106 protein-coding genes (2 of these 106 running past the window's edge) are annotated in these 113991 nt (G+C 62.5%); 60 read left to right on the plus strand and 46 right to left on the minus strand.

The genetic code is table 11. The annotated features are described in order from the left end of the window. Both RGQ15_RS15005 and RGQ15_RS15010 read left to right on the plus strand, forming a co-directional pair. A protein-coding gene (locus RGQ15_RS15005) for an FAD binding domain-containing protein (RefSeq protein ID WP_311161315.1) crosses the window boundary here: on the plus strand, positions 1-167 show its 3' end. 820 nt of this gene lie to the left of the window's left edge; 167 of the gene's 987 nt are visible here — the last part of the coding sequence; the start codon falls outside the window, past its left edge; its stop codon occupies positions 165-167. Then, on the plus strand, positions 151-2346 hold the full coding sequence (locus RGQ15_RS15010; protein ID WP_311161316.1) for a xanthine dehydrogenase family protein molybdopterin-binding subunit: 2196 nt from the start codon (positions 151-153) through the stop codon (positions 2344-2346). Before RGQ15_RS15005 ends, RGQ15_RS15010 begins: the two co-directional genes overlap by 17 nt. Positions 2347-2688: 342 nt before the next feature. Here the strand turns inward: RGQ15_RS15010 and RGQ15_RS15015 are convergent, their stop codons facing one another. From RGQ15_RS15015 to RGQ15_RS15105, 19 genes are all read right to left on the minus strand, one after another. After that, complete coding sequence (locus RGQ15_RS15015; protein ID WP_311161318.1) at positions 2689-4284, minus strand: MFS transporter; 1596 nt, start codon at positions 4282-4284, stop codon at positions 2689-2691. Next, positions 4268-4582 (minus strand): GNAT family N-acetyltransferase, encoded by a 315-nt coding sequence (locus tag RGQ15_RS15020; protein ID WP_311161319.1) that lies wholly within the window; start codon positions 4580-4582, stop codon positions 4268-4270. The genes RGQ15_RS15015 and RGQ15_RS15020 overlap by 17 nt, the downstream gene beginning before the upstream one ends. Further along, positions 4579-4860, minus strand: coding sequence for a hypothetical protein (locus tag RGQ15_RS15025; protein WP_311161320.1), 282 nt, complete (start codon positions 4858-4860; stop codon positions 4579-4581). Before RGQ15_RS15025 ends, RGQ15_RS15020 begins: the two co-directional genes overlap by 4 nt. A gap of 382 nt (positions 4861-5242) precedes the next feature. After that, the gene (locus RGQ15_RS15030) at positions 5243-7132 is read right to left on the minus strand and encodes an amidohydrolase (RefSeq protein ID WP_311161321.1); all 1890 of its coding nucleotides are present in this window, start codon (positions 7130-7132) and stop codon (positions 5243-5245) included. 204 nt (positions 7133-7336) lie between these two features. After that, positions 7337-8023, minus strand: coding sequence for a hydrolase (locus RGQ15_RS15035; RefSeq protein ID WP_311161322.1), 687 nt, complete (start codon positions 8021-8023; stop codon positions 7337-7339). A gap of 87 nt (positions 8024-8110) precedes the next feature. Beyond that, a complete protein-coding gene (locus tag RGQ15_RS15040; RefSeq protein ID WP_311161323.1) occupies positions 8111-8947 on the minus strand; it encodes an alpha/beta fold hydrolase in 837 nt (278 codons plus the stop codon). A gap of 176 nt (positions 8948-9123) precedes the next feature. Next, the gene (locus RGQ15_RS15045; protein ID WP_311161324.1) at positions 9124-9408 is read right to left on the minus strand and encodes a XapX domain-containing protein; all 285 of its coding nucleotides are present in this window, start codon (positions 9406-9408) and stop codon (positions 9124-9126) included. Between the two features lie 53 nt (positions 9409-9461). After that, positions 9462-10292, minus strand: a complete 831-nt coding sequence (locus RGQ15_RS15050; protein WP_311161325.1) for an alpha/beta fold hydrolase — start codon at positions 10290-10292, stop codon at positions 9462-9464. Between the two features lie 202 nt (positions 10293-10494). Next, positions 10495-11409, minus strand: a complete 915-nt coding sequence (locus tag RGQ15_RS15055) for a helix-turn-helix domain-containing protein (protein ID WP_311161326.1) — start codon at positions 11407-11409, stop codon at positions 10495-10497. Between the two features lie 444 nt (positions 11410-11853). Beyond that, entirely contained in the window at positions 11854-12324 is a 471-nt protein-coding gene (locus tag RGQ15_RS15060; protein WP_311161327.1) for a sigma-70 family RNA polymerase sigma factor, read from the minus strand. Between the two features lie 102 nt (positions 12325-12426). After that, a complete protein-coding gene (locus RGQ15_RS15065; RefSeq protein ID WP_311161329.1) occupies positions 12427-12573 on the minus strand; it encodes a hypothetical protein in 147 nt (48 codons plus the stop codon). Between the two features lie 455 nt (positions 12574-13028). Continuing rightward, complete coding sequence (locus RGQ15_RS15070; RefSeq protein ID WP_311161331.1) at positions 13029-13283, minus strand: hypothetical protein; 255 nt, start codon at positions 13281-13283, stop codon at positions 13029-13031. Beyond that, entirely contained in the window at positions 13280-14365 is a 1086-nt protein-coding gene (locus tag RGQ15_RS15075) for a c-type cytochrome (RefSeq protein WP_311161333.1), read from the minus strand. The genes RGQ15_RS15070 and RGQ15_RS15075 overlap by 4 nt, the downstream gene beginning before the upstream one ends. Next, positions 14362-14922, minus strand: a complete 561-nt coding sequence (locus RGQ15_RS15080; protein ID WP_311161334.1) for a cytochrome c oxidase assembly protein — start codon at positions 14920-14922, stop codon at positions 14362-14364. Before RGQ15_RS15080 ends, RGQ15_RS15075 begins: the two co-directional genes overlap by 4 nt. Further along, on the minus strand, positions 14919-15278 hold the full coding sequence (locus tag RGQ15_RS15085) for a hypothetical protein (RefSeq protein WP_311161335.1): 360 nt from the start codon (positions 15276-15278) through the stop codon (positions 14919-14921). The genes RGQ15_RS15080 and RGQ15_RS15085 overlap by 4 nt, the downstream gene beginning before the upstream one ends. Then, entirely contained in the window at positions 15278-17869 is a 2592-nt protein-coding gene (ctaD, locus tag RGQ15_RS15090) for a cytochrome c oxidase subunit I (protein ID WP_311161337.1), read from the minus strand. Before ctaD ends, RGQ15_RS15085 begins: the two co-directional genes overlap by 1 nt. After that, positions 17866-18864 carry a cytochrome c oxidase subunit II gene (locus tag RGQ15_RS15095; RefSeq protein WP_311161339.1) on the minus strand — a complete coding sequence of 333 codons (999 nt, stop codon included), beginning with the start codon at positions 18862-18864 and terminating at the stop codon, positions 17866-17868. The genes ctaD and RGQ15_RS15095 overlap by 4 nt, the downstream gene beginning before the upstream one ends. Positions 18865-18930: 66 nt before the next feature. Then, positions 18931-20328: a PQQ-dependent sugar dehydrogenase gene (locus tag RGQ15_RS15100; protein ID WP_311161341.1), complete on the minus strand. Its 1398-nt coding sequence runs from the start codon at positions 20326-20328 to the stop codon at positions 18931-18933. Then, on the minus strand, positions 20325-20756 hold the full coding sequence (locus tag RGQ15_RS15105) for a DUF2231 domain-containing protein (protein WP_311161343.1): 432 nt from the start codon (positions 20754-20756) through the stop codon (positions 20325-20327). Before RGQ15_RS15105 ends, RGQ15_RS15100 begins: the two co-directional genes overlap by 4 nt. Here RGQ15_RS15105 and RGQ15_RS15110 point away from each other — a divergent pair. The 4 genes from RGQ15_RS15110 (at position 20755) to RGQ15_RS15125 (ending at position 23487) form a co-directional block, all read left to right on the plus strand. After that, a complete protein-coding gene (locus RGQ15_RS15110) occupies positions 20755-21066 on the plus strand; it encodes a hypothetical protein (protein ID WP_311161344.1) in 312 nt (103 codons plus the stop codon). The two genes, RGQ15_RS15105 and RGQ15_RS15110, sit on opposite strands and share 2 nt — an antisense overlap. Positions 21067-21213: 147 nt before the next feature. Next, entirely contained in the window at positions 21214-21672 is a 459-nt protein-coding gene (locus RGQ15_RS15115; RefSeq protein ID WP_311161346.1) for a host attachment family protein, read from the plus strand. A 4-nt stretch (positions 21673-21676) separates the two neighbouring features. Beyond that, entirely contained in the window at positions 21677-21949 is a 273-nt protein-coding gene (locus RGQ15_RS15120) for a hypothetical protein (protein ID WP_311161347.1), read from the plus strand. 146 nt (positions 21950-22095) lie between these two features. Continuing rightward, positions 22096-23487, plus strand: a complete 1392-nt coding sequence (locus tag RGQ15_RS15125; RefSeq protein WP_311161349.1) for an alpha,alpha-trehalose-phosphate synthase (UDP-forming) — start codon at positions 22096-22098, stop codon at positions 23485-23487. Positions 23488-24087: 600 nt separating this feature from the next. Here RGQ15_RS15125 and RGQ15_RS15130 read toward each other — a convergent pair. From RGQ15_RS15130 to RGQ15_RS15155, 6 genes are all read right to left on the minus strand, one after another. Beyond that, positions 24088-24324, minus strand: a complete 237-nt coding sequence (locus tag RGQ15_RS15130) for a hypothetical protein (protein ID WP_311161351.1) — start codon at positions 24322-24324, stop codon at positions 24088-24090. 216 nt (positions 24325-24540) lie between these two features. Beyond that, a complete protein-coding gene (locus RGQ15_RS15135; protein WP_311161352.1) occupies positions 24541-25596 on the minus strand; it encodes a 4-oxalomesaconate tautomerase in 1056 nt (351 codons plus the stop codon). Next, the gene (locus tag RGQ15_RS15140; RefSeq protein ID WP_311161353.1) at positions 25589-26260 is read right to left on the minus strand and encodes a 4-carboxy-4-hydroxy-2-oxoadipate aldolase/oxaloacetate decarboxylase; all 672 of its coding nucleotides are present in this window, start codon (positions 26258-26260) and stop codon (positions 25589-25591) included. Before RGQ15_RS15140 ends, RGQ15_RS15135 begins: the two co-directional genes overlap by 8 nt. A gap of 2 nt (positions 26261-26262) precedes the next feature. After that, positions 26263-27216, minus strand: coding sequence for a VOC family protein (locus RGQ15_RS15145; protein WP_311161355.1), 954 nt, complete (start codon positions 27214-27216; stop codon positions 26263-26265). Positions 27217-27270: 54 nt separating this feature from the next. Beyond that, positions 27271-28176 (minus strand): MBL fold metallo-hydrolase, encoded by a 906-nt coding sequence (locus RGQ15_RS15150; RefSeq protein ID WP_311161357.1) that lies wholly within the window; start codon positions 28174-28176, stop codon positions 27271-27273. A 76-nt stretch (positions 28177-28252) separates the two neighbouring features. Next, positions 28253-28984: a PIG-L deacetylase family protein gene (locus RGQ15_RS15155; protein WP_311161358.1), complete on the minus strand. Its 732-nt coding sequence runs from the start codon at positions 28982-28984 to the stop codon at positions 28253-28255. Between the two features lie 253 nt (positions 28985-29237). Between RGQ15_RS15155 and RGQ15_RS15160 the strand changes: the two genes are divergently transcribed. From RGQ15_RS15160 to RGQ15_RS15170, 3 genes are read left to right on the plus strand one after another with little or no spacing between them, the layout of a single operon-like run. Further along, positions 29238-30209 (plus strand): TRAP transporter substrate-binding protein, encoded by a 972-nt coding sequence (locus RGQ15_RS15160; RefSeq protein ID WP_311161360.1) that lies wholly within the window; start codon positions 29238-29240, stop codon positions 30207-30209. Positions 30210-30213: 4 nt separating this feature from the next. After that, positions 30214-30714 carry a TRAP transporter small permease gene (locus RGQ15_RS15165; RefSeq protein WP_311161362.1) on the plus strand — a complete coding sequence of 167 codons (501 nt, stop codon included), beginning with the start codon at positions 30214-30216 and terminating at the stop codon, positions 30712-30714. Further along, a complete protein-coding gene (locus RGQ15_RS15170) occupies positions 30714-32018 on the plus strand; it encodes a TRAP transporter large permease (RefSeq protein ID WP_311161364.1) in 1305 nt (434 codons plus the stop codon). Before RGQ15_RS15165 ends, RGQ15_RS15170 begins: the two co-directional genes overlap by 1 nt. A gap of 6 nt (positions 32019-32024) precedes the next feature. Here RGQ15_RS15170 and RGQ15_RS15175 read toward each other — a convergent pair whose 3' ends face one another. After that, complete coding sequence (locus tag RGQ15_RS15175; protein WP_311161365.1) at positions 32025-33191, minus strand: LysR family transcriptional regulator; 1167 nt, start codon at positions 33189-33191, stop codon at positions 32025-32027. Between the two features lie 460 nt (positions 33192-33651). Beyond that, positions 33652-36009: a DUF3141 domain-containing protein gene (locus RGQ15_RS15180; RefSeq protein ID WP_311161366.1), complete on the minus strand. Its 2358-nt coding sequence runs from the start codon at positions 36007-36009 to the stop codon at positions 33652-33654. An 835-nt stretch (positions 36010-36844) separates the two neighbouring features. On the opposite strand from RGQ15_RS15180, the gene ssuD reads away from it, so the two are divergent. The 7 genes from ssuD to RGQ15_RS15215 are packed head-to-tail and all read left to right on the plus strand — an operon-like array spanning position 36845 to position 43894. Beyond that, positions 36845-38032: an FMNH2-dependent alkanesulfonate monooxygenase gene (gene ssuD, locus RGQ15_RS15185; protein WP_311161368.1), complete on the plus strand. Its 1188-nt coding sequence runs from the start codon at positions 36845-36847 to the stop codon at positions 38030-38032. A gap of 3 nt (positions 38033-38035) precedes the next feature. After that, the gene (locus RGQ15_RS15190) at positions 38036-39499 is read left to right on the plus strand and encodes an FAD/NAD(P)-binding protein (protein ID WP_311161369.1); all 1464 of its coding nucleotides are present in this window, start codon (positions 38036-38038) and stop codon (positions 39497-39499) included. A 24-nt stretch (positions 39500-39523) separates the two neighbouring features. Beyond that, complete coding sequence (locus tag RGQ15_RS15195; protein ID WP_311161371.1) at positions 39524-40105, plus strand: NAD(P)H-dependent oxidoreductase; 582 nt, start codon at positions 39524-39526, stop codon at positions 40103-40105. 14 nt (positions 40106-40119) lie between these two features. After that, positions 40120-41097: an aliphatic sulfonate ABC transporter substrate-binding protein gene (locus RGQ15_RS15200; protein ID WP_311161373.1), complete on the plus strand. Its 978-nt coding sequence runs from the start codon at positions 40120-40122 to the stop codon at positions 41095-41097. Positions 41098-41108: 11 nt separating this feature from the next. After that, the gene (locus RGQ15_RS15205; protein WP_311161374.1) at positions 41109-41933 is read left to right on the plus strand and encodes an ABC transporter permease subunit; all 825 of its coding nucleotides are present in this window, start codon (positions 41109-41111) and stop codon (positions 41931-41933) included. After that, entirely contained in the window at positions 41920-42744 is an 825-nt protein-coding gene (locus RGQ15_RS15210; protein WP_311161375.1) for an ABC transporter ATP-binding protein, read from the plus strand. Before RGQ15_RS15205 ends, RGQ15_RS15210 begins: the two co-directional genes overlap by 14 nt. A 34-nt stretch (positions 42745-42778) precedes the next feature. Beyond that, positions 42779-43894, plus strand: coding sequence for an NAD(P)/FAD-dependent oxidoreductase (locus tag RGQ15_RS15215; RefSeq protein WP_311161376.1), 1116 nt, complete (start codon positions 42779-42781; stop codon positions 43892-43894). Between the two features lie 58 nt (positions 43895-43952). Here RGQ15_RS15215 and RGQ15_RS15220 read toward each other — a convergent pair whose 3' ends face one another. Continuing rightward, complete coding sequence (locus RGQ15_RS15220) at positions 43953-44726, minus strand: ion transporter (protein ID WP_311161377.1); 774 nt, start codon at positions 44724-44726, stop codon at positions 43953-43955. A gap of 313 nt (positions 44727-45039) precedes the next feature. Here RGQ15_RS15220 and RGQ15_RS15225 point away from each other — a divergent pair, with 313 nt between their 5' ends. Then, positions 45040-45483 carry a hypothetical protein gene (locus RGQ15_RS15225; protein ID WP_311161378.1) on the plus strand — a complete coding sequence of 148 codons (444 nt, stop codon included), beginning with the start codon at positions 45040-45042 and terminating at the stop codon, positions 45481-45483. Positions 45484-45633: 150 nt separating this feature from the next. On the opposite strand, the gene RGQ15_RS15230 is transcribed toward RGQ15_RS15225, so the two are convergent. Then, positions 45634-46491: a DUF2189 domain-containing protein gene (locus RGQ15_RS15230; protein ID WP_311161379.1), complete on the minus strand. Its 858-nt coding sequence runs from the start codon at positions 46489-46491 to the stop codon at positions 45634-45636. Positions 46492-47345: 854 nt separating this feature from the next. Between RGQ15_RS15230 and RGQ15_RS15235 the strand changes: the two genes are divergently transcribed. Beyond that, positions 47346-48074: a sugar transferase gene (locus RGQ15_RS15235; RefSeq protein ID WP_311161382.1), complete on the plus strand. Its 729-nt coding sequence runs from the start codon at positions 47346-47348 to the stop codon at positions 48072-48074. A gap of 1154 nt (positions 48075-49228) precedes the next feature. Here RGQ15_RS15235 and RGQ15_RS15240 read toward each other — a convergent pair. Next, positions 49229-50785 (minus strand): hypothetical protein, encoded by a 1557-nt coding sequence (locus RGQ15_RS15240; protein ID WP_311161383.1) that lies wholly within the window; start codon positions 50783-50785, stop codon positions 49229-49231. Between RGQ15_RS15240 and RGQ15_RS15245 the strand changes: the two genes are divergently transcribed. After that, complete coding sequence (locus RGQ15_RS15245; protein WP_311161384.1) at positions 50772-51224, plus strand: hypothetical protein; 453 nt, start codon at positions 50772-50774, stop codon at positions 51222-51224. The two genes, RGQ15_RS15240 and RGQ15_RS15245, sit on opposite strands and share 14 nt — an antisense overlap. On the opposite strand, the gene RGQ15_RS15250 is transcribed toward RGQ15_RS15245, so the two are convergent. The 7 genes from RGQ15_RS15250 to RGQ15_RS15280 form a co-directional block, all read right to left on the minus strand. Continuing rightward, positions 51221-52141, minus strand: a complete 921-nt coding sequence (locus RGQ15_RS15250; protein WP_311161385.1) for a sulfotransferase family 2 domain-containing protein — start codon at positions 52139-52141, stop codon at positions 51221-51223. The genes RGQ15_RS15245 and RGQ15_RS15250 overlap by 4 nt on opposite strands. After that, on the minus strand, positions 52125-53087 hold the full coding sequence (locus RGQ15_RS15255; RefSeq protein WP_311161387.1) for a sulfotransferase family protein: 963 nt from the start codon (positions 53085-53087) through the stop codon (positions 52125-52127). Before RGQ15_RS15255 ends, RGQ15_RS15250 begins: the two co-directional genes overlap by 17 nt. Then, on the minus strand, positions 53084-54604 hold the full coding sequence (locus RGQ15_RS15260) for an oligosaccharide flippase family protein (protein ID WP_311161388.1): 1521 nt from the start codon (positions 54602-54604) through the stop codon (positions 53084-53086). The genes RGQ15_RS15255 and RGQ15_RS15260 overlap by 4 nt, the downstream gene beginning before the upstream one ends. Beyond that, complete coding sequence (locus tag RGQ15_RS15265) at positions 54601-55518, minus strand: hypothetical protein (RefSeq protein ID WP_311161390.1); 918 nt, start codon at positions 55516-55518, stop codon at positions 54601-54603. Before RGQ15_RS15265 ends, RGQ15_RS15260 begins: the two co-directional genes overlap by 4 nt. Further along, positions 55505-56938: a hypothetical protein gene (locus RGQ15_RS15270; protein ID WP_311161392.1), complete on the minus strand. Its 1434-nt coding sequence runs from the start codon at positions 56936-56938 to the stop codon at positions 55505-55507. The genes RGQ15_RS15265 and RGQ15_RS15270 overlap by 14 nt, the downstream gene beginning before the upstream one ends. A 171-nt stretch (positions 56939-57109) precedes the next feature. Continuing rightward, positions 57110-58012: a hypothetical protein gene (locus RGQ15_RS15275; protein WP_311161393.1), complete on the minus strand. Its 903-nt coding sequence runs from the start codon at positions 58010-58012 to the stop codon at positions 57110-57112. Between the two features lie 205 nt (positions 58013-58217). Further along, the gene (locus tag RGQ15_RS15280) at positions 58218-62348 is read right to left on the minus strand and encodes an Ig-like domain-containing protein (RefSeq protein WP_311161394.1); all 4131 of its coding nucleotides are present in this window, start codon (positions 62346-62348) and stop codon (positions 58218-58220) included. 650 nt (positions 62349-62998) lie between these two features. Between RGQ15_RS15280 and RGQ15_RS15285 the strand changes: the two genes are divergently transcribed. From RGQ15_RS15285 to RGQ15_RS15325, 9 genes are all read left to right on the plus strand, one after another. Continuing rightward, positions 62999-63649 (plus strand): glycosyltransferase family 2 protein, encoded by a 651-nt coding sequence (locus RGQ15_RS15285; protein ID WP_311161395.1) that lies wholly within the window; start codon positions 62999-63001, stop codon positions 63647-63649. Between the two features lie 171 nt (positions 63650-63820). Further along, positions 63821-64894, plus strand: coding sequence for a glycosyltransferase family 4 protein (locus tag RGQ15_RS15290; RefSeq protein WP_311161396.1), 1074 nt, complete (start codon positions 63821-63823; stop codon positions 64892-64894). A 314-nt stretch (positions 64895-65208) separates the two neighbouring features. Further along, positions 65209-66552 carry an FAD-dependent oxidoreductase gene (locus RGQ15_RS15295; protein ID WP_311161397.1) on the plus strand — a complete coding sequence of 448 codons (1344 nt, stop codon included), beginning with the start codon at positions 65209-65211 and terminating at the stop codon, positions 66550-66552. 245 nt (positions 66553-66797) lie between these two features. Next, the gene (locus RGQ15_RS15300) at positions 66798-67871 is read left to right on the plus strand and encodes a glycosyltransferase (protein WP_311161735.1); all 1074 of its coding nucleotides are present in this window, start codon (positions 66798-66800) and stop codon (positions 67869-67871) included. Positions 67872-68233: 362 nt separating this feature from the next. Beyond that, positions 68234-70516 carry a GumC family protein gene (locus RGQ15_RS15305; protein WP_311161398.1) on the plus strand — a complete coding sequence of 761 codons (2283 nt, stop codon included), beginning with the start codon at positions 68234-68236 and terminating at the stop codon, positions 70514-70516. Next, on the plus strand, positions 70513-71790 hold the full coding sequence (locus tag RGQ15_RS15310; protein ID WP_311161399.1) for a polysaccharide biosynthesis/export family protein: 1278 nt from the start codon (positions 70513-70515) through the stop codon (positions 71788-71790). Before RGQ15_RS15305 ends, RGQ15_RS15310 begins: the two co-directional genes overlap by 4 nt. An 86-nt stretch (positions 71791-71876) precedes the next feature. Beyond that, positions 71877-73166 carry a glycosyltransferase gene (locus RGQ15_RS15315; protein ID WP_311161400.1) on the plus strand — a complete coding sequence of 430 codons (1290 nt, stop codon included), beginning with the start codon at positions 71877-71879 and terminating at the stop codon, positions 73164-73166. A 74-nt stretch (positions 73167-73240) separates the two neighbouring features. After that, positions 73241-74209, plus strand: a complete 969-nt coding sequence (locus RGQ15_RS15320) for a DUF6473 family protein (protein WP_311161401.1) — start codon at positions 73241-73243, stop codon at positions 74207-74209. Between the two features lie 11 nt (positions 74210-74220). Beyond that, the gene (locus RGQ15_RS15325) at positions 74221-75165 is read left to right on the plus strand and encodes a sulfotransferase (RefSeq protein ID WP_311161402.1); all 945 of its coding nucleotides are present in this window, start codon (positions 74221-74223) and stop codon (positions 75163-75165) included. Here RGQ15_RS15325 and RGQ15_RS15330 read toward each other — a convergent pair. Continuing rightward, a complete protein-coding gene (locus tag RGQ15_RS15330; RefSeq protein ID WP_311161404.1) occupies positions 75113-76321 on the minus strand; it encodes an acyltransferase family protein in 1209 nt (402 codons plus the stop codon). The two genes, RGQ15_RS15325 and RGQ15_RS15330, sit on opposite strands and share 53 nt — an antisense overlap. A gap of 601 nt (positions 76322-76922) precedes the next feature. Here RGQ15_RS15330 and phnC point away from each other — a divergent pair. The 5 genes from phnC (at position 76923) to RGQ15_RS15355 (ending at position 81551) form a co-directional block, all read left to right on the plus strand. Continuing rightward, positions 76923-77747 carry a phosphonate ABC transporter ATP-binding protein gene (gene phnC / locus RGQ15_RS15335; protein WP_311161405.1) on the plus strand — a complete coding sequence of 275 codons (825 nt, stop codon included), beginning with the start codon at positions 76923-76925 and terminating at the stop codon, positions 77745-77747. A 22-nt stretch (positions 77748-77769) separates the two neighbouring features. Beyond that, positions 77770-78684 carry a phosphonate ABC transporter substrate-binding protein gene (gene phnD, locus RGQ15_RS15340; protein ID WP_311161407.1) on the plus strand — a complete coding sequence of 305 codons (915 nt, stop codon included), beginning with the start codon at positions 77770-77772 and terminating at the stop codon, positions 78682-78684. A gap of 64 nt (positions 78685-78748) precedes the next feature. Beyond that, positions 78749-79618, plus strand: a complete 870-nt coding sequence (phnE, locus tag RGQ15_RS15345) for a phosphonate ABC transporter, permease protein PhnE (RefSeq protein ID WP_311161408.1) — start codon at positions 78749-78751, stop codon at positions 79616-79618. Then, entirely contained in the window at positions 79618-80931 is a 1314-nt protein-coding gene (phnE, locus tag RGQ15_RS15350) for a phosphonate ABC transporter, permease protein PhnE (protein WP_311161409.1), read from the plus strand. The genes phnE (RGQ15_RS15345) and phnE (RGQ15_RS15350) overlap by 1 nt, the downstream gene beginning before the upstream one ends. A 2-nt stretch (positions 80932-80933) precedes the next feature. Next, positions 80934-81551, plus strand: coding sequence for an LbetaH domain-containing protein (locus RGQ15_RS15355; RefSeq protein ID WP_311161410.1), 618 nt, complete (start codon positions 80934-80936; stop codon positions 81549-81551). Here the strand turns inward: RGQ15_RS15355 and phnF are convergent. Next, the gene (gene phnF / locus RGQ15_RS15360; RefSeq protein WP_311161411.1) at positions 81539-82240 is read right to left on the minus strand and encodes a phosphonate metabolism transcriptional regulator PhnF; all 702 of its coding nucleotides are present in this window, start codon (positions 82238-82240) and stop codon (positions 81539-81541) included. The two genes, RGQ15_RS15355 and phnF, sit on opposite strands and share 13 nt — an antisense overlap. 88 nt (positions 82241-82328) lie before the next feature. On the opposite strand from phnF, the gene phnG reads away from it, so the two are divergent. The 8 genes from phnG to RGQ15_RS15400 are packed head-to-tail and all read left to right on the plus strand — an operon-like array spanning position 82329 to position 88459. After that, positions 82329-82781: a phosphonate C-P lyase system protein PhnG gene (phnG, locus tag RGQ15_RS15365; protein WP_311161412.1), complete on the plus strand. Its 453-nt coding sequence runs from the start codon at positions 82329-82331 to the stop codon at positions 82779-82781. Next, on the plus strand, positions 82778-83341 hold the full coding sequence (gene phnH, locus RGQ15_RS15370; protein ID WP_311161414.1) for a phosphonate C-P lyase system protein PhnH: 564 nt from the start codon (positions 82778-82780) through the stop codon (positions 83339-83341). Before phnG ends, phnH begins: the two co-directional genes overlap by 4 nt. After that, complete coding sequence (locus tag RGQ15_RS15375; protein WP_311161416.1) at positions 83341-84426, plus strand: carbon-phosphorus lyase complex subunit PhnI; 1086 nt, start codon at positions 83341-83343, stop codon at positions 84424-84426. The genes phnH and RGQ15_RS15375 overlap by 1 nt, the downstream gene beginning before the upstream one ends. After that, positions 84423-85262 carry an alpha-D-ribose 1-methylphosphonate 5-phosphate C-P-lyase PhnJ gene (locus RGQ15_RS15380; RefSeq protein ID WP_311161418.1) on the plus strand — a complete coding sequence of 280 codons (840 nt, stop codon included), beginning with the start codon at positions 84423-84425 and terminating at the stop codon, positions 85260-85262. Before RGQ15_RS15375 ends, RGQ15_RS15380 begins: the two co-directional genes overlap by 4 nt. Further along, a complete protein-coding gene (phnK, locus tag RGQ15_RS15385; protein ID WP_311161420.1) occupies positions 85262-86101 on the plus strand; it encodes a phosphonate C-P lyase system protein PhnK in 840 nt (279 codons plus the stop codon). Before RGQ15_RS15380 ends, phnK begins: the two co-directional genes overlap by 1 nt. 2 nt (positions 86102-86103) lie before the next feature. Then, positions 86104-86787, plus strand: a complete 684-nt coding sequence (gene phnL / locus RGQ15_RS15390; protein ID WP_311161421.1) for a phosphonate C-P lyase system protein PhnL — start codon at positions 86104-86106, stop codon at positions 86785-86787. After that, a complete protein-coding gene (gene phnN / locus RGQ15_RS15395; RefSeq protein ID WP_311161423.1) occupies positions 86784-87317 on the plus strand; it encodes a phosphonate metabolism protein/1,5-bisphosphokinase (PRPP-forming) PhnN in 534 nt (177 codons plus the stop codon). Before phnL ends, phnN begins: the two co-directional genes overlap by 4 nt. Further along, entirely contained in the window at positions 87314-88459 is a 1146-nt protein-coding gene (locus RGQ15_RS15400; protein WP_311161425.1) for an alpha-D-ribose 1-methylphosphonate 5-triphosphate diphosphatase, read from the plus strand. The genes phnN and RGQ15_RS15400 overlap by 4 nt, the downstream gene beginning before the upstream one ends. Before the next feature lie 13 nt (positions 88460-88472). Here the strand turns inward: RGQ15_RS15400 and RGQ15_RS15405 are convergent, their stop codons facing one another. Then, entirely contained in the window at positions 88473-88907 is a 435-nt protein-coding gene (locus RGQ15_RS15405; protein ID WP_311161426.1) for a PPC domain-containing DNA-binding protein, read from the minus strand. A gap of 84 nt (positions 88908-88991) precedes the next feature. Then, positions 88992-89438 (minus strand): MerR family transcriptional regulator, encoded by a 447-nt coding sequence (locus RGQ15_RS15410; RefSeq protein ID WP_311161427.1) that lies wholly within the window; start codon positions 89436-89438, stop codon positions 88992-88994. 91 nt (positions 89439-89529) lie between these two features. Here RGQ15_RS15410 and RGQ15_RS15415 point away from each other — a divergent pair, with 91 nt between their 5' ends. Further along, positions 89530-91755 (plus strand): heavy metal translocating P-type ATPase, encoded by a 2226-nt coding sequence (locus tag RGQ15_RS15415; protein ID WP_311161428.1) that lies wholly within the window; start codon positions 89530-89532, stop codon positions 91753-91755. An 11-nt stretch (positions 91756-91766) separates the two neighbouring features. Here the strand turns inward: RGQ15_RS15415 and RGQ15_RS15420 are convergent, their stop codons facing one another. Continuing rightward, complete coding sequence (locus RGQ15_RS15420) at positions 91767-92039, minus strand: hypothetical protein (RefSeq protein ID WP_311161429.1); 273 nt, start codon at positions 92037-92039, stop codon at positions 91767-91769. A 212-nt stretch (positions 92040-92251) separates the two neighbouring features. Here RGQ15_RS15420 and RGQ15_RS15425 point away from each other — a divergent pair, with 212 nt between their 5' ends. From RGQ15_RS15425 to ggt, 7 genes are all read left to right on the plus strand, one after another. Next, a complete protein-coding gene (locus RGQ15_RS15425) occupies positions 92252-93736 on the plus strand; it encodes an ABC transporter substrate-binding protein (protein WP_311161430.1) in 1485 nt (494 codons plus the stop codon). A gap of 3 nt (positions 93737-93739) precedes the next feature. Next, the gene (locus tag RGQ15_RS15430) at positions 93740-94699 is read left to right on the plus strand and encodes an ABC transporter permease (RefSeq protein ID WP_311161431.1); all 960 of its coding nucleotides are present in this window, start codon (positions 93740-93742) and stop codon (positions 94697-94699) included. Then, a complete protein-coding gene (locus RGQ15_RS15435; protein ID WP_311161432.1) occupies positions 94696-95505 on the plus strand; it encodes an ABC transporter permease in 810 nt (269 codons plus the stop codon). Before RGQ15_RS15430 ends, RGQ15_RS15435 begins: the two co-directional genes overlap by 4 nt. Next, a complete protein-coding gene (locus tag RGQ15_RS15440) occupies positions 95502-96308 on the plus strand; it encodes an ABC transporter ATP-binding protein (RefSeq protein ID WP_311161434.1) in 807 nt (268 codons plus the stop codon). The genes RGQ15_RS15435 and RGQ15_RS15440 overlap by 4 nt, the downstream gene beginning before the upstream one ends. Further along, entirely contained in the window at positions 96305-97057 is a 753-nt protein-coding gene (locus RGQ15_RS15445) for an ABC transporter ATP-binding protein (protein ID WP_311161436.1), read from the plus strand. The genes RGQ15_RS15440 and RGQ15_RS15445 overlap by 4 nt, the downstream gene beginning before the upstream one ends. Beyond that, positions 97054-97830 carry a DUF1684 domain-containing protein gene (locus RGQ15_RS15450; RefSeq protein WP_311161438.1) on the plus strand — a complete coding sequence of 259 codons (777 nt, stop codon included), beginning with the start codon at positions 97054-97056 and terminating at the stop codon, positions 97828-97830. The genes RGQ15_RS15445 and RGQ15_RS15450 overlap by 4 nt, the downstream gene beginning before the upstream one ends. A gap of 155 nt (positions 97831-97985) precedes the next feature. Further along, on the plus strand, positions 97986-99797 hold the full coding sequence (ggt, locus tag RGQ15_RS15455; RefSeq protein ID WP_311161440.1) for a gamma-glutamyltransferase: 1812 nt from the start codon (positions 97986-97988) through the stop codon (positions 99795-99797). Positions 99798-99950: 153 nt separating this feature from the next. Here ggt and RGQ15_RS15460 read toward each other — a convergent pair whose 3' ends face one another. Both RGQ15_RS15460 and RGQ15_RS15465 read right to left on the minus strand, forming a co-directional pair. Next, on the minus strand, positions 99951-100583 hold the full coding sequence (locus RGQ15_RS15460; protein ID WP_311161441.1) for a DUF1109 domain-containing protein: 633 nt from the start codon (positions 100581-100583) through the stop codon (positions 99951-99953). Then, the gene (locus RGQ15_RS15465) at positions 100580-101128 is read right to left on the minus strand and encodes a sigma-70 family RNA polymerase sigma factor (protein ID WP_311161442.1); all 549 of its coding nucleotides are present in this window, start codon (positions 101126-101128) and stop codon (positions 100580-100582) included. The genes RGQ15_RS15460 and RGQ15_RS15465 overlap by 4 nt, the downstream gene beginning before the upstream one ends. A 182-nt stretch (positions 101129-101310) precedes the next feature. On the opposite strand from RGQ15_RS15465, the gene RGQ15_RS15470 reads away from it, so the two are divergent. The 5 genes from RGQ15_RS15470 (at position 101311) to RGQ15_RS15490 (ending at position 104738) form a co-directional block, all read left to right on the plus strand. Next, a complete protein-coding gene (locus RGQ15_RS15470; RefSeq protein ID WP_311161443.1) occupies positions 101311-101589 on the plus strand; it encodes a BufA1 family periplasmic bufferin-type metallophore in 279 nt (92 codons plus the stop codon). A gap of 53 nt (positions 101590-101642) precedes the next feature. After that, complete coding sequence (bufB, locus tag RGQ15_RS15475) at positions 101643-102494, plus strand: MNIO family bufferin maturase (RefSeq protein ID WP_311161445.1); 852 nt, start codon at positions 101643-101645, stop codon at positions 102492-102494. Continuing rightward, positions 102478-103251, plus strand: a complete 774-nt coding sequence (locus tag RGQ15_RS15480) for an HvfC/BufC N-terminal domain-containing protein (protein ID WP_311161447.1) — start codon at positions 102478-102480, stop codon at positions 103249-103251. The genes bufB and RGQ15_RS15480 overlap by 17 nt, the downstream gene beginning before the upstream one ends. Then, positions 103248-103727 (plus strand): DoxX family protein, encoded by a 480-nt coding sequence (locus RGQ15_RS15485; protein ID WP_311161448.1) that lies wholly within the window; start codon positions 103248-103250, stop codon positions 103725-103727. Before RGQ15_RS15480 ends, RGQ15_RS15485 begins: the two co-directional genes overlap by 4 nt. Before the next feature lie 192 nt (positions 103728-103919). Next, positions 103920-104738 (plus strand): GNAT family N-acetyltransferase, encoded by an 819-nt coding sequence (locus RGQ15_RS15490; RefSeq protein WP_311161450.1) that lies wholly within the window; start codon positions 103920-103922, stop codon positions 104736-104738. A gap of 52 nt (positions 104739-104790) precedes the next feature. On the opposite strand, the gene rhaI is transcribed toward RGQ15_RS15490, so the two are convergent. Next, on the minus strand, positions 104791-106065 hold the full coding sequence (rhaI, locus tag RGQ15_RS15495) for an L-rhamnose catabolism isomerase (RefSeq protein ID WP_311161451.1): 1275 nt from the start codon (positions 106063-106065) through the stop codon (positions 104791-104793). Between the two features lie 3 nt (positions 106066-106068). Continuing rightward, positions 106069-108171 (minus strand): bifunctional rhamnulose-1-phosphate aldolase/short-chain dehydrogenase, encoded by a 2103-nt coding sequence (locus RGQ15_RS15500; protein WP_311161452.1) that lies wholly within the window; start codon positions 108169-108171, stop codon positions 106069-106071. A 185-nt stretch (positions 108172-108356) separates the two neighbouring features. On the opposite strand from RGQ15_RS15500, the gene RGQ15_RS15505 reads away from it, so the two are divergent. From RGQ15_RS15505 to rhaM, 6 genes are all read left to right on the plus strand, one after another. Beyond that, the gene (locus RGQ15_RS15505; RefSeq protein WP_311161453.1) at positions 108357-109166 is read left to right on the plus strand and encodes a DeoR/GlpR family DNA-binding transcription regulator; all 810 of its coding nucleotides are present in this window, start codon (positions 108357-108359) and stop codon (positions 109164-109166) included. Positions 109167-109196: 30 nt separating this feature from the next. Further along, positions 109197-110189: a rhamnose ABC transporter substrate-binding protein gene (gene rhaS, locus RGQ15_RS15510; RefSeq protein WP_311161454.1), complete on the plus strand. Its 993-nt coding sequence runs from the start codon at positions 109197-109199 to the stop codon at positions 110187-110189. Positions 110190-110252: 63 nt separating this feature from the next. Beyond that, positions 110253-111794, plus strand: coding sequence for a sugar ABC transporter ATP-binding protein (locus tag RGQ15_RS15515; protein ID WP_311161455.1), 1542 nt, complete (start codon positions 110253-110255; stop codon positions 111792-111794). Beyond that, positions 111791-112762: an ABC transporter permease gene (locus tag RGQ15_RS15520; RefSeq protein ID WP_311161456.1), complete on the plus strand. Its 972-nt coding sequence runs from the start codon at positions 111791-111793 to the stop codon at positions 112760-112762. Before RGQ15_RS15515 ends, RGQ15_RS15520 begins: the two co-directional genes overlap by 4 nt. Further along, positions 112759-113748: an ABC transporter permease gene (locus RGQ15_RS15525; RefSeq protein ID WP_311161458.1), complete on the plus strand. Its 990-nt coding sequence runs from the start codon at positions 112759-112761 to the stop codon at positions 113746-113748. Before RGQ15_RS15520 ends, RGQ15_RS15525 begins: the two co-directional genes overlap by 4 nt. After that, positions 113748-113991, plus strand: the 5' portion of a protein-coding gene (rhaM, locus tag RGQ15_RS15530; RefSeq protein ID WP_311161460.1) for an L-rhamnose mutarotase. Its footprint extends 71 nt past the window's final position; 244 of the gene's 315 nt are visible here — the first part of the coding sequence; the start codon lies at positions 113748-113750; the stop codon falls past the right edge of the window. The genes RGQ15_RS15525 and rhaM overlap by 1 nt, the downstream gene beginning before the upstream one ends.

The raw sequence follows: 113991 nt of genomic DNA on the forward strand, positions 1-113991 counted from the left end.
GACAGAGGCCCTCTGACCGGGTCTTTGCCGAGGCGGCGGAGGTGCTGACCCGCCACGCCCGGGGGCAGGGCCAAAACGATTTCAAGATCCCGCTGCTGCGTCGCAGCCTGATCGCCGTGCTGCGCGAAGCGACCGGAACCGGAGGCCATAATGTTCAGAACCTATGACGTTCCAGATCAGCGCAACCTGCTGGACCAGACTCGGCAAGGTCTGATCGGCGAACCGCTGGACCGCCCGGAAGGCGCGCTGAAGGTCTGCGGCGTAGCGCCCTATGCCGCCGAGCGCCGACCCGATGACTGCGCAGAGGGGGTCCTTGTCACTGCGACGATTGCGCAAGGCAAGGTCGCCGTGCTGCACCGGGACGAGGTTCTGGCCATGCCGGGAGTTCTGGGCGTCTTCGCCGACAAGCGCATGCTGCGCCGCCCGGCCCAGGGCACTGCGGGGCAAGCCCCCGTGCAGGATATCCGCGAAGTCGACTATTATGGCCAGCCGATCGCCCTTGTCGTGGCCGAAACGTTCGAACAGGCCACCCATGCCGCCAAGGCACTGCGGGTCGAATACCAACCGGCTGGCGAAGTGCCCTTCGATCCCGAGGCCGCCGAGGCCACACCCGCCAAAAAGCCCGTCGTTCTGGGTGATCTGGACGAGGCGATGGCCGCAGCGGCGCATAGCGTCGACCTGACCTACACGACAGAGGGTCATGCCAGCGCCGCGATGGAGCCCCATGCCTCTGTCGCGGAATGGCAGGATGACCGGCTGACGCTGTGGGGCAGCTTCCAGATGATTTCCCATAACGTCAAGGAACTGGCGGATTCGCTGCGGATAGCGCCAGGGCATGTGCGCATCCGATCGGATTATGTAGGCGGCGGCTTTGGCTCGAAATTGGGGATTTCGCATGATGCGGTGGCGGCAGCCATCGCGGCCCGCGAGCTGGGGCGGCCCGTGCGCGTCGTCCTGAGCCGCCAGCAGGTCTTTGATACGATCATGCGCCGCTCGGAAACCCGCCAGCGGCTGCGACTGGCCGCCGATGCTCGGGGCAATCTGACCGGAATCGGGCATGAGGCCTGGGTATCAAATCTTCCGGGTGAACAGTTCGCCGAGCCGGTGACGCAGGCGACCGAGTTCCTTTATCGCGGCGAGAGCCGCAAGCTGGCGGTGAATATCTCCCGGATCAGCCGCCTGACCGCCGGTTCGGTCCGCGCGCCGGGCGAGGCGGTCGGAATGCAGGTGCTCGAGGCCGCGATGGACGAGCTGGCCGAAAAGGCCGGGCTTGACCCTGTCGAGCTGCGCAAGCGCAACCTGCCCGAAGCGCTGCCGGGCAAGGACCGGCCCTATTCCTCTCGCCTGCTGGCCGAGGCGCTGGATCAGGGCGCGCGCGCGTTTGGCTGGCAAGAACGCGCGCCACGTCCCCGCATGAGGCGCGAGGGAGAATGGTGGCTGGGTATGGGTGTTGCGTCGGCGGCACGGGTGAACATGCTGATGCCCGCCGCGGCGCGGGTGCGGCTGGAAGCCGACGGCAGCCTGCGTGTGCAGTCCGACCAGACCGATATCGGAACGGGCAGCTATGCCATCCTTGGGCAGATCGCCGGCGAGATGCTGGGCGTTCCGATCGAACGCGTCACGGTCGAACTTGGCGACAGCAGCCTGCCTTCGGGTGCGGGTTCCGGCGGCAGCTTCGGCGCCAGTTCGACCGGCTCGGCAGTGTTCCGCGCCTGCGAGGCAATCCGCGACAAGTTGGCGCACCGGCTGCGCGTTGCGACCGAGTCGCTGGATCTGCGCGATGGCATCGCATCGGGCAGTGGCCGCGAGGTCCCGGTTACCGAATTGCTGGCGGGAGAGCCACTGGACGAGATTGGCCGGATCAAGCCGGGCAAGAGCCAGAGGGATTATGCGCAGGCCAGCTATGGCGCGTTTTTCTGCGAGGTCGCCGTCAACGCCTACACCGCCGAGACGCGGCTACGGCGCATGCTGGGGGCCTTTGGCTTTGGCCGCGTGCTGAACGCCAAGACGGCGCGTTCGCAATGTCTGGGCGGGATGGTCTGGGGCATCGGTTCGGCCCTGACCGAAGAACTGGCCTTTGATCCGCGCGACGGGCAACTGACCGGGCACGATCTGGCCCGCTACCATGTGCCCTGCCATGCCGATATCCCCGCGCTCGAGGTTATCTTGCTTGAGGAACGCGACGCCGCAGCCAGTCCCATCCAGGCCAAGGGCGTGGGCGAACTTGCGATCTGCGGCGCTGCGGGCGCGATCGCGAATGCGATCTATAATGCCTGCGGGGTGCGGATGCGGGAATTCCCGATGACTCCCGACCGGCTGCTGCGGCACCTGCCCGATCCCGACTGAGGTCCAGGCAGTAACCTGAGGGGGTCGCAGGAACGTCCTGTTGCCGATCCCATGTCCGGAACGCGCAGGCTCGACCGCTATCGCTACTGCGACCACGTCCGCCGCTATGGTGTCGACGGGGCCGGCGCCGCTTTTCGCGACAGATCGAGACGCTGGGCCGTCCGGGCGGGGTAGGGTTCCTTATGATCGTGGCGGCAACGACTGGCGCGGGCAGGACCCATGTGAAAGCAGGATGGCGAAAGCGCCCGAAGCATCCGTAGAAGATTTGGATCGATGGTCGTGTTGGCCGCGCGACTCGCATGTCCGTTGTCTGCAAGATGTGGAACGACCGTACGTCCGGGTTCAGTCCTTCAGGAAATGGCGGACCTGCGGGCCTTCGGGGCTGCGGTCAAAGGCGCGGAGCTCGGCCTGCAGATCGGCATCGCTGCGTGAAAGCCGCTCGTGCTGGGCGAGATGTTCGGCCCAGCTGGGAAGCATGAAGGTCTCGACCCAGATGCCCGGCTCCTCGACGCTTTCGTGCAGGTGCCACTGGCTCGCGCCATCGCGCAGGCGCTGGGGCGCGAACGCATGCAGGGTGGAGAGAAAGGCCTCACGGTCTTCGGGGGCGACCCGATAGGTGACGGTGACCATGGCGGCGCGGTCGGCCCGGGCGGGATCGGCAAGGGCGGGTGCCTCGGGCCAAGCGCTGGCGGGCGTGTGATCCAGTCTTTCGCCGGTGCCGATGCGAACGCGGCGGGTGAGCCAGAGGCCGACGAGCAGGCCCCCAGCCGCCATGAGAAGGGCGGCGTCGATCCCCAGGCGTGCCGCCAGTTGGCCCCAAAGCACCGCACCCAGCGCCATCGAACCGAAGAAGACCATCAGGAAGACCGCCAGCCCTCGCGCGCGCACCCAATCGGGCAAGGCCGTCTGGGCGGAAAGGTTGAAGGCGGTCAGCACCGCGATCCAGGCGAGCCCGCCAAGAAAGGCGGCAGGCAGCAGGGCCAGCGGACTGTCCGAGGCGGCCAAGACCAGAAGCGCCAATACGGTGCCAAGGGCGCCGGTTCGGGCGGTGCGGTCAGTGCCGAGACGGCGCTGCAAACGCGGCAGGGCAAGCGCGCCGCAGACAGCGCCGGTACCGATCAGCGCCATCAGCCCGCCATAAAGGGTAGAGCCGCCGCCTTCCTCTCGGGCAATCAGCGGCAAGAGCGACCAATAGGCAGAGGCGCAAAGAAAGAAGCTGGCCGCGCGCAGCAGCACCGCCCGCATGGCGTCATTGTGGCGCACATGGCGCAGGCCGGTGCGCATGTCGGCAAGAAGTGATCCGGTAATCCGGGGTCGCGCGGTCTCGGGCGGGGTCCAGGCAAGCAGCGCGGCGATAATCACGAGATGGCTGATGGCGTTGAGCGCAAAGGGCGCGGCGAGGCCGACACCGGCGATCAGCACCCCGGCCAGCGCCGGGCCGATGGCACGGCTGATATTGATGCCCATGGAATTGAGCGCGATAGCCGGCTTCAGATCCGCGCGCGGGACCAGCATCGGCACGATGGCCTGCCAGGCCGGGGCCATGAAGGCGGCCCCGGTGCCCAGAATGAGGGTGATCCCGAGCAGCAGCTGCGGGGTCATCTGTCCGGCCCAGACCAGGGTGGCCAGCAGGGTGACCACCAGGGCCAGCGCGCAGTTGATGCCAACGAGCAGCCTGCGCTTGTCGAGCCGGTCCGCAAGCGCCCCCGCAAGCAGCGCGAAAAGGAACACTGGCAAGGTGGTCGCGGCCTGAACCAGGCTGACGATCCCGGGGCTCGGATCGAGGGTGGTCATCAACCAGCCAGCGCCGACGTCATGCATCCAGGTCCCGATATTGGAGATCAGCGTGGCAGTCCACAGAAGGGCGAAGGCACGGTGGCCGAAAGGGGTGAAAGCGCCGGGGCTTGCGGAAGCTGCGGGATTACCACTGGATGACATCGGCAAGCGCCTCCCGTTGCTTCATCGCAAAGGCGCGCACGAACGGACAGAGCGGCACGATGCGCTGCCCCTTGGCGCGGGCATCGGCAATCAGCCGTTCTGCAAGTGCGCTCCCCATCCCAGTGCCGCGCATGCTGTCCGGCACGGCGGTGTGGTCGGCGATGATCAAGCTCTCCGAAACCTTGGAGAAGGTGAGATCGGCCTCGCCAGCGACGCCGAGGAGTCGGGCGACGTATCGACCTTTGGTCTCGCTGTCCTGATAGGTGATCTCTGGGGGCGTCGGTGCAATCTTGGTCATGGTCTCGATCTTTCATGCGTGCTGGGCAGCAGGCGGGCGAGGATCGGCCCGCGCATGAGCCCGATATCGGCGGCGAAGATATGCGGCGTGTCGCTGGCGATCGCGCGTCGGGGAAGAAGGCCGGGGATCAGGCAGAGGGAACCGTAACCCTGGATCAGGGTGACGACAAAGGCGGTGAGCCTGGGCAATGTCAGGCCGAGATAGGCAACTGGGCTGGCCCGGAAGGGGCAGGTCATCGCTACCAGGGCACCGGGGCTCGGCAGAGGCGGGGCAGTCATGTTCCGGTCTCCGATCGCAGGGGTGGCTCGGTGTTCGAGTGAGCTAATTCGACGGGGCAAATGCAGGCTCAGAACGCGGCCCACAGGATTGCCGTGCTAGGCAGAGGCAGCGGACCCTGTGGGGCCGTCTTCTGGGCCCGCCCGCCAGCGCCTTGGCGACCTGCCAGCGCGCGGGGGGCGGAAGGGTTGGCCCGATGGTCGGGGCTCTCCGGCTGGCCGTCCCGCGCCAGGTCATTGGCGCAGACGACCTCTTCGGGCCGGAGGGCGAGCTGCCCCGCCGGAAAGATGAAGGTCGCGTGGGCGAGGACAGCGGTTCCGGCGAACGCAAGGCATGCAGGTCTCCGTGGTGGAAGACGGGGCGAAAGGCCCTACCGAGAGCGGCTCACGGCGCAAAGCAGGAACAGCCAAGCGCCCCCCAGAAGGCGCCTTTGTCGCGCACCGGGATCGGGTTCGTCCAGGCGATGCCATGACTGTGACCGTGAAGGCCGCAGCCCGAGGTGCAGCCATCATGGCAGGCGCGCATCTCGGTGGTCGCTGGCGTCAGAGGCGCCGCCCGCTCGCCGGGGCTGGCGAATTGGGCATTCGCGGCCCAGTCAGGGCTTGCCGGCGGCAGTGGCGGGTTCAGATCGGCGAAATCGCCCGCGGCAAAGACGATCCTGCCGCCCACCACGGTCATCACCGACGTCGTGGATCTGATCGCCGCGTCCGGCACGCTCATCACGTCATGGTTCAGCACCGCAAGGTCGCCATACATGCCTACCGAAAGCCGGCCCTTCACCTCCTGCTCGCCCGAGAACCAGGCCGAGCCGGTGGTCCAGAGCGCCAGCGCCTCTTCGCGGGTCAGGAGCTGATCTTCGCCGTAAAGCCTGAGCCCGCCCACCGTCTTTCCGGTGGTGAGCCAATGCATGGAGACCCAGGGATCGTAACTTGCCACCCGGGTCGCATCGGTGCCGGCCCCCACCGGCAGGCCGCTGCGCAGCATGTCGCGGATCGGCGGTGTCGCCTCTGCCGACTTTGCGCCATAGCGATCGACAAAGTATTCGCCCTGAAAGGCCATCCGGTGCTGGGTTGCGATACCGCCGCCAAGCGCCTTGATGCGCTCGATATTGCGCTGGCTGATCGTCTCGGCGTGGTCGATGATGAAACGGGTCTTGAAAGGGGTCTTGCCATTCACCCGCTCGAAGACCGAGAGAAACCGGTCGATCGTCTCATCATAGGTGGCATGGATGCGGAAGGGCCAGTCGTTGGTGGCCAGTAGCTCGACGATGCGTTCGAGTTCCGCCTCCATCACCGGGGCGGGATCTGGTCGCGGTTCGAGGAAATTCTCGAAATCCGCCGCCGACCAGGCAAGGTTTTCGCCGGCGCCGTTCATCCGCAGCCAGTCGTCGCCCGCGCCCGGCTCGGTGAGCCCTACCCAGCGTTCATAGTCGGAAAGCTCTGCGCCGGCCTTCTGGGCAAAGAGGTTATAGGCCACGCGAAGGGTCATCTGGCCTTCTTCATGCAGCGACTGGGTGACATTGTAATCCTGCGGATAGTTCTGGCCACCGCCGCCCGCATCGATCACCGAGGTGACGCCAAGACGGTTCAACTCGCGCATGAAATGCCGGGTGGAGTTCTTCTGGTCCTCCTCGGCGAGCTTCGGTCCCTGAGCCAGGGTCGAATAGAGAATGAGCGCGGAGGGGCGCGCGATCAGCATCCCTGTGGGGTTGCCGCGGGCGTCGCGCTCGATCTCGCCGCCGGGCGGGTCTGGGGTGTCGCCGGTGATGCCAAGCGCCTTCAGCGCGGCGCGGTTGAGCAGCGCTGAAGCATAGAGATGCAGGATGAAGACCGGCGTATCCGGGGCAGCTGCATTGATCTCGTCGAGTGTCGGCATCCGGCGTTCGGCGAACTGGAACTCGGACCAGCCGCCGACCACCCGCACCCATTGCGGGCTGGGTGTCACCGCTGCCTGGCGCTTGAGCATCGCCAGCGCATCCGCGAGCGAAGGCACATTTTCCCAACGTAGCTCCATATTGTAGTTGAGCCCGCCGCGAATGAGATGGGTATGGCTGTCATTGAGGCCGGGAATGACGCGACGCCCACCAAGGTCGACCACCTGCGTCGCGTCATCGGCCAGGCCCATCACCTCGGCATCGGAGCCGATCGCGGCGACCTTGCCCTCTTTCAGCAGGATGGCGCTTACCTCGGCGCGGTCGGCATCCAGCGTGGTGATCCGACCATTGCGCAGGATGAGAGAGCTGTCGGGCATGTCGGAGGTCCTGTCCTGGGGCATTGGTCGCGTCTCCTGTTGGGCGCGGGCGAGAGAAGGGCGCAGCAGGGCGAGAGCACTGGTCGCCCCCAGAGCGGCAAGAGCGTTTCGGCGACTGGCCGGTGGGCCCCTGTTCAAGTCTTTGGTCATGGCGAATCCCTCTGATCTTGAGGAACAGACGTGCCGGGCCGGTTGGCCGGACCGTTCGTTGAAGCCTCGTCCGTTGATCTAGATGGCGGGCACGGGGTCAAGCGACGGACCATGCGTGACCCGCTCGGGGGCGCCATGGACCATGGTATAGGCGTAATCGACCCCCATGCCGTAAGCACCGGAGTGTTCCTTCACCAGTGCCATAACGGCATCGTAGCTGTCGCGATGGGCCCAGTCACGCTGCCATTCCAGAAGCACCTGCTGCCAGGTCACCGGCACCACGCCGGCCTGCACCATCCTGTCCATGGAATACTTGTGCGCATCCATCGATGTCCCACCCGAGGCATCGGCGACCATGTAGATTTCATAATCCGTATCATTCAGGCAGCTGAGCGCGAAGGTGGTGTTGCAGACCTCGGTCCAAAGGCCCGACACCACCACTTTCTTGCGCCCTTCACGAGCGTTCTTCCCCAAAGCGTCCCGCACCTTCTGGTCATCCCAGGAGTTCATCGAGCTGCGCTCCAAGATCGGTGCCTCGGGGAAGACGGCCAGCAGTTCCGGGTAGGTATGGCCCGAGAAGCTTTTGGTCTCGACGGTCGTGATGGTGGTCGGCACGTTGAAGATCCGGGCCGCCTTGGCAAGACCCACGGTATTGTTCTTCAGGACCTGGCGGTCGATCGACTGCACGCCAAAGGCCATCTGCGGCTGATGGTCGATGAAGATCAGCTGGCTGTTCGATGGCGTCAGGACATCGGTATAGGACATGGCCTTTCCTTTCATACAGCAGGAAACAGTGGAGGCGCGTGAGCCGGATCGAACCCGACGTCATGCGTGGGAGGGTCGGAAAGCGGATCAGGCCTCGATAAAGGCGAGAAGATCCGCGTTCAGAATGTCGGCGTTGACGGTCAGCATGCCGTGGGAGAGGCCGGGATAGGTCTTGAGGCTGCCGTTAGGCAGCAGATGGACAGACTTGTGAGCAGAGGCGCCGATGGGGACGATCTGGTCATCCTCGCCATGCAGCACCATCACCGGCAGGCTGATGGATTTCAGATCCTCGGTCTGATCGGTCTCGGAGAAGGCCTTGATGCCATCATAATGGGCCTTGGCACCGCCCATCATGCCCTGGCGCCACCAGTTCTGGATCACCCCTTCCTTGACCTCGGCACCATCACGGTTGAAACCGTAAAAGGGACCGGCGGGCACGTCGCGGAAGAATTGCGCGCGATTGGCGGCAAGCGCGGCGCGAAATCCGTCGAACACCGCTCGCGGCAAGCCTGCCGGATTGCTCTCGGTCTGCACCATCAGGGGCGGCACGGCGGCCACGAGCACCGCCTTGGCCACCCTGCCTGCCGGCTCGCCATGGCGGGCGACATAGCGGGCCACCTCGCCGCCGCCGGTGGAATGGCCGATATGGACGACCCCGCGGAGATCCAGCGCCTCGACCACAGAGAAGGCGTCCGCTGCGTAATGGTCCATGTCATGACCGTGATCCACCTGCGCAGAGCGCCCGTGGCCGCGCCGGTCATGCGCCACCACACGGTATCCCCGCGCGAGGAAGAACAGAAGCTGCGCGTCCCAATCGTCCGAGCTCAGCGGCCAGCCGTGGTGGAACATGATCGGGCGGGCGTCCTTGGGGCCCCAGTCCTTGTAGAAAATCTGGGTGCCGTCAGGCGTGGTCACATAATCCATCATGAGGTCTCCTTCAGGGGAAGCGAAGAGGTCGGAGGCGCCAAGGGGCGCGATCCAGGGGGGCAGACCCGCCAGGGCGGCAAGGCGGAACCGTCGGCCAGAACGCCGGCGCCGGAACGGTAAATCAGCAACACATGCAACCTCGTTCAAAGGTGATGGTGGGGAACAGGTATCGATCAACCCTCGTGCTGGCTTGCAGGATCGGGTGGCGCGGCCGGACTGGCGCAGCCTTCGGGCAGCCGGCCGAAGAGATGCGGGCGGCACTGGCTTTCGAACCAGGAAACCCCCACCCGCCCCTCGGCCATAAGATGGCGCAGAAGCGGCACGGTCTGCTCTCCGATGAGAATCCCCAACAGCCCCACCAGCGCGATCACCGGTGGCGCCGGAGAGCGCACATTGAGCAGACTGTAGATCGCGCCCACCAGAACCCCGGCGCAAAGGGAGGCCAGATAGGGTTTCATGCTCAATCTCCTTTTCGATCGGGCCGCGCCTTGTGGCGGGCGATGTTGCGGGATCAGGGCGCCAGTCCGTGGATGAAGGACAGAAGGTCGCGACCGAACTGCTCGGGGTGGGTTTCCGCCAATCCGTGTGGGCCGCCGGGATAGATCTTGAGCGTTGCCTGCGGGATAAGCCGTACTGCCCTGAGGGCCGAAGCCTTGATCGGTACGATCTGGTCGTCGTCTCCGTGCAGGATCAGGACCGGCACGGTTATCGCCTTGAGGTCGTCGGTAAAGTCGACCTCGCCGAAGGCGCCGACGCCGTCGTAGATCCCCTTCAGCCCGCCGGACATGGCCTGCAGCCAGAGCGCGTCCTCCAGTCCCGGCATGACCGTGACGCCCGGGCGGTTGTGGCCATAGAATGGCACCGCGAAATCGCGGAAGAACTGCGACCGGTTTGCGGCGATTCCGGCCCGGATACTGTCGAAGATCTCTTGCGGCAGACCTTCGGGATTGTCTGCGGACCGCAGCATCATCGGCGGCACCGCAGCCACCAGAACGACCGCTGCCAGCCGGCCGCAGCCGTGGCGACGGATGTAGCGTGCCGCTTCGCCTCCGCCCGCGGCATGCCCTACCAGCACAACATTTCGCAGGTCGAGGTGGTCCATCAACTCGGCCAGATCCTTGGCCGTGCGCTCGATCTCATTGCCTTCCCAGACCTGCTGCGACCGACCATGGCTGCGCCGGTCATAGGCGATGGCGCGAAAGCCTCGAATGCCGAAGAACAGCATTTGCGTTTCCCACGCATCCCCCGAAAGCGGCCAGCCATGGCTAAACAGGATCGCTCGCCCATTGCCCTGGCTCTTGTAATGGATATCGACCCCATCGGAGGTGGTGAAGACACTCATCGCCTCACCTCCGTGGGGCTGTTCGGAAACCGGCCCGGATGAAAGGTCGACAGACGGGGGGCCTGCGGGCTCGGCATTGCGGAGGGCGTGCGCGACATTCGAGACGGCTCCTTGCATGAAGCCATTCCAGATTATCGCGACAGTCAGGTGCGATCTTGCACGTTTGCCCGCGACTTTGAACAATCGTACCGCAGCGGCCGTGTCAGCGGACGCGTTGACGCCATCTGCCCGGTGGCATGCCCTCGGCCCGGCGGAAGATGCGGGTGAAATGGCTCTGGTCCGAGAAACCGCAGCTCAGCGCGATATCGGCCAGCGACAGGTCGCTTCGAAGCAGCAGGCGCCGGGCGTTTTCCAGCCGCTGGTTCAGCAGCCATTGATAGGGGGTCACCCCGGTGGCGTTGCGAAAGGCGGAAAAGAAATGGTTGCGCGGCAGATTGAGTTCGCGGGCGATCCCGGACATCGAGGCCTGTCCCTCGCTTCGATCGGCGAGCATTTCCAACGCCCTGAGGATCGCCGGCGGCGTCAGTGGCCGGACCGGGGACGCGTCCGAGCGCTCATGGGCGTGACGGCGCAGCAGATGGCTTGCGATCACCGTTTCCATCTGCTCGAGGTAAAGCGCATCGGTGCCGTCGGGGCAGGCGAGCGCTGGCAGCAGCGCGCGGGCGAGGTTTTCCAGCACGTCGTCGCGCGCGCCCAGCAGGCGGTCCAGATCCTGCCGCGCCACCTGGCCGGTATAGGTTTCCGCGTGGTCGAGAAAACCCTTGTCCAGTTCGATCAGGAAAAAGTCGAAGGAGCCGTTGAACTCGGCCTCGTAGCTGGAAGAGAAATCGCGGATATAGATGTCACCGCGGTCGAAGGTCTGGTTGCGGGGCCTGTTAGCTTCGCGCACGCGCCGGTGGTGGCCGTTTGTGAGAGAGACGCCAATCAGCAACCCGCGGTCGGAGGCTGGTGTTTGAACATGATTGCGGAAATTCCCACTCGCTGTCTTGCGGCGAAAGACCATGTCACGGGAAAAGGCGGCCTGATCGACCAACAGTTCAGCGGTCGAACAGCCGAGAGAATCCTTGCCCCTGGAACCGGGGCGGTCCTCAGCTGCGGTATCCTTCAGCAACGACATTTTGCCATCCTTTCGGTCAACCGGTCAGGCCGTCACATCTCAGCGATTATGCACCATCAACCTGTGTCTGTCGCAGGAAAGGGCTACGACCATGCTTCGAACTTACGTCGTGCCGTGCGTTCAGGCTTTCGCATAGCACCAATACCTCCGGATGTATCGATCTCCGTGAGGCCCTGGAATTCTGACCGGCCGACACGTCCCTGTTCGGATACCAACGGGAACCTTACAGAGGCGGAGCTTGCAGGTCCGGCTGTGCCGAACTTCTGCCGGCGCTTCTACCAACTCGTCGAATGGCGAGTAGGCGGTTCTTGTCGGCCAGGCTCACGGCGGTCTTGTTCTGGATGTGTCGCGGGATCGTGCGACAGCCGCCGCGATCCTTTCTCACTTGTCGTCATGATCCGTTGGATATGCGAGATCGCGAAACTGCGCGCGCATGTGAAGCAGCTAGACCGGCTCAAGCACCTTGTGCAGCATTTGGCGCGCGCGGCTGACGCGGCTTTTGACCGTGCCGATATCGCAATTCATCACGCGTGCCGCCTCGCGGTAGCTTTCGCCCAGGGCACCGACAAGAACGATTGCTTCACGATAATGCGCCGGCAGATCGCTCAGGGCGGATTTCATTTCAAGAACCTGCATATGCCAATCCTGGTCCGCCTCTATTCTAAGTTGTTGCGCCACGCAATCCACCTCTCCGGTCCGTTCGCGGGCGGATTTGCGGCAACTGGTATAGAAGCGATTGCGCATGATCGTGAAAAGCCAGGCGCGCAAGTTGGTTCCGGGCCGAAAGCTGTCGGAATAGTCAATGGCGCGCAACAGGGTTTCCTGAACGAGATCCTCGGCATCAGGAACCGAGCGGCAAAGAACGCGAGAATAGGCCCGCAGGGCGGGGATCTGTTCAACGACTTCATCCTTCATGGGAGACCTCCTCGGTATCCACCAAGGAAAAAGCTGCGGTGGTCGTTCCCGGTTCCGCCTCTCTGCCAAGTCGGCCAAATCCTGCGCAAGGCGTCGCTGGGATCAGTCGCGCGGCTTCTCCAGTGCCTTTGCCAGTCGCTCGGCCAATTCGCGCAATCCCGACGAGACCGGCTCATTGCGGGTTTGCTCAAGAAGTGAAGCGAGCGCCTTGTCCAGTTCGGGCCCGAGCCCATCATCCTTTTCATGCATTGGACAGCCCATTTCCTCCCTTTCGAACCAGTGAACCATAATGCCGATCGAATGTGCCAGGATATGGGCGGAAACACTGTCACGAACACGAGAAGGTTACAGCAGAAACGCAGCTGACAAAACTGTTGCATGGCTGGGCGGGAACCCAAGCTTCCACAACATACCCAATGCGGGATCATCCTGTGCCCGAGCGGGTCTTTCGGGTTCCTGAAGCGGCAATTCTGGCGGCAAGGCTGGGGCTTCCAATCCATCGCCCCACTCAGGCATATCTGTCTGAAGTGGAAATGGCCCAGATGATCCGCAAGGGACGGCTTGCCCTGGGCGGCAGCTTGGCCCTTCCATTTCACGGCTTCTGTGGGATCAGTCCAGACAGACCCTTGTCACGGGGCGCCGTTGGCGCTGACCGGATTCGGCGTGGAGGGCCTTGCCTGAGCGGTGTTCACGTTGGCCGAAGGTCACATCCCTGTCTGCATTTCCCTTCGCAACGCCTCGGCCATCCGCCGGAATGCATTTGCCACAGCCAGTTCCAGCGCCAGCCCGTCGGTTTCCACCGCGCCGGGATCTTCCTGGCCATCTTGCAAGATTTGTCGCGCTTCCAGCCAATCCAGAATTTGCTGCAAAGCGTCGCGGTCCACAATCGCAGGCAATGCAGCGATCAGTTTGTCGCAGGCCATCCGCTCTGCATCTGTCCTGATCTGCAGGTCCGTCATGGGGTGGTTCCTTTCGGGTGGGTGTTTCGGTCGAGCCGGGCCGGGGGCAACGCTGAATAATAGGCCGCAAGGTTCTCGATTTCCGCATTGGTCAGATCGCGTGCGGCCAGATGCATCAGTTGCTCAAGTTCACCGCCGCCGCGCGGACCGTCGCGCCAAAGCAGCAATTGGCGCCGAAGATAAGGCCCATGCTGGCCAGCAAGCGCCGGAAATGCCGTGTTCAAGGGTGCGGGCCATGGCCCGTGGCATGCGCGGCATGACGGCACGGAACCGCGCCCCCGCGCGGCAAGTTCCGCCCCCGGTCCGGTCATCGTCATCTTTTCGGCCGTTTCCTCTGGCTCATCGAAGCTCGACGACAGTTGTGCGATGGTCGCGTCGTCCAGACGGGATGCCGCCTGCGCCATGATGCCACTGTCACGCCTGCCATCGCGATAGGCGTGCAGGCTTGACGCGATATATTCGGGCGACAGGATATCCAGCCGCGGGATAAGCGTGTTTCGCGATGCTCCCCCGGCGCCATGACACATGCTGCATGCGCCCTGCGCCGGGCGACCGGTCAGAAGATCGTAGCTTGCGCTGTCCATCTGTGCGGCTGCGCGCAGGAAGGCCACGACAGGCCAGACATCGTCCTTGCGCACGGCAGGCCATGCCGGCATCCCGGTCATCTTGGCCCCCTGATGGATGATCCAGTGCAACTCGCTGGGGTTCCAGGCGCCGGCGAGGGATTGCAAATGCGGTGGGGCGGGCTCCATCGCGCGGATCGTGGCGGATTGCGGCGCCCCAGGGCGACCGTGGCAGATACGGCAGGCCTGCTCGTAATGGCCAGCCCCCAGCGCGATCATTTCAGGCGTGTCGAGCCTTTCCGGCGCGTGATCTGCGGCCCGCATCGCCACCGAATTGCGAAAGATCGTGTGAAATACCCATTCAACTGGCGCGAAATGTCCCTTGCGGGCCGAGACGTTGTAAAGTCCAAAGCCGATGACCAGCGCCAACGCGAGCAACCCTGCCACAGCAAGCACGCCAAGCGTGAGGGTGACGCTGAAGCCGTCGATCCGGGCCAGCAGGCGGCGCAAGCGGGTCATGCGGATCGCTCATTGAGCGCCGAGGCGGTCAGGCTCAGCCCGGCAAGAAGATAGATCGGCGTGCCGATCCCCAGCATGATGATCCCGCCCAGTTGCTGCCCGCGAAGGTCGGGCGCGGTTCCGCAAAGGGCTGCGTAAAGATCGCGCGGCGCAAGGATCAGGATCGTGCCCAGCAGCGTCATGTGCATCGACGTCAGCAGCAATCCGACGGCGCCCGCCAGCGCTCCACCACGCTGCCACGCGCCCGCCCAGACGGCGATTCCGGCCACCAGGAACGAAGCCTGTTCGACGATCAGCGCGATGCCTTGCTGACGGCTGGCAGCGTGGAGAAGCGGCATATGGGCAGCCCACACGATGACGGCCTCGAAAGCCGCGGCGGCCAGAACCGGAGGGGCGATGCGTGAGAAGAAGGGCCAGCCCAGCACGACAAGTGGTGCGGCGATTGCGACGAGGCCCATATGACGGATCATATGGCCCGGAAACGGTCCAAGAACGCCTGGCCAATCTGGCAGCCACAGGATCGCTAGGACAAGGGCAGCGGCGATCCGGAAGGTCATCGGCAGTCACCCACGAACAGAACGGGCAATGTGACGAAAGCGACCGCTATGAACGAGACAATTGCCAAGAGCAGCCCCGCGTGGCCCAGAAACTCGCGTCGCGCGGTGGCCGTCGGATGCTCATGGACATGGTCCCCGTCGTCGAGGAAATCCCATTGCCGCCATGCAAGCACAGCTTGCCAAAGGATCAACACCAACGCGACGGCGGTCATCGCAACGATCCCCCCACGTGCCCAGACATAGGGCGCGGCCTTGGCGCAAACGATCGCGCCCCAGCCATAGACGCCCACGAAATGCAGCGCCCAGATCACCGGCGGGATGATCATGTGCCACAGGCTGCGATGACGGTGCGCCATCACATCGCCCTCGGGGCCAAGGCAATCATCGCACAGGCGGTGAGGCAGGTCGCGATCAGGAAATGCCAGTAGAGCGTGGTGTTCCACAGATCCGCGTCGTAACGCGGGGTCATGCGTCCGGCCAGGCTGCGCGCCAGGCAATAGCCCTGCATCAACGCGCCGCAAAGTACATGAGCCACAGTCCAGACCACCAGCGCGCAGACCATCGCGGGATAGACATGAGTTTGCGGGGCCAGATGCAGGATGGCGGCGATCATCGCGCCACAACCACCAAGCGCCAGGACCGGCCCTGCCAGCAGCAATCTGCGCGCGGCTACGACGCGGCTCGCCGCGTTCAGCCCCCGCGCCAGCCGCGTCGCGCCCCATGCGGCCGACAGCAGAAGCGCCGCGATCAGGATCGCCCCCGCATCGGCATGGGAACTGCCCGGCGGCGGGAAATCGGGCCGCGCCGTCCAGTAGAAGAAGACGCCGAAGACCAGGCTGGCGAAGCCCGTCGCATCGCCCAGCATGGTGATGAACACAGCCCACCAGCCTGGCGCCTTGCGCCCAGAAACGTAGGTCGGCAGCCGCAAGCCCAACCCGGCGGCCTTCATCGGGCGCTCGGGGATGCGCGCGGTCGCGGTCCACAGCCACCACATGATCGCCGCGATGGCAAAAAGCCCGCAGATGAAGGCGGCCGCATAGATCTTGAATGTCGGCAGGATAAAGGCCCCGCCGGTGAAGATCGCGGCGATCAGGGGCGCCCATCCCGGTCCGCTGAGCCGTGCGATATGCTGTGGTTCGGCATCCACCGCCGAGGTGATCATCGTCTCGCGCAGGCCCTCGGCTGCGTCGGGCAGGTAGAAACGCCCCGCATCCATCCGCGTCACCAATTCGGGCTGGTCCCATAAAGGATAGCGTGAGGTCACAAAGGGCAGGGAACGTACGCCCCATGGCTCGTCCGGGACGTCATGTGTCCATTCAAGTGTTCCGGCGGCCCAGGGGTTGCGGGGGGCATGCGGCTGGTGGCCCTTGGGCCGGACCAGATCCCAGACAAAGACCAGAATGCCCAGGGCGAGAACAAAGGCCCCGAGCGTCGAAATCAGGTTCAGCGCATTCCAGCCCAGGTCGCCCTGATAGGTATAGACCCGGCGCGGCATCCCCAGCAGGCCAGTCAGGTGCATGGGCAGGAAGCAGATGTTGAAACCCGAGAAGCACAGCCAGAAGGACCAGTGGCCCAACCGGTCGGACAGATTTTTCTTCATGATCACGGGGAAGAAGTAATAGACTCCGCCGATCACCGGAAAGACCATGCCTCCGAACAGCGTGTAATGCAGATGGGCCACGACGAAATAGGTGTCATGCACCTGCCAGTCGAAGGGGGCCAGAGCCACCATCACGCCGGTCAGCCCCCCGGCGGTGAATATCGCGACGGCCCCCGCGATCCAGAGCATCGGCAGGATCATCCGCACCCGCCCGACCATCAGCGTCGCGAGAAAGGCGAATATCTGAACTCCGGTCGGAATGACCACGGCTTCGGAGGCGGCTGAAAAGAAGCCCAGGGACAAGGCCGGAAGGCCCGTGGTGAACATGTGATGCACCCAGAGCCCGAAGCTGAGGAAACCCGTCCCCACGGCCGATAGCACGATCCAGCTATAGCCCGTGATAGGGACACGCGCCGCCGTCGGCACGATCATCGCGGCAATCGCGATCGAGGGCAGGAAGACGATATAGACCTCGGGGTGGCCGAAGATCCAGAACAGGTGCTGCCACAGCAGCGGATCGCCGCCACGCTCGGGGTCGAAGAAGGGCCAGTCGAGTGAGCGCTGCAACTCGAAAAGGAAATCCCCGGCGATCAGCGGCGGAAATGCGAAAAGGATCATCCCGCCTACGACCAGCACATACCAGGCATAAAGCGGCATCAGATTGACGCGCATCCCGGGCGGGCGGCATTTGATGACGCCGACGATCAGTTCGACCGCCGCCGCAATCGAGGCGACCTCGATGAAGGACAGACCCAGTAGCCAGATATCGGCGCCGATCCCTTCGCTTTCCGTTGCGAGCGGCGGATACATGAACCAGCCGGAATTGGGCGCGGTGTCGAACAGGACCGAACCCATGACGAACGCGCCGCCGATCAGGAAACACCAATATCCATAGGCCGAAAGCCGCGGAAAGGGCAGGTCGCGCGCGCCAAGCATTGCTGGCAAAAGCAGGATCGAGATGGCTTCGAACATGGGAACGGCGAAGAGGAACATCATCGCCGAGCCATGCATCGTGAAGAACTGGTTGAACCGGTCGGAATCGAGAAATCCGTTTTCCGGCACGGCAAGCTGGACGCGCATCAACAGTGCCAGCATTCCCGCCCCCAGCATGAAGGCCAAGGCCGTCATCGCGTACCATTTGCCGATATGGGTATTGTTCACGGCAGTGAGGTGCCGCCAGCCGCGCGGAGTTGCCCATGCCTTGCGCAATCGCTCGGCCTGAGCGCGCGACAGGTCGGGATCGACGGGCGCGGCCAGCATCTCGGGGGTGGGGGGCCAAACGCCCTGCGTCGGGCCGTCGAGAATGCCCGAGCTTGCGCGGGCTTGGGGAAAATCGCTCGCGCTCATTCCAGACCCTCCAGATAGGTTGCAAGATCGGCAAGATCGGCTTCCGGCAGGTGGCTATAGGCGGGCATGCGCGCACCCGGTTTGATCTTGGCAGGATCGCGAAGCCAGTCGATCAGCGCGGACCTTTCCATCGGCAGGCTTGCAGCCGCCAGCGAGCGCCGCCCGCCCAGATGGGTCAGGTCCGGCCCGGCCTGCCCCTGCGCCGGAGTGCCCCGTATGGTGTGGCAACCGCCGCAGCCCTCGCGCAAGAAGATGTCGTGCCCGCGCCCCGCCTCGGGGCTTGAGGGCTCGGCTGCAGGGTCTGCCTGCGCTTCCAGCCAAGCCGCGAAATCCTGTGGTTCCATCGCGACGCCGATCAGCGCCATGCGGGCATGGCTTTCGCCGCAGAATTCGGCGCATTGGCCGCGATATTCACCGGTCGCGATGGGTTCAAGCGACATCCGCGTCGTCCGGCCCGGGATCATGTCGGTCTTGCCGCCGAAGGCGGGTATCCAGAAGGAATGGATATATTCGCTGGCTTCAAGCACAAGTTCGCTTCGGCTGCCTGTGGGCAGGCGCAGTTCGTTCGCACTCGCGACGGGCGCGCCGTCACGCAGATATTCGACCCGCCACCACCAGCTTTCCCCCGTCACGCGCACGGTAAGGCCGCTGCCCGCTTCGCGCTGGCGGGGCATCTCGCGCAGGGCAAAGATCAGCAGCCCGCTCAGCAACAAGGTGGGCATGACGATGCCGCCGCCAATGATCAGCGCTTCGGCCAGACGCCGGGAATGTGGGCGCGGGTTCAGTCGGGCGATGTACAGCATGAGACCGTTCACCGCGAGCCACAGCACCACCGCGCCCGAAAGAAGAACCCAGAACAGTCCGGCCAGCACCTCGGCATCCCGCCCAGCCGGATCCAGAACCGATTGCGGACCCTTGCAACCGGCGACGAGCAGCGCGCAAAGCCACGCTGCCAGGCGGATGCTATCGAGGCGATACGGCACTGGGTTGACCATGATATCCCTGTCGGCAATCAAGGTCACAACGATCCGGACGCGAAAAAGTGCCCCGTGTTGCTCCGCTTATTGCATCGGGGGCGCGCTTGCTCGCATGTCGGTGCCGACGGGCGCGTCAATGACCGCGCCGTCCGCAGGAGCCACGCGCCAGACCGTGTTGCCGGCATCATCCGCGATCAGCAGCGCGCCGGTGCCGTCGATGCCCAGCCCGACGGGGCGCCCGCGCGCGACGTCACCATCCAGAAACCCCGTTACCACATCCTGCGGCTTGCCGGCGGGGCTGCCGTTCTCGAACGGTACATAGACGACCTTGTAGCCGTTGAAATGATTTCGGTTCCAGCTGCCATGCTCGCCCACGAAAGCGCCATTGTCATAAGGCGCGGGCATGGCCGAGCCCTCGGTAAAAGCTAGCCCCAGCGCCGCGACATGGCTCGACAGCGCGTAATCCGGGGCGATGGCCTTTTCGACCATGTCAGGTCGTTTCGGCCTGACCCGGCGGTCGACATGCTCGCCATAATAGCTATAGGGCCAGCCATAGAACGCCCCTTCCTGAACACTGGTCATGTAATCCGGCACCAGATTGGGGCCCAGCTCATCGCGTTCGTTCACCACGGTCCAAAGCACGCCTGTCTCGGGGTGAAAGGTCAGCCCGTTCGGATTGCGCAGACCCGAGGCATAGACCCGGCTTGCCCCCGTCGCGCGATCGATCTCGAGGATGGCGGCGCGGCGTTTTTCGGCCTCCATGCCGTTCTCGGCAATGTTGGAATTGGACCCGACCGAGGCGTAAAGCAGCCGTCCGTCCGGGCTCAGCGCCAGATCCTTTGTCCAGTGGTGGTTGATCGGCCCGCCCGGCAGCGGGGTGAGGACGCGCGGGGCCTCGGTGATCTCGGTTTGCCCCAACACATAGGGATAGGCCAGAACGGCGCCGCTTTCGGCGACATAGAGCGTGTCATCGATCCAGGCGACGCCAAAGGGTGAATCCAGCCCGGTCAGCAGGTCGCTGCGTTCATCGACCGTGCCGTCGCGGTCGGTGTCGCGCAACAGGGTGATCAGGTTGCTTTCCTTCTGCGCGCCTCCACCGCCGCCATGAGCCATCGCCATGATCCAGCCCCGGACAAAGTCCTTGGGTCGCGATTTGGGCTTGCCCTCTGGTGCACGGGACTGCACCGCCAACACATCCCCATTGGGCAGTGTGTGGACCGTGCGCGGATTGACCAGATCCCTGGCATAGGCGGTGATCGTCAGCCCGTCCGGGACGTTGGGGGTCTGTCCTTCGGACCAGCCGACGACTTCGGCCACCTTCAACTGCGGCCACAGGCTGATGTAATCCGGCTCTGGCAGAACGGGATCGGGGCCGGTCTGGCTGAGCGTGTCGAAATCATCCTGCGCTTCCCCGGCGGTTGCCAGGACCAGCGTGCAGCTAACGGCAAGGACGAGGCGGGCGGAATTTGCGGTAAAGGTCATGGTTGCCTCCGGCCTCGGCGGGCGTTGCGGCCCGAGAGAAACCCCGAGGCCAACATCAGAAACACGGTCACAATGGAAAGCGCGATGCCCCACGGCACCACCGCCGTCCAACCGTCCCCGGCATGGATGACGCTGTTCACGAATGCCGCGATCAGGATGGCAACCGCAAGCGCCATCCCCCGCCAGTGCGCGCCCCACCAGCCCATCATGAGGCCGAGCAGCCACCACAGAACGGCCATCGAACCGCACAGCAGACCAGCAGCCAACAGCCATGACGAGAAGTTTTGCCATAACAGGTTTTCGCTTCGCCAATAGGCGACATCGCACAGGAGTGTCAGGCTGAAGCAGGCGATGGGAAACGCCCACAGGACCGCGATCAGCCGTGAGCGGATCGGCGGCACGGGCAGGTCAGCTTGCCAGGACGACATGGCAGAACTCCTCTATCGTGATGGTGGTTATGGCTACCCAAGCGCACCCCTGCTTGTTCCCCCATTCACCAAAATTTCATTGGAGATAGGCGCGGGAACAGATCGCATCGCCGAAGGTTTTGTCGCAAACGGAGTGTTCTGCATGGCGAGCGACCAACCCAGTCCACGCCGACTGTCGCGCGCGTCGATCGTCATCGTCGCGATCTTGTTTGTCACCGTCATCGTGTTCTTCGGGGGCCGATTGCTCTGGCATGCCGATGAGCTGACCGAGGATCCGCAGAGCCTGCAAGCACCAGACCAGCAACAATAGTGACAACGCGGGCAGCCCGCCACGGGCCTCGAACGATGTTCGGGCGAGCGGTTGAACAAACCACCACGGAACAATCCGACGCGGCGGATTGTTGACCCGTTGATCGTCAGGGCTCGCGCACTGACCCGGCAAAACGGGAGAGATTATATGACCCAGCCCCTTGGCAACGGCACCTGGATTCTTCTGGCGGACGGGGAAAAGGCCATTTTCCTGGTCAATGAGGGGGATGCGCAGAATCTCTCTCTGACCGTTCAGCGCGAGATGTCTCAGGACAATCCTCCGGACCGCGACCAATCCGCCAACCGCCCAGGCCGGCAGCACCAGAGCGTGGGTCCGGGTCGCTCTGCCTATGAGGATACCGACTGGCACGAGCTTGCCAAAGAGCGTTTCGCAGGGCACCTCGCTGAAATCCTATACGAAAAAGCGCATAAATCTGCCTTCCAGCGCATCGTGCTCATCGCAGCACCGCAGGTTCTTGCCGAACTGCGCGTCAAGATGCACAAGGAGGTGGCCGACCGCGTCGTCGCCGAAATCCCGAAGGTGCTGACCAACCATCCGCTTCCCGAGATCGAGAGCCTGCTCATGGCCCAGTTTTCGCAAGAATAGGCGCATGATGAAGGCCACCCTGATCCTGAGCGGAATCCAGCCGGTCGCCGGTTCGGTCACGCTCACGCCGACCGGTTTTGTCTTTGCTGTTGAACGCATGATCCTGCCCCGGGGCGAGATGCCACGCGACCTCGTCGCGACCTTGCATCTGGCGCAGGGCGAGGCCCATCAGGTGCATATCGAGAACGTCAATGTCTCGCGCATCGAGAATGAGCTCGATGAATGGTGCTATCGCGGCCGCATCATGCTTCGCGCCGAAAACGCGCCGGAGCCCTAGTCACTGCGGCTCAGGGACGATTTGCCCGCCAGCAAGGCAAACCGTTCCACAATATGCTCACCCAGACGATCAGGCAGGAACAACCAGCCACCCGAGCAGGTTGAACAGTGCATCGATGATTGATGTGGTTTCAATTCGAGGTAGCAATGGCCGGGCGATTGATCGTCATTTCAAACCGCATTCCCATGGGTGAGACGGTGTCCGGCGGGCTTGTCGTAGCGCTGCATGATGCCCTGGGCTGCGCCGGAGGGATCTGGATCGGCGCGCATCCCGAAACGGGTGCGGGCGACGACGCGGTCGAAGAACTGGGCACCGCACCTTATCGCCGCCTGGCCTTTCGCCTGACCGAGGAAGAGCAGGCAAATTATTATCTCGGCTATGCCAATTCGGTGCTATGGCCGCTATGCCATCGACGCGGCGATCTGGTCGAGATGCGCTCGGAATATCAGGCCGCCTATCAGGCAGTGAATGCCCGCGTCGCGCGCATCGTCGCGCGCATTGCCCGCCCTGATGATCTGATCTGGGTACATGATTATCATTTCCTGCCTCTGGCCACGGAAATGCGCGCGCTTGGCTTGCCCAACCGGATCGGCTTTTTCCTGCATATCCCCTTTCCCGCTCTTGGGGATCTGTCTGTCCTGTCTCAGCCCGAGCGCTTCGCCGATGATCTGGCGCATTACAACCTGATCGGGCTGCAAACCCGCGGCGATGTGGCGCGCTGTCTGGAAATGTTCCGCGCCGATCCACGAGCCGAGTTCATGCCCGACGGCAGCATCAAGTTCCGCGACCGCATCACCTCAGTGCGCTCTTTCCCGATCGGCATTGACACTGCAGGTTTCGCCGCCGATGCCGCGCAAGAGGCCGTTAATCCCTTTGGGCGCGAGAGCCCCGGCCGATTCATCATCGGGGTTGACCGGCTCGACTATTCCAAGGGCCTGCCCAACCGGTTTCGCGGCTTTGCCCGATATCTGGAAAACCGGCCCGAGGGCGTGCGCCCCTGTCTTGTCCAGATTGCGCCGCCGACCCGCCAGCAGGTGCGGGCCTATCAGGACATCACCCGCGAGTTGGAAGAGATCGCGGGCCATGTAAATGGCGCCTTTGCCGAATTGGACTGGACCCCGTTGCGTTATATCCACCGCGCGGTGCCTCGGGTCGAGCTGGCCCGGCTTTACCGCAAGGCCAGCGCCTGCCTGGTGACATCCTACGCTGACGGAATGAACCTTGTCGCGAAAGAGTTCGTGGCCGCGCAGGATCCGGAAAATCCCGGCGTGCTGCTGCTCTCGCGCTTTGCCGGGGCGGCCGAGGACATGACCGATGCCCTGCAGATCAACCCCTATGATGTTGAGGACGTGGCGGCGGCAATCGGTGCGGCGCTGGAGATGCCACTGGAAGAACGCCGGAAAAGGCACGAAGCCTGTCTTGAGGTGGTCCGGAAAACCGATGTCACGAACTGGTCGACAGATTTCCTGCGCGTTCTGATGACTTGCACGCCGTCCTTTGATTTTCCGGATTTTCATGCCTATCGCGCGGCCTTCTGATCAGGTCCTGCGGCCAACCGGGGTCATGCGCCGTGCGGCCCGAGCTCGCCACTGACGCGGCGGTGCGGGGCGATCCTGACCCAGGCCCGACCCAGATTGTGCGATGTGCTCGGGAAGGGATCGGCAAACCCTCGTCGCGTCTGCTAAGGCCAAGCGCCCCCGTCTTTCATCCGGTTCGAGGCATCAAGTATTGCTGATCCATGCATCGGGGGATTGCCCTTCCCCGCGCCGTGGGTCACTACGCGGTCCCCGGCGGATCGGACGAATCCGCAAGGCCCAGGAAAGGACCAGCATTCGATGCCCAAACTCCCCATCAGATCCATCTGTGCCCTGGTGCTCACGCTTGGTGCTTGCGGGCCCGACACGGCGACACGCGCCACCACTGGCGCCGCAGCGGGGGCAATCGTCGCAGGTCCGGTCGGTGCGGTCGCCGGGGCGGCGATTGGCGGTAGCGGCGCGGTCAGGATCAGATAGGATGCCGCGTCGGGCGCAGCGCTTCCGGTCATCAGCCATTGGCCCATCTGCCCAAAACCCTACGCTACTGGCTTCGGATTTGATTCGGCCTCGATCTTTGACCAGCAGGGCGGCCAATGCGCCTGATCAGGAAGGCAGCCGCTGTTTGTCCCGGTTATCGGGCCGCTTCTCGAGCGAGCCGATAAACATGCGCACGCCCTCTTCGGTGACCGCCCAGATCCCGAAATCCCGCAACTCAAGTGTGACCGGCTGATCGCGGTCGTCCACCATCATCGATAGCATCTGCACCATCCCGGCATCCAGCCTCGCAGAGGCTCGAAGCGGGTTCTCGCGCAAAGCGGCAGTGGGGCTGCAGATTATCATGGATTCTCCTGCTCCGATTCGTCGTTCGCCAGAAGCTGGCCGATCCTTCGCAAGGAAACATATACCTGTCTTTTTGGACAGGTTCATTAAGAATCTCGTCTCGGGGCCCAGATCGATGATTTTAGGGCTGGTTCATGCCTCGTGAACCCGCCTGGTCTGCGATCCCAGCCCTTTCTGGCGCCTCTCGGGCGCGATCAAACCGTGCGGATCGCGGTTTTATCCGATCGGATAGACGTCCCCCTCCATCAGCTTGCGTGCGGTCCGCAGAGTGCCAGCACCTGTCACCAGCCCCTGCTGATCACGTTCGATCAGGACTTCTGCCGCGCCTGTCGGGTGCTCGATCACGAAGCGGCCGTCAGCCGGCGGCCGGGCCAGTTCGGCGGCCGGGGTGCCGGGCAGGGTGCAAGCCGTCGCCACGCTGACGGCGGCAAATACCCCGATCGAGGCATGGCAACGATGCGGAATGAAACTGCGCGTGCTGATCGTGCCGCCCTGCAGGGCGGGCGAAACAAGGGTCATCTTTGGCACGGATTTCTCGGTCACGTCGCCAAGGTTCATCAACGGGCCGGCTTGCAACCGAATGGCTTCGATCCGCGCCTTCAGGGCCGCGTCGGCATCCAGTGCCTCACGGGGCTCCTGCCCAGTCAGGCCGAAATCGCGCGCGGCCATGATGACGCAGGGCATGCCGTTGTCGATGAGCGTGCAGGCAACATGGTCGATCTGATCGACCGGGTTTCCGCTTGGCAGCAAGGCGCCGCACATCGATCCGGCAATGTTCTGGAACATCAGCGGCACCGGAGCGGCCGTGCCGGGCACGCCATCGATCGAGGCCGGTCCAGCATAGGTGACACGCCCGCCGGGCGTCTGGATCTGTGCCAGCGCAACCTCGCCCGTGTTCAGCATGTGGATGCGGACCGGGGTGACCTCGCCATGAACTGCGACCAGCCCACGTTCTATCGCGGCAGGACCAACCCCGGCCAGGATATTGCCACAGCCCTGCGCATCCGAAACCAGCGCCTGATCGACGAAGACCTGCAGGAAAAGATAGTCGACATCGGCATCGGGCCGCGAGGATGGCGAAAGGATCGCGACCTTCGAGGTCAGCGGATCCGCACCTCCGATCCCGTCGATCTGGCGCGGATCTGGACTGCCCATGATCCGCAACAGCAGCGCGTCACGCGCCGCGGGATCGGCCGGCAGGTCAGAGGCCAGGAAATAGGCCCCCTTGGACGTGCCGCCACGCATCCAGAGGCAGGGAATGCCATCAGACATATTTCAGTCCCTTGTCGGCAAGGCGCGGGCGCATGTCATAGATGTCCAGGCCCAGTTCGCCCGCTGCAAGGCGCTGCCGCTTGGCCTCTTCGGCATCCATGCGCTTGCGGGCGGCAGCCAGCACGGCCTCGGAATCGGCGCGGCGCACGACGCAGACCCCGTCATCATCCGCGACGATGACATCCCCCGCCTCGATCGCCTGGCCGGCGCAAACAACGGGCACGTTGACCGAGCCCAGCGTTTCCTTGACCGTACCTTGTGCACTGATCGCCTTGGACCAGACCGGAAAACCCATCCCGGTTAGGTCTCGAATGTCGCGCACTCCCGCATCGATCACCAGTCCCTGGCAGCCACGCGCCATTGCGCTGGTCGCCAGCAGGTCGCCGAAATAGCCGTTGTCGCAGGGCGAGGTCGGGGCGAGGACGAGGATGTCGCCCTCGCGCAGCTGCTCGATCGCGACATGCAGCATCCAGTTGTCGCCGGGGGGCGCCGAGATCGTCACCGCCGATCCGGCGATGCGCGCACCCGGATAGATCGGGCGCATGTAGCTGGCAAGGCAGCCGATCCGGCCCTGAGCCTCGTGGACGGTGGCCACGCCTGCCTCGGCGAGGCCCGCGATGACCGCATCATCTGCACGGGTGATGTTCTGAACAACCTTGGCCATGATCAGCCTTTCTTGACCGGCGGTGTGCCGTGGGTATGGAATGTCTCGATGGTCTTCAGGCCCCAGGCCTGGCCCTTCTTGCGATCGGTCTCGGTCCAGACGATCGGCTTCCAGTCGGGCGCAAGGATCAGGCGCGCGCCGGAATTGGCAAGCTCGACCCGGTTCCCGGCGGGCTCCCAGACATACAGGAAGAAGGTGCCCTGGATCGCGTGCTTGTGCGGCCCGGTCTCGATATGGATGCCGTTCTGCAGGAAGATGTCGGCGGCGCGCAGGATGTCCTCGCGCTGGTCGGTGGCATAGGTCACGTGATGCAGCCGCCCCTGACCGCCGCCATGTTCCTCGGTGCAGGCAAGGTCATAGGTCTTGTTGTTGACGGTGAACCAGCAGCCGCCGATGCGCCCGTTATCGAGCTGGATCATCTCGGTCACGCGAGAGCCCAGACAGGTTTCCATGAAGCGGCGGAACTCGGTCACGTCCGAGGCCAGCAGGTTCAGGTGGTCGATCCGGCGCGGCGCGGCCCCGGTGAATGCGCTCGCGGTATTCTTCAGCGCAGCCTGATCCTCGGCCGGGGCCTCGAACCAGACCGTGTCGTAATAGATCTCGAAGACATGGCCGAACGGGTCCTCGAAGCGGAAGGCACGGCCATGGCTCTGATCGCCTTCGACCCAGCCATGGGTCTTGTAGCCCGAGGCCTCGATGGCCGCGACGCGACGCTCAAGAGCCTCGGGCGAGGCGGCGCGATAGGCGACATGGCCGATGCCGGTGGTCTCGGCGCGGGTCAGTTTCAGCGAGGCATGTTCGTAATCGTCCCAGGCGCGCAGATAGGCGCTGGTTTCGTCCTGTCCCGAAAGCTTCAGCCCATAGACGCGGGTGAAGAAGTCGAGGCTTTCCTCGAAGCGGTCGGTCAGCATCTCGACATGGGCGAGATGCGCCAGGTCTTGGCAAGTTTCAGGCACTCGTGCCTCCTTTGGGTAGGAATGCGGCGCGGGCCAGCGGGCCCGCTGCCGCGATCAGAATTCGTCCAGGTCGTTGGCCAGAATTACCGGGCCGTCATAAAGGGCCTCAATCTCGGTCCGGGCGGTCTCGATCGGGGCGCCGTAATGCAGGATATGGGTCAGGACCAGCGTCCCGGGCCGCGCCTCGTTGGCGATCCTTGCCAGTTCGCTGGTCAGCGTATGCGAGCTGTGGTGATATTCCTGCCAGTTCGGCTCCAGCGCCTTCCAGCCCTCTTCGCTGATGACCTCGTGGACGAGGACATCGACACCCTTGGCCTTCTCGGCAAGCGTCTCGCTATAGGTCGTGTCGCCTGAGAAAACGATGGTCTTGTCCGGCGTGGTGATCTTGTAGCCATAGGCAGGGTGGATGTCTCCGTGATCCACGGAGAAGGCTTCGACGGTGACGCCGTTCTCGTCGAGGATGATCCCGTCCTGTGAAATCTCATGGACCCCGACCTGATACATTGTCGGGTCCTGGACAGGCTGGTTGCCGCTGGTGCGCAGATGGATATCAACCGCCTGCATGTCGTAATAACCGTCGGTCATGGCTTGAAGCCCGACCGGCCCATAGGCCTCGATACGCGCATCCCGGCGCCACCAATAGGTCGCCGCCAGTTCGGGAAAGTCGATCGTGTGGTCGCTGTGCAGATGGCTGATGAACAGGTGCTTGACGTTCATCGGCATCAGTTCCTTGATACCCTTGTCCTGGGCTGCTTCGATCATGCGGCGAACGACGCCGGCGCCGATGTCGAAAACATATGCCTCACCGTCATGGATTACCGCCATGCCCGGGCCTGCGCGCTGGAAGTCGGGAACGGGGGTTCCGGTGCCCAGGATGACCACGCGGGTCTCGGCAAGGGCAGGGCCGGCCAAACAGAGCCCTGCGGAGAACGCCATCGTCAGGATTGTGCAGGTTTTCACGACTTTCCTCCCCTGGTCGTGTCGATGAATTAGGGAACGGCAGTGCGGAAATCGCCCTGCCGCCCGATTCATCTTGTCACAGTTCGTCCACCGTGCGCGGGAAGATCGACTGGAATCCTTCCGCGTATCTGCAGTCGCGCCCACCGGACTGGCCGCCGGAATTGCGCTTGAAGTGGTTCGCGCGCTGCTGGGCGACGCGGGTGTAATAATCCCACAGATGGACCTGGCCGTTCATGTGCTCCATCGCGGCGCGCTTCTTTTCCCAGACCGGAGTGATGTCGAGGAAGGTGTCGGGCTTCCAGCCCATCTGCTCGGTCTGGTGCGGCTCGAACAGGTAAAGCTGCGGCGCGCCCAACACCTTCTCGCCCGGGTTATGGCCCCAGGCCTGCGCGACCATGCGGCATTCCAGCGCCACCTGGGTCATGTACATGTGGTCGGTGTTATAGGGGTCGTATTGGCTATGGCTCATCATGAAGCTCGGCTGGACCTTGCGGATCAGGTCGACCAGCTTGAACTTGTCTTCGCGCTCGAGATGCAGCGGATAGTCGCCCAGGTCGAAGCATTCGAGGTGATGGACCCCCAGAACATCTGCCGCCGCCTCGGCCTCGGCCCGGCGGATCGCCTTGACTTCGTCGAGCGACTTGCCCTCTTTCCACAACTTCGCGCTTTCGCCGCGCTCGCCGAAGGACAGGCAGGCGACGGTGACGTCGTAGCCCATCTCGGCATGGAGCGCGATCGCACCGCCGCAGCGCCAGACGAAATCGGCGGCATGGGCGGAAATGACCAATGCGGTCTTCTTGGCGGACATCTTCTCTCCTCCGGATCAATTGCCCGAAATCTGGCGCGAGAAGGTCGTCAGGACAAATTGGAAGCGCGGCAAGCGCAATAAGTTTCTGCTATATTGACGTTTGGAAACCGTGATCTTGGTGAGCCGACCACGGAAGTCTATAGCGCAAAATTATGATCTGAGGGCGGCTTTGAATTGGCGCTTCCCCGTCCCGGGCGCGTAGTTCCGTCTTATTCGCGGGCCCAGGAAGACGGCCCGCCAAGGGGAGGAAGTCATGAGATCCAAGTTCACACTTGCCGCGCTCGCTCTGACGCTGAGCAGTAGCGCCCTGTTCGCTGAAGAATTGAAATTCGCCAATTTCATGCCGCCGACGCATCCCTATGTCGCCGGCGCCTTCGAGCCCTTTGCCAAGGCCGTTTCCGAGGGCACCAAAGGCGAAGTCACCGTCAAGCTTTATAACGGCGGCGAATTGGGCGCAGGCCCGGTCGAGCAATATTCCCGCGTCGTCGATGGCGTGGCTGAACTGGCCGTTTCGCTGCCCGGCTACACCGCCTCGCAATTCCCGCTCACGCTGACGGCTGAACTGCCTGGCGTTCTGGACGAGGCGACCGGAACCGAGACATTGTGGAACAACCTGGGTGCGTTCGATCACGATTACCGTCGTGTCCAGCTTGTCGCACTGTGGTCCAGCGCCGAGAACCTGCTGTTCACGCGCGACAAGCCGGTCCGTAGCCTGTCCGATGTGAAGGGCATGAAGATCCGTGTGCCGTCGCGCAATACAGGCCTGCTGGTCGAGGCCTGGGGCGGCACGCCGGTTTCGATGCCCGTCTCGGAAATCTACAACGCCATGCAGACCGGCGTGATCGATGCGGCGATGATCGACGGCACCGGGATCAATGCCTTCAAGCTGGCCGAGGTGGCGAATTACATCACGAAGGGGATGAAGACCACAAACTCGCCCTTTTTCATCATCATGAACCGGGATGCCTTCGGCGATCTGAGCGCGGAACAGCAAGCGGCGGTCAAGGCTGCCGGTCAGCAGGCCTCGCTGGACGGGCAGAACGTGCAGCTGACAGTCGCTGAAAAGGGGCTCGAAGCCTTTGCCGGAACGGCCGGGAAAGAGGTCATCACGCTTGACGAGGCCGCTGCGGCCGAATTCGACGCCGCTGCCGCCAAGGTCACTGAAAGCGTCCTGGCGGGAACCGATGGCGCTCAGGCCGTCGCAGATGCGCTGAAGGTCCAGTAAGCCGATGCGCCGGTTTCTGAACATTGCCCGGTCGGATTGTCTTGACCGGGCGACCCTGTGGCTGGCCGTGCTGGCCGCAGGGGCACTGATCTTCATGGTGGTGACGATTTCGGCGGGGGTGATCCTGCGCTATGCCTTCGGCAGCCCCGTCCTGGGCTTGAACGAGATAAACCAGATGACCGCCGTGGTCCTGGTGATGGCCGCTCTGCCCTATTGCACGGCGCGCGCGGGTCATGTCGGTGTCGATGTCTTCGACCAAAGGATCGGGCGCTGGGGGCGCTTCATTGGAGATATAGGCTCGCGGATGCTGTCGGGGATCGTGCTTTCGGTCCTGGTCTGGCGCGCGGTGCTCAAGGCGCTGGATGCGCGCGAATTCGAGGATACGACGAATATGCTGGGCCTGCCGATCTGGCCGTTCTACGGGGTTCTGGCGCTTGGCATGGCCTTGTGCGTGCTGGTCTTTGCGGTCCAGATCATCGGCCTTCTTCGCGAGGGGGCACGGTAATGGAACCGACCACGATTGGCCTTCTGGGCATTGCCTTCCTCTTCCTACTGATGATCTTCCGCACGCCGGTGGCCTTTGCCATGCTGCTGTCGGGATTCTTCGGCATGTGGGCGCTGGAAGGGTTCCGCACCGCCGGCGCCCTGATCCTGACGGAGAGCTACGCTTCGGTCGCGAGCGAAACGCTGATCGTCGTGCCGATGTTCGTTCTGCTGGGTAATATCGCCTCGGCCGCGGGTTTTTCGCGCGGGCTTTATGACGCTGCATTCGCCTGGGTCGGGCATTTCCGGGGCGGGCTCGCCTCGGCCTCGGTGCTGGGCTGCGCGGCGTTCTCGGCTGTTTCGGGGTCTTCTGTCGCGACGGCCGTCACCATCGGCAAGGTGGCGCTGCCCGAAATGCGGCGGTTGGGTTATGGCGATGCGCTCGCGACCGGATCGGTTGCGGCGGGCGGCACGCTTGGCTTTCTCATCCCACCCTCGACCGGCTTCGTGCTTTACGCGATCCTGACCGAGCAGTCGATCGGCCGGCTGTTCATGGCGGGCATCCTTCCCGGCATCCTGCTGATGGCCCTGTTCATGGCGACGGTCTGGCTGGTTGCGCTGCGTGATCCCGCAAGTGCCCCTGCCGGTCCGAATGTCCCGATGGCGCAGCGGTTCCGTATCCTGGGTCGCGCGGCACCGCTGCTCGTGGTGATGGTGCTGACGATCGGCGGGATCTATGTCGGGGCCTTTACCCCGGTCGAGGCATCCGGGATCGGCGCGGCGCTGGTCATCATTCTGGCGCTGCTCGGCCGGCGGCTGGCCTGGGCGGGGTTCTGCGACGCCATGCTGGACACGCTGAAGACGACGGCGATGCTTTACATGATCGTCATCGGTGCCAATGTGCTGAACCCGTTCTTCGCGGTGACCCAGATCCCAGCGACTCTGGGCGAGGGGCTGCAATCCCTGGGGCTCGGGCCTTATGGCACGCTGATCGTCATCATCTTGGCCTATGTCGTGATGGGGATGTTCATGGACGGGCTGTCGATGCTCGTGATTTCCATCCCGATCGTCTATCCGGTGATCCTCGCGCTTGGCTTCGATCCGATCTGGTTCGGCGTTGTCGCGGTGATCGTGATCGAGATGGGCATGATCACCCCGCCCGTGGGGCTGAATGTCTTCGTGGTGCGGGGCGTGGCGGTCGATGTTCCGCTGGCCACGGTGTTCCGGGGCGTGGCGCCGTTCCTTGCCGCGATGATCCTGGGCCTGATCCTGATCATCCTGGTGCCGCAGATCGCCCTTCTCATCCCGAACTCGATGTTCGGATAGGGCTCGTCAGCCCGCGCCGAGTCGCAGTGCGGTCTGACGCAGGATATCCAGAAACTCGCTTTGCGCCCGCGTCGGTTCCCAACCGGCGCGGGTCGTCAATCCGATGGGGCGCATCGCACCGGGCAGGGTCAGCGGCAGGATGGAAAGCGATCCGCCTTCGACCTCGGCCTGCATGCGCGACACGCCGCCGAGGTGGTCGCTGCCCCGCAAAAGTTCGCGCATCATGATCACCGACGAGGTTTCGATGACATTGCTGGGCCGATGTTCGGCCAGCAGGCTGTCGAGAATTCCACGAATGGGGGTCGAGACGCGCGGCATCACCCAGGGATAGTCCGCCAGATCTTCGGTCCTTATTCGTGTCTGAGCCACCAGAGGATGGTGCTTGCGGGCGACGACGACAACCTCATCGTCGAACAAACGTTCCTGAGAAATGTCGGCGATCGGGCTTGGCAGGCGAAGCGCGCCCAGCATCATGTCGATTTCGCCCCGCCGAAGCCCGGTCAGCAGTTCGTCGTAACGTCCGTCGATCACCTCGAAGGGAAAGCTGGGCCGCCTTTCGCGAAAGGCGAGAATCGCCGAAGGCAGCCAGCCGGAACGCGAAAGGGGCAGCGCCCCGATCACGATCGAGCCAACCTCACGTCCGGCAAGCGCGGCAAGGTCCGATGCCGCCTGGTCGATCTCGGCCATCGCAAGCCGTGCGGCCTGCGCCAGGTTCTGTCCCAAACGGGTTGTGATGAGTCCATGCGCGGTGCGCTGAAACAGGGTGACGCCGGCTGCGTGTTCCAGGGTCGTGGTCGAACGATGCACGGTCGGCTGCGCCAAGCCCAGCTTGCGCGCGGCCAAGGTGAAGTTCTCCATCTCGGTCACCGCAATCAGCGCCGAAAGCTGCGCCCAAGTCGCCTGTACGCGCACCGGCCGGGCCATTTCGGCCATGGCAATGTCCAGCAGGCGCAGCGCCCGACCCGCCCGATGAGCAAGTATCTCGCCCGCATCGGTCAGAAACAGGCCTTGCGGGCTGCGGTGAAACAGGACATGGCCGGTTTCCTGCGCGATCTTGTTCATTGCCTGCGTCACGGCGGGCTGCGAGACGTGGCAGAGTTCGGCGGCGCGCGTGACCGAATTGCTGCGCCCCAGCGCGAGAAACATCCTCAGATGACGAAGACTGGGCAGCATGGTGGTGTCCTTGGCAATGCACCTTGCGTATAGGGATTGGCCGGTCAGTGCAAATCCGCCGTATGTTTATGAAAAGGGACATCGTGACGGCATGTCGCCCCGGTGGAGCGTGCCGGTCTGCAGGCCGAGCCTGCACCAGACTGGGATGTCGGAGCGCCTGCATCGACAGATCTTTGGGTGACATGGATCGTCCTGCCCAACACGATCAAGGCAATCCCGGCAAACGGGTTCCTGAGTGCCCCCAAGCGCGCGGTCCATCCCAATATCCGTGACTTGTTTGCTGGCGTCACGTTTCGCGGTCTTGCTCCATCTCTCGACGCGGGGACTTACTGCCTTCCGCACAGGATCGGGCAGGCAGGGCGACTGTCCGATCCAATCCGTTCGACCGAAGAATTGGTGCATAGGGCGCCTTGCCCGATTTGCACCCGTTCACATCACGGGCAGGCAGGGTCCATGGCGGTCAGGTTGACTTGGCGGCGCGGGGCTTGCGAGGTCCAGGTCGCGGGTTGCGTCTGGCTGTCGGCTTGGGCGCTGCCGGCTTGGGTGTTTCCGGATCACGGGCTTTTGGCTCGGGCGCCTCGGTCGTGGCGGCGCTGACCTTTGGTTCGGAACCCTTGGCCAGAGGCAACGGGGAATCGCCTACACCGAACAGCTCGGCCAGATGTCGCAGCCGCACGGCCACCTCTCCATCCGGCTCGAATGCGGCCGACAGGACATTCTTCAGCATCTCGAACCCGGCTCGCCGCTCGGTCTCGTCTGCCGGCAAGAGCTTGGGCAGGGCGGCCATGGCTGCATCCTCATCGATCAGCAGCATGAAGAACTGCTCGCGCAGCATCTTGCGGAAATATTCGAACGAGCGTTTGCTCAGATCAGGGTCCGCCTCGCAGAAGCGGCGCACGGCCTCGAAACTGCGCTCATCGACCCCTCCGCGTGGCGCACCGGCATAGAAGAGCGAACGCGCGAGGGCCTCGTTCATCCCGCCTCGCCCCATCGCGGCCCGCAACTCGGCGATGCGCAGGCTGACGGCATGGGCATGCATCGGGCTGATCGCGGCCTTGCGCTTGGGCCGGTCGCTTTGATCCACGCCAAGCGCCGATTGCAGCAGGTCACGGCCATAGAAGCTCAGGAAGGCTTCTTCGGCCCAGCGTTCGCTGATCTGGCGCATCGTCTCGAATCCAGCGACGATTTGCTCGGAGACGCGTTCCTGCATCGCGAGGAAGGGGTTCGCTGGCGATACGGGACGGCGTTCGGCGCGAACATGTTCGGCCGTCGCCCCGATCCAGCCGGCAAGCGCGCTGCCGGGCCCCAGGAATTCATACTGAAGCCGCAGGGGATGCATGCGCTGAAGAACGCTCGGCAGGCCCGGGGGGATCATCGCGCGGACGACGGGCTGGGCAAATGTGCGGTAAATCGCGAGGTTCATCTCGGACAGGCGCGCAGCCGCGTCGAAGCGGCGTTCATCTTCGGGATCGTTGCTGCCAATCGCGCGGATATCGTCAAGGGTGCGTTCCTCGCAGCGCATTACCCATTCGCCGGTGACAAGTTCGGGATTGCGCACCGCTTCGCCCTTGGGCGTCAGCTTGGCCTCGTAGAGTCCGGGCGGCAGCAAGTCGAGCATATCGATGTTCGAGGCAAATTTCTGATGCTCCTTCCGGGCAACGCCAGCCGAGACGAAAATTCCCAGATGGCCGATGCGTTCATGCACCGTATAGACGATTGTCTGGCCGCAGGCGCGGATATCGTCGACGCTGTCATAGAGTTCGAGAATCCAGTCCAGCGCCTGCTGTGGCGGGGTGATGTTGTCGCCCTTGGAGCAGAAGACGACGATCGGCGCGCGGATGTTTCGAAGATCGATCGCCTTGCCTTCGTTGGTTCGGATCTCGCCCGCCGCAAGGTGGTTTCCGACGAAAAGCTCATCGACGATGAACTGCATTTCTTCGGCGTTCAGAAGGACATGCCCGCCCCACCATTTCTCGAAGCCCAGATAGCGCTCGGCCTCGCTGTCGATCTTGGACCACAGGTTGTATTGCTTGGTCCAATAGGTGTTGGCCGGGTTCTGGTTTTCGAAGTTCTGGACCAGCCACGCCCCGTCGAAGACGCCGCCGCCAAGGTCGCCGGTCAGCGCGGTCAGCCAGCTTCCGCCCAGCAAGCCGCCGGAATAGCGCATCGGGTTCTGTCCCCTTACCCCCGCCCAATAGGATAGCGGTGAGCCGGCAAGGATGATGGGTCCGAAGAGTTCGGGATAAAGCGCCGCGACCATCGTGACGGACCAGCCCGCCTGGCAATTGCCGATGACGCAGGGTTTGCCCTCGGCCTCGGGGTGGCGGGCAATGACGACACGCAGGAATTCCGCCTTGGCATGGACGACGTCCTCGATCGTCTGTCCGGGCATCGGTTCGGGCAGGAAGCCGATGAAATAGCAAGGATGCCCGGCCCGCAATGCCACGCCGATCTCGCTATCGGCCTTGAAGCCACCGATGCCGGGCCCATGACCCGCGCGGGGGTCGATCACGACGAAGGGGCGCTTGCGCGGATCGGGCGCGTTGCCAGGTTCGGGCAAGATCCGGCCCATCAGGTAATTCACGGGGCGATCGAGCTCTCTCCCGTCGCAGATCAGCTCTGCCTTGTAGTCCAAGACATGCGGCAGCTCTTGCGCCGCATGTTCGCGATACTGTTCGGCGCGCTGGCGCATCACGTCAAGGTAAAGCACCGAACGCTGCCAGGAATCCAGCAGATAGGCATGCGCGGCAAAGGGCAGGGCCCATGGTGGTTCGGTGGCCGATGTCGGCTTGCTGGTTGGACGGGGTCGATTCGGCATGGCACGCTCCTTAACCGGGTCGGTTCGCGGCCGGACGCAACTGGCAGACCGGCGCCGGGTTGACGGGGACGTTGTGGGGCCAGACTAGATCGCGCAGTCCGCATCTATCCAGCCCCGGTACGCAAATTTGGGTGAAATGCCTTCACGAAGGCGTGGTTCTGTCGACTATTGCGGCAGGGCGTCCGCGCCTGCATGGCGTGAAGGCCGCAAACCGGTGATCCGGGCGGTTTCGAATTATCCCCCGGTGGCGAATCTCGCCGACCCGCACCGCCTGTGCGACCGCGACGGATATCGTTGCCTTATGGACATCCAGCCCGATGAAGATGCCGATCTGCATCTCGTCTCTGCCCCATTCCTGAGGCTCGGCACCAGCCATTCTGGTGTAACCCCCGAACGGAGATTGCCGCGGGAGAGGCACCGACCCAGTCGGCTCACTTCCTGACCATGGGATCTAATCGTTTGCAGCTGCTCATAACTTTCCGATTCTTTCAAATGCCAAGATTGGAGCGCGGCGAGCATGTCCATGCCAAAGCCCGACTTCGCGGCGCCGCATAATCGTGCATCTTCAGACTGACCGCTGCTGGATGCTGACCATTTCCCCTGATCGGTCAATCGGTTGCCCAACCTTCTTCGTGACGTTTGGAACGCTGGTTCGCGACGCGCGTCTGCCGCAAAAAGATGCTCTGGAGAACGGAACTGAAACGGGATTTCCTCCCTGATTACCTAAACGACGTAAATATCTATCGACTCACTCGTTATTTAGGCTACGCTCGCGATCACAGTCCCTCAAATGTCCCGGCTGATCCTATCGCCGGGCGCAGCAAAGGATCGAGACATGACCATTTCCGCGCCGGAAAAGATCAAGGTGCTGTGGTTCCTACCGACCCATGGCGACAGCAGATATCTTGGAACGTCAGAAGGCGGGCGGGCAGTGACGCTGCCCTATCTTCGCCAGATCGCGCAGGCAACCGAGGCGCTCGGCTATTACGGCGTCCTCTTGCCGACGGGGCGCAGCTGCGACGACAGCTGGGTCGTGGCGGCGGCCCTGGCCTCGCAAACCGAACGGCTGCGTTTCCTTGTCGCGGTCAGGCCCGGTCTGCAATCGCCTGCATTGGCGGCGCGCATGACGGCGACGCTGGACCGGATGTCGAACGGAAGGCTGCTGATCAATGTCGTGACCGGAGGCGACCCGGTGGAGAATGCCGGTGACGGCATCCATCTGAGCCATGCCGAGCGTTACGAGGTGACGCAGCAATTCCTTGATATCTACAAGGCGCTGCTGGACGGGCAGACGGTGAATTACGAAAGCACGCATTTCCGCATCATTGACGGCAAGCTGCTTTTCGCGCCGCTGCAGCCCGGAGGGCCGCAGCTGTTCTTCGGCGGCTCGTCCGAGGCGGCAAATGCCGTGGCGGCAAAACAGGTCGACAAGTACCTGACCTGGGGCGAGCCGCCCGAGCAGGTGCGCGCCAAGATCGACACCGTGCGCCGTCTGGCCGCGGCAGAGGGACGCGAGGTCAGCTTTGGAATTCGCCTGCATGTCATCGTGCGCGAAACCCAGTCCGAAGCCTGGGAGGCAGCCGAGCAACTGATCAGCAAGCTGGACGATGCGACCATTGCCAAGGCGCAAGAAACGTTGGCAAGAATGGATTCGGTCGGCCAGCGGCGCATGGCCGAATTGCATGGGGGCCGCCGCGACAGGCTCGAGATCAGCCCGAACCTTTGGGCGGGTGTGGGCCTGGTGCGGGGCGGCGCGGGCACGGCACTGGTGGGTGACGCCGAAACGGTTGCCGAGCGGATCGACGAATACCGCCGCATCGGCATCGACAGCTTCATCCTGTCGGGCTATCCGCATCTCGAAGAGGCCTACAGCTTTGGCGAACGCGTCCTGCCCCTGCTGCCGCTGGACCATCCGCTGCCCCTGACTGGGCTTTCGGCCAATATGGGGCCTTTTGGCGAGACGGTCGGCAATGATTTCCGCCCTGTCACGCCGCCTCGCCCCCAGCTTGTGACCGGGGGTTGAGCCATGAGCCTCAATTATCCCTTTCGCCTGAGAGTGGTGATCATCGGGGGCGGATTCTCGGGCGCGACGCTGGCCTGGCAACTGGCTGAAGAGCAGGTGCCGGTCCGGATCTCGGTGGTCGAGCCGCGCCCCGAATTGGGGCGGGGGCTTGCCTATTCCTCCGGCGAACCCTGTCATAGGATCAACGTCCCGGCCCATCGCATGACGATGCAGCCCGAACGGCCCGAGGATTTCATGCACTGGCTGGTCCGGGGCAGGGCCTCGGGCCGGCTGGAAACTGACCCCGAAGAGATCACATTGCAGGGCGAGCATTTTCCCCGTCGCGAGATTTTCGGGCGCTATGTCGCCGAGCGCCTGGCCCCGCATCTGCAAAGCGGCCGCATCCGCCATCACCGCGCGCGCGTCGCCGACCTGGCCAAGGCGATCGACGGGTCCTTCGAACTGATGCTTTCGGATGACAGTCGCATCCGCGGCGATATCCTGGTGCTGGCGACGGGCCACCCGCCCACGGCCCTGCCGCGTCCGCTTGCCGAATTGCGCGACCGCCCGCAACTGATAGGCGAGGCCGATGACCCGGCCCGGATTGCGAGCCTTGGCAAGGATGCGCGCGTTCTCATCTTGGGTGCCGGGCTGGGGTCTGCAGATGTCGTGGCGCGGCTTGACCGGCAGGGACATGAAGGCCCGATCACCTGCCTGTCGCGCCACGGCCTGCGCTCGCGCGGTCATGTACCGGCCGGCGGGGAGTCGCGGGCGGACTTCACCGATCCACCCATCCGGCGCGCTTCGAAGTTGCTGCGTCGGGTCCGCGACGCAGTGGTGGATGACGAGGCGCAAGGCCAGGATTGGCACGCGACCTTCCATCGCCTGCGCGCCCAGGGTGCCCAGATCTGGGCCGGGCTCGACCAATGCAACCGTGCGCGCCTGCTGCGTCACCTGCGCACGCTTTGGGACGTGCATCGCTACCGGCTGGCGCCACAGGTCGAAGCGGTGCTGGAACGGCGGATTGTCGAAGGCAAGCTCAGCTATGTCGCGGGGCGCCTTGTAGAGGTCGAAGGGCAGGGCGCAACGGTCCGGGTCAGCTGGCGACCGCGCGGCGGAAACGCCGCAGAACAGGCCGATTTCGATGCGGTGATCAACACGACCGGCCCGGCTCAGGGCCGAACTATCGAAAGCAATCCCGCGCTCTGGGCGCTGGCCCGGCTGGGGCTGATTGCGCCCGATCCGTTGGGGCTTGGGCTGGCGACCTCGCAGACCTGTCAGGCGGTCGATGCGGCCGGCATGGCCAATCCCCGGATCCTGATCGCCGGCCCGCTGGCCCGCGGCCATCTGGGCGAACTGGTCGGCGCGCCCGAATGCGCGGCACAAGTCGGCGCCATCGCGCGCGAGATTGCCCGGCAGGCCCTGCTTGTCCCGATCCTTCGCCCCGTCATCGTCTCAACTGGCGGTGCGACCGCCAATCCCACCTGACACCATAACCGCAGGAGATCGCAGATGACGATCAAGACCATCACCGGTTTTGCCGGCAGCCTTTCCATGCCCTCACGCAGCCGCGCCCTTGTCCAGACCGCAGTCGATCTTGCCGCCGCGCGCTTCGGCGCCCTGGGTCATGTCTTTGACCTATCCGAGATTGGGCCCTCGCTGGGGACGGCCCGGCATCTGGCGGATCTCGAACCCGAGGCGCTGGAACTGGTCGGCTCTCTCATCCATTCAGACGCGCTGGTGATCGCGACGCCTGTTCACAAAGGCAGCTATTCCGGGCTTTTCAAGCATGTCTTCGACCTGCTCGATCCGGGCATGCTGGCGGGCAAGCCTGTCCTGCTGGCGGCCTCGGGTGGGGGTGAACGCCATGCCCTTGTCATCGAACACCATCTGCGCCCGCTGATGGGATTTTTCGAGGCCCAGACCCTGCCGACCGGTGTCTATGTGTCCGATCGCGACTTCATCGGCGGCAAGCTGGTGGACGAGGCCGCACGGTTGCGCCTTGGCCGCGCCGTCGGCCAATTCGCCCCCTTCCTTTCCCATCCGTCCGGCTCGACCGAGGCGCAGGCCGCCCCATTCGTCAACGCCCGCTGAAAAGGAGCATTGCCATGACCATCAACCTGACCCGCCGCGCCACATTCGGCCTTGGCCTCGGATCAGCCCTTGCCTCACTCGCCGCGCCCGGGTTGCTGCGCGCGGCTCCGGCGCGTGAATTGCGGGTCGGCTGGCAGAAGGGCGGCCTGCTGGGACTCGTGAAGGGTTCTCGCGCCTTCGATCGAGTACTTGCAGATCAGGGGATCAAGGTCAGTTGGGCCGAATTCACCTCGGGGCCGCCGCTGCTTGAGGCGCTGTCTGCCGACGCGCTCGATTTCGGCTATACGGGGAACGTGCCGCCGATCTTTGCCCATGCGGCGCGGGGCAATCTGGTATTCGTGGGGGCCGGGCAGGGATCTCGCGAAGGGCATGCGATCCTTGTTCCTGAAAGTTCGCCCATCGGCTCGATCGCCGATCTGAAAGGGCAGAAGATCGCCTTCAAGCGGGGCAGTTCGGCCCATTACGCGACGATCAAGCTGCTGGCCACGGCCGGGCTGACGCTTGACGATATCACGGCGCAGGACCTGTCTCCCCCCGATGCGATCGCGGCCTTTGACGCCGGGGCGATCGGCGCCTGGGCGATTTGGGACCCCTATTTCGCGATGGCGCAGGATCGCCCGAACACCCGCGTCCTTGCCACGACCGAGATCGTCGAGCCGGACTACAATTTCTATTCGGCCAATCGCGATTTCGCGAAGGCGAACCCGGCGCTGATCCGAGGGCTGATAGAGACCATTCAGGCCGTCGGCCGGCAAGGCCAGGCCGATCTGGAGGTCACGATCAAGACCTTCGCGCAGGAAACCGGGCTGAGTGAGGGGGTGATGCGTCGCGCACTGACCCGCAAGGGTGCGGATCTGGGGCTGCAGGGATTCATCGAGCCAAGGCATGTCGCCTATGAACAGGGCATCGCGGACGAATTTTTCAGGCTCGGGATCATTCCTCGTCAGCTCGATATCGCCTCGGTGGTCTGGACCCCTCAAACGGCAAGCTGAAGGAGGATGCCATGAACCTGACCCAACCCCTTGCCGCGGCCAGCGACCCCGCCCCCGGCTGGCGACCTTGCTGGCCCGCGCGCGCCACACTGCTGCCTTATGCCGTGCCTGCGGCAATCATGATCCTGTGGGAAATCGCCGGGGCAGCCGGGCTGATCGCGGAAACACTCATGCCGCGCCCTTCGGTCATCCTGGCGACGGCCCTGCGAATGACGCTTTCGGGAGAGCTTCCGGCCCATCTCGGCATCTCGGCCCTGCGCGCGCTAGCGGGGCTTGCGGTCGGGGGCGGCATAGGCTTCGCCCTTGGCATCGCAAACGGCGTCTCGCGTCTTTCCGAGACGCTGACGGATGCCACGCTGCAGATGGTGCGCAATATCCCGCATCTGGCGCTGATCCCGCTGGTGATCCTGTGGTTCGGGATCGGCGAAGGGGCCAAGCTGTTCCTTGTCGCGCTTGGGGTGTTCTTCCCGATCTACCTCAACACGCTGCACGGCATCCGCAACATCGACCCACAGCTTATCGAGATGGGGCGGGCCTATGGGATGAGCAGGCGCGAGATGTTTCGCCGGATCGTTCTGCCCGGCGCACTTCCCTCGATCTTCACGGGCCTGCGCTACGGGCTTGGCATCATGTGGCTCACGCTGATCGTGGCGGAAACGCTTTCGGCCTCGTCAGGCCTTGGCTACATGGCGATGAAGGCGCGCGAGTTCATGGTTCTCGACGTCATCGTGCTGTCCATCCTGCTTTATGCGGCATTCGGCAAGATCGCCGATGGCCTGACCCGCGCGCTGGAACGCCGCGCCCTGAAATGGAACCCAGCCTATGCCAAGCCCTGATCTCTTGCCCCGTGATATCGCACCACCGCCGCAGCCTCGCGGCAAGTCCGCCGCAACGGTTGCCATCCGGAATGTTTCGCGGGTCTTTGACGGCCACCGGGTGCTGTCGAACCTGGACCTGGATGTCCGACCGGGCGAATTTCTCTCGATCGTCGGGAAAAGCGGCTGCGGCAAGTCCACACTTCTGCGGCTGGTTGCCGGGCTCGACCGACCGGATGCAGGGACGGTCAGCATCGACGGCCAGCCTGCGCATCGTTCATCGGACCGGCTGCGGATCATGTTCCAGGAACCCCGACTGCTGCCCTGGGCCAGCATCGCCGAGAATGTCGCGGTCGGGCTGCGGCAGGGCGCGGATCCGGGCACGCTGGCCGGGGCTCTGACCGGGGCGCTGGCCTCGGTTCAGCTTTCGGACAAGGCGGGCATGTGGCCGGCGGCGCTTTCGGGCGGACAGCGCCAACGCGTGGCGCTCGCACGCGCATTGATCAGCCGCCCCGGGCTTCTGGTGCTTGACGAACCTTTGGGGGCTCTTGACGCCTTGACGCGGCTGACGATGCAGAACCTCATCCGCGAGATACATGCACAGGCGGGCTTCACCGCGATCCTCGTGACGCATGACGTGGCCGAGGCGGTGGCGCTGTCCGATCGGGTGATCGTTCTCGGGCAGGGGGGCATCCAGCACCGCGTCGCCATTCCGCGCGACGACCGGATGTTGCGCGGCAGCGTTGAGCTGGCCCCGATCGAGGAAGAGATCCTTGACGCCATCTTCCAGTCGCGCGCCCCTCGCGCTGGATCTCGCGCGCCGAGCCCGTAAGCTTGCGGGCGGGACAGCATCTTGGGGGGACGTGATGGAAGATGTCGATTGCGTGGTGATCGGGGCTGGCGTGGTGGGGCTGGCCGCCGCGCGCGCGCTGGCCCTTTCCGGCCGCGAGGTGCTGGTGCTTGAGGCCACCGAGGCGATCGGTACCGGCACCTCCTCGCGCAACAGCGAAGTGATCCATGCAGGCATCTACTATCCACCCGAGAGCCTGATGGCGCGGGCCTGCGTCGAGGGGCGGCGCATGCTTTACGACTATTGCGCCGACCATCAGGTCGAAACGCGGCGCTGCGGCAAGATCATCGTTGCCACCGACGCGGCCGAGGCCAACCGCCTGGATGCGATCCGCGCCCGCGCCGAGGCGAATGGCGTCGAGAATATTCGCGCTCTGGGGCCGGGCGACCTGCGGGAAATGGAGCCCGCACTTGATTGCGTAGCGGGGCTTCTTTCGCCGGAGACGGGAATTGTCGACAGCCACGGGCTCATGCTGGCGCTGCGGGGCGATGCCGAGACACATGGTGCGGACATCGCCTTTCATAGCCCGGCCCTGTCGGGGCGAGCGACCGATGCCGGGATCGAGCTTGACGTGGGGGGCTCCGAGCCGATCGCCCTGCGGGCGCGATCCGTCGTCAATGCGGCGGGGCTTTCCGCGCCGGATCTGGCGGGCCGAGTAGCGGGGCTCGATCCCGCCCATGTGCCACGGGCCTATTTCGCAAAGGGGCATTACTTCCTGCTTCGGGGCAAAGCGCCATTCTTCCGGCTGATCTATCCGGTCCCGGTTCCCGGCGGGCTTGGCGTGCACCTGACGCTTGATCTGGGTGGTCAAGCCAAGTTCGGTCCCGACGTGAGCTGGATCGAGAAACCGGATTACGGTTTCGAGCCGGCACGGGCCGAAAGCTTCTACCATGCGATCCGCCGCTATTGGCCGGATCTGGAAGACGGAGCGCTGATGCCGGGCTATACCGGCATCCGCCCCAAGATTGTCCCGCAGGGCGCGGCGGCACAGGATTTTGTCGTCCAGGGGCCCGAGGCGCATGGCATCCCCGGGCTCGTCAATCTTTTCGGGATCGAAAGTCCGGGGCTGACGGCCTCGCTTTATTTGGGACGGCTCGTCGCTGAAAGGCTCGGGTCGAAAGCAAAGGGGTAATCCGTCTTTCACGTCGAATATTCGCGGGAAAGACACATCCGCCCGGCAGGGTCCGGGTTCAGTCCCGGTCAGACAGGCGCCTTTCGATATTCTCCAGCCGTTTCAGCACCTCGTCGCGGTAATCTGCTGTGGCGGCGTCCGATTCCTGGGAATGCGCTTCCTGCATCGAATTCACGATCAGGCCGACGATCAGGTTGACCACTGCAAATGTGGTCACAAGGATGAACGGCACGAAAAACGCCCATGCATAGGGGTATACCTCCATCACCGGTCGCACGATGCCCATGGACCAGCTTTCAAGCGTCATGACCTGGAAAAGCGTATAGGCGGAATCGAAGATCGTGCCGAACCAGTCAGGAAAGCGGTCGCCGAAAAGCTGCGTCGCCATCACCGCGGCGATGTAGAAGATCAGCGCCATCAGCAGAAAGACCGAGGCCATGCCCGGCAAGGCGCTGACAAATCCTTCGACGACCCGCCGCAGTGTGGGGGCAACCGACACGATGCGGAACAATCGCAGGATACGCATGGCCCGAAGGACCGAAAGGACCTGCGCCGACGGCAAAAGCGCCACGCCGACGATGACGAAATCGAAGACGTTCCAGCCCGAACGAAAGAAGGCGGGACCGCGCGCAAAGATCTTTCCGGCCAGCTCGACCACAAAGATCGCAAGGCAGATCGCGTCCAGCGTGATGATCAGCCCGCCTGCGGCGGCCATCGCCCTGTCCGAGGTCTCGAACCCAAGCATCAAGGCATTGAACAGGATCACGGCGGTGATGAAGTTGCGGGTGGCAGGCCGGTCAAAGAACGAGCCAAGTCGCTGGCGGGCGGTCATGTCTTCTCCTGAGGGTATAACGCCCCTGCTTGGGGGAACCTCGGATCGCCATAAAGGCCCGGATGCGTTTGCACAACTGACGGGGCAATGTGCCGCTTCTCAGTGTGCCGCAAACGCGGCGGTCAGGTCGGGCGCCAGTGGCTTTGCGGCTCCGGTTGCCCAGGAACGCCGTCTATTTCACCTCCACCACAACGTTTCGGATGGCGCCCGTGACCCTCGTCGCATCGCGCCCGATATCGGCCGCGACCGGGAGGCTGGTTGTCCAGCCCCATATCCGCGCGAAGCCCTCGGCCTGTCGGGCAAAGAGGCGCCGATGATCTTCTGGCAGGCTGTCCCATGCCGCGAGATCGGCCGGACGCTCGGTGGGCCTCGTTCCCTTTGGCACGATGCAGAGTCGCAACTGGTGCGCGAGCCAATCTTCTCTGATCTGGTCCCATCCCTTGTCGAACTGGCCCTTGTAATGATCGGCCCAGTCCTTCGGCGCATGAACGTCGAGGGTGATCGACTACTGTGCCTTCATCCATTCGATTACCTGCCACTTGCCGAAGCCGCCGTTGCTTTAGCTATTCAGGCGCAGCATCTCGGGCAGGGGCAGGATGCTCCGATCGGGTGTTTTGGCGGTCGTCAGACTGGGCGCAATCGACAAGAATGCGACGGCGCAGGCTTTCTGAAGCAGGGCGTCCTGCATAGGGGTTTCCTCCCCCAAAGCTTTGATGTCCCGATGAGAAAATGGATTTCGCAAGAACAGCCTGAATGAGCGGCCAGATTCGGTCGAGAGTTGATCACCAGAAGCATGGCGGACATGGGGCCACGAAGGACCGACACGCGGCAAGGACAGCACCCCGCGCAATCTGCCTCGCCGCGACCTCATTCGCGGCCCCGCGACGACGGCCCCGCAACCGAACGGCTAGGCCACGGCGCGCCGGTAAAGATGCCATGTCGCGTGGCCCAGAACGGGCAGCACAACGATCAGCCCCACGAAAAGCGGAATCATGCCCAGAACCAGCGATACGGCGACGATCAGCCCCCAAAGCGCCGTCGCGCCGGGATTGCGGCGCGCAACGGCAAGGGAGGTCGCCAGTGCCACGGGCACGCCCACATGGCGGTCAATCAGCATGGGAAAAGACACCAGGCTCAGGCAGAGCACGATTGCGGCGAACAGAAAGCCCACTCCGCAACCGATGCCGATCATCATCCAACCGGCGCTGGTGGTGAATGTCGCGCGCAGAAAACCCGAAAGGCTGTCATAGGGCTCGGGTCCGAGGGTGACGGCCCATATCCCATGGGCAGCGAAAAGCCAAAGAGCGAAGATAGCCGCAAGAAGGCAACCTAGCGACAGCACTGGCCCAAGCACCCGGCCCGTGATCGTGGCCAGCGCGGCGGTCCAACTGGCGTCTTCGCCCTGCTCGCGCCGCCGGCTCATTTCATAAAGGCCGATCGCCGCGACCGGCCCCACCAGCGGAAAGCCCGCCGCCAGCGGAAAGAGCAGATGGAGCTGCCCCGCATTCAGCGCCCAGGCAGCAATGACGAAGCCGATCAGCGGATAAAGCGCCACAGCGATGACGACATCGGTGCGCAATGCCGCGAAATCATCTATGCCCCTTCTAAGCGCCGCCCCGATATCGCGCGGGCCGATGTCGTTGATGCCGGGCAGGGTCGTGTCGTGGCTGCCAATTCCGTCCATCGCCTCCCCGGCGCTGCGACCAAGCTTTGCCAGCCTTTGCGCACTCCAACTCAGCGGATTTCCAATTGTCTCTCGGTGCATGGCTGCATCCTCCCTTCCTGGAGGGCCCGGTACCGGGCAAGGCGTCAGCCGGAGATCCCGGCGCCGCCCGAAGCTGCCGGGCCGAACCGTCCTCTTCCCATATCTTAGCAGACCCAACACCAAGATGCACTCTCGCAAAGGGTCGGCGGCGAGGGCCGAAATGTCGTCGGCCGGAGACCGGTTCCTGCACGCGGCTGGTCCGCGGCGCCGCCGTGACTGGGAGTTCGCTGCGCTACGGCCCACGGACCATTATGGCGCCGGGCCACGGGCGGATGACCACCTGCACCTCTCCTGTTAAGCAACAGGTCGGTCACGACCTTCTTCCGCCGCCTGGTCTCGACGTCGAATTGCTTCAGTGGCCGCATCGCGACGTCCGGCAGATCTTCGCGACCCGTGTGCCTTACTCACCCTGCTCAAGGACGAACGCCATCTGCGGGTCTGAAAAATCGCTCGTCTTCCTACGATCGCGCACTTCTCACAGGCAGAAAATCTTGGCGGAAAACTCATGCTTCGGTTGGTGATGTTTTTTGGAGGAAGCGCACATCCGACAAATCCGAGGGCCGAAATCCATTTCTCAATGAAGGCTTCTTTCTTAGCCCCCGACCAATTCGAGCGAAGGGAATCATCTGGATCGTGGCGAGAGTGACAATACCATCCGCGACCACCTGACATTTGCCCGGAACGGATGAAGATGATCTGAACCGATAGAAATATTCGCAACAGAACAGAGTTTCTGCCTGAGCTCGTCCAAGCTTTGCGCAGGCTTGCACGGATCCGTGAAGAAAGGTTGACATGACGGTCACGCCTTCTGGTAGAGTTAAGGCTGTTCCGAGTACTTTGTTCTGGTGGGTGTTATGACCAACGGGATTAAAGAGATCGACGGCCGGATTGAGGTAGGCAAACTGGTCGAATTCGCGGAAGGTGCGGACTGCCTAATCTCTCACCCTGATGTTTCCGGTGTCCGAAGCTTGACAGTCAAACGGTTGCTCGATTTGTCGGGTGCCTGTTTCATTCTGATGCTTTTCGGGCCGCTCATGCTATTGATTGCCGGATTGATCTGGGCGCGTGATGGCGGGCCGGTGCTGTTTGGGCATGAACGGATCGGCTATAACGGCAGGCGCTTCAGATGCTTGAAATACCGTACCATGGTGCGAAATTCGGAGGAGGTGCTGCAGTCCCTTCTGAGAAGGGACCCAGTCACCCGAGAGCATTGGTACACGCATTTCAAGCTTCAGGATGATCCTCGCATCATTCCGGGGATCGGCAAGCTCTTGCGTCTAAGTAGCCTTGATGAGTTGCCACAACTCTTCAACGTCCTTCGCGGCGAAATGAGCCTGGTCGGGCCTCGCCCTGTCACCGGTGAGGAGTTGGTGAAATACGGGGTGCACAGGAACCACTATCTTTCTGTCAAGCCGGGCTTGACCGGGCCTTGGCAGATTGGAGGACGATCGACCACGACCTACGAAGGCAGGGTTGCCCTTGACGTCTGGTATGTGGAAAATGCCGGAAACTGGACGGATATCGTCATTCTGTTGCGCACCGCTCGCTATTTCTTGACTGGCGCTCTGAGCGGAGCGCGATAGGCCGTGCTTGTCGTCTTTTTCTAAGCTGAGCGCTTGGCGCTCTGCTTCTCCGACGCTCGGCGGCGTCCGCGGACCCGCACCCAGATTGCTGCCCAGATCAGGGTGAGCGGGGCCGCGAACAACCAGGTCGTCAACAACCATATCCAGAAACCGACACCGGTGGCGAAGGCAAAAGCTGCTGTCAGCAAGGCCGAGATGATGAAGGGAGGGACGAAGAGCCACAGCGACATAGAGGTCGTTATTCCTATTTCTCTGAGTCGGCGAGCGATGTTTCAAGAAATGCCTGAAGCAAAGCGGTCTTAACCTGCGATGCAGCCAGCTGCCTGAAATTGGTTCCCAAACTCGACAAGATGAACATTCGGCAGATATTGCCGAAAGCGTAGAACAGTTCAACAAAAGAGATTGCGTCGGTTTGGATCAGATTCTTCCCATCTTTACAACGCTTGCTCAAAATTCCGGACGGACAGCCCATCCGTTACCTTTTCCAAGGCGCGACTATAGTCGGCCTGGGGTCTCATCCGTGATGGCCGTCCTGTGCCCGGTTCGTCCTGACGGACATCCCGACACGCGCATTTGCCCCGAGAACTGGTGACGGGGACGTCCTGCGCAGAGATATGATGGGAATGCGGGGACGGACTTTGCCCTGCGCCGGAAGCTTGATCTTTCGAACCGTCCTCATCGGATTTCCCGGTCCGCAGGTTCAGAATGCCTGCACAGATTTTGGCGAAACAATCTGTCGGCCGTTTGTCGAGGGGCTATGCGGCGTCGTTCATCCGGCCGGACTGATGCTGACCGCCGTGCAAGTCACTGATCAAAGACACCCTGACATCCGCGGCGCCGTCCAGTCGGGAATGACAAGGCAGGCCGGCGGGGTGGCGAAGGACAGGTTGCGACTTTCGGCGCACTTCGCCGTTGCACATGATACCCGCAGCCGAAAAGAAGTAATGCCAGCGTATAGAGCGACCCGTTCATCGTCTGACTGCGAGATTCCCTCTCAGAACGACGCTTTCCTCCCCCGCATACGCGCGTGGCCCTGAGACATACCAACGGTTCGGATCGCTCCTTGATCACAGAATAACCTTCGCGTCGGCGTCGTGTGGGAACGGGGCGCTCGTCTGACCGTCTAAAACATTAGAATTGAACTGGATTGCTGCTTACCTCGCTTCCCGCAGGACAATGCGATATTCAGTGACATCGCCACTCGAATTGCCTCCTGGTCCCACGACGATGTCAAGCCGCGCGCCGCGCCACATCGGAATCTCGGGCAGGGCGACGCTATAGCGATCCCGCACAGATGATTTGTGTTCAAGTACCTTGCCGTTCAGCAGAACCGTTATCTCGACACCGTCCTGGCTCCGTTCGGAAGGATTCCAGCTTGCCTCGAGGGCCACGACACGCTTGGTGTCGGCGACGTAACGATGGACAATTTCGACCGGATTCGTGTCAGACCCACCCGGAACCAGGGAATCCGCCAGCAACCGTGCCGGTCGATAGTGGCGGTTGCCCAGATAAGGCGTCCACGGAGTACCCTGCGCTTCCTGGCCTGGCATGGTCCGAAGCGGGACGCGGCGATCTTTATGCCGCGCGAACCTCTGGAAAGGATCGGCAGATGCGAACGTTTCGTCTTCCGTCGGGTAGGAAAACTGATGATAGCTATCAGCCAGGATGCCGGTTGGCTCGAGCTTGACATCTTCCCCCAAAACGATGCGCTCGTCCGCGGTGAGTATGATCGGATCGGATTCCGAGAGTTCCAGCAGGACCTTGTCGAGCGTCACACCCAGCGCATTCGTCGCCTCGATTCCATCGGCAATCCAGACGGCCCGTCGCGCGCCCCAGATCACGAGGGTGTCTTCGCCAAACAGGCACGCGATGGTGAACGGATCCGGACTGACATCCCGGACGGGGCGACCGGCCATCATCTTCTGCACACGCGCAAAGACGCGGCCCGTGTCGGTCGGGCGGCCGGAGTGGGTGTCTATAAGTGGCTCAAGACCGTCGCCACGGTCATGCAGCGGATACCAGGCGGCGCGCTCGACCCCGGAAAGGGCCATGGCGCAATACATGCGCATGAGGAAACTAGGTGCCTCGGCACGGCCCTTTTCGCCGAATTCCGTCACCTGGAGCGGGAGATCACTTGCCTGAGGATGACGGCGCAGCACGGCAATCTGGCGGGCAAGCTGCTCGGGCGGTGTGGTATAGGGGTGCAGAACAAGTGCATCCATGTAATCGGCCCCGCCCAGATCCAGCAATGGCCATATATATCCGCCAGGGATCGAATGCGCTGCGCCGCCCAAAACAGCCACTTTCGGATGGCTGGCCTTCACCCGCAGATAGACCGCCTTTAGCAGCTCGAAATGCTGGGACGCACGCTCTTCGCGTGAGACGTCTTTGACGGGCCCTGTCACGAAATTCTGGCCATTGAACTCGTTGCCGACTTCCACAGCACTTATTGCGGGATGAGCGTCAAGCGCGGCCTCGGCAAACCTTGCGAAGGCAGCTCGTCCCTCAGGCGTGAAGGGGGTTTCACCTGCGTCGTGCAGTTCATTGCCCCAGTTGAGCGTCAGGCTCATCCGTCCGCCGGAAGCCGCAATCTCTTCGGGATAGATGGTCGTGAGCTTGTCAAAGCTATAGCTTTCACTTTCCGACTCCACCTTGCTCCAATAGATGATGTCGCGGAAATCGGTCACTCCAAGATCGATGGCACGACGCAAGAGATCGGGCTCCCAGCCATGTCCAAAATTCGACGCGGCCGCCAAGCTGGGGCCAGCACCCATTCCAGACGCCATTGGCAAGGGCGACTTCGTATCGGTCGTGTTCGCGATTGCCGCTGAGGCACTGGCGGCCAGAATGAATGACCCGACAAATATCGCTGAAATTCTTTTGTCCACGACTTCGCACCCCACCGCTGCCGTGCCGAAGAGATTCGCAAGCATGATCCTGGCGGTGCTGGTCAGTCAGCGTGGCGGGGACCAAACAAGCACAGAAAAAAGTTGCCGTGGGCAGGGCTCGTCTGTCAAGGGGCGCGGCGCCGCCATGAACCTTGTCGAGATCTTGATTGCCCAGATGATCCGCAAACACCATCGGTCCGCCGACAGCCTAGGCGCAATCTTGACGATCGCCCCACAGATTGGACCCAATCCCAGATCCTAGCGTTCTGGCCGAAGTCGGTTTCGAAACTTCGGCGTGCGAAGGACCTGGATCGGGCTTGATGACAACCGCTCGTAAAGCCTCATATCCTCGGCGAAAAGCTCGGCAACGATCTCGGCTCCGGCACATTCAGGCTTTCCCAGGGAAGACGCATTGCTCCGCCCGATGATGCGTTCCTGTGGCAGGCAGGCGTGCAGCATCGCCTGAACCGTGTCCATCCGTTCCATGGAAAACAGGGCATCCACCAGCAGACGGCCATGTGAATCCGACACAAAAGCACATTGTTCCCGAAAATGATGCCACTTCGTCACGACGCGGCGGAAGGAGGGGTCTTCCAGGCGGGCCACGAAGGTTTCGAAATCGGCGATATCCGCCAGGTGATTGTCCCGGAAGCGAATATCGGCGGCAAAGGTCGGCATGGTCTTCAGATAGGCAAAGGCTGACCGGAAACGGGCGTAAGGATCGCGTAGGATTGCGAAGCTGAAAGCGCGTTCCGAAAGTTGTCTGGGCAAAGCTCCGCGTAAGAATTGCATGGAATGATGTCCGAGGGTGCCGCCATAAAGGCATTCGGTCACCGAGGAGCCGGCATTTTTCGGGACATGAACAAAGATCAGGCCTGTCGGGCCCATCGCCGAAGTCAGGCTGCGCGAGCGTCGTTCACGAAACCAGCCCTTGGTGAGCCTTATGGGTCGGGCAAAGGGGCGCGCGCCGGGGATCTTCCAGATCGGATGGCCAGAGGGCGTCAATCCGGGCGGCGCGCCCTTGGGTTCGAACCGCTCGTCATCGTCAATGTCGGTCGCCTCACGTTGGCTGGCTAGCCACGCTGCCGCCCGGACGGCGGGTGACAGATACATGCCGCTCATCGAACATGCGACCATGGATTGCCGTCCCTGCCTTGCTGTATCACGATGGCTTTTCATCGCCAAACCATCGAGTGCATAGGCAGGTGCCATAGGTTTGGTCGAACTCCCTGATGATAGGAAGAAAATGGTCCCGAAGCGCTGCCCTGACCTCGTTCTCTTCCTCGGCGCGGCGCGGAACCTCCTTCACTGTTGCCTTTCGCAGGGCCCGCAGGACGCCGCGTGGCAGGCGCGCGCGCAATCTATTCCAGGTGGGCGTGTCGCGCAGCGTCGTGACCAAGGGAAAACGCGCCATTCGCGTGGTGGCCGCCGTCGTGTTGCGTTCGGCCAGATCGGCCGGATCCAGCCTGTGCTCCGGCAGCCCCAGGGCGCGAAACAGCCCCGCGAGGGTGGTCTCTGGCGCGGCGCGGAGTTCTTCCGAAGCGACAATGTGAATATTGTCGAAGTGAGGCCGGTAGCGGTCCAGCTGTCGCTTGTAGTCGCTCGTGCAGAGATAGATGCTGTCGGGATCGGCAACAGCTTCGCTGAGCGACCGGTTTTCCTTCAGGATTTTTCGATCCTGCCAGTAATGGCTGATCGTCCTGTCGACGGGATTTCGAACCAAGTAGATGATCTGCGCGTGCGGCGAGGCAGCCGCAATCCGCTCGGGCACATTGGTGAAAATCGGATAGCTCGAATAGGTGGGGCTGGCTTCCATTCGGTATCGGGTGGGTGGGCCCGCAAAGAGGTCGAGATAGGCGTCGAGGTCCCTCGCCTCGGGGCGCATCGATTCCATGAGCTGCCGAGAGCGCAGTTCCGAAAGTTCTACAAAGAACGACGGCTCCTTCTCGCGCGATCCGGTGATCTCGGGATGGGCGCTCAAGTACGAGTGCAGGGAGGTCGTGCCGCATTTCCCGGCTCCGATGAGAAACAGGTTCGGCATCAGGGAAATCTGCCTGTCGCTCAGATCTTGCCGGCGAATTGCAAAGCCATCGCGCGCGGCTTGAACGGACAGAACGCCCTTCATCTTGCGCCAACCCTCGCCTTGCGCAACAGGGCGCGCAACTGCACCATGATCTTCGCCTCGACTCCGTCCGGCAGGCCCGAACTGTACCACAGCAGAAAAATCGTTCCAAAATAGACAATGCTGACGGCAAGGCACGCTCCGGCAAGCGCAACAGCAAGCGTCAGCCCGGTCAAACCATGCAGTACGACCGTGGCCGGCCACGCGATAAGGGCGGCCGGGACGGTCGCCGAGAGAATGCGCCAAGAGCCCGCCAGCTGCTTCGTAAGCGAGATCTTGGTGATGCGACGAATATAGAACATCGCCACAGCGGCGACGAGCACCGCCGAAATGCCGATGCCGAAGATGACCCCCTCGATCCCGGCGACGAACCAGCCCACCGCAACCGCCGGTATGCGCAAGAGCAGGGAGCAGACAGAGACGATGAACACATAGTCGGTCCGACCGACCGCCATTGCCAGCGGACGGAACGGGATGCGAAACAGTGCCGGAACCTGCGCCAGGGCCAGCCATTTCAACAGCGGCACCACTGACAGCCAGTTCTCTCCGAAGGCCAACAGGACTAGGGGCTCTGCAAAGAAAAAGAGGATAAGATAGGCCGGGATCGCCGAGATCAAGATGGCGTTATCCGCAATCACATAGCCCCGTTGCAGCCTTTCGCGTTCAGATCCGGCGAGGACGAAGCCAGAGATCAGAGGATTGGTCACCGAGGTTCGGATGGATTGTTCGATGATCGAGGTCAGGTTGCTCGCGACGCTATAGAGACCCAGGGTTGCAGGGGCGACGAAGTGGCCAAGGAAGAGCCGATCAAACTGCCAGGATGCCGCAACGATGATTTGCGACGGAAACAGCCAGCCCAGGAAATCCCAGAAATAACGGATCTCGCTCAGGCACAGGGCGGGCCGGTAGGGGGCATAAAGATATGAGATCGGAAGGCCGACGATCCGACTGACAATGGGCGACACGACCAAAGCCCAATAGCTGCCCGTCGCGAGGCCGAAGCCGATAGCGGCAGCGACGCCCAGACATTTGCCCACAATCTCTATCACGAAGGTTTGGCGATATTGCAGCGTCTTGAACAGGCGGGCCATGTTCGGGCTCTGAAGCCCCCGCACGACGGTCGAGAGTGAGAGAACGATCAGCAGCGACGACAGTCGTGGATCACCGTAGAAGCGGGCTATGGGAATGGCCAGCAAGCCGATCAATGCCAATATGATCAGCCCGCGGATAAGACCAAGGGTGAAGGCCGTGTCCAGATGGCGCTTTTCGACATGCTCGAGCCGCACGAGCGGCGTCACCATTGGCAGGTTGGTCACCACATCGAGGATCGCGACGACCGATGCGGCGATCGCGACCAGACCGAAATCTGCGGGAGAAAGCAGCCGCGTCAGAACAATGAGAAGGATGAAGTCGGAAAACCGTGCGGCAATGCGCGCGATGAGAATCCATGCCGTCCCGACAGCGGTTCTGCCGATCAGGCGTCGCGCACCATCGGGTGCTTCATTGGCAAGGCTTGTCATCGACTGCGATTCTCCACATTTCCGAGGAGGGCGACGTCGGGAGGATGCTCGACACGGATATTGCGCGGCGCCCGAGTCATCATATGCCGCAGATGCGTTATGACAAAACGAAGCCTGCCCGAAACAGGTCGCTGCTGTGGGACCGCGGCCAGCAACCCGAGGGCGCTGATGAACAAACGGGCACGATTTTCGACTATGCGCCCAGAAGGTGTGCGCGCCGAAAAGGGAACGCAGCTTAGCCAGGGCACGCCATAGCGCGACAAAGCAGTCGCAATGTCGTCCTCGTATCGACGTTCGCCGGTGAAGCCGTTGGCGGCCTTGTTGCCTCCGACGGGCTCGGTGTGGCGAATCGCGACCGCATCCAGCACTGCAAAGTTCGTCGCGCCAGGGCCCAGCAGGTTGCACCAGACGAGATCGATCCCGCTTTCCAGTCCCTGCCGGTAAAGGGGCAAGACCCGCGCGAGCGCGTCACGACGAAAGATAGGGCACATCATTTCGATGAAATTGACATACCGCAGAAGCCAGGCGGGTTGCTGCAACAGACCGGCATAGGTGAAATGGCTGTCATGGCTCAGGGCAGGCTGCGCAAGCAAAAGATCATGCGCGGCGCAAAGCCCGAAGGCGCGGTTGAGATCTTCTGCGGTCGTGTCGATATCCTCGTCCATGAGGCAGATATAATCGTAGTTCGACCACAGGCTTTTGCGCTCGGACAGGAAGGCGCCGTAGCCTTCTACTTTCCGGCCAGGTCGCTGTTCCTGGATGATACCCGGCCCATCGACCGGGACTGCCGTATCCGAATAGGCGCTGAGCACCGTATCGAACTGGCATTGCGCCGGATCATCGAGCCAACGGTTATGCAGGCTTTTGGGTCCGATACGGGTCACGACCAGGAAACGCTTGTCAGCTGGCGCCATGGCTGCTCACTCCGAACGCGGGCCTTTCCGACCGACCCTGTGCCATTCGCCGTGGCTCGGCCGCCGTCAGCCCCACGATGGCCCCTGCCATGACATAAAAGAGAAACCCCATATTGGGCGTGGCAGCCACGACCAGCGTGCGCATGATCAATGCCAGACAGCCCATTTTCAGCGCCATCAGGACATTCGCGCTTGCAATGTCCATCCTGGAAGACGGGGCCGCGAACAGTCGCGCGTAAAAGACCAGGCTGAGAATGATGCCCGGCAGGCCGATCGAGCCCAGCGTTGCCAGAATCCAGTTCGAGGCCCGGACCGAGCCGAGCCCCGCCCCAAGCAAGGCCGTGTCGAGAAAATTCTGGAAGGCCTGTGCATTCCAACTCATCCGTTCGTTTCCCGAGTCGCTCGACAGCTTGTTGAGCAGCGAGCGATCAATGAATTCCGCAAACCCCGGAGAGAACGTATACGCGACATAGGCACCCATCGCGGCGAGGGGCAGTATCGCCACAGAAAGGACGATGATGCTGGCTCCAGCCCTGCTCATCCGGGTGCTTCGTGCCAGGCGGAACAGCAGAAACACGAAATAGAAGCCTGCGGCCCCCACATAGGCAGAAGACGATGTGCAACGCAGCAGCGCAAAGGCCGAGAGCGCGAGCCAGATCCCCGATCCCTTCCGACCGGTATTACGCGACGACATCCAGTGGCTGACCCAGAATCCGAAAAGACCCAGCGAGTAATATCCGAACGTCGAAGCCTCGGGGAAGCCGCCGATCATTCTTCTCATCCCCGCCAGTCTCTGTCCAAGGGTCAGTGCATAATTCGCCGTGCGAATGGGTGACAGGATCGCCGAGAACCCTCCGGCGGCGCTGATGATATCGACCACTCCAAGTGCGATATGGATGCCGGTCGCCAGTTTCATCGCGCTCAGGATGGCATCCGGATCAGGCCTCCGCCGCACCACCACGGCCATGGCGAGCAGGGCGCAGAGACCAAGGAGGTATCGAAAAAGCTGCGACAGATTGCCAGTCGTCGGCGCGAGCGGGATCGACACGATCCCTTCCTTGTTCGCAATGCGGCTGAGACTGAATACTTCTGTCTGCCCGGCGAAGATCCTGGGAAAGAACAGGGTCGCAAAGATGATATATGCGAGCAGGATCAGAAGCGGCATCGCGATCCCGCCCGGCCTGAAGATGACGGCCAAATCGCGCTCGATACCCACGCGCAGCAGAACAAGCGCAAACAGGGTCAGGATCAACAGGTCCGTCGCGAGAATCGACATCCCGCCAACCGCAGGCAGGTTGAAGGCCGCCATCATTCCGAAGGGGGTGACGGCGACGAGGATTTTCAGTCCGGCATAGGGGCCCCTCGACACCATCAGCAGGACAAGCGCGAAAACGATTGGGGTACTGAGCACAGGTTGCAAGTTGTCCGTCCTTCGTGAACCGCAACTGCTCGGGCGTCGAATAGACTACTTCTGGAAAAGCCTAGCACGACATACCGTACCGGGAAAGATTGGCCTGGAACGGTGCGTCATTTGCGCCTGCAGCGTCACCGCCCGACCCGGCGAGGGGAAATCAATGCGGCTTGCCCACCCTCAATAGGCATAGCCCAGCCGTGCCTCGGTGGTGAGATCGATCTGGCTCAGGATGAAATCCCGTTCGTTTTTAATCGACGACCGCGCCTCCTGATAACGTTCGCCTGCATCATATTTCCACTCCGCACCCATGCGCGCGGGGGGCTTTCTGCCTGCCTTGCGAAGGCCGAAGCCATAGAGATTTGCCATGTCGCGCAACACCGCTTCGGGCCGAGCGGTGAAGGCTTCATGGCGGCAGAAGGCCACATTGCCATCCTGATGGGCAAGTCCGAGATAGGCTTGGGTCTTGAGATTGCGCATCTGCAAAATGTTCGAAAAGCGCTGGCCGGTGATCGGGTGCCGATCCAGCCGAAGCGGCAGCCCCTCGAAGTCCTGCGCATTGGGCATGTCGAAATACCGTGTCGGCCGGTCGACGCGCGCATCCCATTCCGCCCGAATGAATTCCCTGAAGCTCAGCGACAACATGCCATCGTCGATATGCCAGGGTTTGGCATACATGCTGACAAGCCAGTCGAAGAGATTGCGAAAGGACACGATGACAAGATCCTTGCGTCCGATTGTGGGAAAGGTGGGAAAGCCATGCTTCCACCCGTAAGGTCCCAGGCTTTTTTCCTTGATGTTCAGGCCAAGCGTTTTCGATACCTTCCGAGCGAGCGCGTTGCCCTTCAGGGGATCGCGGTTGGCGTATGTCAGGGAAGAATTCTCATCGATCATCCACTGAATGAAGTTGGTGCCGGAACTGCGCTCTCCCAAGACCTGATATCGCTGCACGCTGGCGCCCTCGCGCGCCAGCAGATGCCAGCCCTGATGCGTCATATCCACGGTCAATCGATCTTCCATGCTCCCGCCCTGACCCTCGACAATGCCCGGCCCGATCTTCAACTGGCCCCGCGTGCTCATCATCATAGGCGCCCCGGGACAGATCGCCGAACCCCATCCGCTATTCATGCCTGTGCAGCCTGCCCAGGAACGGGTCTGACCGAGGTCGGGCGCGGAACCCCAGATTGGAAGACATGTGCCAGGTCACACGGTGAAATGGCGCGCCCACGCGTTCGAAGTGTATGCGATCGCCGGATGGAGGCAGCATCATAGCCCGGCCCACAGCCCGTTACGCGAAGACAAATTCGTCGTTGATGTATTTCTGCTGCAAATAGGTCTCCATCGCCATCCTGTCTTCATCCGAAAGGGCTTCGTCGAAGATAAAGGCCGCGCCGATATCCATGGGTTTTCTTCCTGCACCCCCGATTTCCTCACCTATCACCAGCCGCTGTGGGTCGGTGGCGAATTGGTGTGTGCCGATGTCGATAAGCTCACCGTTGAGGTAATGCTCGAACACGTTGTCTTCCAGCACCACCGATTGCACGACCCACCCCGAACTCGGGACGCCAGAGTCGAAATCATTGCTGCCACCCCATCCCTGCAGCAGCATGGCCTGCTTGCGTCCTGCGGAGGTCAAGCCGAACGTCTCGTTCCCGGAGTTGTCCCCATAGGCAAAGCCAACGGGCTGCCGAAGCGTTCCCCCGTAGTCCAGCACGAAGAACATTGTCCTGTCCGAAGACCCTGAGGGCAACAGATGCAAGGTTTCACCCGAGGCATTTGTTCTTTCAAGGAAATCGTCAACGCCGTCCAGCCTGATCGCCGCAGCTCCGGTCGGGGTCGCGTTCTGTATCAGAAGCGGATTGCCGCTGGCTGCCAGATCATTGCCAAGTCCAGCGCTGTCGATCCAACCGACAACCACATTCCCCCCTGTCGTCGAGACCTGCATGTCAGATTCAAATGCTGCAACGAGGCCCTCGCCGACCGGGATGTTTGCAGTGCCCACAGTGACGCTGACGGTCGCCGTATCACTTCCGTCATCGTCGGTGATCGTATAGGTGAACTGCGCTGTTCCGGCGAACCCACTATTCGGCGTGAAAAGCAACCGGTCGTCAGTAGCATCCGTCGGCGTCCCGTTGTCGTCAATCGTGACGGTTCCACTGCTGCCAGAAGTGAAGGCAGTGATCGTGAAGGGATCGCCGTCATCATCATAGTCGTTGCCCATGACGTCGATCAGAACCGCAACGTTCTCGGGGGTCATGGCAGTATCGTCAAGGGCAACCGGCAGCGAGCTGCCAGGCGGCGGCGCGACGGAAACCGTCACGACAGCCGTGTCGGATCCGTCGTCATCGGCGATCGTGTAAGAGAAGCTGTCTTCGCCTACGAAGCCTGAATTGGGCGTATATAGGATCTGGTCGTCATTCGGATTGCCGGGTGTGTCGTTGTCAAAGATCTCGACCGTCCCGTGCAGGGCAGGCGTGAACGAGGTGATCGTGAGAGGGTCGTTGGTCGGATCGGTGTCGTTGCTGAGAACGCTGATCAGAACGGCAGTGTCTCTTTCCGTCGTTGCGTTGTCGTCGACCGCATCAGGGGGAAGCATGTCCGCCGACGGCGTGACGGTAATGCTCACAACCGCCGAGTCAGAGCCATCATCTCCGACAATGGTATACATGAACCCGTCCGTCCCGAAGAAATCGCTATCAGGCGTGTACACGACGAAATCGTCCGAGAAGTCATCGGGGGTGCCGTTGTCGTTGATTTCTGCCGTCCCGTTGCCAGGTGCGCTGACCTCAAGAAACTGGAAGGAATCTCCGTCCGGGTCCAGATCATTGGCCAGCACGTCGATCTCGATCGACGAATTTGCCATCACGGTAATGTCCAGATCATCATTCGCGACAGGTGGCGTGTCGAGGGCGGGTCCCGAGATATAGGTCGTCTTCAAAAAATTCTCGACCTGCACGCGTTCGGATTCAGAGAGGGCGCGGTTGTAGATCAGCACCGCCGCGACCTTCATTTCCGATTGACCCTTGTCGTTGATTTCGCCACCGATGATCAGGCGCTCGATCTGGGTATTGAAGCTGTGCGCGTCTGTATCGATCAAGGTACCGTTGCGGTACTGGGACAGTGTGCCTGCGGACAGGATTGCCGATTGCACCAGGAAGCCGCCCTGCAATCCATCCACACCGGTGGAGAAATCATTGGCGCCGCCATATCCCTGCACCGCCAGTTCGCCCTGCTTGTTGACCACACCAAAGGTCTTGTTTCGGCCGCCATCCCCATATGCCACGCCGGAGACGCTATAATTGGGATTGATGTAGTCGACGACGAGAAAGACCGTGCGGTCGGATGAGCCCGAAGGCAGGTTCAGGATCGGGTCATTATCGTGAACGCGTTCGAGCAGATCCTCACTGCCATCGAACACAATCGCCGGCTGCCCTGTCGGCGTCTGGTCGGCCAAAAGCTGCGGATTGCCCTGAGCGATCAGATTGTTGCCGTTGCCGGAACCGTCAAGCCAGGACACCACGGTGCTCCCTGCCGTCAGCCCGATCTTGATGTTGGACTGCAGCAGAAGCGACAAACCGTTCGTAACAGGCACCTCTTGGACTTCTCCGACCACGATGGTCACGTCGCCCGAAATCGTCGAATCCGTCCCGTCGCTCACCTCAAGATAGGCATCGAAACTGCCTTCGGCCTCGAAGACGTGACTCGCGGTGACAATGCCATCGGCCGGCACTTGACCCGAAACGCTGTGCCCGTCGCCGAAATGCCAAGTATAGGTCATCGCGTCTGCATTGGGGTCGGACACGGTGGCGCTAAAGGTCACCTCGGTGTCTCCCGGTTCGGCAACGCCGGTGCTGGCACCTTCTCCACTGATCGCTGGAGGATAATTCACGTCTCCCGCGAGAATCTCATAGACCGGTGAGAAGGTGGTCCTGCTGCCATCCGTGACACTGAAGGAAACAAGGTAGCGGCCGTCAGCCGTATAGGTATAGCTGACCGAGACAACGCCATTCGATCCGACATTGCCAACGATAGGCCCGCTGGCATCGCCGAAATTCAAGGTATAGGTCAGCGCATCGCCATCGGGATCAGTGACGATCGCGTTGAAGGTGATCTCGAGCGGCAGTCCGCCGATTTCTGGATCCACGTCCGATGATGTGACGATGGGCGCGGAATTAGTGGTGCCGGGGCCCTCATAGACGATGCGCCTGACTTCGCCGGTTCCGATCTCGGCCCAGTAAAGCGCGCCGTCATTGCCGACGCCGACCCAAGCTACCGAATTGGCCTTGTCCGGCAAGTCGGACGTGGGTTTGAAAGCGAAGTCGCCAAGCACCTCTGTCCCGGTTTCGTCCAGAACCAGATATCGAATATGAGTACGCGTGTAGTCGCCATAAAAGAAAACGCCATTCCATTCCTCGGGAAACATGGAGCCGCGATAGACTTCGCCTGCGGTCATCGAGGCCCGTTCGCCGTTATGCGCCAGCGACCATATCGGCGCTGAGTAATAATCTCCTTCCGCGACGCTTGCGATGTCGTCATCGGGTGCCGGAAAGTCGTTCGGGTCATATTCGCTTAGTCCGCCGTTCACATATGTGTTGGTCGTTCCCTCATAGAACGGCCAACCATAGAAAGCGCCGGCCTGATCCAGGCTTGCCGTGTGAAGGTCTTCATGCGCGAGGTCCTGCTGATTTCCGCCCACCTCGCCGATGTACATCTGTCCGTATTCGAAATCCCAACGTGCCCGGAACGGGTTACGCAAACCGTAGGCCCAGATCGAATCGTCATTGCCGCCGGGCCCGTCGATGAACGGGTTCGCCGCCCAGCCATCACTGCCGTCGGGGATGGTGCCATCGGAATTGATGCGAATGATCTTTCCCGAACTTGAGGCGAGATTAAGCATCAGGTCCAGATCATAGCCCGAGCCTTCCCCCGGAGTACTGGTTCTGAACTTGTCTGAAGTTGTCAGCCAGATCTTGCCATCGGGACCGAAGTCAAGACCGCCGCCATAGTGGCAGCAGCGCAGATATCCGTCTGTATCCTGCCAGATGATTTCCTGGCTCCCGACATCGCCTTCCGATGTCAGCCCACCATCGTTCTCGACATGCTGGAACTTGGCGATGACCGGGGTAAGCGGAGAGTCACCCGGCGTAAAGTAGAGGTAGAAGAGTCCGTTCGATTCGAAGTCCGGATCGAGCGTGATGTCGAGCAGCCCTTTTTCAAAGTCCGCATCAACATTCAGCGTCATGTAAATGCTACTGTTTCCAGATTCCGGATCGACGATGCGAATGACGCCTGTCTTGGACAGCAGCAGAATTCGATTGTCCGGCAGAAAGGCCATTGAGATCGGTTGGAAATCCGCTTCAATGCCGGTGCGATCAGTGACCAGTTCTTCGGAAAACCCGTCAAGCGAAAGAGAGTCCATCGAAGTACGCTCCATCAAACCAAAACACTAGGAAACCGGGGAGCAAGTTTACAAAAAATCGGCGTTCCAATAAATGATTCTCAAGGGATACGAATAGATATCGCATCCAGACTTTAAATGACAATCAGTTCAAAATGCATTATCCGTCTGAAAAAATTTAATTTTTTGTTTCGCATGCCACTGAGCGAATTTTGCTAAATCAACCTCGCGCCTTGTCGTCTCTGTCTTCCATTTGCTATTTTATGAGGCAGGCTCAAGGAGAATTGCCAAATTCTCCGGAAAGAAAGTCCTGCTTGATTGAACGCCTTCAACGGCCAATACTGGCCTCACAGTTCACGAGTGATCGGTTGTGCCGCGTGAAGAATATTGTCGAATTTCCCGATGATGGCTTGGAGCAACCGCCGCGGATTGCTGTGGTTATAAGTTCCGTAGGCCGGCCCGAATGTGTTGCCTTCCTGTGGCGTCGGCTCTGCTTGCAGCGCGTTCTGCCCGACAGGGTCGTGTTCTGTGTCACAAGGCCGGAAGATCTGCCATCGACTTGGCCCGAGACCGGCACCGATGCCCCTCCCGTGCAGCTGCTCTTTTCGGATAAGGGCCTGCCTCGCCAACGAAATAGGGGGATGGAAGCCGTCCTCGGAGAGACGGACCTCATGGTCTTCTTCGATGACGATTTCATCCCATCAAGCTCTGCGCTCTTGGGCATCGCGCGCACATTCGAGGCTTTTCCGGAAGTGACGGGCCTCACCGGTACCTTGCTGGCCGATGGTATTGGCGGGCCGGGGCTGGAACTCGAGATGGCAGGTCAGATCATCGATTGTTGGGATGCAGAAGCAAAGACCGCCGAGGCTGTCGCATCGCCGCGCGAGCTCGCCACCCGAATTGGGTTATACGGATGCAACATGGCCTTCCGATCCACCGCGATCGGTGAGATTCGCTTTGATGAGAGGCTCCCGCTCTATGGCTGGCAGGAAGATATCGATTTCTCAGCCCGCATTCCCGGGCGAAAGATCGTGACCGACGGTCTGGTCGGAGTGCATTGCGGCATCAAACGCGGCCGCGAGCGTGGCCGCCTCCTCGGCTACAGTCAGATTGCCAATCCGGTGTATCTCTGGCGCAAAGGATCCATGAAGGGCCGCTTTGCGCTCAAACTCTGCCTTCGCAACTTGCTTTCGAACCACGCGCGCGCGCTGTGGCCCGAGCCCTGGATAGATCGCCGCGGAAGGTTGCGCGGGAATTGGCGGGCCATCATCGATCTTTGCCTCGGCAGGGCCGATCCGGAGCGGATCCTTGAATGGCAATGAGGTCGGATCTCATCCGATTTCAATGAATGACTGCCTCCGATTCAAATAACGCGATGCATGGCTTTGCATTGCGTGAAACGTAGAGTTTTTGTCGTAAGAATCACGCGATTACACGATTGGTGAAACAAGTTATATCAGGGGCTTGCGTGAAATTCTGGCTAGGACGATCCAATGAAAACAGTTGCGATAAACGGCAAGTTTCTCGGCGCACCGCTCAACGGCGTTCATCGCACTGCAGCGCTTTACACCGAGGCAATGATTGCGCATCGCACGACAGACTTGAACGTCGACATCATCGCACCACGCAATCTCTCGCAAGATTCGACCTTTTCGACCCTCGAGCCCATTGTCCTTCGCAGCCCGCTGGGCATGGGACAGGCTTGGGAAATGATTTCCCTGCCCTTGGCAACGCGCAAACATCTTCTGTTGAACTTCTGCAATCTCGCTCCGGCGATCCATCCAAACTTCGTGGTCATGATCCACGATGCACAGACCTATCTCTATCCTGAGGATTACTCTGGCCGACAGGCAGTCGCCTACCGCGCCCTGCTGCCCCTGATCGCGCGGCGGGCACGAAAGGTCCTGACCGTTTCCGAATTCGCAAGGGACTCCCTCGCCCGCCATCGGGTTGCGCCACTTGATAAGATATCGGTGGTTCACAACGGGACCGATCACCTGCTGCGGGTCAGACCCGATAATGCAGTTCTTGACCGGCATAGGCTTCGCCCCAAGGAATATGCCTTGGCGATCGGTTCTGCCAAATCCTACAAGAACATTGCCCGCCTTTTCGACGCCTTTGCCCATCGCGATCTGGCAGACTTTCCACTCGTGATTGCTGGCGGGCCACCGCCTGACCGCTACAAGAACCTCGCATCGCCCCCACCAGCCAATATCCGCTTCCTGGGTCCGGTCAGTGATCCAGAACTGCGCGCGCTCTACAGTCACGCCGCCATGTTCCTCTTTCCGTCCCGGACAGAAGGCTTTGGCCTGCCGCCGCTGGAAGCCATGAACCTCGGATGCGCGGTAATTGCGGCCGATGCGGGGGCAATGCCGGAGATATGTGCCGAGGGGGCGTTGCTGATCGACCCGGAAGACACGGTGGCGTGGCGAAATGCTGTAATTGCGTTTCGCGATCCTGCACGAAGGCAAGCACGCTCGGCCGCCGCCGAAGCACGCGCACGTTTCTTTTCATGGGAGCGTGCCGGAGCGCGGCTTTGGGAAGTGGTCGAAGACCTTGTTCTCTAAGCGGGCTTAACCGTTTGCCGGCATTCCGGTGCAGTCAGCTTCGTGCGACTGTCTCGGGCATGGGTTTCGGATCAAGCGTCGACATTGGGGAATTGCCCGACCAGGTCTTGGATCGCGGGGTTGCTATGCGAGCCAGATCAAGAGCAACGCGCCCGCGAAGGCCCGGGGCATGAGTTGGGATCGGATCGGGATTCCGGTTGCGCGAATCATTCATCGCGCGCCTCATATGTTTTTCCTCCATCTGGAGCGAAACCGTGGATGGAACTGTTCGAACAGACCGGCTTCCGCCCGAGCCGCCAAGTCCCCCCACGCAGATGAGCGCGGAATTCGTTGTTCTTGGCGCGGGCGCGGCTGGCCTGACCGCAGCCTACGAACTGAACAGGGCAGGTCATGATGTCGTGGTGATAGATCGTTCTGCGGAATGCGGAGGGACGCATCGCTCGACCAATATCGGAGGCTACACTTTCGACGCCGGCAGTATTTTCTTCGAACAGGCACACCCTTTTTTCGCTATGTTCCCAGGCGTGAAGGAGCTTTGCACGACGACATTTCGGCGCCAGGCCAGGATCGCTCCGGATGGCCAGATCCGACATTATCCTTTCGAGCCAAAGGAAGTGCTGAGCTGGTCCCGCCTGCGGCAGATGCAGGCAGTTCTGGATCTTGCCCGCGACAGGACGATCATCCGTTCGCCACAGGATGCCGAGGCGTTTTGCAGGTCCCGTATCGGCAAGACGGCTTATGAAACCTCCGGACTGAAGCACTACATTGCGCGTTTCCATCAGGAGGATCCGGCGCAGATCGACGTGCTTTTCTGTCAGCGAAGAATGAGATTCGTCGCTCAGGAAGTGCGGCCAAGGGCCCTGGCGCGAGTCGCCTTGCGCCTTGTGGCGCGCACCCGCGAAAAGCCCAAGCCTCCCCGTCCGCTGTTCGTGAGGCCCCGCGACGGTTTCGACAAGTTCTACGGCGCTGTGCGCAGCCAGCTTGAGGCGAAAGGCGTCCGGTTTCTCATGGAATGCGACATAGACCATATCGCGCGAGAGCAGGGGCGCTTTCATGTCTCGACCGCCGCGGGCACCGTCAGTGCCCATCATGTGGTGGGAGCGATCCCCCTGGATACGATGCACGAAATGCTGTTCGGGACCGGGCTCGGGCTGGAAAGCATCGACCTTGTCACCTTGTTCGTCAGCGTCTCCGAGATAACCGGGTTCGAGGGCAATGTGCTGTTCAACTTCCACCCGCTCGGGAGATGGAAGCGCATTACCTGCTATTCGCGGATCTACGGGGTCGAGCAGGGCCGACATTATTTTGCCGTCGAGATCACGCAGCGCAAGCACGAGGCAAAGGATGCCGCTGCCGCATTCGACGATTTTCGCCGCCATGTCGCCCAGTTCGGGATCTTCGGCCATGATCTGACGCTCGAGGGATATGAGATTGTCGAGGACGCCTATCCGCTTTATCGCAAGGGCTGCGGACCAACGGTCGAACAGGGGATCGAGCGTCTGATGGACTTCGGGATCACACCGGTGGGTCGCCAGGGGCGGTTTGCATATCTTCCCATATCGGCGCTCGTCATCTCGCAGACGCGGGACCAGCTTGGGGCCGCTGGCCCGTCCCCTCTGGCGGAAGAAACCGAAGTCGGAAATCGCGTCGGGCACTGAGACACACGGGCAAACCTCGGTCCGGTAGTCGGGATCTCGGCCTGCGGCATCAGATATTCTGCACTGTGTTTACGCAGCCGACATGACGAAGGCGGATTTCGGGCGGCCTGAAGGGACTGCGGAATTGGTTGTGACCGACATATAGCGCATAATGCATTTGAAGGCTTCAGGCCCCCATGTGCGAGTGACGAGTCGGAGTGGAGCAGGAGATGCGGGTAGCCGTCATCCATTACTGGCTCGTTGGCATGCGAGGGGGGGAGAGGGTTCTTGAGCAGATCCTCCAATGCTATCCGGAGGCTGATATATTCACGCATGTGCTCGATCCCGCGCGTGTTTCGGACCAGATCCTGAGCCACAAGATAACCGAAAGCTTCGTTGGACGTTTCCCCGGTGCCAAGAAGCATTACCAGAAATATCTTGGCCTTATGCCGCGTGCTCTCGAGGAATTGGACCTGACGGATTACGACTTGATCATCTCGTCGGAATCAGGCCCTGCGAAGGGAGTCCTTGCGCCTCCACACGCCCTTCATGTCTGCTATTGCCATACCCCCATGCGTTATATCTACGATCATTATCCCAAATACAGGGCAAGCCTCGGTCCGATTGGTCGGAGATATTTCTCGCAATTGACCCATCGGCTGCGGCAATGGGATTTTGCTTCGGCAGCGCGCGTCGATTCCATCATCGCAAATTCCAGTTTCACCGCGTCCCGCATCCGCCGCTACTGGGGCCGCACTGCGCAGGTCGTGCATCCGCCGGTCGATCTGGAGCTTTACTCGCCGGGGCCCGCCGGGGCAGAGCCATATTATCTCGCGGTGTCTGAACTGGTCGGTTACAAGCGCATGGATCTGGCGATCGATGCGTTTCGTGGAACGGGAAAGCGCCTGGTCATCGTCGGCGACGGTGAACAGCGCGCCGCATTGATGCGCCGGTCAAGCGACGAGATCGAGTTCCGAGGCCGCGTATCCAACGGCGAACTGCGTGACCTGTACCGGGGGGCAAAAGCGCTTATCTTTCCCGGAGAGGAGGATTTCGGGATCGTACCCGTCGAGGCCATGGCCTGTGGTCTGCCGGTCATCGCCTACGGCTCGGGCGGCGCGCTCGACACGGTTCGTGACGGACAAACCGGAACTTTCTTCGCCGAAGCCGATCCCGTCTCCCTGCGCGGCGCCGTCGAAAAGTTCGAGACCATGCACTTTGATCGCGATGTAATCGTGCGCCATGCCCAAGGTTTTTCAAATGAGGCGTTTCGCTCTGGTCTCCTGATCGCGATTGACGAAGCGGCCAATCGACAATCCCTCCGCTCGGCTGCCGAGTGATTTTGCGTGCCCAACCGGGTACACGATTCGCTCCCATCAGCAAGGCAATAACGCACTTCCTTGGTAACGCGTAATGCACTGATATTCATCATTTGATGCCGTGATTTAATCAAATATCTTGCTCGGGGTTGGGATCAATCCGGCAAAACAATTGTGACATCGCGATCGCCGAATTTGCGCTATGATTTATTCACGGACGATCGAAGTGTGGCAGGTTCTGATTGCGCGAAAGCGCTTTGCGCATCTAGCGTTGATCTGAACCGGGCTAACGGGTTCAGTTGTTGAGCACGGCGCAAATGCGGCAAAGTGGAACTGATGTTAATGGTAGCCGATGGTGATAACCATGATGTTAGACAGGTAAAATGAACACTCAAGCACCGCCACCGCGGCTGTCCGAGAGTGTCAGGGACACTCCGCCGGTTGGCAGCGACGACGGGGACATCATAAACCTGTTCGATCTCCTTCGGAGCATCTGGCGCCGAAAATGGATCATTGTGGGCTCGGCGATATTTCTCGGCATGCTCGTCGCGATTGTCGTCAGTTTCGTAACGCCGCGCTATAGCGCCATCGCGAGGATCATGCTTAATCCGCGCGAAACACGGGTCGTTACCTCGCAAGAGGTCGTCTCGGATCTCGATCTCAGCAATCCCGTGATCGAAAGCGAGGTGGCCCTGATCCGGTCGAGCGTCCTTCTTGAATCCACAGTTCGCGAGATCGGTGTCGAGAACCTGATGGAGTTCGATCCGCGAAGAATGTCAGAGCAAGGCTGGACGGTTCGTCTGAATAGAGCCATCGAACGCGTGACGATGCTGCTGGAAGGGGAGGAGGGGGCGACAAAGGTGGCAACGCCGTTGCCCGATGACAGTCAGGTTGAGCAGGCAGATCCCGATGTTCGGCCAGTTGGCCCCACCGACAACCTCTACCGTCGGATAGTGGGGCAGATGCGCGGCTATCTCACCATCGAGCAACTGGGCAATTCCTACGTCATCTCCATTTCAGCGAGCGCCGAGGATCCGCAGGTTGCGGCGCTGCTCGTCAACACCATAGCCGAGCGCTATATCGCCACCCAGCTTGAGGAACGTATCGAAGGAACTCGCCGCGCGACGCGGTGGCTTCAGACCCGCGTTGCCGATCTGCGCGAGCAGGTCGCAACGGCTGAAGCGGCGATCGAGGCCCGCAGGGCCGAGAAGCTGACCGCCGACGGTGGAGGCGTTGAGACCGCCTCGCAGCAACTTGGGGCCATGTCGGTGCAGCTCTCGGCAGCGCGTGCCGACTACGCCGAGGCACAGGCGCGCTACGATCAGATCCGGCAACTCGTCGAAACGGAAGGTTTCACTGCGGCGGCCGATGTGCTTTCCTCTACGCTGGTTCTCAATCTGCGCGAGAACCACGCCGCGCTGCTGCGCCATCAGGCGGATCTGGCCAGCCGCTATGGCCCCGAACATCCCGACCGAATGCGCGTCGCGGCCGAAATTGCCCGTGCAGAGGAAGGTCTTGCCGCCGAGATTGGCAACCTCATAAAGGGGCTCGCGAGAGAGGTCGAGGTGGCCGGCATTCGTCAGAGATCAGTGGCTGCCGATGTGCTGGCGCTTGAGGAACGTGTCTCGTCGATCTCCGGCACTTCCACCGACTTGCGAGATCTCGAACGCGAGGCCAAGGCACTGAGCACGGTCTACGAAAACATGCTGTCGCGCCTGAAGGAGACCCGCGCCCATGAAGCCCTGGCGCAGGCCGAAGCCAAGGTCATCGAATATGCACTTCCGCCCGGGGCGCCATCCTATCCGCGCTCTAAGCTCTTGATCTCGGCGGCTGTGGTCGCTGGGGCCGGTCTGGGGCTCGGGCTGGTCTTGGTGATGGAGCTGAGTTCGAACACGTTCCATTCGACCCCTGAGGTCTTGCGCGAAACCCGCTTGCCGGTTCTCGCGGCACTGCCGCGCAGCCGGCGCCGTGATGGGCCAGACGCGCTGAGAGGGCTGATCGCCGCCGACGATGGCGTTTACGGCGAGCGCATCCGCCAACTCCGAACGGCATTGATCTTTGGCGTCGGTGAACCGCCGCGCAGCGTCAACATCACCTCATCGCTGCCGGGCGAGGGCAAGACAGACACCACGCTGGCCTTGGCACATATGAACGCGCTCATGGGCCGCCGGGTGATCGTGGTTGACTGCGATTTCCGTCGCGCAGCGCTTTGCAAGGCCTTCGGCTGGCGGCCCGCCAAGGATTTCGCGGCCGTGCTGCGGGACGAGGCTTCCCTTGATGATGCCATCTTGTCGGAAGCGACGGTTGGATTCGACGTGCTGCCCGTTGCCAAACCCGTGGCCAACGTCACGGATATGCTTCACCCGGCACGGTTCCGCGCCATCGTGGACAAACTGTCGGAACGATACGATCTCGTCCTCGTCGATGCACCGAGCGTGCTGCACACCGCGGATGCATTGGTCGTCGCGCGCTCGGCAGAGACACTTATCTACCTGGTAAAATGGGACAGCACGCCGAAGAAGGTCGTTCGTCAGGGTCTTGGCGCTCTTGCCGAGTTCGGGATTGCGCCACAGGGTATCGTGCTGACCCAGGTGAACCGCAGACGCATAGGCGAATTTCACCAGGCATCCGATCCCGTCGCGGGTCGCAGCGAGGCAAGGGCATGAAACGTCTGGGTCGTTTCGTGACATCATTCACCCGTTTTCGAGTGGTGGCTGCGCTGCTGCTCGTTTTCGGCGCCGCCTGTTCAGCAGCGGCAGAGCCCTATCGGCTTGTGCCCGGTGACAGGCTCGATGTGGCGGTCCTGGGCGAGCCGGAACGCTGGGAAGTTCAGATCGATCTGGACGGTGCGCTCAGATTGCCGACCCTCGGTCGGGTTTCGGCCGACGGCATGACGCTTGACGAGGCCGAGGCCGCGCTTTCCGCGGCGATGCGGGAGACGGGCCTTTACGTTTCGCCGCAGGTTGCCGTGTCAGTTGCGACCTATGCCCCTGTTCTGGTCACCGGTGCGGTCCGCGCCCCCGGGCTCTTTGATTTCACACCGGCGCTGACGGCAAACGCAGCAACAGCCATGGCCGGTGGCATCGCGCTGACCGGTCTCGACGGCACCGCGCTTTCTCTCGAGGCAACGCAGTTTACGGGCCAGCTGCGCATCATCGAGACCGATATCCAGAGCACGCTGGTGCGGATCGCGAGGGTCGAGGCGCAGCTCGAGGATCGAGACGATTTCACATTCGATCCCGGGCCACGCTTTTCTGCGGTAAAATTCGATGCGGAACTCATCGAACATCTCATGTCGCGGGAGCGGGCCATCCTGACCGAGGAACGGCAGGCGGCGGCGGAGTTGGGTCGGCTGCGGCAAATCGAGTTAGACAATGTCGAGAAGCAGATCGACATCCTGATGGAACGAAGCAAGGTCCAGGACGATCTGATCGCCTTGCAGCAAGAGGAACGCGACGCCGCCGACGCGCTTGACGCTCGTGGGCTCAGGACGCGCTCGGATATGGCTCGGGTCGACCGCATGGAGGCCGATCTACGCGCCCAGGTCCTCGATATCGAAGCTGCCTTGTCACAGGCCCGAACGCGCCGGGCCGATATCGCCAGCACCATCGCGCAGGCCGGCATCGATCGGAGGATGGCATTTCTCGAGGATTCTGCCAGCCTGCGCACCGAACTTGAGCGGCAGATGCACAATCGCCGGACCGTGCTGCAGAAAAGCTTCATCCTGGGCGATCCCTTGGCCATCGCGCTTTCCGGGGAAGCCGGGCCAACGATCACGCACACCATACACCGGCGCCGAGGAGGCTCGATCAAGACCATCGTAGCTGGTCCGGAAGACGTGATGATGCCCGGAGATACGCTTGTGGTCGAAGTAGAGGTTCCCCCCAAGGCGGCGCAGACACAAGCCGACACGGTCGATCTGGCGGGGACCGACGGATGATGCAGTTCACGTCCTTTCCCACCCGACTGTCCGGCAGAGCCGCAAGAACGCGACAGGCGGGAAGGGGCCAGAACCGTGCCTTGCAGATGAGAGACAATTCGGAAACGTCCTTCGACGCGAACAGCGTTTCGACGACGCCTTCTTCCCCGAGCGAGACTGCGCGACAATCCGATGGTGAAAGCGCCCCTACGGTGCTTGTCTACTACGGCGATACCCTGTCGAGCGCGTCGAATGGCAGCCAGGTTCGAACGCTGGGCCTGCTTGCGTTTCTTTGTGGGCGATATGATGACGTCGTGCTTTACCGCTATGGCGAATCAGCCGGGAATGGTTGGCCGGCCGAGGAAACCGCCGCGCTGACGTCGCGCTTTCCGCAGTTGCGCCTTGTTTCCGATCCGGACGGCATTGGGCTGCGGCTTTTCGACAAGCTGAAGAAGTTCGTCGTTCTTTCCTGGCCGGGTCTTGCGCGACACGCCTATCGCTGGGCAATTCCGGGCCGTGCCCCCAATTTCGCGGCGATCCGCGACCGGAACAGCAACATGCTGTACGTCGTGAATTATGTCGACAGCCTCGCCCGGTTGAACGGCATCGACGAGAACAGAACGGTAGTGGAGACCCATGACCTGCGCTATTTCCGGCGGGTGAAGGGAACCAGTGCCTCTCTCATCTCATGGAAACATCTTCTTAACTTGCGCTATGAAATTGCGGCACTGGCCAGCGTGCGGGCCCTTGTCGCGATCACGGGCAATGAGGCCTATTTCTATCGCAACATGCTGCCGTCGTCGAAGGTCTATTATGTCCCCGACTACCAGCCCGTCGACGCAATTCCACATTCACCGGAAGAACGGCTTGACTACGATCTTCTGTTTGCCGGCTCGGGAAACGTGATCAATCGCGACGGGCTTCTGCGCCTGTTCGAAAGCCATGGCCCACGGCTTCGAAGCCTTCGGATCGCGCTCTGCGGTCTGATCTGCGACCGACCCGAAATCAGGGAACTGGCGACGCTCAATCCGAACCTGATTCTCTTGGGATTTCTGTCCGCAGAGGAGCTGGAAAATACCTATGCAAGATCGCGCGCCTGCCTTTCCCCGACCCATGGAACGGGCCTGAACATCAAGCTCGTCGAAGCACTGCGCCACCGTAAGCCGGTTTTTGCCTCGGACGATTCGCGTGCCGGATTGACCGCCGGATACGAGCGCTGCGTATTCCCCCTGGACCCTGATCTGATGACATCACTGCTGAGAGATCCCGGTCGGCTTCAGGCAGCGTCCGAGGCGGCGGCGAACTATTATCATCACTTTTCCAGAACTGGAGATCTTCCGGCTTTGGGCGAAGCTCTTGACCAGATCCTTTCGGCCGATTGCAGGCCCGAGGGTTAGTCGAAGGGCCGATCGCGCATGGCAGCCGAGCGGTTTTCCGGTTTCAATGCAGCAAGACCTCGGAGATTGTGAATATGACCACGTCCATGAGTGCCGAGCAAACGACCGAACATTTGTCGGGCTACCAAAACCGCGATTGGAAGATCGTCGATTACCACATGTACGAACATGGCCGATCCGGATTGTCGTTCCGGGGTCCTGCGCCGGCATTGGTGCCGGGCGAATATGCCACATGCCTCGGTGCCGCTCAGACGCTCGGCTGCTTCTGCAGGACGCCATTTCCGGAGATACTGCATCAAAAGCTGAATATCGAGTTCGTCAATTTCGGGTATGGCGGTGCCGGGCCGCGCTTTTACCTGCGCCACCCGGAATTGCTCGAGGTGGTCAATCGGGGTCGCTTTGCCATCGTCCAAGTGATGTCTGGGCGGAGCGAGGATAACCGTCTTTTCCAGAGCAACGGGTTGGAATACCTGGTTGAACGCGCAAGCGGCAGGCGGCTCTCGGCTGATGAGGCCTACCGGCGACTTTTGGAACAGCACTCTCTAGACAGCATCCCGGCGCCGGCCGCTCGTGTCTTGCGCATGTTCCATGCGCCGGAAGAATTGCGCGCGGTACTGCGCGAAACCCGCGACAATTGGCTCGCGAGCTACCAGGCTCTCTTCGCTGAAATCACGGTGCCGATCATTCTGCTGTGGTTTTCGAAACGAAGCCCGGGCCTGCATCGCGGCAAGAAGCTCGTTTGGTGGTGGCAGCGCTACGACAACGTCCACGCCATGTTTGGCAAGTTCCCGCAATTGGTCAATTCACAGATGATGCGCGTGATAGCACCCGAGGCTGCGCATTACGTGGAATGCGTTTCATCGCGGGGCTCACCGCAACGGCTGATCGACCGCTTCACAGGCGAACCGACGACCATCAACACGTCAGATGATCGGCCTGACTTCACTGGAGTCTGGTCCTACAACGCCTATTATCCGTCGCCGGAAATGCACGAGGACGCAGCGGACCTACTGGAGCCCGTCTGTCGCAAGCTGCTCTCCTAGGTCGCGGGACAGTGCAGGTCGATCGCCCGATACTGGTCACCGGCTGCCCGCGCAGCGGCACAACCTGGACAGGCAATGTCATTGGCGCCGCGCGCGAGGTATTCCTGATCTACGAACCGTTCAATGACGATGTCGGTGCCCGCCTTCGCCTGCCAGAACGCTTCATGCGCCTGACCGACGGCAACAGCGCCCCGCACCGCCAGGAAATCGACGATCTGATCGCGCTTGGTCGCTTGTCGCGACGCAGCGCGCTGGCCATGCGCGGAATTGCAGAACGCTGGCGCCCCGGAGAAAAACGCTACACGCCAGGCTGGCTCGCGTTCCGGCGACTTCACAGCCAGGGGCAAGATTTCTTTGGCCCCCGAAGGGTCTGCATCAAGGATCCGATCGCCTTCTACTCAAGCGAATGGCTGGCTGACACCTATGATGCGCAGGTGATCGTGATGGTGCGCCATCCCTGCAGTGTCATTGCCAGCTATCTTTCGCTTGGGTGGGAAAGTGAAGTCGAAGCCATGCTTCCACATCCGGTACCCGAAGGCTTTGCCGGCCTTCGCGACGAGATCGAGGCGCGCAACGGCCCGGTGCAAGACAGGCTCACCGATCTGATCCTGCAATGGAAGCTTTTCACGGCCGAGACGCTGGACCTTCAGCGTCGGCGTCCGGACTGGACCTATATTCTGCATGATGACCTTTGCCTGCGACCATTGCACTATTTCGAGGCGATCTTCGCGAAGCTTGGGCTTTCGTTCACCTCGGACATAGCTGACAAGGTTCGGCGGGAAAGCTCCGGCACAAAAAATGCGGCCAACGGCAAGCCCGTCCAGCATCGCCATGAAAGGGACAGCAGATCCGTGATCGACGCTTGGCAGGAAAAGCTGCCAGGCGAGATCGCCGAGCGGATCCTTAGGGAAACGGCGGAACTTTGGGAGGAGGCGCAGCGACGCCTTCTGACCTAGCCCTCTGCCGAAATCCCCCAAGCCCAATGCCGGCCCCACGCGAGACCCGCTTCAGCCAGGTCACGACCGGGCGCTCCAGCAGGACATAGACGAAGGACCCTGCGGTTAGACCGGCAATGATGTAGATCAGCGCGATCCCGACCAGCACCGCCGCCGGGGCGGACTGGGTGTCGACAAAGATGCCGATCACCTTGCCGGTGAACTGGAAGGCGAGGAGGTGGAAAATATAGATCGAATAGCTCGCCGCGCCCATGAACTGCATCCAGCCTGCACTCAGTTTGCGCCCGGAACGTTCGAGCATGAGGGCGCCCGAGACGATCAGGACGGCAGGTATCCCCGCGCTCATCGCGCGCCACGGATCAAGCCCGCTTCCGACCGGGGTGATCGCTGTTCCCAGGACAAGCCCACCGAACCCTGTCGCCAGCAAGGCAATGCCGGTGGCCGCCGATTTCTGCGATGCGCGCTGAAGATGCGTATAGAGGTATCCCAGGAAGCATCCCGCCAGGAATTCGAGGATGATGGGATTGGTATACGATGCCGCGAGTGGCGTCGCATTGGTGAAATCGGCGAATAGCCCGATGGCGACCAGGCCAAGAAACAGCGCCGTGATCAGCGAGAGCGAAACCATGTGAGAGCGGAAAAACAGCGTCAGTCCGAAGACCAGATAAAAGAACATTTCGTAGTTCAGCGTCCATCCGACATTCAGAAGCGGCGCGAAGGCGCCATCTGCCCTGACATGGGGGATGAAAAACAGCGTGGTGAGAAGGTCTGATGTATCGAATGCCATGAGACCGTTGGGGCGAAGTCCGGCGGCAAAAAGCAGGACGATCACGGCGATCGCTGCCCAGTAGACCGGTACGATCCTGATGATCCTGTCGATCCAGAACTCGACCACCGTCCTGGAAAAGCCGCGCGTGGTGAAGATCATTATGAATCCGGAAATGACGAAGAAGATATCGACCCCTGCGGCGAGAAAATCAGTCCCACCCTGCCAGCCCAGCCGCTCCAACGGGGGTTTGCTGGCATGGTAGAGAACGACCATCAGCGCGCCCATGAAGCGCAGGACCTGAATGTTGTCCACCCGTTCTCGCAGGGGCGGCGCCCCCAGGTTCAAGACCGGCACGGAATGTCGGCGGGAGTTTCTGTCATTGAGCATGCTGAGCACCCATTTCCAGATGTTCTCTCGGCTGCCAGGCGGAAGAAAACTTCCGCGCTCGAAACGCAATCGACACTGCGAGCAGCAGCATCGGCAGTCATATCGTCCTTGGGCCCAGCCGGCTTCCCTAAGCGGCAAGGCTTAGGCCCGCGATGCCGCGCCCATGTCGGGCGCCCGGGGGCTGCCCGATTAAACATGCAACATCTCAGGAACGCGATACGGAACCGAAAGGCCGGCTACGCTGCCCCTGGCTTGAATGTTATGTCAGGCAGGCAGCTATGTCTTCGAAATTCGAAGTGGCAAGGTGATAGCCGGCCACCATGAGCTCAACATGCTGCATTTGCACGCAATTGTCTTGCACAGAAAGCGGAAGCCATCTTTTCCCCAAACGGGCAAGCTATCTCATGGCACCCGCTGTCGTGCCGTGACTGGAACGGGTCATTGGCTGGAAGGCAAGTGGCAAAGATCGGCGGAACCGGGCTGAATCGGACGCTTTGGAGCGGTCAGCCTGCGACCAAACATTCACCGAATGGTCGCATTCTTGTTCAGCCATTGTCACTGTTTGGCGAGACATGTGCCCCGACCAAAAGCAGGGGCAGAAATGCGGATCGAAGCGCATAGCGTAACACGGATTTTCGGAAGCACGCGTGCGGTGGATGCCGTCAGCTTCGTGATCGATCGGCCGATGATGGTCGGCGTCATCGGCAGTTCGGGGGCAGGCAAGTCCACCCTGCTGCGCATCTTCAACCGGCTTACCGATCCGAGCGAAGGCTCGCTGCGCGTGGACGGCCGCGATGTGCTGAGGCTGCGGGGTGCCGAGCGGCGCTCGTGGCAGGCTGATTGCGCGATGATCTTTCAGCAATTCAACCTCGTGCCCCGGCTCGACGTCGTCAGCAACGTGCTCCATGGCCTGCTCAACAAGCGCAGCTTGGCGACAAGCCTGCTAAATCTCTGGCCAAAGAGCGATATCGAGCGCGCGGTCCAGATCCTTGACAGGCTTGGTATCGCCGAGCAGGCGGCCAAACGCGCCGAGGCCCTGTCCGGCGGTCAGCAGCAGCGCGTGGCGATTGCCCGCGCGCTGATGCAGGATCCTCGGGTTATCCTTGCGGACGAGCCGATCGCCAGCCTGGACCCCATGAATGCGCAGATCGTGATGGACACGCTGCGCCGCATTCATGACGAGGACGGCCGGACCGTCATCGCAAACCTCCATACGCTCGATACCGCGCGCCACTACTGCGACCGGATCATCGGCATGCGTAAGGGCCGGGTCGTTTTCGACGGGACGCCCGAGCAGCTGACCACCGGGGTCGCGCGCGACATCTACGGGGCCGGTGCCAGCTTCACCGAAGCCACGACTTCAACTGCCATCGAAACGGACGCCACGGGCGACGCGGACTACGCCGCCCGCCTTCTCGTTGACTAAGTTCCACCTCCAGGAGATCCAGATGAAACGGACGCTCACCCTTTTTGCCCTGACCACCGCGCTGGCCCTGCCGCAACTGGCTGCCGCCGAGGCGATCAAGGAATTCAACATCGGCGTCATGGGCGGCGAAAACGCCCAAGACCGCATGACCAGCAACGAATGCCTGCGCAAATATGCCGAGGAAGAGCTGGGCGTTCCGGTCAAGCTGTTCACTCCGGCCGACTATGACGGCGTGATCCAGGGCCTGCTTGGCGGATCGCTCGACATGGCCTGGCTGGGGGCCTCGGCTTACGCCAAGGCCTTCCTGACGAATCCCGAAGCGGTCGAGCCCGTGCTGGTCAAGGCCAACCTGGATGGCAGCACGACCTATTTCTCGATCGGCATCGCCCGCAAGGACCGCGGCGTCGCATCGCTTGAAGATCTCAAGGGCAAGGTCCTGGGCTTTGGTGATCCGAATTCCACCTCAGGCTATCTCATCCCTTCTGTCGAGCTGCCGAAATCCGGCTTCTCGGTCGAGCCGGGGCAGTATTTCTCGGATGTGAAATTCACCGGCGGGCATGAGCAGACCATCGTTGCAGTGAACAACGGCGATGTCGATGGCGGGGTGACCTGGGCCGACGGCCAGGGTGAATGGGAAGATGGCTACAATTCCGGCGCCCTTCGCAAGGCCGTGGATGCGGGCCTTGTCGACATGAATGATCTGGTCGAGATCTGGCGCTCGAAACCTATCCCCGAGGGCCCGGTGGTCTTGCGCAAGTCGCTGCCGCAAGACGTCAAGGACAAGATGACCGCGCTGGTCGCCGGTCTGATCGAGACGGACAAGGACTGCGCCTATGGCGTGGCCGCCGGTGAGACCGCCGGTTTCAAGCCCGTCACCCACGACGCCTATGAAAGCATCATCGAAGTTCGCAAGCTCGAGGAAGCCAAGGGCAGCTGATCGTTGCCACTTGACGGGCGCGGGTCATGCGACCTGCGCCCATTCTATTTTCAGAAGGCTCGGCATGACTGACGCATCCGACATCGCTGCCAATTACCGTGCGCAGCTTTCCCGCAGACGCAGCTATGGCGCCCTGCTTTGGGGTATCTTCGCGCTCTTGATGATCTCGGGCTTCCGCCTCGCGAATGAGCGCAATGCCGGGGGGTTCTGGCAGGGACTGCCCCAGGTCTTCGATTTCCCCGCAGAACTGGTGGCCGAGGCAGTCCAGAAGGCTGCAAACTTGCCCGGACTTATGGCGAAGGCCCTGCCAGCGCTGGTCGAGACGCTGAATATTGCGGCCGTCTCGACGCTGCTCGGTGCCGCAGGCGGCGCGATCATGGCGCTTCTGTCAACGCGCGGCCTGGCCCCCTGGCCCCGACTGGTCCCGGTCTTTCGAAGGCTTCTGGACGTCTCTCGCGCAATCCCCGAACTTGTCATCGCACTTGTGCTGATCTTCGTTCTGGGCGGAGGTCCTGTTCCCGCGGCCATCGCCATCGCGTTCCACACGACCGGCGCGCTCGGAAAGCTATTCTCGGAGGTGGCCGAGAACGCCAGCCTGAAACCGGTCGAGGGGCTGCAGTCTGTCGGGGCCGGGTGGCTTCAGCGTGTCTGGTTCGGCGTCGTTCCGCAGGTAGCTCCGAACTGGGCGAGCTACGCGATGCTGCGCTTTGAAATCAACATTCGTGCCAGCGCGATCTTGGGTTTCGTTGGGGCCGGTGGCATCGGTTACGAGTTGCGAAACGCGATCAGCTGGGGGCAGGGCAGATACGACGCCGCGGCAGCGATCTTTCTTCTGCTTTTCGCCACGATCGTTTTCTTCGACCAACTGACGTCGATGGCGCGCGCGCGATTGGTGCGTGGACAGGAACGGGGCGAAGCCGGGGGACGGATCTGATGGCAACTCTGGACATAATGCCGGCGCAGCGCCTGATCGGCCGCAAAAGGCTCTTTTCGCTTTCAGTGCCCGCACTGCTCGTCGCCTATCTGCTTTATGTCGCGTTCGCATTCGATCTGCCGGGACTTGCGGGCAGGGCGCGCTGGGACAATGGCGCGACCCTTCTTCAGGATTTCTGGTCCTACAAGGTTCACGTCACGCGCGACAACCGCGGTGACGGGGCGATCACAGCATCGATCGAAGGGATGCGCAACGCGACCTTTGATGCCGCCAATGAACCTGACTGGGTTGTCACAAGGGCTGATGGCGGTCGCGACATTGTCTTGCCGGGCGATGCGCGGGTCAGCATTGCAGGAAATGGCAATGTCACGCTTTCGACTTCCGAGGGCAGCTATCTGATCCGACCCACCGCGGACGGAATCCAGACAGACATTGCAGAACCGCCGGAAACCTTCAGCATTTCGGACAAGCGCTTCTCGGCCGAGTTGCCCGAGGGGGCGCGGCTCAGCGTCACCCGTTCGCGCACCGAGATATTCCGCCGCGAACCGGGTTGGGAGCTGTTCTTCTTCGACCTGTCGAGCCCGTTTTACGGCACTTCGTTCTTAGAACGCGTGCACTTGGCCTTCAGCGCAGAAAGGCTGCGGCCGGAAAGATCGAATATTGCCGGAATGTGGCACGACTTCTGGAGCAACAGCGTCTGGCATCACGGCGACGTGGCCTGGGCCATGTTCGAGACCGTGCTGATGGCGTTCCTGGGAACCTTTGGTGCCGGGCTCGTTGCCTTGCCGGTCGCCTTCATGGCCGCGTCGAATTTCGCTCCGTCCCGCCTCCTTCGCCAGTCATTCCGCCGCTTTTTCGACTTCCTCCGTGGCGTGGATGCCCTGATCTGGACCATAGTCCTGTCGCGCGCCTTCGGTCCCGGCCCGATGACAGGCAGCCTTGCGATCCTGCTCACCGAAACGGGCACCTTCGGCAAGCTCTTCTCGGAAGCCATGGAGAACATAGATGAAAAGCCCGTCGAAGGATTGCGCTCGACCGGGGCCGGCGCGCTGGCGCGCATTCGCTGGGCCGTCATTCCGCAAGTTGCTCCGGTGATCCTGTCGCAACTGCTTTACTACCTTGAATCGAATACACGCAGCGCCACCATCATCGGGGCAATCACGGGAGGTGGGATCGGTCTCATGCTCGTGCAGGCGATGCAGACCCAGAAAGACTGGGAACACGTCACCTATTACATCGTGCTGATCGTGCTGCTTGTCATCTTCATGGACTGGCTCTCGGGCCGAATCCGCTCCCGTCTGATCAAAGGTTGATCATGCCCAGACTTTCTGCCGATACGCCGTTCGTCCATGACGGCGCCCAGATCCTCAATGCTCAGTTCGGCCGCTATTGCGAGGTCGGCGCCGGTGCGCGGATCCTGAACTCGGAATTCGCCGACTATGCCTATTGCGACAGGCTTGCGGATATCGCCAATACCAGCGTCGGCAAATTTGCCAATATCGCCGCGATGACCCGCATCGGGCCGACCGACCATCCGATGACTTCGCCGAGCCTGCATCACTTTCTGTATCGGTCCGAGTACTACTGGGACGATGCCGCACCCGATCCCAAGTTCTTTGCGGCTCGGGCTGCGCGGCGCACCGTGATCGGCCATGACACCTGGATCGGGCATGGTGCCATCGTGAAACCTGACGTGGTGATCGGCAATGGCGCGATCGTCGCGGCGGGCGCGGTGGTGACAAAGGACGTGCCGGACTGGATGATCGTCGCGGGATGCCCGGCCCAGTCGCTGCGACCGCGTTTTGCACCCGATATCGGCGCCCGACTTTCGCAGCTTGCCTGGTGGGATTGGGACCATGACAGGCTGCGAAAGGCGCTGCCGGATTTCCGCACCCTGACGGCCGAGGATTTTCTCGACCGTTACGAATCGTGAGGAAGGGTCAGGGTCACGCGTTCGGCCACCCACCAGGTCAGCCCGCGCTCAATCATGCGACCTCCGGATTCGCTGAGCGCCTCGGTCCTCAGCAATGGCTCGCCGGGGTCGAGCTGCAATTTCACCGCTTGCGTGGCGTCAGCGACGCGGGCGGTGACCCGGGTGGAAACGCGGCGGTAATCGGCAATGCCGCAATCCGAAAGAGCGGCGGTGATCGACTGGCGCTCGCGCAGCCTACCGGGAAGATCGGGCAGGAGGTCGGCGGGAAAGACGGTTCTGAAAAGCGCGACGGGTTTGAAATCAACCATCGAGATGCCTTCGGCCACATGCACCTTGTCTCCGATGTTCAGCCCTAGCGCCACAGCCTCGTCCGCACTCACCGGCCGCGTCATCACGGCATCGAGCTTTCGGCCGGGCACCCGGCCTGCCAGTTCGATATTGCGATGGAAGCGGACCCGGTCACCCAACGGATAGTCGACGGGGCTCGCTGCGACGAAGACGCCGGCACCGCGCCGCGAATAAAGCAGCCCTTCATCCGCCAGCACCCTGGTCGCGTGGCGCAAGGTATGCCGATTGACCCCGTAACGACTGGCAAGCTCGGCTTCGGCCGGCAGCTTCGTGCCCGGAGGCCATAGCCCCCGCGCAATCTCGGAACGCAGATTGTCTGCGATGCTCTGCCAAAGGCTCATGCTGTCACCAAAATTTCATCTTTCTCTGATTGTCGCGCGCCGAATGCCGCACTACAAGATGTCTAGTTGTATAGGAATGAGGCGAGGAATGTCACGCCCTGAATACTCCCCCGAGACCCTCCGACGCCGCGAAGCAATGAGTCTTCTGGCTCGCTGTTCCGTCGCGCGATTGGCCCAATTGCTGCCTGATCTTCCCCCGCACGAGATCCTGCGCATGCCCGAGATCGGGACCGTCATGATCAAGGGCAGGGCAGGCGGAACGGGAAGCCCCTTCAACCTCGGCGAAACGACCGTCACACGAGCCAGCCTTCGGTTGCCCTCGGGAGAGGTCGGTCACGGCTATGTCCAAGGACGAGACAAGGCCCATGCGCTCAGGGCGGCCGCAATAGACGCGCTTGGCCAGCGAGATCCTGCCGGCATCGAAAGCCGGGTGCTTTCACCGCTTCGCCACGAACAAGACGCCCGCAAGGCCGCGATCGCCGCTGAGGCAACAGCCACACGGGTCGAATTCTTCACCTTGGCCAGGGGAGAAGACCAATGAGCGCGGCCCAACTTTCGGGTGGTTTCGTCGATGCCCCGCGCGATGGCGCGCATGCGTTCCGCGCGGTGCTCAACGCCATGTCCCGCCCCGGCACCATCGTCGAACTGGACGCAGGCCATGGCCCCGCGCCGATTTCCCCTGCGGCCGCGACAGTCCTGCTGACGCTTTGTGATCCCACGACCCCGTTGCACTTGGCGGGCAGTCACGACAATCCCGCTTTGCGCGACTGGATCGCCTTCCACTGCGCGGCCCCCATCGTCGCGGTGGAACAGGCAGTCTTTGCGCTGGGAACCTGGCAGGCGTTGCAACCGCTGCAAGGCTATTCGATCGGTACGCCGGAATATCCGGACAGGTCTGCAACCTTGATCGTCGATGGTCATGACTTCGACGCGCTCCCATCTCGGCTGACCGGCCCTGGAATTCACGACTGGGCCCAGCTCGCGCTTCCAGACGCGCGCGCCTTCATTGCCAATCACACGCATTTCCCTTTGGGGTGGGATGCAATCCTGACGTCAGGTTCTCGCCTTGCCGCCCTGCCACGTTCAACGGAGGTCCGCTGATGTATGTTGCCGTCAAAGGGGGCGAAAGCGCCATCGACGCCGCCCATGCCTGGCTTGACCGCGAGCGTCGCGGCTCCACGGACCAGCCGGTTCTGGACAGTGGGCAGATCCGTGCCCAGCTGAGCCTTGCGGTTGCGCGCGTCATGGCCGAAGGGTCGCTTTACGATCCCGATCTTGCCGCACTTGCAATCAAGCAGGCCCGTGGCGATCTGATCGAAGCCATCTTCCTGATCCGGGCCTATCGCACGACACTGCCTCGGCTTGGCGCGTCGCATCCTATCGATACGACCCGGATGCAGGTCAAGCGCCGGGTCTCCGCCACGTTCAAGGATGTTCCGGGGGGGCAGATCCTTGGTCCGACCTTCGACTACACGCACCGCCTTCTGGACTTTCGCCTAATGGCGGACGGTGAGTTGCCGGTGACAGGACCTGCCGATAAAGCGTCGGAACCGCTGGAAACGCCTCACGTCCTGTCCTTCCTCGACCGGGACGGTTTGATCGAAGATGCACGGCCAGATGACACAGAACCCGGCGATCTGACGCGCGAACCTATGGAGCTGCCAGCCGATCGCGGCTTGCGCCTGCAGGCTCTCGCGCGCGGGGATGAAGGCTTCCTACTGGGGCTCGCCTATTCGACCCAGCGCGGTTACGCGCGGAACCACGCTTTCGTGGGTGAGCTGCGCATCGGCTCGGTCGCGGTCGAAATGGACATCCCCGAACTGGGCTTCCCCATCGAGATCGGCGAGATCGAACTGACCGAATGCGAAACCGTCAACCAGTTCAAGGGCAGCCGCACCGAGCCTGCGCAGTTCACGCGCGGCTATGGCCTGACCTTTGGCCAGACCGAGCGCAAGGCCCTGTCCATGGCCCTGGTGGACCGGGCGCTGCGCTGGCAGGAACTTGGTGAGGACGATCAGGGCGCTCCGGTTCAGGATCAGGAATTCGTCCTTTCCCATTGCGACAACATCCAGGCCACCGGCTTTCTCGAGCATATCAAGCTGCCCCATTACGTCGATTTCCAGGCCGAGCTGGAATTGGTGCGTCGCCTTCGCGCGGGAACCGTCGAGCAGGAGGATGCGGCATGACCGATCCGGCTTACAATTTCGCCTACCTGGACGAAGACACCAAGCGGATGATCCGCCGCGCAATCCTCAAAGGGATCGCGGTGCCCGGCTACCAGGTTCCCTTCGCCAGCCGCGAGATGCCGATGCCCTATGGCTGGGGCACCGGCGGCGTGCAGGTGACGGCGGCGATCCTGATGCCAGAGGATGTGCTCAAGGTCATCGATCAGGGCGCTGATGACACGACCAACGCGGTCAGCATCCGCAAGTTCTTCCAGCGCACCGCCGGGGTAGCAACGACCGAGCGCACGACCGAGGCAACGGTGATCCAGACGCGACACCGTGTCCCCGAAACGCCGCTTTCTGAAGCTCAGATCCTTGTCTACCAGGTGCCCATCCCGGAACCGATGCGCTTTCTGGAACCGCGCGAGACCGAGACCCGTCGCATTCACGCGTTGGCTGATTACGGGCTGATGCAGGTGCGACTTTACGAGGACATTGCGCGGCACGGCGAAATCGCGACATCTTATGCCTACCCGGTCGAGGTCGCGGGACGCTATGTCATGGACCCTTCACCCATCCCGAAATTCGACAACCCGAAACTGGATGATTGTCCGGCAATCCAGCTTTTCGGTGCAGGTCGCGAGCAGCGCATCTATGCCTTGCCGCCCTATACCAAGGTCCGAAGCCTCGATTTCGACGATCATCCCTTCGTTGCCTCGAAGGCCGAGCACAGCTGCGCAATCTGTGGTGCGCGCGAAAGCTATCTCGACGAGGTCATCACCGACGACGCGGGCGGGCGGATGTTCGTCTGCTCGGACACGGATTTCTGCGCTGAAACCGCGAAAGGAGCCGCATGATGGCGCTGTTGGAAGCCATTGGCGATGAAACCGCAAAAGCAGGCAAGTCGGCTCCCGTAGCGGCGACCGCACAGCCCTTGCTCAGCGTGCGCGACGTGACGAAGCGCTACGGTGGCCGCATCGGCTGTGAAGGCGTCAGCTTCGATCTCTGGCCCGGCGAGGTGTTGGGCATCGTCGGTGAAAGCGGATCGGGCAAGTCGACCCTGCTTGGCTGCCTGTCCGGCCAGCTTGCCCCAGACGAGGGACAGGTGATCTTCGACACCACCGAGCAAGGGCCGGTCGACACGCTGAAGATGACCGAGCCGCAGCGTCGGCTGCTGTCCCGGACCGACTGGGCCTTCGTGCACCAGAACCCGCGCGACGGGTTGCGCATGGGTGTAAGCGCCGGGGGCAATGTGGGCGAGCGGCTCATGGCGACGGGGGCGCGCCATTACGGTCGCATCCGTGATACCGCGATCGATTGGCTCGGCCGGGTGGAAATCGATGAAACGCGTGTCGATGACAGGCCCCGGCAGTTCTCGGGTGGGATGCAGCAGCGGCTTCAGATCGCGCGCAACCTGGTTTCGGGGCCTCGGCTCGCGTTCATGGACGAACCGACCGGTGGGCTTGATGTGAGCGTTCAGGCGCGGCTTCTGGACCTCCTGCGCGGACTTGTCCGCGACATGGGACTGTCGGCGGTTCTGGTCACGCATGACCTTGCCGTCGTGCGGCTTCTTGCCGACCGGCTGATGGTGATGAAGGGTGGCCATGTCGTCGAGACGGGGCTGACCGATCAAGTCCTCGATGATCCGCAGCATGAATATACCCAGCTGCTTGTATCCTCTGTTCTGCAGGCGTGAAGATGATCGAAGTGAATAATGTCGCCAAGGATTTCACCCTGCACAATCAGGGCGGAACGGTCCTGAGGGTCATGGAGCGCGCGAGCCTGACCGTGGCCCCCGGTGAATGCATCGCGCTGACAGGGGCATCGGGCGCAGGCAAGTCAACCCTGATGCGCATGATCTGGGGCAATTACCGCACTGATGAAGGCATGATCCGAGTGGGAGACACCGAGGTCTCGGGCGCCGAGCCCCGTCGGATCATAGCCCTGCGCCGCGCGACGCTTGGCTATGTCAGCCAGTTCCTGCGGGTGGTTCCACGCGTGCCCACCTTGCGGATCGTGGCTGAGCCTTTGCTCAACCTCGGCGTGCCCGAGGACGAGGCCGAGGCGCGCGCGACCGAGTTGCTGACCCGACTGAAGATCGGCGAAAGCCTCTGGGGCCTTTCGCCCACCACGTTCTCGGGCGGAGAGCAGCAGCGCGTCAATATCGCACGCGGCTTCATCCATTCCTATCCTGCCTTGTTGCTCGACGAGCCCACCGCAAGTCTCGATGCGGCCAACCGCGAGACGGTTCTGGGCCTGATCGAAGAGGCAAAGGATCGTGGGGCCGCAATCATCGGGATCTTCCACGACGAAGCGGCCCGCGACCGGCTTTGCGATCGCCTGATCGACGTGACGGCCTTCACGCCGGTGCGCGCAGCATGACGGGCACGATCATCGCGGTTGTCGGCCCGTCGGGTGCAGGCAAGGACACATTGATGCGCAATGCCGTTGCACGCCGCCCGGAGATCGCGCTGATGCGCCGGGTCATCACGCGGCCCGCCGACGCAGACAGCGAGGACTTTGAGGGCGTGACCCAGGCTGCTTTCAACCAGATGCGGGCCGAAGGGCGCTTTGCGCTGACATGGCAGGCGCATGGGTTGAACTATGGCATTCCCTACCCCTCGACAATCAGCGCTGTGACGCTGGTGAACCTGTCGCGGGCGGCGCTGGATCGCGCGGCGGATGCGTTTCCCGGCCTGCGGGTCATCCACGTAGATGCTGCGGCGGAAATCCGGGCGAGCCGGCTGGCTGCGCGGGGTCGCGAAACCGCCGAGGAGATCACGCGGCGCATCACACGCGAAGCCAAGTTCGCAAGCGGCGATCTTCCGGTTACCCATATCAACAACTCAGGCGACCTGGAAACGGCAACGACCGCCTTCCTCGCCGCGCTGGACGAGGTTCTGGTCCCATGACGAACGCATCCCTGACCCTGGCCAATGCCGAGCTGATCCTGCCTGACCGCGTGATGCGCGGCCGTGTCAGGATCGAGGACGGCATCATTGCAGAGATCGCCGAAGGCGGTGAGGTGCCGGCCGGCGCAACCGATTGCGCCGGAGCCCATATCGCGCCCGGCCTGATCGAGTTGCATACCGACAACCTTGAACGCCACATTCAGCCCCGGCCGGGCGTGGACTGGCCACATTCTGCCGCGATCTTCGCCCATGACGGCGAACTTGCGTCGACTGGCATCACCACGGTCTTCGATGCCGTCCGGGTCGGCTCGATCCCGAACGACGGTGGGGGATATGCGAAATATGCCCGCCCCCTTGTGTCCGAGATCAATGCGCTTTCGCAGGCCGGCCGGATGCGGATCAGCCACTTCATCCACATGCGCGCTGAAATCTGCAGCGAAACCCTGCTGGAGGAGCTTGCCGAATTCGGGCCCCAAGATCGTGTCGGCCTGCTCAGCCTCATGGACCACACGCCGGGCCAGCGGCAGTTCCGTGATATTTCGAAGCTCGCGCAATATGTCAAAGGCAAGAAGGGTCTGAGTGATGCGGAGTTCGAAGAACATGTCGCGCGGCTCAAGGACTTGCGCGACCGCTACGGCGCAGCGCACGAGGTCGGAGCGGTCGATGCCGCGCGGCAGATCGGCGCGGTGCTTGCAAGCCATGATGACACCACCCCGGATCACGTCGCAGTCAGCGCGGGTCATGGCGTTCGCATTGCCGAATTCCCGACGACCGACGAAGCTGCGCGTGCCTGCCGGGAACACGGCATCGCCGTCATGATGGGTGGTCCCAACCTGATACGTGGGGGATCGCATTCGGGGAATGTCGCGGCCGAGGCCCTTGCCCGGAACGGCGATCTCGAGATCCTGTCCTCGGATTACATCCCGTCCAGCCTGTTGATGGGGGCCTTTCATCTTGCACGGCTTTGGGACGATCTTCCGCGCGCCTTCGCGACGGTAAGCGATGCACCTGCCCGGGTGACGGGACTGACGGATCGGGGCCGCATCGAGGTGGGCCTGCGGGGGGACGTGATCCGGCTTGAGGATGTCGGTCGCACCGCGCGAGTCAGCGGCGTCTGGGTCGGAGGTGTCCGCAGCGCCTGATCCCGCCATGGGATCAACCGGTATGACGCGTTTGCCTCACGACGAGTTCGCGATAGCCCGATGCCGGGCAGGGCTCACGGGAAAAAACCAACTCGGTCAGGGCAAGCGTGACGATTTCGGCCGTCGTATAGATGGCGGACCCCTCAGCCATGAGATGGCCGCCATAGCTGCGCCCGTCCGGGTCGGCAATGGCAATATGCAGGTGCTGACCGTTCGGATCGATCGTGCCCACCAGAGAGGTGATCTCGAAGCGTCCCCGATAGGTCTGTGGATCTGGCCGATCGGCATGCCTGATGACGACCTCGGTCAGACTTCCGACACAGGTGACGATCGCCATCGCTTCGCTCTGCGCAACTTCGAAGGCCCGCCTTAATCCTTCGACGAGATTTTCGCCGGGGCCCAATCGAAAAGCGTGAAAAACGCCTTGCGAGGGAAGGGGTGTCGTCATGGCTGCCTCCGACTGGCCGTTGCCCGGTGGCGCAGAAACCATGCGGGTGTGGTTTCCGGCGCCAATTCTGGTGCCGGGCCTGGATCAGTTCCCATTGTTCCGGTTGGCAACCAAGGCAGCGTGCTCGCCGGCACATAGCGCGTGGTTGCCCAGAACTTCGATGACCCGGCAATCTGCGATCGCCCCGCGAGAGCACTGATCTAGCATGCGCTCCAACTCACCGCGAAGCGCGACAAGACGCGAAATCCGGGCATTCACCTCGACAAGTTGTCGCCGGACGATTTCATCTGCAGCCTCGCATGCCTGGTGCGGTTCGTCCGACAGGCGAAGAAGTTCTCGGATCGCCTCCAGGGAAAAACCCAGCTCCCGGGAATGGCGGACGAATGCCAGGCGGTCCTGCGCTGACTGTCCGTAAAGCCTGCGGTTGCCCTCGCTACGGTCGGGCTTGGGCATCAGACCAATCTGTTCATAATAGCGAATGGTCGGAATCTTGACTCCGGTTACCTGCGAGAGCTGTCCGATGGTGAGCATCACGAAATCTCTTGCTCCTCTAGTAGCTAGAGGAACTATCACTCCGAATCGATGAAGGCAACTCTCAGCCAAGACGAAGGGAAGCGGCATGATGACAGAGGGCACTCGCAGGGATTGGACCGTCACAGGCATGGATTGCGCCGCGTGCGCGACAAAGGTTTCGCGTGCGATCGAGCGCCTTCCCGGTGTCAGCGACGTGAAGGTTGCCTTGATGTCCGAGCGCCTGACTCTCAATCTCGCGCCCGGCACCACCGAGACCGGAACCATTGAAGACGTTGTCCGAAAACTGGGCTATGGGATCGCCGCGAACGGGCATGATCCCACAAATGGGGTCTCGGCACTTCCCGAAACGGAAGTCAGCGTCCGGGCCGACGTTACCGATCGCACACACCAACATCACGGCCATACCCATGACGACCCGGCCGATCGCGGCAAGCCTTGGTATCAGACGGGAAAGGCGCGGCTTGTTCTCTTGACCGGAGGCTTGCTGTCGGTCGCGTGGATGTTCGAACTGATGACATCGCCCGAGGCGGGACATTGGGCTTTCCTGTTTGCCTGTCTGATCGGCGTAGCCCCGGTGGCGAAACGAGCGTTCGAGGCGGCCCGCATGGGCCAGCCCTTCACGATCGAAAGCCTCATGACCATAGCCGCACTTGGCGCGCTGTTCATCGGCGCCGCCGAGGAGGCCGCGCTGGTCATCTTTCTGTTCGCCATGGGCGAAATGCTTGAGGGCGTCGCGGCAAGCAAGGCGCGGGATGGTATTCGTGCGCTGGCCGCTCTGGTGCCGAAAACCGCGCTGCTGGAAAGCTCGGCCGGCCCGCGCCAGGTTCCGGTCGAGAGCCTGCGGATCGGCCAGGTGGTTCTCGTCCGGCCCGGCGATCGGGTCCCTGCTGATGGGGTGATTGTCGATGGCGTCAGCGGTGTGGATGAAAGCCCGGTCACCGGTGAAAGCGTGCCGCGCACCAAAAAGGCGGGAGACGAGGTCTTTGCCGGCTCGATCAACGCCGAGGCTGCACTGCGCGTGCGTGTCACCAGCGAAGCCGGCGACAATACGATTTCACGCATCATCCGACTTGTCGAAGAGGCCGAAACTGCACGGGCCCCGACCGAGCGTTTCATCGAACGCTTCTCTCGCTGGTACATGCCGCTGGTCGTGACGATCGCGGCGCTGGTTGCCGTGCTTCCGCCCGTGGTGGCGGGCGCTGAATGGGGAACGTGGATCTATCGCGGACTCGCGCTTCTGCTGATTGGATGCCCATGCGCGCTGGTGATTTCGGTTCCCGCGTCGATTGCTTCGGCATTGTCTTCGGGCGCGAGGCGGGGGCTTCTCATGAAAGGGGGTGCGGTGATCGAGGCAACAGCCAAGGTCAGCCATGTCGCCTTCGACAAGACCGGCACGCTGACCCGTGGCAAGCCTGCTGTGACCGACATCCTGCCCGCGCCTGGCACGAGCGAAGGTGATCTGCTGGCCATCGCGGGCGGAGTCGAGATCGGCTCAAGTCATCCGCTGGCTCAAGCCATTCTCACCCGGTTGGCAGGGGCAGGGTTGAGCCCGCAGCCCAGTACCGATTCCCTGGCCTTGCCTGGCAAGGGTGCCCGGGCGCGCGTGCAAGGCGTTCCGACCTGGGTCGGCTCGCCCCGTTTCGCGGCCGAGATGGGCGGGCTGGATCGGATTGCCCTTGAACGGGCGACCGGGCTGGAATCCGAGGGAAAGACGGTCGTGGCGGTCTTTCGCGCGAATGAGCCGCTGGGCCTGATTGCGATGCGGGATGAGCCGCGTGAGGATGCGGCAGATGCCATGCGGCAACTCAAGGCGCTCGGCATCGGTACGACCATGCTTTCCGGTGACAGCAGCCGAACGGCCGCTGCCATTGCCGAAGGGCTTGGGCTGGACTACCGCGCCGAAATGATGCCCGAGGACAAACTGATCGCCATCAGGGACATGGGCGTTCGGGGCGGAGTGATGATGATCGGTGACGGGATCAACGACGCCCCCGCCCTGAAACAGGCATCCATCGGGGTGGCGATGGGGTCGGGGACCGATGTGGCGCTGGAAACCGCCGATGCGGCGATCCTGCGCGACCGGGTAGCGGATGTGCCCGCGCTGATCCGACTGTCTCGTGCGACGATGGCCAACATTCGACAGAACGTCGCGCTTGCGCTGGGTCTGAAGGCCGTTTTCCTTGTCACATCGGTCTTGGGAATCACCGGTCTTTGGATCGCCATCCTTGCCGATACGGGCGCGACCGTGCTCGTCACCTTGAACGCGTTGCGTTTGCTGGGCCATGATCCGTCCCAGCAGCGTCGTCGGGATTGATCCCTGATCTGTCAGTATCCGGGGTGGATATAGCCCAGCACTCGCCCCGAGGCATCGACCTGACAGACATGCAGCCGATTTCCGTCCCGCGCCTCGATCTGTGCGATGCCGCCTGTTTCGGACAGCCAGCGCGAGGTGACTTCTGAACTGGGTCGGCCGACATGTGCAGCGATGGTGGCGGTGCAGGCCGCCTCTTGCCGAGGCCGAAGATCGTCCTGCGATGGCTGGGTCGCCGTACAGGCGGCAAGCATTGCGGGCAGGGCAGGGATCAGGACGGCGCGCATGGCAAACTCCTCGGTTCCTGCGGCAGGCTAGCACTGAATGAGGCTTTCGGACAACGCAGCAGGCAGATGAAGGCTCATTGCCCCTTTCGGCCATTCCAGCCCCATCCACAGGAAGGCCAGGCCCCGACCCATCTGTCTGTCTGATGCGCCTCGCATCCGGTGGAAGTTACGGATATTGTGCTAGCAAAGCATCGTCTGAAAGGTCCGTCGCCATGAACTCCAAGCGTTTCGCTGCCCATATCTTCGGCCTCGCCTCGGCTACCCTGCTTTCGGCGGGTGCTGCTCTGGCAGCCGACCCGGCGGCGGTGATCCGGGTGGGCTCGCTTTACGAGCCGCAGAACCTCGACAATACTGCGGGCGCGGGGCAGGGCATCAACGAAGCCTTCAACGACAACGTCTATGAGGCGCTGTTTCGCCTGAACGACGATGGCTCGGTCTCGCCGGTCCTGGCCGAGAAGCACGAGGTCAGCGCGGACGGGCTGACCCATACCTTCACCCTGAAGCCCGGCGTCACTTTCCATTCCGGCGATCCGCTGACCGCCGCGGACGTGAAATACTCGATCGAGCGCGTGACCGCCGAGGCCTCGAAATCCTCGCGCAAGAAGAGCCTTGCCGCCATCGAGTCGATCGAGACCCCGGATGACGCGACCGTCGTCATCAAGCTGAAGTCGAAATCGATCTCGCTGCCCTACAATCTCAGCTATGTCTGGGTGGTGAATGACGCGGCGGGCGACATCACCGGCAAGGAAGACGGCACCGGCCCCTACAAGCTGGGCGACTGGAAGCGCGGCTCGGCCCTGTCGCTGGAAGCCTTCGACGCCTATTGGGGCGAGAAGCCCGCCAATGGCGGCGCAATGTTCAGCTATTTCACCGAGGCCGCGGCGCTGAACAACGCGCTGCTGACCGATGCGGTGGACATCATCACCTCGGTGCAAAGCCCGGACGCGCTGGCGCAGTTCGAGGACACCTCGGCCTTCAAGATCTCGGAAGGCAAGTCCACGACCAAGCAGATCATGGCCTATAACGATCGTGTCGCGCCCTTCGACAACGTCAAGGTCCGCAAGGCGCTGGCCCGCGCTGTCGACAAGAAGATGCTGCTTTCCGCGATCTGGGGCGATCGCGGCATGGTGCTCGGCAGCTTCGTGCCGCCGACCGATGCATGGTATGAGGACCTGACCGGCGTCGACGCCTATGACCCGGAAAGCGCCAAGGCGCTCCTGGCCGAGGCCGGCTTCCCGGAAGGCTTCACCTTTACGCTGGAAACCCCGAATTACGATCCCCACCCGATCACGGCCGAGTTTCTCAAGGCGGAACTGGCCAAGATCGGCGTGACGGTGAACATCCATGTCATCACCGCCAATGAATGGTACACCAAGGTCTACCAGGCCAAGGATTTCCAGGCGACGCTGCAGGAGCATGTGAACCATCGCGACGTGGTCTTTTATGGCAACCCGGATTTCTACTGGGGCTACGACAACCCGCAGGTGACCGAGCTGGTCGCGGCCGCCGAGGCCAGCGACACCGACGCGCAGCAGGCCGAGAAGCTGCGCGAGGCGAACCGCATCATCACCGAGGAGGCCGCCTCGAACTGGCTGTTCCTCTATCCGCAGATCGTGGTCTCGAACACCAGGACGACGGGCTATCCGCTGAACGGGCTGAACGCGCAATTCTTCCTGCGCGGCATCACCAAAGAGTAACGGATGGGGCGGTATCTCCTGCGCCGCACCATCGTGCTGGCCCTGTCGCTGATCGCGGCGGGGCTGGTGCTTTTCGTGCTGTTGCGTCTGTTGCCGGGCGATCCGGCGGCGGCGCTTCTGTCGGTCGGCGCGGATGAGGCGCAGATCGCCGCCGCCCGCGCGCAGGTCGGCTCGGACCAGCCGATCTGGGTGCAGCTCGGCATGTTCCTGTCCGATCTCGCGCGCTTCGATCTGGGCAATTCCTTCGTCTCGGGGGCGCCGGTGCTGCCCGAGATCTTGTCCCGGCTTTCGGTGACCCTGCCGCTGACCGTGGCGTCCTTCCTGCTGGCGATCGTGATCGCGGTGCCGCTGGGGATCATCTCGGCGCTGCGCGCGGATCGCTGGTACGGAGGGCTCTTGTCAGCCGTCTCGCAGCTTGGCATCGCGGTTCCGGTCTTCTGGATCGGCATTCTGCTGATCTGGATCGTCGCGGTGAAGTTCCGGCTGCTGCCCGCCAGCGGCTTCCCGATGAAGGGCTGGCAGGACGCGGCGGGCGCGGCCCGCGCGCTGATCCTGCCGGTGGTGACGATCGCGCTGGTCATGTCGGCCTCGCTGATGCGCTATGTGCGCTCGGCGACCTTCGACGTGCTCGGCGCGGATTACCTCAGGAACGCCCGCGCGCTCGGGGCCAGTTTCCCGCGCGCGCTGATCCGCCACGGCATCCGCAACGGGGCCGTGCCGGTGATCTCGATCCTCGGCATCGAGCTGGCCTCGACGCTCCTGGGCGCGGTGGTGGTCGAGCGGGTCTTTGCCCTGCCGGGCCTCGGATCGATGCTGCTGTTGGGCATCCAACAAAGGGATTATCCGACGGGACAGGGGGTGCTGCTGGTCTCGACCCTGATGGTGCTGCTGATCGGATTCCTCGCCGACGTGACCCAGCGCCTGATCGACCCGCGCCTGCGAGAGACGGTGGCCGGACGATGAAACGCACAACCCTCTGGATCGGCGCGATCCTTGTCGGCATCAATGTCGCGGTCGCGCTCCTGACGCTGGTCTGGCTGCCCTATGATCCCACCGCCATGTCGGGCGGAAGGCTTGCCGCGCCGTCCTGGGCGCATTGGGCCGGGACCGACCGGCTGGGACGGGACTATTTCACCCAGGTGATGATCGGCGCGCGCATCGCGCTGACCGTGGGCATCGGCGCGGCGCTGCTGGGCGGGCTGATCGGGACCACGCTCGGCGTGCTGGCGGCTTTCGCGCAGCGGGGCTTTGACGATGCCCTTGCCGCGACGCTCGACATCCTCATCGCCTTCCCGACGCTGCTGCTGGCCATGCTGGTCGTGGCGGCAAGCGATGGCGCCTCGCTTGGCACGGCGATCCTCGCCATCGGCATTGCCATGTCCGCGATCGTCGCGCGACTGGTGCGCATCCTGACCAAGCGGGTGCTCGCACAGGATTACATCACCGCGGCGCGCTGCTCGGGGCTGGGCTGGGGCCGCATCGTGCTGGTCCATGTCCTGCCGAACATCGCGCCGACCGTGCTGGTCGCGATGGCGCTGCAATTCGGCCTCGCCGTGATCGCCGAGGCCTCGCTGTCCTACCTGGGCCTCGGCGCGCCGCCGCCCAATGCCTCTTGGGGGCAATTGCTGCAATCGGCGCAATCGACTGTCTTCAACGCGCCGATCGGGGTGATCGCGCCGGGGCTCGCGCTGATGGCGCTGGTCCTCGGGATCAACTTCCTCGCCGACGGGCTGCGCGATCTGCTGGACCCGGAAGGGGGCGCGGCATGAGCCTGCTTCAGGTCGAAAACCTGCGCGTCCACGGCCCCGCGCGCGAACTCGTCCATGGCATCAGCTTCTCGGTCGCGCCGGGCGAGCGGCTGGGCCTTGTCGGCGAAAGCGGCTCGGGCAAGTCGCTGACCGCGATGTCCACCGTGGGGCTGCTCGCGCATGGGCTGCGGGCCGAGGGCTCGGTGCTGCTCGATGGCCGCGAGGTCATCGGCCAGCCCGACCGCGCGCTGGTGCCCCTGCGCGGCAGCGTCGCCGCCGTGGTCTTTCAGGACCCGAGATCCGCGCTGGACCCGCTGATGCGGCTGGGCGAGCAGCTGGCCGAACCGATCCGGCGCCGCGCCCGGCGCGAGGGGCGCAGCCTTTCCGCCCGCGATTTGCGGGCCGAGCAGCTGCGCTGGCTCGACCGCGTCTCGATCACCGATCCGGAACGCATCCTGACCTCCTGGCCGCATGAGGTCTCGGGCGGGCAGCGCCAGCGCATCGCCATCGCCATGGCGCTGGCCTGCGGGCCGCGCCTGCTGATCGCCGACGAGCCGACCACCGCGCTCGACGTCACGACCCAGGCCGAGGTGCTGGACCTGCTCGACGACCTGACCCGCGACGAGGGGCTGGCGCTGCTCTTCATCAGCCACGACCTGCCCGTCGTCGCCCGCATCACCGAGCGGGTGATCGTCATGCAGCAGGGCCGCGCGGTCGAGGAAGGCCCGGTGCGCCAGGTCTTCACCCGCCCGAGCGACAGCTATACCAAGGGCCTCGTCGCCGCCGCGCAGCAGTTGGAAATGGCCGTGAGGGAGATGCGATGAGCCTGATCTCGCTGAACAATGTCGATTTCGCCTATCGCGACACGCCGATCCTGCACGACGTCTCGCTGGCGCTGGAAGAGGGCGAGAGCCTCGGCATCCTGGGCGAGAGCGGTTCGGGGAAATCGACCATCCTGCGGCTGATGCTGGGCCTGGCCCGGCCCGGCTCGGGCGCGGTCACGGCCGAGGGCACGCCCCTCGACACCCGGTCGCGGGCGCGGATGCAGGCGCATCGCCGCTTCGTCCAGCCGGTCTTTCAGGACCCCTATACCTCGCTCGACCCGAGAATGAAGGTCGGCCGCATCTTGACCGAGCCCCATGCCGCGCTGGACCTGCCGGGCGATGCCGCGGCCGAGGCGGCGCGCGTTCTGCAGGCCGTCGGCCTGCCTGCCGACAGCATCGCCCGCTATCCGCGCGCCTTCTCGGGGGGGCAGCGCCAGCGCATCGCCATTGCACGGGCGCTGATCGCGCGGCCCCGCGTGCTGCTGGCCGATGAGCCGGTCAGCGCGCTGGACCTCGCGACCAAAGTCCGGGTGATCGAGCTCCTGACCGAGCTTGCGCGCGAGATCACCCTGGTTCTCGTCTCGCATGACATCGCCATCGTCGCGGCGCTCTGTCCGCGCATGATCGTCCTGCAGCAGGGCCGTATCGTCGAACAGGGCGCGACCCGCGAGATCCTGCGCGCGCCCCGGCACCCCTATACGCAGCGCCTGCTTGCCAGCCTGCAGCACATGCCCGTGGAGACCCCATGACCTACGAATCCGAGATCGAGACCTGGCGCGCCGCACGCCTCGCCGCCCTGACCGCCGAGGATGGCTGGCTGAACCTGACCGACCGCGTGGACATCGCGCCAGGCCGCATGAGCGTGGGCTCCGCCGCCGAGAATGACGTGGTCCTGTCGGTCGGCCCCGCACGTCTTGGCGTGCTGGAGCTCGATGCCGACGGCGCCGCGCGTTTCGACGCGGGCGAGGGGCCGCAGGACTTGAAACCGGTTCCCGACAATCCGCCGCGCCTGAAGGTCGGCGAGTTGCTGATCGAGGTGACCCAGGTCGAGGGGCAATATGCCCTGCGCGTGCGCGACGCCGCCGCACCCGCCCGCCGCGATTTTCCCGGGATCGAAAGCTATCCGCTCGACCCCGACTGGCGGATCGAGGCCGACTGGATGGAACTCGACGTCCCGAAATCGCTCGGCATCGACATGGTGACTGGGGTCGAGACCTCGGTCCAGCTGACCCATGTCGCGCGCTTCCGCCATGAGGGCGCCGAGATCGAGCTGCTGCCGACGCATTGGAAATCCGGCAAGCCGATGTTCGTGATCCGCGACCGCACCGCCGGGCGCGAGACCTATGGCGCCTCGCGCTTCCTGATCGGCGAGGTCAAGGGCGACAAGGTGGTCCTCGACTTCAACAAGGCGATCAATCCGCCCTGCGCCTTCACCGATCTCGCGGTCTGCCCGCTGCCGCCGCGCCAGAACATCATGGGCTTCGAGATCCGCGCCGGCGAAAAAAAGCCTGCCGCGCTTTGATCATCCTGCCCTGAGCCAATAGCCGTTCCGAGCAGGTGATGCGGCCTTGCGCCTGCCCGAGTGCGGAGCCACCTTTGCTGGTTTCCCACGAGCATCGGTCTTGCAGCTTGTCCTCAGCGCGCTCAGACTGCCCGCGATGATCGGAGGAGTGCAGAATGTCACGAGCCGGAATTTTCCTGGCCGTCCTGGCGGGTGCAATGGCGGTGCAGGCCCAAGCGCAACAGGCGACCGATGCCGTAGCCCCGGAAGCCGCAAGCGAACTTGCGGTCACGCCGGAAGCCTTCGGAGATCTCGAGGAATGGACGCGCCGCGCGATTGCAGCAAAATCAGACGGAACGCCGGTTCAGGCACCCGACTGGATGATCAGCGCGGCCCATCCGCTTGCAGTGCAGGCCGGTGCGAGAATTCTTGATGCGGGAGGAAGCGCCGCCGATGCGATGGTCGCCGTCCAGCTGGTCCTGGGACTTGTCGAGCCGCAAAGTTCAGGGCTCGGCGGGGGGGCCTTTCTCGTCTGGTATGACGCCCAAACTGGCGAGCTGACCACGCTCGACGCGCGCGAGACGGCTCCGATGGCGGCGCGACCGACGCTGTTTCAGGATGAAGGCGGCACTCCCTTGAAGTTCATGGACGCCGTGGTCGGCGGGCGATCGGTCGGCACACCCGGCACCCCTGCGCTTCTTGAGGCCGCGCATCGCCGCTGGGGAAAATCGAACTGGGCCGGGCTTTTTGATGACGCGATCGAATTGGCCGACGGCGGGTTTGCCGTTTCGCCCCGTCTCGCGGAACTGGTTGCGGAAGAAGGTGAGGATCTGCAGCGCTATCCGGAAACGACCGCCTATTTCTTTCCCGATGGCAAGCCGATCGTCCAAGGGGCGACGTTGAAAAACCCTGCTTACGCGGACGTTTTGCGCGTCTTGCGCAGCGAGGGTGCCGAGGGCTTCTATTCGGGTCCCGTGGCCCAGGACATCGTTGCGGCGGTGCGGGGCGCGACGGACAATCCCGGCATGCTGGCGCTGTCGGACCTGACCCAATACCGCGTCATCGAACGGCCTGCGGTCTGTGCCGCCTATCGTGAACACGAGGTCTGCGGAATGGGACCGCCTTCTTCCGGGGGGCTGACGGTCGGGCAGATCCTCGGCATGCTCGAAGGATACGATCTTGCCATGCTTGGAGCCGAAAATCCGGAAAGCTGGCGGCTGATCGCGGATGCCTCCCGTTTGGCCTTTGCAGACCGTGAGCGCTACATGGCTGACAGCGATTTCGTGCCCATGCCCACCAAGGGTTTGCTCGAGCCCGGCTACCTGGCCGAGCGGGGCAAGCTGCTTGGCGGGGATGACAGCCTGCCCGAAGTCAGTGCCGGCTCTCCGGGTTGGAGCCATGCAATGCTATGGGGCAGGGACGAGGCGCTGGAATTGCCCTCGACCACGCATATCTCGATCGTCGATGCAGAAGGCAATGCCTTGTCGATGACCACCACCATCGAAAACGGGTTCGGTTCGCGGGTCATGGTGCGGGGCTTCCTGCTGAACAACGAGCTGACGGATTTCAGCTTCAGGACGCATGATGACGCGGGGTATCCGATTGCCAATGCGCTTGCTCCGGGCAAGCGGCCGCGATCCTCGATGTCCCCCAGCATCGTGTTGAAGGACGGCAAGCCAGTTCTCGTGATCGGCTCTCCGGGCGGCAGCCGGATCATAGGCTATGTCGCGCAGTCGATCATTGCCTATCTTGACTGGGGAATGAATGTACAACGGGCGCTGGGGGCGCCGCATGTTCTTTCACGTTTCGGCCCGGTGGATCTTGAGGCCGGAACCGATGCGGCAGGGCTTGCCCAGGCGCTGATCGATCTGGGGTTCGAGGTGAATGAAACCGAGCTTAATTCCGGGCTCCACGCCATCGCGATCACCCCGGATGGCCTTGAGGGAGGGGCCGATCCGCGTCGCGAAGGAATAGCCATCGGCGGCTGAACCGCGTTGATTTCGCCGCCTGAAACGCCCCCAAATGACACAGCCGTCCAGCCGAAGGACGGGCGCAATTTTATCTGCGCCTGTGGGATGCCGCTCGGTTTGCTCAGACAGAACTGGTGGCGCGCTGCACTTGAACAACCGCCATCCGCAAATTCACCACCTTAGCCAATGCGCACCCGCATATGCCCCGGCGAAGGTCGCGACAAGCAAGGCGGCGCCATACCAGATGACGAAGAAAACCGGATTGTCCTGCGTGCAGAAAAGCGAATAGCCCGTCGCTGCAGCCGCCGAGACGCCAAGACCGGCCAGAGCGCCCGTCATGCGCGGCCGGGTCGGGGCGCCTGACCGCAGCCTTGATATGGCGAGGCCAAGCGGCGCGCTGGTCAGCAGCAGAATAAGCCCGACGCATTCCGCGATGGCGGGCATGGTCATCTCGGCGAGCCGCGCGGATGAAGGCAGGGTGACCCAGCTCCAGATCCCCAATGCAATCGCAGCGCCTATGGGCCATGACAATGCGGCAAAAGGCAGCCTGTTCCCTTCGGGGCGCGCCGACCTCATGGCCCGGGGCAGAGCGACGAGGCAGATCAGGAAGGGAAGCAGCGTCTTGGCCTGAACCGCTGGATGGGACATTGCATCGAACAGATCGTCGCGAATTCCGACAACACCCAGAAACAGGCCGCAAGCCAGCGCAACCGCGCCTAGAACCGCAAGCATGATCCGCTGCGGCTGGAAGGATGGACGCGGCGGTTCGGCAGCCAGCCGCGCGATCAGATCATCCGTATTCATCGCGCACCCCCTTTCCCACCGGCCAGCCGGGACAACCGGTCGAGCGCGCGATGCAGCGCGACGCGAACCGAGCCCTCCGACATGGTCAGGCGCTGTCCGACCTCGGCCGCGCTGTCACCCTTCAGCGCGATAGCCCGCACGATCTCGGCAGAACGTGCGTCGATCATGGCGAGCAGTCGGGCGCTGTCGCGGGCCGCAGTGACATCCTGTTCCGGTGCAGCGAAGGCATCGCAGAACTCCTCGATCGGCAAATGGACTTCGCGCCGCCGCCGCCGATAGGCGTCGATCACCTTGTGACGACTGATCGCATAGAGCCACGGCAGCAGTGGGGATTGCGGGTCCCAGGTATGGCGTTTGATGTGAATGGCCATCAGTATCTCTTGCAGGACATCTTCATGCAGATCGGCCGGCTGGCCGCGGGCGCGGCTTCGGACGATGCCACGAAGGACCGGCGCAACCTCGTTCAGAAGCCGGGCATAGGCTTGCCCGTCCCCTGCATTGGCCGCACGCATCAGCGCCGCCCATTCGGATTCACGCCTCGTCATCACGGGGTCCATTCGCGCGATCCTAGCAGATGTTACAGGGCCAGACGAAAAAAGGTGCCGCAGCCCATCTGCGTCGAACCACGAACACGCTCTCGTGAAGCCTGTAACGTATTCACCCTGCGTGGCGAATGGATCTCTCGAGGACCCGCCGAGGTCTTCAGCTGACCAACATGGAGAGACCGATGACCATCTATGACAAAGGCCTGACCCTGACCGCCGCGCTGGCCGCCGCGCTGACAATGGCTGCCGCGGCGCAGGCGCAAGAAAAAACCGCGATGGAGAAATGCTACGGTGTCGCGATGGCGGGTGAAAACGACTGCGCCGCCGGTGCAGGCACCACCTGCGCCGGAACCTCGACCAAGGACTACCAGGGCAATGCCTTCAAACTGGTGCCCGCCGGCACCTGCACGGAAATCAAGACCCCGAACGGCATGGGTTCGCTTGAGCCCAAGGAAATGTGAAACCGGCGCCGGGGCTTCGGCCCCGGCCGTCCCTGCCTTTCATGGAGATGATCATGCCGCTGCAGTCCCGCCCCGGTCTCGGCTTCAAATCCGAGCATTTCGACGACATCCGCGCGCACCGACCCGATCTTGGCTTTTTCGAGGTCCATGCCGAGAATTACATGGGCGGCGGAGGGGTGCCGCATCGTCAGTTGGCTGCGCTGCGGGCCGATTACGAAATCTCTCTTCACGGGGTCGGCCTGTCGATCGGCGGTCCCGACCCGCTTGATCGGGCACATCTGGCGCGACTCAGGCATCTGATCGAGGAATACCATCCCGAAAGCTTCTCCGAGCATCTTGCCTGGTCGAGCCACGGAGGGGCCTATCTGAATGATCTTCTGCCACTGCCCTATACAGATGAGACGCTCACGATTGTCTGTGACCATGTTGACGAAGTGCAGCAGAGCCTTGGCTGCCGGATGCTGCTTGAAAACCCGTCCAGCTATGTGACCTTCGCGGAATCGACCTTGCCCGAAACCCGGTTTCTTGCCGAGGTGGTGCGCCGGACCGGTTGCGGCCTGCTACTGGACATCAACAATGTCTTCGTTTCGGCGGCCAATCTCCGCACCGATCCGCGCCACTATTTGGCCGATTTTCCGATGCAGGCGGTGGGAGAGATCCATCTGGGCGGGCATGCCGAAGAAGCGTTGCCCTCGGGTCCGCTTCTGATCGACGATCATGGGAGCCCCGTCGCCGACCCGGTCTGGGCTCTTTACAGGGAAACCATCGCGCAAATCGGGCCGAAACCCACCTTGATCGAATGGGACAATGACGTTCCCGACTTCCCGGTGCTGATGGCCGAGGCCCGGCGCGCAGACCAAATCCTTGAAACTTGTGATGAGGCTCTCCGTGTTGGCGCATGCTGAATTCACGCGGCAGTTCCATCGAAAGCTTCTATCCGGAGAGGAGCCGCCGCCCAATCTCGCGGCCTCAGCCGAAGAGGCCAAGGCAAGGTTTGCGGTCTATCGCAACAATGTCGTCCATGGGCTGAGTTCGGCCCTTGCGCGCCGCTTTCCCGTCGTCGAGCGACTTGTCGGTTCCGAGTTCTTCCGGGCGATGGCGGTGCATTACCTGCGCAGCGATCCGCCCGGATCGCCCATCCTCCAGGATTGGGGGGAAGGCTTTCCTGAATTCGCGGCAGATTTTCCGCCCCTGTCCGGTTTGCCCTATCTGCCCGATGTGGCACGTCTCGAATGGCTTTCGGGCCGCGCCTATCATGCGGCAGATATGCCCCGGCTGACGCCGGACGCGCTTGCGGGGGCTTCGACCAACCCCGCGAGTTTCGCGCCCGGCCTGCATCCATCGGTCGCGGTGCTCGCATCCCGCCACGCGGTATTTTCCATCTGGCAAGCGAACCAGCCCGGTGAGACGGCGCAGGGACTTGTTTCCGACCGCCCCGAAAGCGTGCTGATCCTGCGTGACTACCGGGATCGCGTGAGGTTGTTGCAGATCACGCCCGGCGATGCAGCCTTCGTGAAGACACTTAGAGATGGCAAGTCCTTGCTGCAGGCGGCCCTTGCCGCCGCCGATCGCGAGGCTGGTCATCAGCCGTCGGGCATCCTGGGCCTGCTCGCGAGCTATGCCGCGTTCGTCCTGCCCGAAAGCGAAGGAGGTCCAAGATGACCATCGCGAGACTCCTCAACCGCTTCAACGCCTTCGTCGAAAACCTGCCATGGGATGTCGCGGCCCTGCCGCTGCGGCTGTTTCCGGGGTTGGTCTTCTTTGCATCGGGCCGGACCAAGGTGGATGGCTTCAGCATCGCTGATAGCACCTGGTATCTGTTCGAGCACGAATATGCCTTGCCGCTTGTCCCATCACATTGGGCGGCGGTTGCCGCAACCATTGCCGAACACACCCTGCCCGTGCTTCTGATCCTTGGCCTTGCGACGCGCTTTTCCGCCCTCGGCTTGCTCATGATGACCGCGGTGATCCAAACATTTGTCTATCCCGAGGCATGGCCCACACATGGGACATGGGCCGCTTGTCTCATTGCACTTGCCTTGCGGGGGCCGGGTCGGCTGTCGCTCGACCGGTGGCTGGGTCTTGATGGCGCTTCCTTGTCCTCCACGCATCGCGGCAGGACCGAACTTGCCAAGTGATCCATAAAATCATGCAGGCCGATGCTGCGAAGGGAATGAAAATCGGTTAGAATCTTCGGGTGGCATGGGAGGATTTCCGACAGGGCAGCGTCTTCCGCTTGGCGCTCCACCGGCTCCCTGCCGTGCGGCCCCGCCACCTCTTGGCAGGCAGGCGAGCCACTTATCCGACGTCCTGGCGAGGGAGGCTGACCCATGGAATTCTCCGAAAGCAGATTGATCCCGATCGGTGAGCGCGCCGAGATATCGGCATGGGAAAGTGTCTGGTCCCTTGCACCCAAAAACACCCGCGAGCAGCTTGGCTTGTCATGGGCGCGCAGCGGTGACGGTGCCATTGCGCTGCATGCGTCCGGCTTTGGCTGGTGGTTCTTCAACCGTGTCCTGGGTATCGGTCTGACCGGCGTCGGCGATACACTTTGGCTCGACGGCGAATTGGACAGGTTCGAAGCTGCGGGGCAACCCTACGGAGTGAGCTTCTGCAGTGAGCTCGTCCCCCGCGGTTTCGCCGATCATCTTGCGGGGCGGGGCCTGCGGCATCAGAACACACTCGCCAAGATGATCCGCCGCTCGGATGACTTGCCATTGCGCGGACCGGACCGGGACATCCGCGAGATCGGTCCCGAGGATATGGCCTTATTCGTGCAGACGCTCAGGCAAGGGTTCGGGGTCCCGGCGACGCTCGACGACCTGTTCGCCACCCTGCCAGGAGAGAAAGGCTGGCATTGCTACCTTGGCTACGACAAGGGCAGGCCGGTCGCGACCGGCGCGCTATATCACGCCGCGGATACGGCCTGGCTTGGCTTTGGTTCTGTCGTTCCGGATAGCCGACGTTCGGGCATGCATCGTGCCATGATGCTGTTCCGGATGCAGGCCGCTGCCGAAATGGGTTGTCGCTGGCTCGTGACCGAAACCAATCGCCCCGAAGGGGATGAACCGGCCCCGTCATATCGCAACATGGAAAGCCTTGGTTTCACGCCAGCCTATTTCAGGCCAAACCATATTCGCGCGGCCTGACCCCCATGGACCGATCCGGTCGCGGCGACCCCTGCCCCCCGGCCGCCATCAATCAGACGATCCCGCCGCCGCTGCCCGTGACCTTCGGCCGCTTCTCGGCGACGCGGGCGCGATATCCCGAACGACGATAGCATGCCACGGGATCAATCGCGGCGCCCGCACGCAGGCGGGCCATTGCCAGGATCGGTTCGACATCGGTGCGGAACCCGGCGCGAAGGGTCGCGGCGGCCATCAGCGCATCATTCACCTCGCGATAACTCTCAAGCGCCTCGCGATCCACCAGTGATGCCTGGACATAGGCACGCTGGATCTCGCAGGCCGAGACAATCAGGCTTTCGATCGGGTCGGTCACGTTATGGCTCTGGTCGATCATGTGGGCGAGATCCAGGCCGGGCGTGTCCTCGAGCTCGACCAGCTCGTTGAAGACGAGGAACAGCCGGAAGGGCTCGATCGTGCCACTGTCCAGATCGTCGTCGCCATACTTGCTATCGTTGAAATGAAATCCACCCAGCTTGCCCGCACGGATCAGGCGTGAGACGATCATCTCGATATTCACGTTAGGTGCGTGGTGGCCCAGATCGACCAGGCATTGCGCCTTGGGGCCGAGTTCCTGCGCCGTCATCAGGCTTGTGCCCCAGTCCTGCACCACGGTCGAATAAAAGGCCGGCTCATAGATCTTGTGCTCGGAAAAGATGTGCCAGTCATCGGGCAGGCCGGAATAGATCGCCTTCATCGAGTCGAGATAGCGCTCGAACTGACGGCTCAGCGACGTCTGACCCGGAAAGTTGGAACCGTCTCCGATCCAGACGGTCAGGGCCTTCGAGCCAATTGCCTCGCCGATCTCGATGCATTCGAGGTTGTGTTCGATGGCCTGGCTGCGTGTCAGGGCGTCGGTATGGGAAAGCGAGCCGAATTTGTAGCTCTTTGGCTGGTCTGGCTGGTCCTGGAACGTGTTCGAGTTCATGGCGTCAAAGCCAAGGCCTACCTGTTCGGCCTTTTCCAGCAGCAAGGCGGGCTCGGCCTTGTCCCAGGGGATGTGCAGGCTGACCCTCGGCGTTGCCCCGGTAAGCTGGTGGATGACGCCACAATCGTCCAGCTTGTCCATGATCCCGCGCGGCTCGCCCGCGCCGGGAAACCTGGCAAAGCGGGTGCCACCCGTGCCCGTTCCCCAGCTGGGGATCGCCACGCCAAAGGACATGGCGCGCGCCGTCAGCTTCTCGATATCAACGCCACGACGTGCGAGGCGTGCGCCAAGCCCCGCGTAATCGGCATCGAGGTCGGCTTCAAGGGTCGCGTTCGCGGCCTCGATCATGCTTTCTTCGATCATGGCTTACCTCGTGAAGGCCTGGACGTTTCCGGCATCGACATTGAGGATATTGCCCGTCGACTTGGCCGCCAGGTCAGACGCGAAGAAATAGGCTCCTTCGGCGATATCCTCGGGCAGCACCGCGCGCTTGAGCATCGAGCGCTGGCGATACATCTCCTCGAGCCCCGCCTTGTCCGTGCCATAGGTCGAGGCGCGCTGATCCAGCCAATCGCCCTGCCAGATGCGAGAGCCGCGCAGGACGGCATCGGGGTTCACCACGTTCACGCGAATGCCGGCACCCGCGCCTTCTAGCGCAAGGCAGCGGGCAAGATGGATCTCGGCCGCCTTCGCGGTGCAGTAAGCCGAGGCGTTCGGGCTGGCAGCGAGCCCGTTCTTCGAGGCAACGAAGATGACCGAACCACCGATATCCTGTGCCCGCAGCACACGGAATGCCTCGCGGCTGACCAGAAAATATCCGGTGGACAGGATGTCCATGTTCTTGTTCCAGAGCGCCAGAGACGTCTCTTCGATCGGGGCGGAGGACGCGATACCCGCGTTCGAGACGAGAATGTCGAGGCCGCCGAATTCCACCGCCAGTTCCGCATAGGCGCGGGCAACCTGGTTTTCGTCGGTGACGTTCATCTGCACACTGCGAACGACATCCTTGCCATATCGCGCGACCAGTGCGCCATGCGTCTCGTCCAGCGCCTGCGCGTCGATGTCTGCCAGCATGACGCAGGCGCCTTCGCGCAGGAAACGCTCGGCCGTGGCGGCCCCGATCCCGCCGGCGCCGCCGGTTACCAGCGCCACGCGTCCGGCCAGGGCTTTCGGCTTGGGCAAGCGCTGCAGCTTCGCTTCTTCAAGCAACCAGTATTCGATGTCGAAGGCTTCCTGCTCGGGCAGGCCCTGATAGGTGCCGACCGTGCTGGCCCCGCGCATGACGTTGATCGCGTTCACATAGAATTCGCCCGAGATCCGCGCCGTCGCCTTGTCGAGCGCAAAGGTGATCATGCCCACACCCGGTACAAGGTAGACCACCGCGTTCGGGTCGCGAAGGGCAGGGCTGTCGGCTCGTTTGCAGCGTCCGTAATAGGCCGCGTAGTCGTCGCGGTAATCCGCGATCGCCTTTTCCAGCCCAGCGATGGTGGCGTCAAGATCCGGCCTCGACGGGTCGAAGTCGACCACCAGCGGGCGGATCTTGGTGCGCAGAAAATGATCCGGGCAGGATGTTCCCAATGGTGCGAGCGTGCCGAGCATGCTTGATCCGACGAACGCCAGCACCGCGGCCTGATCGTCATAATGGCCGACCTTGTACCCTTCCTTCGAGATCAGTCCGCGAATGACCGGCATCAGCCGCGCGGCGATCTCCCGCCGCTGTTCCGGGGGCAGGGAGGGAAGCTTTTCTCCGCCGAAAGCGGTTTTCCCGGCAGTCCGCCCATCCAGCCAGGCGGATGCCCGATTGATGATTTCAAGCGTGGTCAGATAGCACTCCTTGGCGTCGTCGGCCCAGGTGAACAGGCCGTGGCTTTCGAGCACGCAGCCCTTGGCACCGGGGTTCTCGGTCGCGAATTTCTCAAGCCACAGGCCCAGTTCATAGCCGGGCTTCTTCCACGGAAGCCAGCCGATCTCGTCGCCAAAAATCTCGGTCGTCAACTCACGCGAGTTGACCGAGGCGGCAATCGCGATGATTGCATCCGAATGCACGTGGTCGACATGCTTCCTTGGCACATAGGCGTGCAGCGGAGTATCGATCGAAGCCGCCCGCGGGTTCAGCGCGAAGGTGCAATGAGGGAGATAGCCCACCATTTCATCCTCGAATTCGACACCGCGATACTTGCCTTTCAGCGTTTGGAGCTTATCCATGTAAAGTGTGGCGAAACCGTCCATTTTCATGGAACCGATATCGCCGCCCGAGCCCTTGACCCACAGCACCTCGGTCTGCTCGCCGGTCAATGGATCGAGCTCCATGACTTTTGCCGAGGTATTGCCCCCGCCATAATTGGTCACGCGTTTGTCCGAGCCCAGCAGGTTCGAGCGATAAAGCAACTTTTCCGATTCGCTCATCGACGCGGCCTTGGCGTCGTCCCACAGGTTCTCCAACCGGTTGCCCATCAGGGTAATGGTCATGGATGCCTCCCTCATCCGGCACGTCTCCGCGCCTCCCTTTCGGGCGATACACTGGAAATCCCGCCATGGTCAATCACAAACAATCAAAACCGATCATTTTGCACCTGCAGAAAGTCGTCACTCGATCAATGTTGATTGACATTGCTTGAAGTTGATGGAAATCATTGTTCCGGGAAGAGGAAGCCATGCTGGAAACGGAACGTCACCGCATCATCTTGTCTGCAGTGCAGGAACGACCGGTCGTGACCGTCGCAGATCTCTGCGCGCTGACCGGCGCTTCCGAGGCGACAGTGCGACGCGATATCGCGCAGCTTCATGTATCCAAGAAGCTGCGCCGGGTGCGGGGCGGGGCGGAAGCCATCGCGCCACCGCAATTCGTGGGAATCAACGCCCGTCCCTTCGCGGTCAATCAGACGATCAATATCGCTCAGAAACGCGCAATCGCTCAGGCGGCCGTCGATCTGTGCGAGGACGGTGATCCGATCATCATCAATGGCGGAACGACGACGTTCCAGATGGTTCATCCTCTGACCACCAAACGGCTGCAGGTCTTCACCAACAGCTTCCCGATCGCGGAGCACCTGCTGAAGCAATCGAAGAACACGGTCCTCGTGCCGGCCGGCGCGATCTACCGAGAGCAGAACATCATCCTGTCGCCATTCGATGAGGATGGCAGCAATCACTTCTATGCACGTCGCATGTTCATGGGATGCCGCGGGCTGGGGCCGCTGGGCCTGATGGAAGGGGACCCATTGCTGGTTCAGGCCGAACAGAAACTGATCGATCAGGCGGATGAGCTGGTCGTCCTGGCGGACAGTTCGAAATTTCGCCAGCGCTCAAGCCTTCTGCTCTGTCCGTTGAACCGCATTCATACCGTCATCACCGATGACGGCATCGAGGATCGCGCCGCACAGATGCTTGAGGCGGCCGAGATCCGTCTGATCGTGGCCGAAAAGGGCACGAACGACCGAAGGAACCGCGCGCAGGAGGAGTGACGCGCGACATCGCTCACAGGGGAGGAAGACATGAGCATTCTGAGAAAGGTCCTGACGACGGCCGCCATGGCCTCGGCATTGATGGCCGGTACGGCCCATGCCGAGGAAATGCGGATCGCACTTGTCGTCAAGGCATTGGGGATCGGCTTTTTCGAAGCCGCCAACAAGGGGGCCGAAGAAGCCGCAAAGGAACTCGGCGACGTCAAGATCATCTATACCGGTCCGACAGACACGACTGCCGAAGGCCAAATCGAGGTGATCAACAGCCTGATCGCGCAGAAGGTGGATGCGATCGCCGTCAGCGCCAATGATACCGACGCACTGGTGCCTACGCTGAAAAAGGCGATGGATCGCGGGATCACCGTCATCAGCTGGGATTCCGGAGTTGCCCCCGAAGGGCGGCAGATGCACCTGAACCCGTCCTCGTCACCGCTGATCGGCAACATGATCATCAAGCTTGCCGCCGACAACCTGCCTGATGGCGGAGAGGTCGCGGTCCTTTCCGCTACCTCTACCTCGACGAACCAGAACACATGGATCGAGGAAATGAAGAAGGTCGAGGGCAATTATCCCAAGGTCAAGGTTGTAGGCACGGTCTATGGCGACGATCTTGCCGACAAGTCCTACCGCGAGGCGCAGGGCCTGATGCAGACCTATCCGGATCTCAAGGCGATCATTGCGCCGACCTCGGTCGGGATCGTCGCGGCCGCTCAGGCCGTAACGGATGCGGGCAAGGTTGGGGCGGTGAATGTGACCGGGCTGGGCCTGCCATCGGAAATGGCAGGGCATGTGAAATCGGGCGCCTCGAAGTCTTTTGCCATTTGGAACCCCATCGATCTGGGCTATTCCGCCACGATGGCGGCCTATCATCTGGCCAAGGGTGACGCCAAGGCCGAGCCGGGCGCCAAGATCTCGATCGGACGCATGGGTGATATCACGCTTGACGACAATAACGAGGCGGCGATGGCCGATCCGTTCGTCTACGACGAAAGCAATATCGACGAGTTCAGCTCGATCTTCTGATCCCTGCCAGAGCGATCCCCGGCGTGCAAGTCGCGCCGGGGCCCATTTCCCGAGGACCCGAATATGCAGGCTGGAAATCGGCCGCAGGATGGCACCGAAGCGGTGCTGTCGCTGCGCGGCATCGTCAAGACATTCCCCGGCGTGCGCGCCCTTGACGGCGTGCAACTGGATCTGTTTTCCGGCCAGGTGACCGCACTTGTCGGCGAGAACGGGGCCGGCAAATCGACCATCGTCAAGATCCTGACCGGGATCTATCACCCCGATGAGGGGGAAATCCTTCTGGACGGGGAACCGGTTCACCTGCCTTCGGCCCAGGCGGCGGCTCACGCGGGCGTCACCGCAATTCATCAGGAAACAGTGCTGTTCGACGAGCTTACGGTGGCCGAGAATATCTTCATCGGGCATGCCCCCCGCACAAGGTTCGGGCTGATCGATCGCCGTGCCATGCGTGAGCGCGCACGCGAGATCCTTGGCGGGATCGGTGCCGATCTTGATCCGGCCACACGGCTGCGCGATCTGGGCATCGCCAGCAAGCATCTGGTCGCGATCGCGCGCGCGCTCTCGGTCGATGCGCGAGTCGTCATCATGGACGAGCCGACAGCAGCCCTTTCGCACAAGGAAATCGGTGAGCTTTACGAGCTGGTCGAAAAGCTGAAGGCACAGGGCAAGGCGATCCTCTTCATCAGCCACAAGTTCGACGAGATCTTTCGCATCGCCGATCGCTGGACTGTCTTCCGGGATGGGCAATTCGTCGGAGAAGGACGTATCGCGGATGTCGACGAAGCCGATCTGGTCAGGATGATGGTCGGCCGCTCGGTCGACCAAATCTACCCCAAGCGCCCGGCCGAGATCGGGGGCGAGGTTCTGAAGGTCGTGGGCTACGGCCATCCGACGGAATTTGCCGATATCAACTTCACCCTGCACAAGGGCGAGATCCTGGGTTTCTACGGTCTGGTCGGCGCGGGACGGTCCGAGCTGATGCAGGCCCTGTTCGGGATCACCCGACCTTCGCGCGGGGCCTGTCGGATCGACGGGAAGGTCCGTGTGATCCGATCTACGGCGCAGGCCGTTGATGCGGGCATCGTCTATGTCCCCGAGGATCGCGGCAAGCAGGGCGCGGTCAAGGGGTTGCCTATCTTCCAGAACGTGACGCTGCCGTCGCTTGCGCGCACAGGTCGCGCCGGTTTTCTGCGTCTGACGCAGGAATTCGCGCTCGCCCGCGAATATACCCAGCGGCTTGATCTGCGGGCGGCGAGCCTAGATCAGGACGTGGCGCTGCTGTCCGGGGGAAACCAGCAAAAGGTCGTGATCGCGAAATGGCTCGCGACCCGGCCCCGCGTCATCATCCTCGACGAGCCGACCAAGGGGATCGATATCGGGTCGAAGGCTGCCGTTCATGACTTCATGTCCGAGCTTGCCGCGCAAGGTCTGTCTGTCATCATGGTCAGCAGCGAGATCCCCGAGGTTGTGGGCATGTCCGACCGTGTGATCGTCATGCGTGAGGGGCGCATCGCCGGTGAGTTCGAAGGCCCGGCCATGACCCCCGAGAACCTCGTGCGTGCCGCGGTCGGCATTTCCGGTTCTGCGCCGGAGGTCGCGGCATGAGGTATCTGAAATCTCGCGAAGCCATTCTAGCGCTGGCCATCGTTGTGTTGCTTGGCGTCATCGCCAGCCGCTTTCCGGGCTTTGTCCGGCCGTCCAACCTCGCGCGGGTATTTACCGATACGGCACCGCTTATCCTGCTTGCGCTCGGCCAGATGGCCGTGATCCTCACGAAATGCATAGATCTTTCGGTTGCGGCGAACCTTGCGTTTTGTGGAATGGTCGCGGCACTGATGAACGGGGCGGGGGTGCCCTTGCCTCTGATCCTGCTCGCAGTCATTGGACTTGGCGCAAGCCTCGGGGCGATCAACGGCCTTCTGGTCTGGCGGCTCGGGATTCCGTCGATCGTGGTGACGCTTGGGACCATGACCATCTATCGCGGCACGATCTTCCTGATGACCGGCGGGGCATGGATCAATGCCCACCAGATGACGTCGGGTTTCAAGGCCTTCCCGCGTCACGTGCTTGCAGGTTTGCCGATCATGGCCTGGATCGCAATCGCAGCCATCGCGCTTGTCGCGCTCCTGATGACTCGAACCGCACTGGGCCGCGCCTTCTATGCAGTCGGCGGCAATCCGCATGCCGCGATCTATGCGGGCATTTCGGTCGGGCGTAGCCAATTTGCGGCATTCGTTCTGGCGGGGGCTCTGGCAGGCCTCACGGGATATCTCTGGGTCGCGCGATACGCCGTGGCCTATGTCGACATCGCGGGTGGGTTCGAACTGGACGTGGTCGCGGCCTGCGTCATCGGCGGCATCGCCATCGCAGGCGGGGCAGGGACGGTGGCAGGTGCGGTCATGGGGGCATTGTTCCTGGGTATCATCAAGAACGCGCTTCCGGTCGTCGGCATTTCGCCCTTCTGGCAGATGGCGATCTCGGGTTCGGCAATTCTGATCGCGATTGCATTCAACGCCACCAGCCAACGCATACCTGGCCGCATCATCCTGAAACAGGCAGGACATCGGACATGACCGCCTTGACCGGACGCCAGATCCCCGACCGCCTGAGCAGCCCGGCATCCCGCGCGCTGAAAAGCTGGGAGGCGCTTCTGCTGATCGTGGCCATCGCGATCTTCATCCTGAACACCCTGGCCTCGCCCTATTTCCTCGATCCGTGGAACCTTTCAGATGCGAGCTACAACTTCACCGAAAAGGCGATGATCGCGTTCGCCATGGCGATGCTCATCGTGGCAGGTGAAATCGACCTGTCCGTTGGTTCGATCATCGCGCTTTCTTCGACTGTCATGGGTGCGGCCATGGCGGCGGGTGCGTCGACGCCACTGCTGGTTCTGCTTGGGCTTGGCACGGGCGTGGCTTGCGGGGCATTCAACGGCCTTCTGGTCGCGCGGTTCGGCCTGCCCTCGATCGTGGTCACGATCGGCACGATGAGCCTGTTTCGCGGCATCAGCTATATCGCCCTGGGCGACGGTGCCTTCACCGGTTACCCGTCAAGCTTCGCCTGGTTCGGTCAGGGCTACGTCTTCTGGGTCATCACCGTCGAGCTGGTGATCTTTGCGATCGCGGCGCTTATCTTCGGCATCCTGCTGCACCGAACGAGCTTTGGGCGCATGGTCTATGCCATCGGCAACAATGCGACCGCTGCGCGCTTTTCGGGGATCCGCGTCGACCGCATCCGGTTCATCCTGTTCCTGCTGACCGGGTTGATGAGCGGCATCGCTTCGGTCTGCCTGACCTCGCGCCTTGGATCGACGCGGCCCTCGATCGCCTCGGGCTTCGAGCTCGAGGTCGTCACGATCGTCGTGCTGGGCGGTGTCAGCATCCTGGGCGGGTCGGGATCGATTGCCGGTGTGGTGCTGGCTGCCTTCGTGATGGGGCTGGTGACATTCGGGCTTGGTCTGCTCAACGTGCCAGGCATCGTGATGTCCATCATCGTCGGGGCGCTCTTGATCGCGGTGATCGCGATCCCGCGTCTGTGGTCCATGACCAGGAGGGCGTGATGCAGCAATACGCATTTCGCATGATGCTGAAGCCCGGAATGGCCAATGAATACCGCCGTCGCCATGATGAGATCTGGCCCGAACTGGTCGTGCTTCTGCAGGAGGCGGGGATCAGGAATTACTCAATCCATCTCGACCCAGAGACAAACGCCCTTTTCGGCATCCTTTGGCGCGATGACGATCACCGCATGGACGACCTGCCATCCCATCCCGTCATGCGGCGCTGGTGGGCCCATATGGCCG

The sequence above is a fragment of the Paracoccus sp. MBLB3053 genome, assembly GCF_031822435.1.
Lineage (GTDB): Bacteria > Pseudomonadota > Alphaproteobacteria > Rhodobacterales > Rhodobacteraceae > Paracoccus > Paracoccus aurantius.

Bases quoted from the DNA above. Each gene is read 5' to 3' on its own strand.
- RGQ15_RS15010 (WP_311161316.1), top strand. From the start codon at position 151: ATGTTCAGAACCTATGACGTTCCAGATCAGCGCAACCTGCTGGACCAG.
- RGQ15_RS15015 (WP_311161318.1), bottom strand. From the start codon at position 4,284: ATGTCATCCAGTGGTAATCCCGCAGCTTCCGCAAGCCCCGGCGCTTTC.
- RGQ15_RS15020 (WP_311161319.1), bottom strand. From the start codon at position 4,582: ATGACCAAGATTGCACCGACGCCCCCAGAGATCACCTATCAGGACAGC.
- RGQ15_RS15025 (WP_311161320.1), bottom strand. From the start codon at position 4,860: ATGACTGCCCCGCCTCTGCCGAGCCCCGGTGCCCTGGTAGCGATGACC.
- RGQ15_RS15030 (WP_311161321.1), bottom strand. From the start codon at position 7,132: ATGCCCCAGGACAGGACCTCCGACATGCCCGACAGCTCTCTCATCCTG.
- RGQ15_RS15035 (WP_311161322.1), bottom strand. From the start codon at position 8,023: ATGTCCTATACCGATGTCCTGACGCCATCGAACAGCCAGCTGATCTTC.
- RGQ15_RS15040 (WP_311161323.1), bottom strand. From the start codon at position 8,947: ATGGATTATGTGACCACGCCTGACGGCACCCAGATTTTCTACAAGGAC.
- RGQ15_RS15045 (WP_311161324.1), bottom strand. From the start codon at position 9,408: ATGAAACCCTATCTGGCCTCCCTTTGCGCCGGGGTTCTGGTGGGCGCG.
- RGQ15_RS15050 (WP_311161325.1), bottom strand. From the start codon at position 10,292: ATGAGTGTCTTCACCACCTCCGATGGGGTCGATATCCATTACAAGAGC.
- RGQ15_RS15055 (WP_311161326.1), bottom strand. From the start codon at position 11,409: ATGTCGTTGCTGAAGGATACCGCAGCTGAGGACCGCCCCGGTTCCAGG.
- RGQ15_RS15060 (WP_311161327.1), bottom strand. From the start codon at position 12,324: ATGAAGGATGAAGTCGTTGAACAGATCCCCGCCCTGCGGGCCTATTCT.
- RGQ15_RS15065 (WP_311161329.1), bottom strand. From the start codon at position 12,573: ATGCATGAAAAGGATGATGGGCTCGGGCCCGAACTGGACAAGGCGCTC.
- RGQ15_RS15070 (WP_311161331.1), bottom strand. From the start codon at position 13,283: ATGACGGACCTGCAGATCAGGACAGATGCAGAGCGGATGGCCTGCGAC.
- RGQ15_RS15075 (WP_311161333.1), bottom strand. From the start codon at position 14,365: ATGACCCGCTTGCGCCGCCTGCTGGCCCGGATCGACGGCTTCAGCGTC.
- RGQ15_RS15080 (WP_311161334.1), bottom strand. From the start codon at position 14,922: ATGACCTTCCGGATCGCCGCTGCCCTTGTCCTAGCGATCCTGTGGCTG.
- RGQ15_RS15085 (WP_311161335.1), bottom strand. From the start codon at position 15,278: ATGGCGCACCGTCATCGCAGCCTGTGGCACATGATCATCCCGCCGGTG.
- ctaD (WP_311161337.1), bottom strand. From the start codon at position 17,869: ATGAGCGCGAGCGATTTTCCCCAAGCCCGCGCAAGCTCGGGCATTCTC.
- RGQ15_RS15095 (WP_311161339.1), bottom strand. From the start codon at position 18,864: ATGGTCAACCCAGTGCCGTATCGCCTCGATAGCATCCGCCTGGCAGCG.
- RGQ15_RS15100 (WP_311161341.1), bottom strand. From the start codon at position 20,328: ATGACCTTTACCGCAAATTCCGCCCGCCTCGTCCTTGCCGTTAGCTGC.
- RGQ15_RS15110 (WP_311161344.1), top strand. From the start codon at position 20,755: ATGGCAGAACTCCTCTATCGTGATGGTGGTTATGGCTACCCAAGCGCA.
- RGQ15_RS15105 (WP_311161343.1), bottom strand. From the start codon at position 20,756: ATGTCGTCCTGGCAAGCTGACCTGCCCGTGCCGCCGATCCGCTCACGG.
- RGQ15_RS15115 (WP_311161346.1), top strand. From the start codon at position 21,214: ATGACCCAGCCCCTTGGCAACGGCACCTGGATTCTTCTGGCGGACGGG.
- RGQ15_RS15120 (WP_311161347.1), top strand. From the start codon at position 21,677: ATGATGAAGGCCACCCTGATCCTGAGCGGAATCCAGCCGGTCGCCGGT.
- RGQ15_RS15125 (WP_311161349.1), top strand. From the start codon at position 22,096: ATGGCCGGGCGATTGATCGTCATTTCAAACCGCATTCCCATGGGTGAG.
- RGQ15_RS15130 (WP_311161351.1), bottom strand. From the start codon at position 24,324: ATGATAATCTGCAGCCCCACTGCCGCTTTGCGCGAGAACCCGCTTCGA.
- RGQ15_RS15135 (WP_311161352.1), bottom strand. From the start codon at position 25,596: ATGTCTGATGGCATTCCCTGCCTCTGGATGCGTGGCGGCACGTCCAAG.
- RGQ15_RS15140 (WP_311161353.1), bottom strand. From the start codon at position 26,260: ATGGCCAAGGTTGTTCAGAACATCACCCGTGCAGATGATGCGGTCATC.
- RGQ15_RS15155 (WP_311161358.1), bottom strand. From the start codon at position 28,984: ATGTCCGCCAAGAAGACCGCATTGGTCATTTCCGCCCATGCCGCCGAT.
- RGQ15_RS15160 (WP_311161360.1), top strand. From the start codon at position 29,238: ATGAGATCCAAGTTCACACTTGCCGCGCTCGCTCTGACGCTGAGCAGT.
- RGQ15_RS15165 (WP_311161362.1), top strand. From the start codon at position 30,214: ATGCGCCGGTTTCTGAACATTGCCCGGTCGGATTGTCTTGACCGGGCG.
- RGQ15_RS15170 (WP_311161364.1), top strand. From the start codon at position 30,714: ATGGAACCGACCACGATTGGCCTTCTGGGCATTGCCTTCCTCTTCCTA.
- RGQ15_RS15175 (WP_311161365.1), bottom strand. From the start codon at position 33,191: ATGCTGCCCAGTCTTCGTCATCTGAGGATGTTTCTCGCGCTGGGGCGC.
- RGQ15_RS15180 (WP_311161366.1), bottom strand. From the start codon at position 36,009: ATGCCGAATCGACCCCGTCCAACCAGCAAGCCGACATCGGCCACCGAA.
- ssuD (WP_311161368.1), top strand. From the start codon at position 36,845: ATGACCATTTCCGCGCCGGAAAAGATCAAGGTGCTGTGGTTCCTACCG.
- RGQ15_RS15190 (WP_311161369.1), top strand. From the start codon at position 38,036: ATGAGCCTCAATTATCCCTTTCGCCTGAGAGTGGTGATCATCGGGGGC.
- RGQ15_RS15195 (WP_311161371.1), top strand. From the start codon at position 39,524: ATGACGATCAAGACCATCACCGGTTTTGCCGGCAGCCTTTCCATGCCC.
- RGQ15_RS15200 (WP_311161373.1), top strand. From the start codon at position 40,120: ATGACCATCAACCTGACCCGCCGCGCCACATTCGGCCTTGGCCTCGGA.
- RGQ15_RS15205 (WP_311161374.1), top strand. From the start codon at position 41,109: ATGAACCTGACCCAACCCCTTGCCGCGGCCAGCGACCCCGCCCCCGGC.
- RGQ15_RS15210 (WP_311161375.1), top strand. From the start codon at position 41,920: ATGCCAAGCCCTGATCTCTTGCCCCGTGATATCGCACCACCGCCGCAG.
- RGQ15_RS15215 (WP_311161376.1), top strand. From the start codon at position 42,779: ATGGAAGATGTCGATTGCGTGGTGATCGGGGCTGGCGTGGTGGGGCTG.
- RGQ15_RS15220 (WP_311161377.1), bottom strand. From the start codon at position 44,726: ATGACCGCCCGCCAGCGACTTGGCTCGTTCTTTGACCGGCCTGCCACC.
- RGQ15_RS15225 (WP_311161378.1), top strand. From the start codon at position 45,040: ATGATCTTCTGGCAGGCTGTCCCATGCCGCGAGATCGGCCGGACGCTC.
- RGQ15_RS15230 (WP_311161379.1), bottom strand. From the start codon at position 46,491: ATGCACCGAGAGACAATTGGAAATCCGCTGAGTTGGAGTGCGCAAAGG.
- RGQ15_RS15235 (WP_311161382.1), top strand. From the start codon at position 47,346: ATGACCAACGGGATTAAAGAGATCGACGGCCGGATTGAGGTAGGCAAA.
- RGQ15_RS15245 (WP_311161384.1), top strand. From the start codon at position 50,772: ATGGCACGACGCAAGAGATCGGGCTCCCAGCCATGTCCAAAATTCGAC.
- RGQ15_RS15250 (WP_311161385.1), bottom strand. From the start codon at position 52,141: ATGAAAAGCCATCGTGATACAGCAAGGCAGGGACGGCAATCCATGGTC.
- RGQ15_RS15255 (WP_311161387.1), bottom strand. From the start codon at position 53,087: ATGAAGGGCGTTCTGTCCGTTCAAGCCGCGCGCGATGGCTTTGCAATT.
- RGQ15_RS15260 (WP_311161388.1), bottom strand. From the start codon at position 54,604: ATGACAAGCCTTGCCAATGAAGCACCCGATGGTGCGCGACGCCTGATC.
- RGQ15_RS15265 (WP_311161390.1), bottom strand. From the start codon at position 55,518: ATGGCGCCAGCTGACAAGCGTTTCCTGGTCGTGACCCGTATCGGACCC.
- RGQ15_RS15275 (WP_311161393.1), bottom strand. From the start codon at position 58,012: ATGATGAGCACGCGGGGCCAGTTGAAGATCGGGCCGGGCATTGTCGAG.
- RGQ15_RS15280 (WP_311161394.1), bottom strand. From the start codon at position 62,348: ATGGACTCTCTTTCGCTTGACGGGTTTTCCGAAGAACTGGTCACTGAT.
- RGQ15_RS15285 (WP_311161395.1), top strand. From the start codon at position 62,999: ATGGTCTTCTTCGATGACGATTTCATCCCATCAAGCTCTGCGCTCTTG.
- RGQ15_RS15290 (WP_311161396.1), top strand. From the start codon at position 63,821: ATGAAAACAGTTGCGATAAACGGCAAGTTTCTCGGCGCACCGCTCAAC.
- RGQ15_RS15295 (WP_311161397.1), top strand. From the start codon at position 65,209: ATGAGCGCGGAATTCGTTGTTCTTGGCGCGGGCGCGGCTGGCCTGACC.
- RGQ15_RS15300 (WP_311161735.1), top strand. From the start codon at position 66,798: ATGCGAGGGGGGGAGAGGGTTCTTGAGCAGATCCTCCAATGCTATCCG.
- RGQ15_RS15305 (WP_311161398.1), top strand. From the start codon at position 68,234: ATGAACACTCAAGCACCGCCACCGCGGCTGTCCGAGAGTGTCAGGGAC.
- RGQ15_RS15310 (WP_311161399.1), top strand. From the start codon at position 70,513: ATGAAACGTCTGGGTCGTTTCGTGACATCATTCACCCGTTTTCGAGTG.
- RGQ15_RS15315 (WP_311161400.1), top strand. From the start codon at position 71,877: ATGAGAGACAATTCGGAAACGTCCTTCGACGCGAACAGCGTTTCGACG.
- RGQ15_RS15320 (WP_311161401.1), top strand. From the start codon at position 73,241: ATGACCACGTCCATGAGTGCCGAGCAAACGACCGAACATTTGTCGGGC.
- RGQ15_RS15330 (WP_311161404.1), bottom strand. From the start codon at position 76,321: ATGCTCAATGACAGAAACTCCCGCCGACATTCCGTGCCGGTCTTGAAC.
- phnC (WP_311161405.1), top strand. From the start codon at position 76,923: ATGCGGATCGAAGCGCATAGCGTAACACGGATTTTCGGAAGCACGCGT.
- phnD (WP_311161407.1), top strand. From the start codon at position 77,770: ATGAAACGGACGCTCACCCTTTTTGCCCTGACCACCGCGCTGGCCCTG.
- phnE (WP_311161408.1), top strand. From the start codon at position 78,749: ATGACTGACGCATCCGACATCGCTGCCAATTACCGTGCGCAGCTTTCC.
- phnE (WP_311161409.1), top strand. From the start codon at position 79,618: ATGGCAACTCTGGACATAATGCCGGCGCAGCGCCTGATCGGCCGCAAA.
- RGQ15_RS15355 (WP_311161410.1), top strand. From the start codon at position 80,934: ATGCCCAGACTTTCTGCCGATACGCCGTTCGTCCATGACGGCGCCCAG.
- phnF (WP_311161411.1), bottom strand. From the start codon at position 82,240: ATGAGCCTTTGGCAGAGCATCGCAGACAATCTGCGTTCCGAGATTGCG.
- phnG (WP_311161412.1), top strand. From the start codon at position 82,329: ATGTCACGCCCTGAATACTCCCCCGAGACCCTCCGACGCCGCGAAGCA.
- phnH (WP_311161414.1), top strand. From the start codon at position 82,778: ATGAGCGCGGCCCAACTTTCGGGTGGTTTCGTCGATGCCCCGCGCGAT.
- RGQ15_RS15375 (WP_311161416.1), top strand. From the start codon at position 83,341: ATGTATGTTGCCGTCAAAGGGGGCGAAAGCGCCATCGACGCCGCCCAT.
- RGQ15_RS15380 (WP_311161418.1), top strand. From the start codon at position 84,423: ATGACCGATCCGGCTTACAATTTCGCCTACCTGGACGAAGACACCAAG.
- phnK (WP_311161420.1), top strand. From the start codon at position 85,262: ATGGCGCTGTTGGAAGCCATTGGCGATGAAACCGCAAAAGCAGGCAAG.
- phnL (WP_311161421.1), top strand. From the start codon at position 86,104: ATGATCGAAGTGAATAATGTCGCCAAGGATTTCACCCTGCACAATCAG.
- phnN (WP_311161423.1), top strand. From the start codon at position 86,784: ATGACGGGCACGATCATCGCGGTTGTCGGCCCGTCGGGTGCAGGCAAG.
- RGQ15_RS15400 (WP_311161425.1), top strand. From the start codon at position 87,314: ATGACGAACGCATCCCTGACCCTGGCCAATGCCGAGCTGATCCTGCCT.
- RGQ15_RS15405 (WP_311161426.1), bottom strand. From the start codon at position 88,907: ATGACGACACCCCTTCCCTCGCAAGGCGTTTTTCACGCTTTTCGATTG.
- RGQ15_RS15410 (WP_311161427.1), bottom strand. From the start codon at position 89,438: ATGCTCACCATCGGACAGCTCTCGCAGGTAACCGGAGTCAAGATTCCG.
- RGQ15_RS15415 (WP_311161428.1), top strand. From the start codon at position 89,530: ATGACAGAGGGCACTCGCAGGGATTGGACCGTCACAGGCATGGATTGC.
- RGQ15_RS15420 (WP_311161429.1), bottom strand. From the start codon at position 92,039: ATGCGCGCCGTCCTGATCCCTGCCCTGCCCGCAATGCTTGCCGCCTGT.
- RGQ15_RS15425 (WP_311161430.1), top strand. From the start codon at position 92,252: ATGAACTCCAAGCGTTTCGCTGCCCATATCTTCGGCCTCGCCTCGGCT.
- RGQ15_RS15430 (WP_311161431.1), top strand. From the start codon at position 93,740: ATGGGGCGGTATCTCCTGCGCCGCACCATCGTGCTGGCCCTGTCGCTG.
- RGQ15_RS15435 (WP_311161432.1), top strand. From the start codon at position 94,696: ATGAAACGCACAACCCTCTGGATCGGCGCGATCCTTGTCGGCATCAAT.
- RGQ15_RS15440 (WP_311161434.1), top strand. From the start codon at position 95,502: ATGAGCCTGCTTCAGGTCGAAAACCTGCGCGTCCACGGCCCCGCGCGC.
- RGQ15_RS15445 (WP_311161436.1), top strand. From the start codon at position 96,305: ATGAGCCTGATCTCGCTGAACAATGTCGATTTCGCCTATCGCGACACG.
- RGQ15_RS15450 (WP_311161438.1), top strand. From the start codon at position 97,054: ATGACCTACGAATCCGAGATCGAGACCTGGCGCGCCGCACGCCTCGCC.
- ggt (WP_311161440.1), top strand. From the start codon at position 97,986: ATGTCACGAGCCGGAATTTTCCTGGCCGTCCTGGCGGGTGCAATGGCG.
- RGQ15_RS15460 (WP_311161441.1), bottom strand. From the start codon at position 100,583: ATGAATACGGATGATCTGATCGCGCGGCTGGCTGCCGAACCGCCGCGT.
- RGQ15_RS15465 (WP_311161442.1), bottom strand. From the start codon at position 101,128: ATGACGAGGCGTGAATCCGAATGGGCGGCGCTGATGCGTGCGGCCAAT.
- RGQ15_RS15470 (WP_311161443.1), top strand. From the start codon at position 101,311: ATGACCATCTATGACAAAGGCCTGACCCTGACCGCCGCGCTGGCCGCC.
- bufB (WP_311161445.1), top strand. From the start codon at position 101,643: ATGCCGCTGCAGTCCCGCCCCGGTCTCGGCTTCAAATCCGAGCATTTC.
- RGQ15_RS15485 (WP_311161448.1), top strand. From the start codon at position 103,248: ATGACCATCGCGAGACTCCTCAACCGCTTCAACGCCTTCGTCGAAAAC.
- RGQ15_RS15490 (WP_311161450.1), top strand. From the start codon at position 103,920: ATGGAATTCTCCGAAAGCAGATTGATCCCGATCGGTGAGCGCGCCGAG.
- rhaI (WP_311161451.1), bottom strand. From the start codon at position 106,065: ATGATCGAAGAAAGCATGATCGAGGCCGCGAACGCGACCCTTGAAGCC.
- RGQ15_RS15500 (WP_311161452.1), bottom strand. From the start codon at position 108,171: ATGACCATTACCCTGATGGGCAACCGGTTGGAGAACCTGTGGGACGAC.
- RGQ15_RS15505 (WP_311161453.1), top strand. From the start codon at position 108,357: ATGCTGGAAACGGAACGTCACCGCATCATCTTGTCTGCAGTGCAGGAA.
- rhaS (WP_311161454.1), top strand. From the start codon at position 109,197: ATGAGCATTCTGAGAAAGGTCCTGACGACGGCCGCCATGGCCTCGGCA.
- RGQ15_RS15515 (WP_311161455.1), top strand. From the start codon at position 110,253: ATGCAGGCTGGAAATCGGCCGCAGGATGGCACCGAAGCGGTGCTGTCG.
- RGQ15_RS15520 (WP_311161456.1), top strand. From the start codon at position 111,791: ATGAGGTATCTGAAATCTCGCGAAGCCATTCTAGCGCTGGCCATCGTT.
- RGQ15_RS15525 (WP_311161458.1), top strand. From the start codon at position 112,759: ATGACCGCCTTGACCGGACGCCAGATCCCCGACCGCCTGAGCAGCCCG.